Below are 115,343 nucleotides of genomic sequence, written 5' to 3'. Positions count from 1 at the left end.
AGCGACGCGGTGAGCATCGACCAATTCATCGCCAGCCATTCGCCGCTCAAGCCGGAACTGCACCTGGCCGATGCGTTTTTCTGGAGCAAGGCCCAGGCTGATTTTTTGCGCAACGAAGTGCTGAAAGATGCCGATTGGGCCGAGGTGATCGACCAATTGAATGTGCTGCTGAGGAAAGGTCGAAGCGGCTGAAATCACAAATTTGTTTCAAGGCTTGACGAAATCCTGATCGATGCGCGATATTGATAGTTAGCAAACTAACATTATGCGAATCCTCCTGTGTCCAAGCATCTCGAACAGCTCCAGCAGAGCATCTGCACCGGTATGGTGCTCGCCTCGCGCCATTGGCGGCGGGTCTGCCAGACCACGCTGGCCAACTACGGTATCTCCGAGGCCTGCGCCATGCCGCTGCTGATCATCGGCCGCATGGGCCCGGGCGTGCGGCAGGTGACCGTGGCGCAGATCGCCGGGATGGAGAGCCCGTCGCTGGTGCGCCTGCTCGATCAACTGTGCGGCGCCGGCTATGTACAGCGCACCGAGGACCCCAGCGACCGCCGGGCCAAGACCCTCGGCCTGACCGACATCGGCCAGGGCCTGTTCCATGACATCGAAAAGCAACTGGTTCGCCTGCGTCATGAGGTGCTGGGCGGTCTTCCCCTGGCCGACCTGGAAGCCTCGTTGCGGGTGATCCGCGCCTTCGAGGCTGCCGGGCATGCGTCCGGAGTGGCTGACTCTTGAACGGTTTCTGGACAGGCATGCCGCCGGCCCGCGACTGGTTCTACGGCGTGCGGACCTTCGCGGCGTCGATGATTGCGCTGTATATCGCGCTGATCATGGAAATGCCGCGGCCCTATTGGGCGATGGCGACGGTGTACATCGTTTCCAGCCCCTTCGTCGGCCCCACCAGCTCCAAGGCGCTGTACCGCGCGGTCGGGACCTTCCTCGGCGCGGCGGCGGCGGTACTGTTCGTGCCGCTGTTCGTGCAGACACCGTTCCTGCTGGCCGTGGTGGTCGCGCTCTGGACCGGCACCCTGCTGTTCCTTTCGCTGCACCTGCGCACCGCCAACAGCTATGCACTGATGCTGGCCGGCTACACCATGCCGATGATCGCCCTGCCGGTGGTGGACAACCCGTTGATGGTGTTCGACATCGCCGTGTCGCGGACCGAAGAGATCTTTCTCGGCATCGTCGTCGCTGCGGTGGTCGGCAGCATGTTCTGGCCACGCCGATTGGCGCCGGTGCTGCTCGATGCCACCGGCAAGTGGTTTGTCTCGGCCTCCAGCTACAGCCAGAAATTTCTTTCACGCAACGTGCAGACCGATGAAATCAGCGCCCTGCGCTCGGCCATGGTCGCGACCTTCAATAGCCTGGAACTGATGATCGGCCAGTTGAGCCACGAAGGGGCCCGGCCGCAGACCGTGCGCAACGCCAAGGAACTGCGCGGGCGGATGATCCACCTGCTGCCGGTTGTCGACGCCCTGGACGACGCGCTGTACGCCCTGGAGCGCCGCACGCCGGAATTGGTCGCGCGTTTCCAGCCATTGCTGGCGGCGACCCAGGCCTGGCTGGACAGCACCGCCCAGGGTGCACCGCACGAACACTGGCAAGCCCTGCGTGACCAGGTCGACAGCCTGCAGCCGAGCGCCGTCGAACTTGATGATCGCCGGCAACTGCTGCTCTCCAACGCGCTCTATCGCCTCGGCGAGTGGATCGACCTGTGGCAGGACCTGCGCAGCCTGCAGGACGCCATCCAGTGCGACAGCCAGGACAGCTGGCGCGCGGTCTACCGGCACTGGCGGCTGGCTCGGCTGTCGCCGTTCATCGACCGTGGCCTGATGCTCTATTCGGCCGGTTCCACCGTGCTGGCGATTGCCGTCGCCTCGGTGCTGTGGATTCTGACCGGCTGGAGCGACGGAGCCAGTGCAGTGATCCTCGCTGCGGTGGCCTGCAGTTTCTTCGCCGCTATGGATGACCCCGCGCCGCAGATCTACCGGTTCTTCTTCTGGACCGCGATGTCGGTGATCTTCGCCAGCCTCTACCTGTTCGTGGTGCTGCCCAACCTGCACGATTTCCCGATGCTGGTGCTGGCGTTCGCCGTACCATTCATTTGCGTCGGCACCCTGACGCTACAGCCGGCGTTCTACCTCGGCACCTTGCTGACGATCGTCAACACCTCGTCCTTCATCAGCATTTCCGGGGCCTACGATGCGGATTTCCTGAACTTCGCCAACGCCAACCTGGCGGGACCGGTGGGCCTGCTCTTCGCCTTCGTCTGGACCCTGGTGGTCCGGCCCTTTGGCGCCGAGCTGGCGAGCAAGCGCCTGACTCGCTTCAGTTGGCGAGACATCGTCCGCCTCACCGAGCCGGCCACCCTGGCCGAACACCGGCAGATGGGCGTGCGCATGCTCGACCGGTTGATGCAGCACCTGCCGCGCCTGGCCATGACCGGCCAGGACACCGGCGCTGCCCTGCGCGAGTTGCGCGTGGCACTGAACCTGCTCGACCTGTTGGCCTACACCCCGCGGGTACAGGGCGTGGGCAACGTGTTGCTCAAGCAGGTGGTGGAAGAAGTCGGCGAGTACTTTCGGGCCTGCCTCAAGGCCCGCGAGCGCCTGCCTGCCCCGGCGCCCTTGCTGATGACGCTGGACCGCACGCGTCGGGCCCTGGGTTCCCAGGAGCTGGACGACGGTGAAACCCGCCTGCACCTGCTGCACGCCCTGAGCGGTTTGCGCCTGGCGCTGTTGCCCGGCGTGGAGTTCGTCAATAGCGGCGACCAGTCGGACAACGTCCCGTATGGGATCAATGGAGTGCCGTTATGATCGGTGACGTGGATATCAGCGGGGTGTTCCTGCCCACGCTGCTGGTGCTGATGGGCATCACCTATGGCTTGTACCTCGTGGTGCACGGGTTGTTGACGCGCGTCCACTTCTACCGCCTGGTCTGGCACCGGGCATTGTTCAACGTCGGTCTCTACGCTTTGTTGCTGGGCGTTGTGGATTCGTTCAGTCGATACCTGATGACATGAAAAAACCTATTTTGACCATTGGCCGCGTGGTCCTGACCTTGCTCGTGGTGGCCTTCGCCTGTCTCGTGATCTGGCGCATGGTGATGTACTACATGTTCGCCCCCTGGACCCGTGACGGGCATATCCGTGCCGACATCGTGCAGATCGCCCCGGACGTCTCCGGGCTGATCCAGCAGGTCGAGGTGCGCGACAACCAGCCGGTCAAGCGCGGCCAGGTGCTGTTCAGCATCGACCAGGACCGCTTCAAGCTGGCGCTGCGCCAGGCCCAGGCGGCGGTCGCCGATCGCCAGGAAACCCTGGCCCAGGCCCAGCGCGAGTACAAGCGTAACCGTGGCCTGGGCAACCTTGTACCGGGCGAGCAACTGGAAGAAAGCCAGTCGAAGGTGGCGCGCGCCGAGTCGGCCCTGGCCGAGGCCCGGGTGACAGTCGATACCGCGCAACTGAACCTCGACCGCTCGGTGATCCGCAGCCCGGTGGACGGCTACGTCAACGACCGTGCCCCGCGTGATCGGGAATTCGTCACCGCCGGCCGGCCGGTGCTGTCGGTGGTGGACAGCGCATCGTTCCATATCGACGGCTACTTCGAGGAAACCAAGCTCGACGGCATCCATGTCGGCCAAAGCGTGGACATCCGCGTAATCGGCGACAACGCCCGCTTGCGTGGCCATGTCGAAAGCATCGTTGCCGGTATCGAGGACCGTGACCGCACCAGCGGCTCGAACCTGCTGCCCAACGTCAACCCGGCCTTCAGCTGGGTGCGCCTGGCCCAGCGTATTCCGGTACGCATCGCTTTCGACGATGTGCCGGCCGATTTCCGCATGATTGCGGGGCGTACGGCGACCGTCTCGATCATCGACGACGCCGCGAAGGCCTCGGCCAAGCCGCAAGCCCAGCCCGAGGCGTCGAAATGAAACCGCTGGCGAAGGTCACCACCTTGGGCCTCGGCCTGATGCTGTCGGCGTGTTCGATGGTCGGTCCGGATTATCACCTGCCGGCTGATTCGGCCATGCAGCGCAAGGACCTGCAGGGCCAGCTCGCCGGCGAGAGCGACAATGTCGTGTCGGCGCCGGTGCCGGCGGATTGGTGGCGGCTGTACCAGGACCCGCGTTTGAACGAACTGGTGCGTCAGGCGCTGGCGTCCAACACTGACCTGCGGGTGGCTGCGGCCAGCCTGGCCCGTGCCCGCGCCCAGGTGGAAGAAGCCGAGGCCGCCGGTGGTTTCAGCGCCGGGATCAAGGCTGGCGCACAACGCCTGCAGGAGTCCGGCCAGGCCTTCCTGCTGGCGGAGAAAGTGCCGGTGGCGAATGTCGCCGATATCTCGCTGTCCGCCTCCTACCAGTTCGACCTGTGGGGCACCCTGCAACGCGGGATCGAGGCGGCCAAGGCCAATGCCGATGCGACACAGGCGGCTGGCGATGTGGCGCGGATTACCCTGGTGGCCGACGTGGTGCGGTCCTACACCCAGGTCTGTGCGGCCAACGAAGAGCGTGAGATCGCCGAACACTCCCTCGACCTGCAGGCCCAGAGCACCGAGCTGACCAAACGCCTGCGCGACGCCGGACGTGGCGATGAAACCCAGGTCACCCGCTCGCAAACCCAGTTCAAGTCCCTGCGCGCCGAGTTGCCACGCTACACCGCCGCGCGCCAGGCCGGCCTGTACCGGCTGTCGATGTTGCTGGCCAAGCCGGTCGATCAACTGCCTGGCGGCGTTGCCGATTGCGCCGAGCTGCCGCACATCGCCCAACTGCTGCCGGTGGGCGACGGTGCCGAACTGCTCAAGCGCCGCCCGGACATCCGCCAGGCCGAACGCCGGCTGGCGGCGGCGACCGCCGGTATCGGGGTCGCCACGGGCGAGCTGTACCCGAACATCAGTATCGGCGCCACCGTTGGCACCATCGGTTTCGCCAAGGACCTCGGCGAGCCGTCGACCAACCGCTGGGGCTTCGGCCCGGCGATCAGCTGGACGGTGCCGACCAATGGTGCCCGTGCCCGTATCCGCGAAGCCGAGGCGACCACCCAGGGCGTACTGGCGCATTTCGACGGCGTGGTGCTCAACGCCATCCGCGAAACCCAGACCAGCCTCGCCCAGTACACCGCGCAACTCGACCGTCGCGATGCCCTGGCCGATGCCGAACAGTCGGCCAAGCTGGCGGCGGAGCAGACGCACCGCTTCTTCACTGCCGGCCGCGCCTCGTTCCTCGCCGACCTGCAGGCCACCCGGACCTACACTGATGTGCGGGCGCAACTGGCCTCGGCCAACACCCAGGTGGCGATGAGCCAGATCGATTTGTTCCTGGCGTTGGGCGGTGGTTGGGAAAGCACGTCCGCAACAGCTGGCAAGTGAATCGGGAACCGGTCTGACGGCAACGTATAATCGTTGCCTTGTCAGCCACTGTCAGGAAATCAGCAGAACATGGATTCCGATACTCTTTCGGTAGTTTGTACAGTCATCAGCATCGTTGCCTCCGGTGTTATCGCCTGGTGCGTCTATGTCATCCAGAAGCGCGACGGGGAAATGAAGGAGGCGATCTCGGCGCTGGACAGCCAGCGGATCGAGCGGAGCCTGGAACTTCAGGAAATGAACGCTTTGCGCACGGCGTTGCTGAGAAATCAGCAGGACCTGCAAACCAGAATGCTCGAAATGCAAGAGTGGCTGGGGCATCACATTAAGGAGCAGGTGGAAGACCTGCTGATGACGGAGCGTCATCCAGGATTTTTTGCTTCTGAAAATATGCTGGATCTGACGCCACCACGCCCTTCCGGCCCCTCGGATACCCCGCGACTGGGCGAGCTACGTCTCGATTCGCGGTTGATCAAGGCCAGCCAGGTAGTCGAAGTGCTGTTCCGAGTCGATGATGATGGGATCAACTTCCGCGTCCCTCATGGCGCGCTTGTCCGGTCGGGTGGGCAGGTCATTCCGGTTGTCCGCACCTCTGCCAAATACATGCGCTGCCAGGTACTGATACCTGCCGATTCCGGCCATGGACATGAACTGGAGTTCGTCATGAAAGATGAGGCGAACAACGAAAATACGCAGAAAATTCTCATTCCCGTGTGCGCTTGAGCTGTTCCTGGCTGGAATAACTTCGGACGAACGAGCTTCGCTCTTACGCCGCCTCCCCAAGTCCCTTGCTATGCTCTGAATTATCGGCTGGCCGCCGTTGGTTCGGGGCTTCGGGTGAATCTCTTGATGCGGCCTGCGTGGCCTGATGGGGATTCTAATAATGAAAAACCCTTATGCTCCCGGTTTCTGGTGTGCGGTGGTCGCCCTGGTCATGCTTTCCGCGGCGTACTTCTATGGCGTGATGCTCGCCCACCAGATCGACAAGGCGCTGGTCTTTCTCGACAGCGCCATTGCCCTGATCGCCGTGCTGTCCATCGTGGTGGTGGCGTGGGCCAGCTATCAGACTCAACAAGTCAAGAAACGACAGTTGTCGCAGAGCAAGACCCTGGTCATGGTCTGGGATACCAAGGTCGCCCTGCGTCGGGTCGAAACCGTGTTCGACCGGTATTTCTGGGGCAGCTACTGGCAGCCTGGGCGGACGTTCCAGGAGGTCATGGGCGAACTGACCGGCACGCCGCTGGAAAAAAGCCTGGAAACCCTCAAGAGCCAATGCCTGAAGCTCGACCGGGAAGTGGCTTATGACGAACGCCACTGGCTGAACAATGCTCGTGAGTTGGCGGACGTTGCCAGTGCCATGGCCCGCGAGCGTTATCAACTGGACGTCTGCGACCCGCGCAACGACTCGGCCGACGGCGTGGTGATCAACCGCGACTTCGAGGTGCTGGTGTACACCTGGAGCGCGCGGTTGAAGACCTTCGACCATCAGTTGGACGAAATGGAAACGCACTACTCCTGAGTGCATGCCTGCCTGGAACCGGGGCTTCGTCCTGGGGTCCATCCTACCGCTGCCCGACGAACCAGCCGGGCGGCGAGTGTCTTTCCGTGCATTTTGCTTTCTGCGTCACAGGCCGATGCCGGGACGGCAGGTGCGCCCGTCTTGGTGCAAATGCTACTCTGCGCGCTTTCGGGGCGCCGTCGAGCCGAACCCGGTCGAGGGTTCAGGGAAGACCAGCACTTTTCAACACAACGGATATCTGATCGGGTCAATTCATGAATAAATCAGCGGGCTTGCTGTTAGGGTTTGTCGTCGTGGTTGGTGCCTTGAGCACCGCCGGCGCGTGGTACACCGGCAATCAACTGGAAGGGGTGCTGAACTCATCGATCCAGGATGCCAACGACCAGCTCAAGACAGCCATGAACAGCCACGGGGCGAGCGCGAGCATCGAACTGCTGTCGCTGGAACGCAACCTGTTCACCAGCACCGCGCATTACCGGCTCAAGCTGAAGAACCTGCAGCTCAGCGAAGACAACAAGGACGTCGAGCTGCTGTTCGTCGACCATATCGAGCATGGTCCGTTGCCGTGGTCGCGCCTCAAGTCGTTCAAGCTGGCGCCAGTGATGCTCAACAGCAACTACGCGCTGGAGAAGAACGACCTGACGGCCAAGTGGTTCGACGCCGCCAAGGGCGCTGCGCCGCTCAAGGGCGTGGTAGCACTGGGTTATGACCGTTAGGTCGACGGCAACATCGAACTGATCCCGCTGGATTTCGCCCCGGACGACAAGAGCACGGTGAAGTTTTCCGGGCTCAACCTGAACGTGGCCGGCACCGAGAAGAGTGCGAAGATCAAGGCCAACGGCTACATGAACAGCCTGAAGATCACCGGCCAGTCCGAGGAAGATGGCCCGGTGTCGGTCGAACTCGGCGGCTTCACCGTGGCCAGCGACCTGACCAGGAGCGACTTTGGCTTCTACCTGGGTGGCAACACCCTGGAACTGAGCAATGCCAAGATCACCTACGGCGAGAAGCCGGTTGAGGTGACGATCAAGGACTTCGAGCAGAAGGACCTCCTGGAAGCCAACGGCAACGTCCTGTCGGGCCGCCTGGACTACACCGTCGGCGACATCGGCTACAACGGCAAGTCGGTGGGCAGCGCGAAACTCAACCTGAGCGCGAAAAACCTGGATATTCCGGCGGTCCGTTCCCTGACCGAGGTGTACCAGGCCGAGCTCAAGCACATGCAACAGGCCACCGCCGAGGGCGAAGACGTGCCGGCAGTGCCTGAGTTGACTCCCGAGCAGCAGATCAAGGCCCAGGCCGACATCAAGAAGCTGCTGGCCGGCAAGCCGCAGATCGCGGTGGAGAACCTGTCGTTCAAGACGGCCAACGGCGAAAGTCGCTTCAACCTGCAGGTGAACCTGGACAACCCATCGTCCACCGAATTGCCGCCGCTGGAACTGGGCAAGCAACTGGTTTCGCAGCTGGACGCCAAGCTGTCGCTGTCCAAGCCGATGATCGCCGATCTCGCCGGCGTGCAGGCCCAGCTCGAAGGCCAGACCGATCCCAAGCTGATCGCCCAGCAGGCCTCGATGACCAGTGAAATGGCCGGTACCATGGCGCTGTCCACGGAACTGGCGACCGTCGAGGGCATGGACATCGTCTCCAAGCTGCACTACGCCGCAGGCCAGGTGGAGTTCAACGGGCAGAAAATGCCGGTGGAAGACTTCATCAACCTGATCATGTCCAAGGTCGGTGGCCTGGGCGGCGCCGAAGCGGCCGAGTAAGCGTCTCCCCGTGGCATCGGTCGCCCTGGCCGATGCCCGTCCACTCTGGATCTTGCATCCGTCCTTTTTCGTCTACCCTTGCTGAAAGACAGCGGAACTGTTCGCCCTCGCCGTTGTCTTGAGGCTCCATCCTGGCTGTCCGGCTCAGGCAGGAGCATTGATTCCGGCTGTCACTCGGGAAGTAGACGATATGCCGCGTAATGCCCTGTTCTGCCCAGGCGGCAGCTTGCGCCCATTGCTTGGGGTAGCGCTGTGCAGCCAACTGCTGTGGCCGCTCGCCGCCCTCGCCGATGCTTCCTACGACCAATTGATCCACCAGGCCCGTGACGGCAGCTACACGCCGGCGCTGACGTTCCTGCGGCAATTGCCGGCCCCGCAGCAATCCGCCGGCCAGGTCAGCGACCATCTGCAGATTGCCAGCTGGGCCGGGCTGGATGCCGAAGTGGTCAGCGTCTACGAAACCCAGGGCGTACACCGGGCCCTGCCAACCCAGGCCTTGGGCGCCGTGGCCCGTGCCTACCGCAACCTCAAGCGCTGGAGCGACGCCGAACGGCTGTACCGCCAGGCCCTGGAGCGCGAACCTGGCAATGTTGACCTGCAACTGGGCCTGGCGATCACCGAGGCCGATGGCGGCAATCCCCAGGATGCGGTGCGCCGCGCCCGCGAACAGGTCGCCCGGCAACCCGGCGACCCGGCGCGACGCCTGGCGCTGGGGTATGCGCTGACCCGTTCGGGGGCCAACAGCGATGCCCTGTTCGAGTACGACCAGGCGTTCGTCCGCGCCCCGGACCAGCCCCAAGTCGTACGCGAATACCTCTTCGCCCTGCAGCGTGCCCGCCTGCCGGAACCGGCCCTGCGCCTGGCCCAGCGGCATCCCGGCCTGCTCGACGCAACCGCGACCCGGCGTCTCGAAGGTGAGCTGGCCGCCGAGCGGGTGCGCCTGGCCGAGCTGCCGACCCGTACCGAGCAGGAGCGTTTTGTCATCGCCGACCGGGCCCTGGCCGACTACGACCGTTTGCTCGCCGCCTGGTCGGCGGATCTGCAGGCCCATGACGATGTGGTGCACTGGCGAATCGATCGGCTGGGCGCGCTAAAGGCCCGCTCGCGCAACGCCGAAGTACTGAGTGAACAGCAGAAGCTGCTCGACGAGGGCGTGAGCATCCCGCATTACGCCCAGCGCTGGGTGGCGGCAGCTTATCTGGCGGTTCGCCAGCCTGAGCAGGCAGTAGAGCTGTACCGCGAGGTTCTTGCGTCACCGCGTGCCGATCCCGCCGACCGGGTGAGCGATACCTCGGCGCTGGCCTATGCACTGATCGAGAGTGACCGCCCGGAGGAGGCCCGCGAGGTGGCCGACAACCTGGCCAGGACCACTCACCCGCGTACTGAACTCAAGGGCTTGGTTGGTGGCGTACCCAATGACGACTGGCTCGACGCCCAGCAACTGGCCGCCCAGATGGGGCAGCACAACGGCGACCTGCTGGCTACCGAACAGGGCCTGGACGCGCTGGTGGCCCAGGCGCCGGGCAATGTCGGCCTGCGGGTCGCCCAGGCCGATATGTACCTGGCCCGTGATTGGCCGCGGCAGGCCGAAGCGCTCAACAAGGAAACCGAAAGCGCGGCGCCGCGCGACATGAACCTGGAGGTGGCCCAGGCCAACACCGCCCTGGCCTTGCAGGAGTGGCGCCAGCTCGATGTGTTGACCGACGATGTTCTCGCGCGTTTCCCCGAGAGCCCGCAGGTCCAGCGGCTGGCGCGGGTGCGGGAGGTTCATGACATGGCCGAGCTGCGGGTCGAGGCCTATACCGGCAAGAGCTTCGGCGGCGGCAACAACGGCGCCGGGGCGGTCACCGGCAGCCGCGACTACGGTATCGAAAGCGTGCTCTACAGCCCGCCGATCAATGAGAACTGGCGGCTGTTCGCCGGTGCCGGCTACGCCTTCGGCCGTTTCACCGAAGGTGATGCCCAGCGCCGCTGGCAGCGGCTGGGGATCGAGAACCGCTCCCGCGACATGACCTTGCAAGCCGAAATTTCCAACCAGTCCTACGGTTATGGCAACAAGCTTGGCGCACGCCTGTCGGCGGCCTTCGATATCGACGATCACTGGCAGTACGGCGGCAGTCTCGAACGCCTGGCGGCGGCGACTCCGCTGCGCGCCCTGAAGAATGACATCAGTGCCGATTCGGCCAGTGCCTTCCTGCGCTGGCGGGCCAACGAAAGCCGCGAATGGAAACTGGCAATCACCCCGTCGCACTTCAGCGACGGCAACCATCGCACCGAATACCTGCTCACCGGCCGCGAGGGCATCTATGGCACGGCCCATGTGCAGGTGGACCTGGGCCTGGAGGTCAGCGCCAGCCACAACAGCAAGAACGAGGACGTGCCGTACTTCAATCCCAGGTCCGACTTCAGCGTGCTGCCGACGGTGAACGTCAACCATGTGCTGTATCACCGTTACGAAACCCGGTGGAGCCAGCAGTTCCAGATCGGCGCCGGCACCTACAGCCAGCGCGATCATGGCACCGGCGCGGTGGCCTTGCTGGGCTACGGCCAGCGGGTGATGTGGAACGACGTCCTGGAGGCCGGGGCCAACCTGAGCTGGATCAGCCGACCTTATGACGGGGACCGCGAGCGCGACGTGCGCTTGATCTTCGACCTGACCTACCGCTTCTAGCCGAGGTGGATGATGCTTGTGATCACGCGTTGCATCCTGTTGCTGGGAGCCTTGCTGGTCGGCGCCTGCGCGCAGGCTCCGGTCGATTTCGTCGCGCCGGCGCAGCGGCCGGTGCCGGTCAACGAAGCGCCCTGGCCGAAAAACCACTTCCTGAGCCTGACCTACCACGATATCGAGGACCGCGATCCCGACCAGGCGGTGGTCGCCGTACGTACCGAGCGACTGCTCGAGCAACTGGCCTGGCTGCGCGAGAACGGCTATCGACCGGTGACCGTGGACCAGATCCTCGCGGCGCGCGACGGCGGCCCGGAACTGCCAGCGCGGGCGGTGCTGCTGACCTTCGACGACGGTTACGCGAGCTTCTACACGCGGGTGATGCCGGTGCTGCGCAGCTATCAATGGCATGCCTTGCTGGCGCCGGTCGGCGTGTGGATCGACACCCCGGCGGACCAGCCTGTGGACTTCGCCGGTCAGTTGCGCCCACGCTCCGACTTCCTGACCTGGGCCCAGGTCCGCGAAGTGGCGGCCTCCGGCCTGGTGGAAATCGCCGCCCACACCAATGCCAGTCACCAGGGCGTGCTGGCCAATCCCCAGGGCAACCAGCAGCCGGCAGCGGCCACCCGCCGCTACGACGCGAAGACTGGCCGTTATGAAAGCGAGACCGACTTCCAGGCGCGCCTGCGGGCCGATGTGGTCGCCATCTCGACGAAGATCCGCGCCGCCACCGGCTACTCGCCGCGGGTCTGGGTCTGGCCCTACGGTACCGCCGACGGCACCGCGCTGAAGGTCATCGAAGGCCAGGGCTACCAGATCGCCCTGACCCTGGACGACGGCATCGACGGTCTCGACCAATTGCTCAACAGCCCGCGCCTGCTGGTGGCTTCCGACCCCGATGGCAATCACTATGCAAGCAGCATCGTCGCGGTGCAGAACCGCCTGCCGATGCGCGTGGTGCAGGTTGACCTGGACAACGTCTACGATCCGAATCCGCAGCAGCAGGAGGCCAACCTCGGCCGGCTGGTCCAGCGTATCGCCGACCTGGGTGTCAACACCGTATTCCTGCAGGCCTTCGCCGACCCGACGGGCGATGGCCTGGCACGTTCCCTGTATTTCCCCAACCGGCACCTGCCGATGCGCGCCGACCTGTTCGACCGGGTCGCCTGGCAATTGCGCACCCGTGCCCACGTCAAGGTGTTCGCCTGGATGCCGGTGCTCAGCTTTGCCCTCGATGAACGGCTGCCGCGGGTCACCCGTTGGGACCCGGCCAGCGGCCAGGTCGCGGTGGACCCGAAACAGTACCGACGCCTGTCGCCGTTCGATCCCGAGGTGCGGCGCACCGTCGGCGAGATATACGAGGACCTGGCCCGGCTGACGTCGGTCGACGGCATCCTCTACCACGACGATGCCGTGCTTTCCGACTTCGAGGATGCCAGCCCACCGGCATTGCATGCCTACGCGGCCGCCGGCCTGCCGGGCAGCATCGGCGCCCTGCGCGACGACCCTGCCACGCTGCAACGCTGGACGCGTTTCAAGAGCCGCGCGCTGATCGACCTGACCGCCGAACTGACGGCCAGGGTCCGTGCCATTCGCGGGCCGCAGGTCCAGACCGCCCGTAATCTGTTCGCCGAGCCGGTCCTCAATCCCCACAGCGAAACCTGGTTTGCGCAGAATCTCGACGACTTTCTTGCCAGCTACGACTGGACCGCGCCCATGGCCATGCCGCTGATGGAAGGGCAGGGCGAGCACAAGGCGGACGACTGGCTGCAGGCCCTGGCCCAGCAACTGCAGCAACGCCCCGGCGCCCTCGACCGCACGGTATTCGAACTGCAGGCGCGGGACTGGCGCAGCCAGCCGGCGCAGGATCTGGACGGTGCGCAGTTGGCGCGATGGATGGGACAACTCAAGCACAAGGGCGCAACCAGTTTCGGCTACTACCCGGACAACTTCCTCGACGGCAACCCGTCGGTGCAGGCGCTGCGTCCGGCCCTCTCCAACAAGTGGAACCCATAGATCATGACGGATCGAATCCTGGCTCTGATCGTCCTGGCGCTCGTCCTCGGGTTTCCCCTGGGCGTGATTTTCCTGGTTACCGGGCAATTCCTGATGGACTTCGTGTTCTTCTACCCGCTGTTCATGTCGGGGTTATGGATGGCCGGCGGGTTGTATTTCTGGTGGCACTGGGAGCGGCGCTGGCCGTGGCAGGCCGATACCCTGCCGCCGCCGTTGCCGGGTGAACCGCTGATCTCGATCCTGATCCCTTGCTTCAACGAAGGCGACAATGTCGCCGAGACCATCGAGGCGGCGCTGGCTCAGCATTATCCGCATATCGAAGCCATCGCCATCAACGACGGTTCCAGTGATAACACCGGCCCGTTGCTCGACGAACTGGCGCTACTGGACCCGCGCCTGCGGGTCATCCACCTGGCGCAGAATCAGGGCAAGGCGGTGGCGCTGAGCATGGGCGCGGTGGCGGCCCGCAGCGAGTACCTGGTTTGCATCGATGGCGATGCACTGCTGGCGCCGCATACCGCCGCCTACCTGGTCGCCCCGCTGTTGCAGAACCCGCGTCTCGGCGCGGTCACCGGCAACCCGCGGATTCGCACGCGCTCGACCCTGGTCGGGCGGGTCCAGGTCGGCGAATTCTCCTCGATCATCGGCCTGATCAAGCGCACGCAGCGGGTGTTCGGGCGGATCTTCACCGTCTCCGGGGTGGTCTGTGCCTTCCGTCGCACGGCGCTGGACCGAGTGGGCTACTGGAGCCCGGACATGATCACCGAGGACATCGACATCAGCTGGAAGCTGCAACTGGACCACTGGAGCATCTTCTACGAGCCACGGGCGCTGTGCTGGATTCTAATGCCCGAAACCCTGCGCGGGCTGTGGAAGCAGCGACTGCGCTGGGCCCAGGGTGGAGCGCAGGTGCTGTTCAAGAACATTCGCGGTATCTGGCACTGGCACCACCGCTACCTGTGGCCGCTGCTGTTCGAATATTGCCTGTCCACCGGCTGGGCGTTCACCTTCCTGCTGTCGATCATCTTCTACTGCCTTGGCCTGTTCATCGAGATGCCGGCGGCGATCACCGTGCATCGCATCGTGCCGCCGGCGTTTACCGGCCTGCTGCTGGCCTCGGTCTGCCTGGGGCAGTTCGCGGTCAGTGTGCTGATCGACCGGCGCTACGAGCGGGACCTGTGGAAAATCATGTTCTGGGTGGTCTGGTATCCGCTGGTGTTCTGGTTCATCAGCTTTTTCACCACCCTGGTCAGTTTCCCGCGGGTGCTGTTCGGCCAGGACGGCCAGCGGGCCCGCTGGACCAGTCCGGACCGGGGCATCAAGCCGTTCGATGCCGATAAAGAAAAGGTGCGTCCATGAAAATCATCAAGACCCGCCAGCATCCGTTCATGGTGATTGTCGACACGCTGCTGACCCTGCTGGCCTGGCTTGGCCTGTTGTACCTGCTGATCGAGGGCCTGTGGCCGTTGCTCGACGGACGTGGAGGTCCGCGGATCGATATCTCGTTCTTCGAGGCGCTCAACACCTTGCAGGTCTATCTCTGGGTCGCCTTGCTCAACGCCGCAGTGCTGATCGCCTGGGCCCGCTACCAGCAGCGCAAGGGGCGCAACTACGCCCAACGGCGCCTGGCTCCGCCGGTGGTGGGCGATGAAGGGTTGAGCCGCAGCTTCCGGCTCAACGAGGAAAAATTCGCCCGCATGCGTGCGTCCGGCTCGATGATCGTGCACAACGACGAGCACGGTGGCGTCCGGGAGGTGATCGCTCATCTGTATCGGGTCGCGCCGGGCGAGCAGCCACAACCGTTGGCGCCGCCACTGCATCCGCATGTGATCCGCCTGCCGTCGGAGGATGATAAGCACCTGTGAAATACTGTGACTTGTCAAGTTTCCACCCAGGGTGTTTGGCGGCATTGATAAGGCGCGGCAACTCATGCGTTATGATCTCACCTTGAGAGAGCTGCTTCTGGCGACTTGTAGCGATTTTTTTCTGCTGGCATACAGTCAGGTCAAGTTCTGAGGTGCGTTCAAGTACTGTGATAGGGGAAATGGAATGCAACAGGTATTATCGTCCGCTGCTGTTTTAGCAGAAGGAATCTGGTTTATGCTGGTCCGCGCCCGTGTCAGTGTTGTTGGTGAAGTATAGTGGCAAAACGATACGATTATAATTACACTGGTTTGATAGGTAAGGGTTATAGTGTTTTCGGAGGGGGATTCCGAAGTTTTATGTCTGATATGAAATAAAAGTGCGATCTTATCTATAAGATTGCGGTCCCAACTAATTGGTTTTCAAGGGGTTTTTTTGAATAGGTCAGTTTTGTTTTTGTTTGTTCTTTTTGTTTTTGTGGTGCTTTCTCTATATGGATATTTTTTATATCCTGGCAGCATGGAAATTTTCAGTTTTTTCTCAGTGATATATTTTTTTCTCTTGCTTTCAGCTGTTTTTTTCAAGGTGTCGTATGGGTATATGTTCTTTTCAGGGATGCTTTGGTTGGGTTTTTGGTTAAAAATTATAGTTCACTTGCTGTTTGATTATCCATTTGTAGAGCCGGTAGGCTATTTTGATGGTTCAGGTCGCTCTTGGGATGGTGTCTTGTTATTGGCCACTGTCGGTGCTCTGGGAGTGATAGGCGGACGCTTGATCTACCATGGGCTTCTCGGGTTTCGTTCTACCTTGGAAGTGAACGCGAAATTTTCTCCACCAGATTGGTATGTGAAAAGCAAAATTTCGATTTGGCTGTGTTTTGTTGTGCTGCTGGCTGGTTTTTCCATATTGAATTTGTGTTTTTCATTTCAGCAAGTCGGTATCGTTCCAAAAGTCGTTATTTGGCCGCTTAATGCAGTTTTCTACTGGCTGTTGTCAAGCGGGTTTGTCATGGTGTTAGTCACCATGCTGTGGTGGGAATATCTATCTGGTGGAAGCAGGAATTCTGTATATTTTATTTTCATTGAATCTGCGGTGTCGACGATTTCGTTATTGAGTCGAGGGGTATATATATTCCATTCTGTTCCTGTGCTGTTTTCGATTTTTCTTGGACGAAAGAGGCTGCAGTGGTTTAGTTATAGGTGGTTTTTGGGGTTGATCTGTGCTTTTGTTGTTCTGTTCTTTTTGTGTTATCCTTTGGTGAATTCTGCGCGTAATCATTACTATTCGCCCGGTGCTTCTGCGCCGCTTGCGAAGCCGGCTGAATATTATGGAGAGCTTCTACATAGTAAGGCTCTCATGAAAATTGCAATGTTTTCTGTAGATCGATGGGTCGGAGTTGAGGGTCTCATGGCTACCTATGCATATCCTGATAAAAGTGCTTCCCTGTTTTTATCTGTACTGACTGAAAAAGGTGAGGCTGGAAAAATATCAACTTTTCAGGAGATCGCGCAGTCGCACTATAGAGATATCGACACCAGCCAGTTTTCTTTTGCCAGCCTTCCAGGGCCTATCTCTTTTTTTTATTTTTCGAACTCTCCTTGGGTTGTTATGTTTGGAATGATGATTGTGACCCTTCTAGTGATGGGGAGTGAACTCTTGGTTCATAAGTTGTTGTATAATCCATTGCTTTCGGCGTACTGGGGAGGTTTTGTGGCGTCTGCGTTTTCCCAGGTGGGTGTCAATGTTCCGGGATTTATTTTTTATTTTTTCTTGTGTGCGCTTGGGGTAGTGTTTCTGTGTTTGGTAAAAGAATATTTCCGTGTGATTGCTTCGGCTTTTGGTTTTAATAGGGGGCGCTCTCGAAATTTGTAATCTGATATGGTTTTGATTTTTGGTGTTGAAGCTTGAAATTTTGTTCAATGCTTGTTTTTGAAATATTTAGGTTTATACATGGCATATGGAAGGTGGTCTTGTGAGGGCTGAATCAGTTCGAAAAATCCGAGTCTTGACCTTCGTGGGGTATTATCTCCCAGGCTACAAGGCTGGAGGCCCGCTGCGGACGCTTTTAAATATGGCAGACAGCCTTCATGACTCGATTGAGTTCTGGATTGTAACTCGTGATCGTGATCAGGATGAGTCAGAAGCCTATCCGTCAATCACTGCCAATGCATGGCAGAGAGTTGGTAATGCCCAGGTTTATTATGCTGCACCGGATAAATGTACTATCAAAGGCATGGCCAGAGTTGCCTCCTCTACGCCGCATGATCTTGTATATTTGAATAGTTTCTTTGATCCGGTTTTTACCTTGAAGCCACTACTTGGTCGTTTGCTGCATCGCTCAACGGATAGGCCTGTGGTGTTGGCACCAAGGGGGGAGTTTTCCAAAGGCGCCTTGGATATAAAGAAGTTTAAAAAGAAGATTTATAAATTTGTTTTTTCTCGGCTGTATCGAAGGATTAAGTTTCAAGCTTCAAGTGAATATGAGAAAGAGGATTTTTTAAGTAAGCTGCCTTGGCTTGATCGCGACGAAGTTTTGGTGGCAATCGACTTGCCAAGTCCGATAGGCGAAAAAATCGGGCGTGGCCCGCTAGTTGCTGACGGAAAAGGTCAAAGGGAAGAAACCCTGAGAGTTATTTTTCTTTCCCGTATTGCTCGTATAAAAAATTTGAGCTATGCGTTATCTGCGTTGATGAATGTGAAAGGGGATATTGTATTTGACATGTATGGCCCCAGGGAGGATCCCGAGTATTGGTTAGAGTGTGAGAACATCATTGCTCGACTGCCTTCGAATATAAGGGTTGGTTATCGTGGTAATGTCCTCCCTGACGACGTAAAAAGCACATTTGCCAAGTACGACCTTTTTATTCTTCCGACTCAAGGTGAGAATTATGGTCACGTTATTGCAGAATCCATCAGTGTTGGTACTCCTGTGCTGATCAGCGATCAGACTCCATGGAGGAATTTGGAGGAGGAAGGGCTGGGGTGGGACCTTTCGTTGGGGAATCCTCAGGTATTTTCCGATAAAATTGATCAGCTTGCACTGATGACCCAAGAAGAGAGAAGCCAGTTGTGTGAGCGAGTGTATAAAAAAGCCGTAGAGAAGCTCACTGATCAAGTGGCTATCGAAGCAAATAAGGAGCTGTTTTTCTCTGCATTAAAAAATAAAGAGTTTTAATGATGCGGATACTAATGCTCAGTCAGTATTTCTATCCTGAAAGTTTTATTATAAATGATATAGTTTCAAAATTGGTGGAGCAAGGGCACGAGGTTACTGTCGCCACCGGGAAACCCAACTATCCTGATGGAAAAATTCTGGATGGTTATACCGCCAAGGGTGTGCAGCGCGAGAAGTACCGCGATGTCGTTGATGTTGTGCGTGTGCCGTTATGGCCGCGAGGGCATGGGGGCGCCAGGAACCTTATTCTCAATTATCTTTCGTTTCTGCTCGCCGGACTGGTGTATTTTCCCTGGCTGTTGCGTAAGAAGAAGTTTGACGCAATCCTGGTGTTTGCACCTTCGCCCATCACTCAGGTTATTCCGGCCATTGTGCTCAAGTGGCTCAAGGGCGCCAGGCTGGCCTTGTGGGTGCAGGATCTGTGGCCCGAAAGCCTCGCCGCGACGGGTTTCGTCAAGAACCGATATGCACTCGGTTTCGTAGGCTGGATGGTCAAGGCTATTTACCGCTGTTGTGATGTGCTGCTGGTCCAGTCCCGCGCATTTTTTGAGCCGGTGGCGCGTTACGCCGATAGGCGCAAGATTGTCTATCACCCCAATTCCTACAATGCAGATATCAAAAGCAACACTCCGGTTGAGCAAGGGTTGCTCGATGTGCTGGATAATCACTTCTGCGTTGTATTCGCGGGCAATCTTGGAACCGCCCAGAGCCTGGATACCCTGGTTCAGGCCGCTATTGAGCTGCGTGATGACCCGTCTATTCGCCTGGTGCTCATCGGTAGTGGGAGCAGGCTTCAATGGCTTGAGTCGCAGCGGTCATCCCATGAGTTGAACAATCTGGTATTGCCGGGACGTTATCCGATGAGCTCGATGCCGCAGATTTTCGAGCGGGCGTCGGCTTTATTGGTTTCACTTACCGACGAGGCTATTTTTGCCCAAACCGTTCCGAGTAAAATCCAGGCTTACCTGGCCGCTGGGCGCCCGGTCATCGCCAGTGTCAGTGGTGAAGGCGCGCGCGTGATTCTGGAGGCCGGGGCAGGATTTGCATCCGATGCGGAGCAGGTGGCCCCTCTGGTCGCCAATATTCGACGCATGAAAACTCTACAAGCATCCGAGCGCGAAGCCATGGGGCGTTCGGGTCGTACTTATTTTGACGAGCACTTCGATATGAATCGCCAGGTTGAAATCCTGGCGCAGTTGCTCGGCCATGAATCAAAGGACAGGGCAATCTGAGATGAAAGTGCTGGTACTTGGCGTTACAGGCATGCTGGGGCATGCCGTGTTTCGTGTGTTCGGTGGTGACGCCCAGCATGAGGTCTGGGGAACGCTGCGCAATGCGTCCGCGCTTCGGCATTTTCCCGAAACCGACCATGCCCGGTTACTGACGGGGGTCGATGTACTGGATCAGGATGCGCTGGTCGCTGCGTTTTCGACGGTTCGTCCTGATATCGTCATCAACTGTGTCGGTTTGATCAAGCAGTTGGCTGATGCGCAGGATCCTTTGACCGCGCTGCCAATCAACGCGATGCTGCCGCACCGCCTTGCGCGCTTTTGCGAGCTGATGGGCGCCCGACTGATTCATGTCAGCACCGACTGTGTGTTCTCCGGGCAAAAAGGCGCTTACCTCGAAGCAGATGTGTCTGATGCCGAGGACTTGTATGGCAAGTCAAAATACATTGGCGAACTCCATGATCTGTCCCATGCAATTACCCTGCGCACCTCGATCATCGGCCATGAGTTGGGCTCCAACTATGCATTGATCGACTGGTTCCTTTCCCAGGAAGGAAGCGTCAAGGGTTTCTCCCGAGCGATATTCTCCGGGTTGCCCACAGTGGAGCTGGCAGGCGTAATGAAGGACTACGTCCTGCCTCACCCTGAACTGTACGGGCTGTATCATGTGGCGGCCGAGCCGGTTAACAAGCTTGAATTGTTGCGTATGGTCGCCAGCGAGTACGACAGGAACATCGCGATCCAGCCGGATGATGTGCTGGTGATAGACCGTTCCCTCGATGGCCGGCGTTTCCGTGAGGCGACGGGTTATAGTGCAGATTCCTGGCCTGCGTTAATCAAACGCATGCATGCCAGCCGCCCGGGCGGTTGAGCGCCAAGGGATTTGGTCGATATTTTCCTGACCCTTCGGGGTTGTAGACGATTTGGAAGGTTCTATGTTCAACGACAAGGTATTGATGATCACCGGTGGCACCGGCTCATTTGGTCATACGGTGTTGCGGCGGTTTCTCAATACCGATGTGCGTGAAATCCGCATTTTCTCTCGTGACGAGAAAAAGCAGGAGGATATGCGCATCGCCTTGGCCAACGATAAGGTCAAGTTCTACATCGGTGACGTACGTGACTACGATAGCCTGAAGCAGGCCATGGTAGGTGTGGACTATGTTTTCCATGCCGCCGCGCTCAAGCAGGTGCCTTCCTGTGAGTTCTACCCCATGGAGGCAGTACGGACCAACGTTCAGGGCACCGAAAACGTCATGAATGCCGCCGTCGACCGCGGAGTCAAGCGCGTGGTGGTGCTCAGTACCGACAAGGCGGTCTACCCGATCAACGCCATGGGCATCTCCAAGGCAATGGCGGAAAAATTGATGGTAGCCAAGTCCCGCATGATTCCCGATGGTGGCACCGTCATCTGCGCTACCCGCTATGGCAACGTAATGGCATCTCGCGGTTCTGTGATTCCGCTGTTTGTCGATCAACTCCGGACCAATGAGCCGCTGACGGTCACCGATCCGAACATGACCCGTTTCCTGATGTCGCTGGAAGACTCGGTGGACCTTGTGCTGCATGCCTTTGAACATGGCCAGCAGGGTGACCTTTTTGTCCAGAAGGCCCCGGCTTCGACCGTGGGTGAGCTGGCCCAGGCGCTCAAGGAGCTGTTTGGCCGGGACAACCCTGTCCGGGTGATCGGCACCCGTCATGGTGAAAAGCTCTACGAGTCGCTGGTTTCGCGTGAAGAGATGGCCAAGGCTGAGGACATGGGGCGCTACTATCGCATTCCTGCCGATAACCGCGACCTGAATTACAAGAAGTACTTCGTTGAAGGTGAAGAGAAAATCTCCAGCTTTGACGACTACACCTCGCACAATACCGAGCGTCTGGATGTGCCGGGTATCAAGCAGCTATTGCTCAAGCTCGATTACATCAAGGAGCAGCTCGATGCTTAAGGTCATGACCCTGGTAGGGACTCGCCCCGAACTGATCAAGATGAGCAGGGTGATTGCCGAGCTGGACAAGCAGGTCAATCACGTCCTGGTGCATTCGGGGCAGAACTATGACTATGAGCTGAACCAGGTGTTTTTCGATGACCTGGAAATCCGCAAACCCGACCATTTCCTTGGCGCTGCTGGCGAGACGCCTGCGCAGACCATTGCCGAAGTAATCGCCAAGGCTGACGAGGTGTTCGCGCAGGAGCAGCCGGATGCCCTGCTGCTGTATGGCGACACCAATACCTGTCTGGCGGTGATTGCAGCCAAGCGACGCAAAATTCCGGTGTTTCACATGGAGGCAGGCAATCGCTGCTTCGATCAGCGTGTGCCCGAAGAACTTAACCGTAAAGTGCTGGACCACCTGTCGGACATCAACATGGTGCTGACCGAGCATGCCCGGCGTTACCTGATCGCCGAGGGCATACGCCCGGAAACCATCATCAAGACCGGTTCGCACATGCAAGAGGTGCTGGACTACTACATGCCCAAGATTCGTCAGTCCGACGTGCTTGAGCGTAGTGGCCTGGAGTCCGGCAAGTTCTTTATCGTCAGCGCCCACCGTGAGGAGAACGTCGACTCTCCTGACAACCTGCGTGATCTGCTGGCCAGTCTGCGGGCACTGGCGGACGAGTATGGTTATCCGCTGATTGTCTCGACCCATCCGCGAACGCGCAAGCGCCTGGAGGCTCTGGGAGAGTCTTTGGACCATCCGCTGATTCGCTTCGTCAAGCCATTTGGCCTACTGGACTACATCAAGCTGCAGATGGAAGCGTTCTGCGTGCTGTCCGACAGTGGGACCATCACTGAAGAGGCTTCGTTGCTCAACCTGCCGGCGGTGACATTGCGTAATGCTCATGAGCGTCCGGAGGGCATGGATGAAGGCACTCTGATCATGAGTGGGCTGGACAAGGAGTCGATACTGGCGGCGGTGAAGGTCATAACCAGTCAGCATGATCGCCAGCAGCGGATGATCCCGGTGGTGCCGGACTACCAGGGTGGCCCGGTGTCGATGCAGGTGGTGCGTGTGGTGCTCAGTTATACCGGCTATATCAATCGCACTGTTTGGCGTAAGGCCTGACATGAACCTGTTGTTGACTGGTGCGAGCGGTTTTGTCGGGCAGGCCTTGCTGGCTCGTTTATTGGCTGATGGCAAGCATCGCCCAAGGGGAGCCTACCGACGCTTGCCTGAAGCGATCGCGCCCGATGCAGAAGCTTGTGTTGTGGGTGATCTAGGGCCCGAGGTCGATTGGCGTGAAGCCCTGCTCGACATCGATACGGTCGTGCATTGCGCAGCCCGTGTGCATGTCATGCAGGACCAGGCTGCCGATCCGTTGGCGGAATTTCGGCGTGCCAATGTTGATGGAACCCTGCATCTCGCCCGCCAGGCGGCGGAGGCCGGAGCAAGGCGCTTTGTCTTCCTCAGCTCCATCAAGGTCAACGGCGAGGGGACGGAGCCTGGGAAGCCCTACATGGCTGATGACCTGCCGGCTCCATCTGATCCTTACGGAGTTTCCAAGCTGGAGGCTGAGCAGGGGTTGTGGTCGATAGCCGCCGAAACCGGGCTGGAGGTCGTGGTCATCCGCCCTGTGCTGGTTTATGGACCGGGCGTGAAGGCCAATTTTCGCAACATGATGAAATGGTTGAGCAAGGGTATTCCGCTGCCGCTCGGTGCCATCCACAACCAGCGCAGCCTGGTGGCGTTGGGTACATTGGTCGATCTGATCGTGACTTGCCTGGAGCATCCCGATGCTGCTGGACAGGTGTTTCTGGTCAGTGATGGAGAGGATCTGTCGACCACCCAACTACTCCGACGAATGGCTCGTGCCTTGGGTAAGTCACCGCTTCTTCTGCCTGTTCCTCAACGCTGCTTGAGCGGTATCGCACACATGCTGGGGCGTGATGCCCTGGCGCAGCGTTTGTGTGGTTCACTACAGGTGGATATTCAAAAGACCCGGCAGATACTTGGGTGGGAGTCGCCGCTGACGGTTGATGAGGCGCTAGGCTTGGCTGCCGACCACTTTTTGGCAAGCACGGCGTGATTTGCCGCCTTCAACGGACCGGATAAAAGGACATTCTGTTAAAATGATTCCTTTGTCTTGCGACAACTGACCAGGGGTGCGCCCCTTGGCGAATTATCAAGGTTTTCAAGCAGACCACCCATGACTTTCAACTCAATTACGCCCGTTGTTTTATGCGGTGGCTCAGGATCTCGGCTGTGGCCCCTGTCACGCAAGAGCTTTCCCAAGCAGTTTGTTCCACTGATTGATGGCAAAAGCCTCCTGCAGTTGACGCTCGATCGAGTGGCGGGACTTGCGGATCATGTGATGATGGTGACTGCCGAGGAGCATCGTTTTCTTGTATCCGAGTCGCTGCAATCCGGCAGTGCCAGTGGATCCATCCTGCTGGAGCCCTGCGCTCGCAATACTGCTCCCGCCATGGCCCTGGCGGCGCTCCAGTGCGAGCGTGAGGGGCGTAACCTGCTGCTGTTCTGCCCCGCAGATCACCACATTCCAGACGCCCGTTATTTTGCGGAGACGGTATCCAGCGGTATCAACGAGGCCGAGGCTGGCGCTATCGTCACATTTGGAATAGTGCCGAGCTTTCCTTCGACCGCCTATGGCTATATCGAGCAGGGTACCGACAGGTCGGCCCCTGCCAGGAGTGTTGCGAAGTTCATCGAAAAGCCGAATTTGAGCACCGCACAGCATCTACTGCTTACCGGTAATGTGCTGTGGAATGCTGGTATCTTTCTCTGCAAGGCAAGCACACTGATTCGTGCGCTTGAGGATTACGCGCCAGACATCCTGGCGCAGTGCCGGGCGAGCTTGGAGGCTGCTGCAACTGAAACCATCTCTGGCTCCACGAAGTTCATTCGTCCGCAATTCGATGAGTTCTCCGCGTGCCGGTCGCAGAGTATCGACTATGCGGTGATGGAGCATCATGACGATGTTGCTGTCATTCCATTCAATAGCCAATGGAGCGACGTTGGCAGTTGGAACTCCCTGGCTGAACTGACAGAGGCCGATGAGGCTGGCAACCGAGTATATGGAAGGGGAACCGTTCATAATTCGAGTAACACCTTTGTGCACGCCCCCTATCGTCCGGTTGTGGCGTTGGGTACCGACAATCTCTTGATTATTGACACGCCAGATGCGGTGCTGATCACGCACAAGAACAACGTGGAGCAGGTCAAGGACATTGTTGCCCAGTTGGAGAAGGATAAATGCAGTGAGGCAGTTTCTCATCGCAAGGTTCTGCGACCCTGGGGATGGTATGACGGCATCGACCGAGGCGAGCGTTTCCAAGTCAAGCGCATTGGTGTGAAGCCCGGTGCGTCGCTATCTCTGCAAAAGCATCATCATCGCGCAGAACATTGGATCGTGGTCAAGGGCACAGCAGAAGTCAGCCGAGGGAATGAGACATTCCTCCTGAGCGAAAACCAATCTACTTACATCCCGATCGGGGAAATGCATCGCCTGAAGAATCCCGGCATGGTTGAGCTTGAGATTATCGAAGTTCAGTCAGGCAGTTATTTGGGTGAAGATGATATCGTCCGATTTGAAGACAACTATGGAAGAGCAAATGACTAAGAAAGCACTCATAACCGGCGTCACCGGTCAGGACGGAGCCTATCTGGCCGAGCTACTGTTGAGCAAAGGTTACGAAGTTCACGGTATCAAGCGCCGTAGTTCGCTCTTCAATACCGCTCGAATCGATCACCTTTTCCACGACGTGCATGAAAAGGGCCTGCCGTTTTTCCTGCACCATGGAGACATGACCGACTCCTCAAGCCTGACCCGGATCATCCAGAAGGTGCAGCCTGACGAGATCTACAACCTGGCGGCACAAAGCCACGTTGCCGTTTCGTTTGAAGAGCCGGAATACACGGCCAACTCCGATGCCCTGGGCGCATTGCGTATCCTGGAGGCCATCAGGATTCTGGGGCTGGAGAAGAAGACGCGTTTCTATCAGGCTTCCACCTCTGAGCTGTACGGCCTGGTCCAGGAAATCCCGCAAAAGGAAACGACGCCTTTCTATCCGCGTAGTCCTTATGCGGTCGCCAAGCTGTATGCCTACTGGATCACGGTCAACTACCGGGAAGCCTATGGTATCTACGCGTGCAACGGGATTCTGTTCAACCACGAGAGTCCAATTCGTGGCGAAACTTTCGTTACCCGGAAAATCACCCGTGCCCTGGCTCGCATAAAACTGGGACTGCAAGACTGCCTCTACCTTGGCAACATGGATTCGCTGCGTGACTGGGGTCATGCGAAGGACTATGTCGAGATGCAATGGCTGATGCTCCAGCAGGAGAATCCTGAAGACTTCGTGATCGCGACTGGCGTGCAGTACAGCGTTCGTGATTTTGTGAATGCAGCTGCCCAGGAACTCGGTATCAACATCACCTGGAAAGGCAAAGGCGAAGAAGAGAAAGGCTATAACGACGAGGGCAAGTGCATTGTTGCCGTCGATCCTCGCTACTTCCGTCCTACAGAAGTGGAAACGCTGCTGGGTGACGCTTCGAAAGCGAAGAACAAGCTGGGCTGGACTCCGAAAATCAGCTTCACCGAGCTTGTCAGCGAGATGGTGCGCGAAGATCTGAAGAGTGCTGAGCGTGATGAGCTGATCAAGAAGCACGGCTACACCACGTTCAGTTATAACGAATAAGATATGGCCTGCTACCCATGAGCAAAATGCGAATATTGTTGACTGGCGGCGGCGGGATGGTGGGGCGCAATGTGCTCGACCACCCCCTTGTTTCTGCCTTTGAGGTGCTGGCACCGCGTAGTGCCGAACTGGATCTTCGAAATTTCCAGGCCGTACAGGCGTACCTCGAGAAGCACAAGCCAGACATGGTTATCCACGCTGCTGGCAAGGTAGGTGGGATCCAGGCGAACATCAGGGAGCCGGTTTCCTTCCTTCTGGATAACCTGGATATGGGACGGAACATCGTTGGGGCAGCCCGTAAGGCTGGTATCAAGCGATTGATCAATCTCGGCAGCTCCTGCATGTATCCGCGCAACCATTCGGAGCCACTGGCCGAGGAAATGGTGCTCAAGGGTGAGCTGGAGCCCACCAATGAAGGGTATGCGCTCGCCAAGGTGGCCACCGCACGTTTGTGCGAGTACATCATGAAGGAGGACGCCACCTTTCAATACAAGACCCTGATTCCTTGTAACATCTACGGTCGCTTCGACAAGTTCGATCCGCAGCATTCGCACCTTCTGCCTGCGATTATCCACAAGATCCACACTGCAAAATCAGCTGGGGACAAGTCGGTAGAAATATGGGGGGATGGCAACGCGCGGCGTGAGTTCATGTATGGCGGTGACCTGGCCGATGCCATTGTTCATGCCATCCAGCACTTCGAGTCGCTGCCGGCCTACATGAACGTCGGTTTGGGACATGATTACTCGATCAATGAGTATTATCAGGCTGTCGCGGCAGTCATGGACTATCACGGTCAGTTTGAGCATGACCTCAGCAAGCCTGTCGGGATGGCCCGCAAGCTGGTGAGTATCGAACGTCAGGAGCAGTGGGGATGGAGACCATCCCATAGCTTGCAGGAAGGCGTTGAAAAGACGTATCGCTATTATCTGGAGCACGTTCAATGAGCATCAAGTTTCCGCTGGCCACTTCTTCCTGGGAAAAGGAAGAGCTTGAAGCAATGCAACGTGTCATTGCCTCAGGCATGTTCACTATGGGCGAGCATGTTAAAGCCTTTGAGCGTGATTTTGCCCAGTATGTGGGGAGTAGGCACTGTGTCATGGTGAACTCCGGGTCTTCAGCCAATCTGCTGATGGTTGCTGCGCTGTTCTATACCAAGAACGCTTCTCTCAAACTCAAGCGCGGTGATGAGATTATCGTGCCGGCTGTATCCTGGAGTACTACCTACTATCCGCTGTATCAATACGGCTTGAAGATCAAGTTCGTTGATATCGACCTGGAAACACTGAACTACGACCTGGATGCGTTGGAGTCGGCGGTCACTGACAAGACCCGGGCCATCATGGCGGTGAATCTGTTGGGTAACCCGAATGATTTTGGGCGTATCCAGCAGATTATTGGCGAGCGCAGCATTGTCCTGATTGAGGATAACTGCGAATCCATGGGTGCCACCTACGAGGGCAAACAGGCTGGCACATTCGGTGTGATGGGCACCTTCAGCTCTTTCTTCAGTCATCATATATCTACCATGGAAGGAGGGCTTATCGTCACTGACGATGAAGAGCTCTACCAGATTATCCTCTCGTTGCGGGCACACGGCTGGACACGTAACCTGCCAAAGGAAAATCTGGTCTGCAGTGAGAAAAGCGACGATCCGTTTGAGGAGTCATTCCGCTTTGTCCTGCCGGGATATAACGTTCGCCCGCTGGAACTGGAAGGTGCGTTGGGCATTGAGCAGGTCAAGCGCTTGCCGAGTCTGATCGAAGAGCGCCGCAAGAATGGAGCTCTTATCCAGGAGGCGTTGAAGGATCATCCGGAAATTCTCATTCAGCGCGAGATTGGCTCATCCAGCTGGTTTGGCTTCAGTCTGGTCATCCGCCCTGGTAGTCAATTGACCCGCAAGGAACTCGTTGCCAAGCTGACAAAATTGGGCTTTGAATGTCGTCCGATCGTAGCCGGTAATTTTTCGAAAAACGAAGTTGTTAAATATTTTGATTCCGAGGTGCACGGCTCTTTGAAAAATGCCGAACACATTGATCAATATGGACTCTTCGTTGGTAATCACCACTATCCAATTGCTGAAGCTGCGGATGCGCTAAAAAAATTATGAACTGTTTTGTCGATCCAACAATCGTATTGGTAATGCCTTGCTTTAATGGCGAAAAATATTTGGAGAAAACACTTTTCGCTTTTTTTGCTCAGGACTATGAAAATAAAAAAATAGTTGTGGTCGACGGAAAAAGCACGGATGCCTCTCATGAAATTATCTCAAGGTTTGTCGAGCAGGGTTACCCTATAGTCTGGGATAAAACCAGGGACTCGGGTATATCGAGTGCCATAAATATAGGTATTCAACACCTTAATGATGGTGAAATATTCGGTTATCTGGGAGCAGATGACATTCTGCTCCCCGGCACCTTGAGTGAAGTGGCATCCTTGATGCGGGTGGCTTCGAAATGTGATGGCGTCTATTTTGACTCATACGGCTATGATGTACTTTCTGGGGGGCTGAAATATCGGCGATGCCCAACACCAGAGTTTTCGATAAAAAATCTTTTGAAATATGGGACTATTGTCGGTCTCCAAAATATTTATATTCGGTCGGAAAGTATCATGGTCGAGAAGTTTTCCGAGCAATATAAATGCTCAATGGACTACGAGCTTTATATTCGGCTGGCGAAAAAAGGTAACGCAAATTTTACGTGGGTGCCTAAGGCGTCAACTATCAATATAATGGATGGGAATATTTCTACCAATTTTATGATTGCCGGTGCCATTGAAGCTGCAAATGGAGCAGCTTTTCATCTAGGATACACACCCAGAATAGTTTCCAGGATTTTATTTCTTAAATTGGTGGATTTAAAAAATAAAATTATTAAATGAGAACTGTCACGGTAGAGTTGGTTAATGGTTCTCCAGATTTCCGGTGTCACTTGAGTGATTTGATGAGGGAAACGGTAGTAGAGAATGCAAGGGAGATCGCAGCGCGATAGAATATGATGTCAACACTAAAAAATGATGTGTTGTTGATAGGCGTGGGGCGGGTTGCTACAGTATTACTCACTCTAGTTTCCATCCGCATGGTGACATCTTTCCTTTCTCCGGGCCAGTATGGCGAGCTTGCCATATTGGTCACCATACAGATGTTATGTGGTCTTTTGATGATGAATCCACTGACCCAGCATCTAAGTCTACACACTCATCAGTGGTGGGATGACGGAACGCTGACTCGCCGGTTGAAATCTTACAACCGTTACGTGCTTGTAGCATCGCTATTGGGTGGTCTGCTTTCTTTAATATTGAGAAGCCCTGGCTCAATTAGTGAGGGTATGCTTTTAATGGGTGTTGTTTTCATGGTTGTAGCTACAACAACATGGAATACGATGCTCATACCATTGCTTAACATGTTGGGTTTTAGATCTGCTTCCGTTGCCTGGTCGATTATTACGGCTCTGGTCAGTCTGGTTATGGCGGTTTGTTTCGTAAGCTACTCCCCATCAGCGATTTCATGGTATGCGGGACAAGCAGTTGGGATGCTTGTAGGCGGGATAGGGGCACAGTTCTATTTTAGGAAGCAGCTTGGTAAAACCCTGCTTGAGAATTCTTATTTACCGATAATTGATAGCACAACCATAAAAAACTACTGTCTGCCCTTGGCCATCGCTACGGGGTTCATGTGGATACAGCTTAGTGGATACCGATTTGCTATAGAATACTACTGGGGACTTGCGCAGCTCGGGCTTTTTGCAGTGGGTATGCAGTTAAGTGGGCAGGTTTGGGCGCTGATAGAGTCTCTGTCCACTCAACTTCTCTATCCGTTTTTTTTTCGTCGAATCAGCGATTGCTCCAGTGCTCCGGAGCTGAGACTGGCCACATCCGATCTTTTGAATACACTGGGGCCGATATATATAATTTTGGCTGGCGTGACAATCCTGGCAGCACCATATCTGGTAAAGCTCTTGGTCAGCTCCTCGTATGAAGATGCAGGAAGATTTGTTGTTATTGGTGCTATAGTTGAACTTTGTCGGGTGCTTGGTAATGTGCTTAGCAACATTGCTCATGCGAAACGAGAGACCAAAACTCTGACGCTCCCGTATGCTTTAGGTGCATTAAGTATGTTTTTATGCATAATCACTTTTGGGGCCTGCGGATTTGAGTTTGAATGGGTGGGTATTGCACTAATAATCGGCTCTGTAACAATGCTTTGTACAATGATTGTGGTAATGTACAAGAAGGTTAATTTTAAATTGCATGTGGGTAGATGCCTTTTTGCGATTTTTGCATTTTTCTGCATGGTTGGTTTTTCCGGGTTTATGCCGTCTTCGAGTTCGCTGACATTCGCGTTTACAATTTTTGTTTTATTGGCTCTTTCTGTTCTGGCCATTTCTCAGATATTTTTGGTCTCATGGAATAATCCTGCAGCACTGAGATTGCTCAGTGTCAAGCTAAGGAATAAATAATATGGTTATTTCAAAAATCGTTGGTGGTCTGGGCAATCAGATGTTTCAGTATGCAATGTCCCGTTCGCTGTCGCTTGAGTTTGAGTCAAGTTTACTTCTCGACATTTCAGCGTTTGATAGCTATGTGCTACATCAGGGCTTTGAATTGAAAAGAGTATTCGACGTTAAGAGCGGTTTCAGCCAGAAAGCTGATGTTGAAAGTGTTCTTGGTTGGCAACAAGTTTCTTTCATCAACCGTTTGTTGAGGCGAGAGCAGTTTTCTTGGGCACGGAAAAAAAGCTTTGTGATTGAGCCGTGCTTTGAGTATTGGGATGGGGTAGAGTCGCTTCCTCGCGATTGCTACCTGTCTGGATACTGGCAGACTGAGCGTTATTTCAGAAAATTTTCCAAAATCATTCGTGAAGATTTCTCGTTTGCTGTTGAAATGTCTGAAGAGAATATTTTCTTTGCGGATAAGATCTCGCAGACTAACTCGGTGAGTATTCATGTTCGGCGAGGAGACTATGTCGGTAATGGTATCTATGCCGCCTGTACTGTTGAGTATTATAATAAGGCTGTTTCGGCTATTTTAGAAAGATCTGTGTCACCAGTATTTTTTATTTTTTCTGATGATATTGAATGGGTGAAAGTAAATCTGAAAATTGATGCTGAGCATTATTATGTGTCGCACAATAAGGGGGCGGAAAGTTATAATGACATGCGCTTGATGAGCTACTGTAGCCATAACATCATTGCCAACAGCTCATTTAGCTGGTGGGGCGCCTGGCTGAACCCCACCCCTGAAAAAATAGTGATCGCCCCTAAACAGTGGTTCACTAATGGCACTGACACCAAGGATCTGATTCCTGCCGAGTGGACGGTTCTATGAATACTCGGAATGCTTCCGGAAAACACACGCTAGTGATAGGCGGCGGGGGCTATATCGGAGCTTATCTCGTTCCTCAGCTTCTCGCCACGGGCCGGCGAGTCACCGTACTCGGGAGAAGTGACCAGCCACGATTCGCGCTTCCAGAGCATGCTACCTATGTGTCCGGTGACTTTGGCCAGCAGGCGGTGATCTGCGATCTGCTCGATGCTCATCAGGAGGTCATACACCTGGCGTATGCGACGGTTCCGAATACATCCTTCGAAAATCCCCTGGCGGACCTCCTGCAGAATCTGCCACCGACCGTGCAGCTCTTTACCGAGGCTGCAAGGCGTTCCATCAAGCTGGTGCTGATTTCATCAGGGGGAACCGTATACGGAGAGGCACGGTCAGTTCCGATCATGGAAGGACATCCCGCCAATCCGATCTCACCCTATGGCGTGACAAAACTGACCTTGGAAAACTACGCCTACCTGTATGCCAAGACACATGGCTTGCAGTTCGTTTGCGTTCGCCCTGCCAATGCCTACGGTGTGGGACAAAGGCCGTTCATTGGCCAAGGCTTCATTTCCACTGCAATTGCATCAGCAATCAAAGGGTTGCCAATAAAGGTGTTTGGTGAGACCGGCGCTGTCCGGGACTATTTGTATATCTCCGATGTTGCCTCGGGCATAGTCAGTGCGCTTGAGTTCGGCAAGGTCTCGGAGTGCTATAACCTGGGTTCCTCCATGGGCTCGACCAACATGGATATTGTCAATCATATCCGACCCTTGATGCGGCAGCTTGAGTGCGAGATCAATGTTGAGCATCAGGCTGAACGTGTTTTTGACGTGAAGAGCAATGTGCTTGATAGCGCAAAACTGACACGAGACACCGGCTGGCAGGCAAAGACCAGTCTTCTTGACGGTCTTGTTGCCACGCGTGACTGGTTGTGGAGCCGTAGAAATGAATTCTAGCGTTCAGGCAGACGCCTCGGGTGGCAAGGAAAAGCCGTTGATCTCTGTGATTCTTCCTGTTTACAACGGGGGGGCTTTTCTTGCTGAAGCTATCGACTCCATACTGGCTCAATCAGTTACGGATTTTGAACTCATCGTTATAGACGATGGCTCCAGTGATGGTTCACTGGACATGCTCAGGAAGTATGAGCGGAAGGACTCGAGGGTCAGGGCCTTCACTCAGGAAAACCAGGGGTTGACCAGCACCCTCAATAAGGCTCTTGACCTCGCAGAAGGTAAATGGGTTGCGAGGATGGACCAGGATGATATTGCGTTGCCCTTCCGCTTTGAAAGGCAACTCGACTACCTGGCCCATTTCCAGGCCGATCTTGTCGGCAGTTGGGTGAAACGCTTCGGCTCCTCTGACCAGCGTACTGTAAGGCTTCCGGAGTCGGAGGCCGCGATAAGAATGGAAATGCTCTTTGGTTCTCCATTCGCGCATCCAGCCGTCATGATGTCTGCGGAGCTGGCGAGACAGCTCCGCTATGACCCCGCCTGCGACAAGGCCGAAGACTATGATCTTTGGGTCAGGGCGGCGATGGCGGGATGGAGGATGGCTAACGTTCCTGAGGTGCTATTACTGTACAGGGTTCATGCCGCACAAATTTCCACCGCTGCCTCGAACCGCCAGATGCTCTTGTCCCAGGGAATAAAGCAGCGGTATTGGGAGCATATTTTTGAGTCCTGGGGCAAGGACAAATCCTGTATCCATTCGGTAGTCGCTGTGCGCAGCCCTGGCGCGAAGGTCGACGTCGATGCGATAGATACTGCCTTGCTGAATGTCTTGCAGAACTGCGAGGGTGAAGCGAAATCCATCGTGCTCAGTCATGCATTGCGTATCTACCTGCGGGTCGCAGCTGATTGCCCCGATATCGTTTCCCGATGGAAAAGGTTGAGTGAGGGCCATTCAGGAAAGGCGTCATTCAGGACATTGTTGGTCTTGCGCTTGCTTCGCCTGTTCAGGGTGCGGCCTGATGGAAGGCTTTTCAACAGTTTGAGGCATGGGCTGATTGCGTTGTTTTACCGCTAAACGACGATATTCAGTGAGAGCCACCTCGAATCTGAGCGCGCATCTTTCTTTGACCTGGCTGCGCTAACTATTTAGCACGTCGACCCGGTAGGCGGCGCTTTACGCTTTCCCTTTTTCATGGAAAGAGGGAAAGCTCATGGAGAGCCTCCAGCAGAACCCCGCCAGCACGGATAGGAAGACCGTATTACCCGCGCCTGATAGCGTACTGCTCAAGCGTTTCGAAGAGCGCCTGCTCAGGCACCTGGCCGCCTCGCGGCATCCCAGCCTGTCGCTCAATCGGCTCCAGGCCGCCCTGGTGCGTAGCCTGGATAACCAGCGTCAACTGAGGAAACTTGTAGAGCGCGCGCCGCAAATCGGCGCGCTGCTCGGCCAGATACTTGATGAAGCGTTCGGGCCTGACTCACAGCGGATGCTGTTTACCGGACCGTTGGGCAGCGGCCAGGCACAACGTACCCTGGCGCAGTTGGCCATGACTCTGTTGCGTAATCCTTTCCTGCCGCTGGAGGCGGGCGTGGCATTCAGTGGCGCCCATGACTCGAGTCCCGGCCAGGTCCTGCAACGGCTGAAGGCACTGGGCCTGGCGTCAAGGATCGCTACGAGCATGGACGACTACTGGCAACAGCCGGCCGATGGCAGCTACCTCTCACGCCGTAATCGGCTGGTCGAACTGCACAAGCTGCTGTTTCACGACAAGGTGCTGTTGGCTCACGGTGTCGGTGTGTTGTCGTCCGCTGCAACCGGAATGCTGATGAGCCTGCTCGATGCGCCGACCGCCCAGGCACGGGCGCGGGCTGGCGGGCGCTGGGCCCAACTGGCGGTGTCCGGGCTGGTCTGGCCGGGAGTCGGTCGCGGTGCGCCGGCGCTGGGCGGCGCCTTGCACTTGTGGAGTGCCAGCAACGACATACACGGTCGGCAGGTGGTTTTCCTGCCAGGAGTGGCCGAGGAGTTCTTCGAATTCGCCAGCCTTGCCGAACTGCAACGCGAACTACCGCTGCAGCTCAATGCCCTGGGAAACTACCGGCCTTGGCAACTGCTGCCGTTGCAGGAGCGGCATCAGCTGTTCGGTCCTACGGACCAGGTGGCCATCGCCTATGGCTTTCAGGCCTGCCCAACCCTGGTCGAGGACGCCCTGGCCCACAGTGCGCTGGGTTGGCTGGATACCCAAATGGCCAATGAGTGGGCTGCGGCGTTGCGGCTCAATGTGACGTACATGCTGCCGGAACGGTTGGTCGATGCCGAGCGCCTGACGCCATTGCAGGCGGTCGAGGCCATGCAGGAGGGGCGACGCGCATTGACCCATCTGCTGGCGATCAAGCCGCTGCTGGCGCGATTGCTGCGTTGTGATGAGCAGCACCGAATGCTGGAAATCACCTTTGGCAGCCTGGCCGTCGACATTCCCCAGCGCCTGCGGCAGAGCAAGGTTCGGCGCCAGGAGCAGGGCCTGCTCAAGCGGCTGGAGCAACCGCAGGCGCTGGTCGCAGCAGCGACGCCTGAAGTCTTGTTGGCCGATCATGGGCCCTGGTTGAAGCAGGCGGCTCATGTCCGGGCATTGCTTCAGGACCGCGACGACTATTCCCGGCCTGGCTTCTGGCGTGACAAGGACGGGCAGGGTGTCGAACGGATCGACCGGCTGCTCAAGGGGCGTTGCCAGGCCTTGCTGCATGAGGCGCAGATGCAGCATCAGCTCGGGCTGCTCGGCCAGGCGGAACTGCAGCGTCTGCTTGACGTGCTGCCGGCCTCGTCGCCGCCAGGGCCGCGCCCGGCCCGTGACACCCAGGTAGCCAGTATCGCCATCGGCCCCGAGGACTCGCCGTGGACCTTGACGGGAGCCTGTGTCATCAGCACCCGCCAGGCGTTCGCCGAGCCCAGCCTGGACGTCGCTGCCTTGCTGTTCGTGCCGGGGCGACTGGGCGGCCTGGAAATGTTCAGCAGCCTTGAAAGCCTGTCGCAGCGATTGGGTTTCACCTTGCTGGCTGCCGAATGCGCAACCCTCTGGCCGCTGGTTGCCCGCGATCGGCACCGGGCGTTGCGCAACTGGTTATGCCAACTGCCAGCCACCGGGCGGGTTGCCGTGCACTACCGCCCTATCGCCACCGATGCCTGGCGGCATGGGCTGCAACAACAGATCGAGGAGCATCTGCGGATCTGCCGGGCGATCAACGGTGGCCTGCGACCGTTCTCGGAGATCGGTGACGAACGCAGTTCCCTGCAAATGCTGGCCCATGAACTGGAACAGGGGCTGCTGGTTGGTGGGCACGATGCGCGTGAACAGGCACTGGCTAACATTGCCGCCCTGCAACTCGCGGCGGTGCAGGTCGATGAGTTACCTGGCTGGTTGGCGGGTGCGGCGCTGGCGGCGCGTCGGCAATATGCGCGGCTGCTGGGGCGCCATCAGCAAAGCGTGCAGGCTTGGGAGCTTCGGCTGGCCCGGTACCTGCCGGACCTGGACAATTTCGCGCGTGGAAAAATCATCGAGCAGTTGCGACAGGACGGCCTCTATCCGGGGCTGGACATCGATAGGCCATTGTTCGATCTGCCCGACAGCGTTGAGCGGGTCTGGGCCGCGCATCCCGAAGAGCCGACAGGAGGGGCGGGGGCGAAGACCGTGGTCAGCGAACAGCGCCGCACCTACAGCTTCCTGCAACTGGCCCTGGAAAACCTCGACCCGCAGCTCCCGGGAACCCGACGCCGGCTGCAGTATGGGCGGATACTGGACGGCGCCTGGCAGCAACGCCTGACCCCCGACTACCTGATCTCGACGATCTCCGGCCTGGACCTGGGCGGGCAATACGACACACTGATCCAGCAAGCCTTCTACGGCGTCGACGACGCTCGCCGTGAAGCGCTGCCGGTGTTCGAACGGGCGCTGCTGTACCGGCTGGTTCGGGATCGGGCCCGGCTGGAGTTGTTCAGTGCCCGGCAACAGGGGCTTGGCGAGCAGGCAACGCAATTGTTCGAGCGGGTCATGAACGACCAGAGCCCTGCGGACTGGCGCAATGAACCTTCATTTGAATTGTACTTCGTCACCTTCGCCGGCAGGGTTTTCGCCAGGGCCCGGCATGTGGGCAATGCCATGGCGATCCAGGACAGGGTTGGCGGCCTGACCCTGCTCTACCTGCCCGGCGCTCCCCAGGCCCTGACCGAGTACCCGGACCTGGCGGCGGCGCAGCAGGCGCTGGTCGAGCGCGAGCGGGCACCGCAGCGGGTGAAGGACATCGTGCAACGGTTGGCGGCGGGTTGGGCTGCGGAGGTTATCAAGGAATATCCCCTTGAGCCGTTCCCGCAGAGGAATTGCCCACCGGCGGCTTATTCGGCGTCGAGTGTGCCTGCGCTGGTCGAACCGCTGCTGGCGGTCAGAACGGGCTGGCTGTTCAAGGTCGTCCGAAGCTGGTGGACCAGCGAGCCGGAGCAATCCGTGCCGGGCCCTGAAGCGTTGGAAAAGGAAGTCCTGCGGGAGATCGCAGAGAATCCCGGGCAATGGTTGCGCCTGGAAAAGAGCGCGCGCTCGGACCTCTCGCTGATCCTGGCCCACGCCTTTGTGCTGCGTGCGCAGCAACGGGCCAGGAGCGTATCGAACTCCACCCGGCAACTGTCGCAGCAGCGCCAGGCGCATGAACAGGACCAGCGCACCGCCTTCTGGCTGAAGATGTTGTCGGTGGTGCCGGTGGTCAGTATCGGCGTCAATGTCCGTGAGACGGCCGGGGCATTGCGCCAGTTTCATCGCAGCGGTGATCCACGGGATGCCTTCGAACTGTTCAAGGCGGCGCACATGACCCTGGCCGATATCGCCTTGACTCTCTACCCGGCAGGCTGGACTGCCCGCCCGGGGCGGGTGGTCGGCGGCACTGGGGCGCGGGCGGTGCTGAGGAGCATCAGTCGCCGGCGCACACTTTCCCAGAGGGGCGCGCTGGCACTGAAAAAACGCGAGGCAACCATGCGGCCAGAACCGATGCTCCAGGGCTATGCCAAGCCGATCGCCGGGGATGACGCGGTGACCCTGCACGGCCCGGTGAATGCCGGCAGCCAGGTGAGGAATGGCGTGCAATTCATCAGTGATGGCAACAATCGCTACGAGGTCTATCGGCCCAAGGGTGAGAGCGCCTTGCGCCTGAAGAAGGCGGCCGGCCAGGAGAATGAACTGATCCTCCATATCCGCGAGCCGGGCGAGTACCTGCTGGGTGCCGATGCGCCCGAGCCGCAACCGGGACCCAGCCGTGCGGCCTATCACCGGCCCTGGGAGCAGGCCGTCGCGCCGCCGCTCGCGCCGGCTCCGGTGTCGCGGTTGGAGTGGCTGGGCCGCCGGCCGGCGACCTCCCGCACCCACTGGCAGGCATGGGGCCTGGTGTTGGAGGACAGCGACGTCATCGAATTGTCGGCGGAAAAGGGCTTGTACCGGCAACGGGGCAGCGACGTGCGTCTGCTGAAACTCGAGGGTCGTTATTTCGAACTGCTGGCCCAGGGGGCCGACATCGATCCCGAAATCGTCTTCCTCCGCCGCCCAGGCCCGCTGGCCGAATTGACCCTCAGCGACTTCAACCACTGGTGGTCGCATCTGGACCAGCAACCGCTTCCGGCGACCTTCGATCCACAAACCCGGCTGTGGACGCTGCGCGAGCCGTTGTTCGAGGCCACGGCGGAGAGCCTGCTTGCCTCAAGTACCCAGGGCATGACGGTGGACAGTCGGATACTCACGCTCAATCGGCTGATCGAGCGGGCCGACACCGGGACGGCCACCACCGCCAGCCGCATGGTCGCGCTCAGGCGCACGCTGGAAACCTGGGAAACCCGTGGCCTGGACCTGGATGTGTTGTTTCGCGAACTCGATGGCCGGCCCATTCGGCATCCGTTTCGTATCGGAACACCGGGCAGCGTGGGCTTTTCCCGGTTGGACTTCGAGCCCGGCCATGTGATCAGTCCGCGCTTCTTCGATGTCGAGGGACGGCACCGTATCCAGGACCTGTCGCTGCATACCGAGCGGGCGGTCAAGGGCATCCTGCAGCGCCACGGTTTCGTCGTGACCGAGATTCCCAAGGCCCGCTCCTACCTATCGGTCAACCTGGATTGCGTGCATCCGAACTCCGAGCATCGCTACTTCATCCACCTCAAATGGACCAAGGCCCACTCGGTGGTGCTGTTCAGCGCGCCAAGGGCGCCGTTGCAACTGACGGATGACTGGCTGCGCCTGCTGGTCGACTCGCGTTCGACCAGCCACAGCGCGCTGCTGCAACCGGCCCGGGTGGCGCTCGCGGAGGGGCGACTGGTGAAGCTGGTGGCGGGCTTGCAGCGGGTGCCGGGTTCGCAGCGGATCGTGGTGTTTTTTATTCGGGTGACCTAGCGCAGTGACGCTGAGCGTATCGCCAAAACGGAGGTGCCCAAGACCGACGGTCCAGGGCACCTCCTGACGATAACGTGGGCGCGACGGCCCGCGGCCACCCCGGAACGAAGGCGCTTTTTCCACGTCACCCTGTGTGCCGCATCACATTTTCAAGCATCCATTTTGCACTTTCTCGTCCTGATGCTGCCAGAGCGCCGGATTGCAGGAGGTTTTATTCAAAAGGATGAGAAATGTTTTTCAGTGCTCCAATGGCGATGGGGCCATCTACCTTCAGGTGGCTATTCACGTCTTCGCTTGCCGTCCGTGTGCTTTGTGTCGTCACCAGCGTATTGGCCAGCCAGGTAGCCTTGGCAGCAGAGCCCCCGGTACCCGGCCAGGAATTGCTGCGCCAACAGCAGCGTGAGCGCGCCCAGCGCGAGCAGTTGGAGCCTTCGCCCGACGTTCGCCTCAAGCCCCTGCCAGATACTGCGGATCATCTGCACCTGCCGCGCAATGAAACGCCTTGCTTCACGATCCGCAACGTCGTCTTGAGTGGCGACCAGGCCGAGCACTTTCAGTGGGCCCTGCGTTCGGCCAATCCTAAGGAAGACCCGCTGCTGGGGCGCTGCGTAGGCGCCGGTGGGATCAACCTGACGATGAAGCGCATCCAGAATGCGATCATCGCTCGCGGTTTCATCACCACCCGCGTCCTGGCCGCAGCCCAGGATCTGAAGCAGGGTACGCTGTCGCTGGTGTTGGTGCCTGGACGGATCCGCCACATCCGCTTTGCCGAGGGCACGTCCTCGCGAGCGAACAGCTGGAACGCCATGCCCGCGTCCCCCGGAGACATCCTCAACCTGCGGGATATCGAGCAGGCACTGGAAAACTTCAAGCGGGTACCGACCGCCGAAGCGGACGTCCAGATCACCCCGGCACAAGGTACGGATGCCCAACCGGGAGAAAGCGATGTGGTGATTGCCTGGAAGCAGGCGCTGCCGGTGCGGGTAAGCCTGTCGGTCGACGACTCCGGGAGCAAGCAGACCGGCAAGTACCAGGGCAGTGTGGCGTTGTCGCTGGACAACCTGGCGACCCTCAATGACCTCTTCTATGTGAGCTTCAACCATGATCTGGGCGGCGGCCAGAGCGGAGATCGCGGTTCCAAGGGGCATACCCTGCACTATTCGGTGCCCTATGACTATTGGCAACTGAGCCTGACCTCCAGCGAATACGACTACCACCAGACGGTGGCCGGGGTGAACCAGACCTATCTGTACCAGGGCCGTAGCCGCAATGACGAAGTCCAGCTGTCGCGAGTGGTGTATCGCGATGCGGTGCGCAAGACCAGTGTGTCCCTGGGCGGCTGGAGCCGCACCTCCAGCAACTACATCGATGACACCGAGATCGAGGTCCAGCGCCGCCGCATGGCCGGTTGGCAGTTGGCAGTCAACCATCGCGAGTTCATCGCGGCCAACACCCTGGACCTGGGGCTTGCCTATCGCCGTGGCACCGGGGCGAGAAATGCCCTGCGCGCGCCTGAGGAAGACAGCAACGAAGGCACCTCGCGCCTGCAGGTCATTTCGGCCAACGCACAGTTGCAGGTGCCGTTCACGCTGGCCTCGCAACGCCTGCGCTACATCGCCGGCTGGCGAGGGCAGTGGAACCGCACGCCACTGGTGCCGCAGGACCGTTTCCTGATCGGGGGGCGCTACACCGTACGCGGTTTCGACGGCGAGCAGGTGCTGTCCGCCGAGCGCGGCTGGACCTTGAGCAACGAAGTGGGCCTGAACCTGGGCGGCAGCGGCCAGGAACTGTACCTGGGCGTGGACTATGGCGAGGTCGGCGGGCATTCGGCCCAGTACCTGCCGGGTCGGCGGCTGGCCGGTGCCGTGCTCGGGGTGCGGGGCGGCTACAAGCAGTTTTCCTACGACATGTACGTCGGCACTCCGTTGGAAAAACCCCGAGGTTTCCAGACCGCCGATATCACCAGTGGCTTCAGTGCCAACTGGTCCTTTTGAAGGAGGCCCCATGCATTACGGCTCATTGAACGTATTGGCCCCCGAACATCCCGACAGTCCCATCGACGAAGCACAGGTGCTGGGCTCGGCGGTCTGGTTGTGGATGCATTCGCAGAACCACCGTGACGCGCCCTTGCACAGCCTGTCGGCGTTGCTGCTGCCAGCCATCAAGTTGCGGCAATTCATCTTGATCAGCGAGGCAGGCAAGCCCGTGTTCTTTCTGTCCTGGCTGAACCTCAGTGCCGAAGCCGAGGCGCGTTATCTGAGCGAGCCCGCGGTATGCCTGCCGGAAGCGGACTGGAACAGCGGTGATCGATTGTGGATCAACGACTGGGTTGCGCCGTTCGGTCATACCCGGCAAGTCACGGGACTGTTGCGCCGCCACCTCTGGGCCACGCGGATTGCCCGCTCGCTGTATCACCGGGGCGATGAGCGCGGGCTGCGCATCATGAATTTCCACGGAATCGCCATCCTCGACCTGGAGGCGCAAGCCTGGTTTGCCACCCACCCGCTTTCCCGCCACACGCCTTGAGCCGTCATCACGCAAGGGATCTGCATGAACAAGCATCTGTACCGAATCATTTTCAACAAGGCCCGCGGACTGCTGATGGTGGTGGCGGAAAATGTGAAGAGCGCCTGCAAGGCACCCGGCACGGCGAAGGCCGTCACCCCTGGCCATGTCGGCGTGGTAACGCTGACGCCGCTGAGGTTTGCGTTGATGGTCAGCCTGGGATGGGTGACCGTGGTGCTGCCGGCCCAGGCCCAGGTAGTAGCCGATGGCTCCGCGCCAGCAGGCCAGCGTCCGACGATCGGGGCTGCTGGCAATGGCACGCCGCTGGTGAACATCACCACCCCAAGCGCCGCAGGTGTATCACGTAACACCTACCAGCAATTTGATGTCGACCACCGCGGGGTGATTCTCAACAACGGCACCACCAACAGCCAGACCCAGCTGGGTGGATGGGTCGAAGGCAACCGGGCGCTGGCCAATGGCACTGCCCGGGTGATTCTCAACGAAGTCAATTCGAGCAATCCCAGCCAGTTGCGTGGGTTTGTCGAGGTCGCAGGCTCCAGGGCCCAGGTAGTGATTGCCAACCCGTCGGGAATCGCCTGCGACGGATGCGGCTTCATCAACGCCGACCGCGCGACACTCGCAGCAGGTCGGGCGAAACTGCAGGATGGCCAGATCAGGGGCTACCAGCTCGGCGGGGGCAAGGTCAGCATCAATGGTGCGGGAATGGACGCGCGCCAGGCCGACTACACCGAGATCATCGCCCGCACGATCGAGGTCAATGCCGGTATCTGGTCGAAGGATTTGAGCATCAAGGCCGGCACCTCCTCGACCGATCCAGCCGCCAGCGATCCGAACGCCCCCGAGGTGGCGATCGACGTGGCGCAACTGGGCGGAATGTATGCCGGCAAGATCACTCTGGTCGGCAATGGTGCCGGGGTCGGGGTACGCAACGCCGGGCAGATCGGTTCCAGTGCCGGCGACGTGGTCATCAGTGCCGATGGCCGCATCGAGAACCGTGGGCAGATCAGCAGTGAGGCGCGCATTGCGGTGCAGGGTGACAAGGGCATCGACAACAGCGGTACGCTCTTTGCCAAGGGCGACCTGGAGTTGGGCACCGATGGCGACATCGACAACCGTGGCATCGTGTCGGCCCAGGGCAATGCCCGCCTGGCCGCCAAGGGCGCGGGCTCGGCCATTCGCAGTCATGCGGGCTCGGCCCTGGCCGCGGGTGTCGACAGCACAGGCAAGCTGGGCAGCAGCGGTTCGCTGACGCTCACCGCGGGTGGCACCCTGAGTGCCCAGGGACAGAACCTCGCGGCCCAGGCCTTGAGTGCCACGGCCGGCGCGGTCGATCTGAGCGACAGCCAGACCTCTGCACAAGACATCAACCTGACCAGCACTTCCGGCAATCTGGATCTGCGTCGCAGCCGGGTCAGCGCCAGCCAGGCCGTGACCGCGACGGCCAGCCAGGGCCTGCTCAGCGATGCCGCGCGGGTAGGGGCGGCCCGGATCGGTATCACGGCGCTGGATCTGTCCAACGTCGGTGGCGAATGGGTGCAGACCGGCAGCTCGGGCATGAGCGTCGTGGTCGGGGGGCGTCTGGATAACCGCGGCGGCACCCTGAGTTCGGTTGCAGGCGATCTGCTGCTCACCAGTGACGGTGGCGTGCTGGATAACCATGGCGGGCGTCTCGAAGCGGCGAAGGCCTTGAACATCTCGGCATTGGGCCTGGACAACGGTGCTGGCGTGGTCACTGCCAGCCAATTGCTTGTCGATACCCGCAACCAACTGCTGGACAACCGCCAGGGCATGCTCAACGCCCGCGACACGCTGATGCTCGACAGCGGTGCACTGAACAACGATGGCGGAACCGTGCAGGCTATCTCGACGATGTCGCTCGATACCCACGGGCAACTGCTGAGCAATCGCAATGCAGGCAGCAACGGCGGGATTATCGGTCTGCAGACGGTCACCCTGCGTGCTGGACAACTGCTCAACGACCAGGGCTTTATCGGTAGCGGCAGCACCCTGAGTGTCGATGCCCGGCAGTTGAGCAACCAGGCCGGCCTGCTACGGGCCGACGGTCGTTTGTCGATCACTGCGACCAGCGTCGACAACACCTCGACCCAGGGCACCAACCAGGGCCTCAAGGGCCGTTCGCTCAGTGTGGCGGCCGACGGCGTCGACAATCGCAATGGCTCGATCGTGGCCGACGAGACGCTGAGCCTGAGTGGCAGCGGAACACTCGATAACCAACAGGGGATCGTTTCCGCCGGCAGTGTGCTGACCGTCGCCGATCGCGACCTGTCCAATAAGACCCAGGCTGTGCGCAACACCGGGGGGACGCTGATTGCCGGCCAGTCATTGGTTCTCGACAGCGCCCACTACAGCGGTACGGGCAAGGTCCTCAGCCTGGGCGACCTGGCGTTCCGATTGACGGGTGATTTCGTCAACAGCGGACTGTTCCAGAGTAACGGCGACCTGTCGGTGCAGGCCAGTGGCCGGTTGAGTAATGAGGGGACCCTGCAGGCGGGTAACCTGCTGCGCGTGGACGCGGGCGATATCGATAACCGCACCAGTGGCAGCCTCAGCGGCCTCCAGGTGCAGGCGAATGCGAGCAATCAATTCGACAACCGTGGCCTGGTCGACGCCCAGACCACCCGCTTGAGCGCCGCGACCCTGAACAACCTGGGCACTGGCCGTCTCTACGGTGACCACCTGGCGATCACGGCCGGGACGCTCAACAACACCGGCGAAGGTGGCGTTGCCGCGACGATTGCCGCACGGGACCGGCTCGATATTGCCAGCCAGTACCTGAACAATCGTGAACATGGGCTGATCTTCAGCAGTGGCGACCTGGCCATTGGTGCCGCCCTGGATACCTCCAACCAGGCCAGCGGCCAGGCCCTGGAAGTGAACAACGCCAGTGCGACCATCGAGGCCCTGGGTGATCTGGTGCTCGATGCCCGCATCATCCGCAACACCAATGAACACTTTGTCACCGAGCAGGCCGTGGTTTCCAGCGAGGAACTTCGGGAGTACCAGCTCTCCGGCTCGCCCAATCGCTACGACACCAGCCAGATTTCGATCTACAACGACGAGGTGCAGCACCTGGTCACGCCGGACGGGGTCAAGGACAACTGGAACCGTTATGACTTCACTCGCCAGGTCACTGAAACCCGGGTTGCCAGTTCTGACCCCGGGCAGTTGTTGGCCGGCGGCAATATCCGCATCAATGCCGAACAGTTGCTCAATGACAAGAGCCGGGTCATCGCGGGGCAGGCCCTGACGGCCAATGTGACCAGCCTGGTCAATACCGAAGTGACGGGGCAGCAGGTCACCACCGACAGCGGGACCTTGAGCAACTTCTATCGCATCCAGCGCAAGGGCCGTGACCGGCAAGGCACCTCCACCACCCGCTATACGCCAGCGCCGCTGATCCAGCAGATCTCCCTGACACCGACGGTCTTTACCGAGCACTCGGCCGTCAACGGCAGTGGCACCCGGATCGGCTCGCTGGTCCTGGCTGATGTCACCGACAGGACCTCCGGCACGGGCGCCGCTGTAGGCGGAGAGCAAGGCATGACGCCGATCAGCCAGGTGCAGGCGCTGACCGCGAAGGATGCCGTCGGGGCGGTGGAGCAGATTCGCACCGGCGGATTCAATCCGACCCTGCCCGATAACAGCCTGTTCCATACCCAGCCCAACAGCACTGCCAGCTATCTGGTGGAAACCGACCCCCGGTTTGCCAGTTATCGCCAGTGGCTGTCGTCGGACTACATGCTGCAGCGCCTGAGCCTTGATCCAGCCGCCATCCAGCAACGCCTGGGGGATGGGTTCTATGAACAGAAGCTGATTCGCGAGCAGGTGGCGCAGCTCACTGGGAAGCGCTTTGTCGACGGCTATGCCAGCGACGAGGAACAGTATCGCGGCATGATCGACAGCGCAGTGACCCTGGCCGAGCAATGGAAGTTGATCCCCGGGGTGGCCCTGACGGCCGAGCAAATGGCCCAACTGACCAGCGACATCGTCTGGCTGGTGTCCAGGGACGTGACCCTCGCCAGTGGTGAAGTCCGCCAGGTACTGGTGCCGCAGGTCTATGTGCGGGTCCGTGAGGGCGACCTCGATGGTGCCGGTGCGCTATTGGCAGGTCGGCAGTTGAACCTGGATGTGCGTGGTGACCTGGTCAACGCCGGGAGCCTTTCCGGACGGGACGGCGTGACGGTCAGTGCGCAGACCCTCGACAACCTCGGCGGGCGGATTCATGGCAACGACGTGGCGCTCAATGCCAGCCAGGACATCAACAACCTCGGTGGGCAGATCAGCGCCGACAGCCGGCTGGCGCTCGGCGCGGGCCGCGATCTGAATGTGCTGTCCAGCAACGGCGACAGCCAGGGCGACCAAGGTGCCCGCACCGCATTGTCGCGAGTGGCCGGGCTATACGTGTCGGCACCTGCAGCGAACCTGATCGCGACGGCCGGGCGCGATATCAATCTGAAAGGGGCACAGGTCATCAACGATGGCGCCGCTGGGCAGACCGTCCTGGTGGCGGGCAACGACCTCACGCTGGGCACCGTCAGTGAGTCCTACACCCAGGCCAACCAGTGGAACGCCGATAACTGGCGAGCCGAAGCCGGGCGCAATGAAGTAGGGAGCACGCTCCAGGCCGCGGGCGATATCCGCCTGGGCGCGGGCCGCGACCTGAATGCCCGGGCGGCCCAGGTCAGTAGCACGGCAGGCGTGGTGACGGCCAGCGCCGTACGCGACATCAACCTTGAGGCGGGTGAAAGCTTCAATAGCGCCGATGAAGCGCACAAGGTCAAGGGTAGCAACGGCATGTTCTCCAGCAAGACCACCACCACCCGCGATACGCTCAGCCAGACCCAGGCCCTGGGCTCCACCCTCAGTGGCGAACAGACGGTGGTCCAGGCCGGGCGCGACATCAGCGTCACCGGCAGCAACGTGGTTTCCACCTCAGGTACGCTGCTGGCTGCCGGAAACGACATCAAGATCCAGGCCGCTACCGAGGAACTGAACGAGCGACATTTCAAGGATGTGAAGACCAGTGGCCTGTTCAGCGGCGGTGCGATTGCCGTCACCATCGGTTCCCAGCAACAGACAGGGGACAACCGCAACCGGGAGAGCACCGCGGCGGCCAGCAACATCGGGGCCACGGATGGCAATGTATCGATCGATGCCGCCGGGCAGTACCGCCAGGTGGGTAGCCATGTCAGTGCGCCGAAGGGCGACGTGTCGATCCAGGCCGCCGAGGTCAATATTCTCGAAGCGCGCAACCTCTCTTCGCAGCAACAGGAGAACCGCTTCAAGCAATCCGGCGTGACCGTCACGGTCACCAACCCGGTGGTCAGTGCCGTGCAAACCGCGCAGCGGATGAAGAAGGCCTCCGACCGTACCGATGACAACCGCATGAAGACCCTGGCGGCGCTGAGTACCGCATTTGCTCTCAACGACGCCCATACCCAGGTCATGGCGGACCCGGCGTCCATGGGCGGGATCAACATCAGCATTTCGCTGGGGGCCAGCAGCAACCAGAGCAACAGCGAGCAGAACGGCAGCACTGCGGCAGGCTCCTCGGTGACGGCGGGGCATGATGTGTCGATCATTGCCAGTGGTGCCAACTACAGCAACGACCTGACGGTCCAGGGCAGCCAGGTCAGCGCCGGGCATGACGCCCTGTTGAAGGCCGATGGCAATATCCTGCTGGTCGGCGCGCAGAACACCATGGAGCAGCACAGCACCAACAAGGGCAGCAATGCCAGCATCGGCATCGGCATCGCCTTTGGCGGGGCGCAAAACGGCATCAGCTTCAACGCCGCCGCGTCCCGTAGCCGTGGCAATGCCGATGGCAACGATCTGGTCTGGAGCAACACCCACGTCGAGGCGGGCAACCAGCTCAACCTGGTTTCCGGCAAGGACACCAACGTGCGTGGCGCGCTGGTGTCCGCCAACACGGTCAAGGCCGACGTTGGCGGCGACCTGAACATCGAGAGTCTGCAGGACACCAGCACCTTCGCCTCCGAGCAGAAAAGCATGGGCGCCGGTATCAGCCTGTGCATTCCGCCGATTTGTGCCGGCATGTCCAGCGCCAGCTTCAGCTCCAGCAACACCAAGCAGAAGTCCAACTTCGCCAGCGTGATCGAACAGTCGGGAATCCGTGCCGGCGACGGCGGCTTCGACATCACGGTCAAGGGCAACACCGACCTCAAGGGCGGGTTGATCGCCAGTTCGGACAAGGCCATCGCCGACGGCAACAATCGCCTGACCACGGGCACCCTGACTGTTGCCGACATTCACAACGTCTCAGAGGCCAGCGCCAAGGCCTCGGGGGTCGACCTGGATACCCGGATGCTCGAAGGCAAGTTGGGGGCGACCAAGGCGTTGGTTGCCAACAGCCTCAACAACGCCTCGGATTCCGACTCCAAGTCCAGCGATACCCTCAGTGCCATCAGTGCCGGCACCCTGGTGATCACCGATGCCGAGCGCCAGCGCGTGCTGACCGGCCTGACCGTCGACGAAGCGATTGCCAACCTGAACCGCAATACCGAGGCGGCGCATGCTGCCGTCGATCGGTTGGACGTGGGGGAAATGGGCCGCAAGGTCGAAGCCGAACAGGAGATCAAGCGTGAGCTGTATCGCCAGGTCGCGCTGTTGGCCGACGAGGCCTACCGCAAGATTTTCGTGGAAAAGATCAAGGTCTATGAGATTGAGAAGGATGCTGATGGAAATACAAAACGCGACAGCTACGGCAAGGTCCAGTATCGCGAGTTGAATGATGAGGAAAAACAGCACCTTCAGCCCGGACCCGATGGCAAGGTACACATTGCCAACAATGGTATTTTCAACGACGCCGATGGAGCCGCGAAATATGCCGAACAGCACAGCAGTGCCAAGACCGGGCCGCAGTATCTGATCCACTTCCAGGATGCCAACAATTTCACTTCCGAACTGATGATCGCGGCCTATCAGAAATCGTTTGAAAATGACTTCTGGGGATTATCCACCGCGACCCAGCAAACCAAGGACTATATGGCCCAGTTCGGGCAGAGCGGCTTGGTTATCGATGGGCATAGCCGCGGTACGATGACAACCGGCAACGCCATGGAGTCGCTTATGCGTGATCCGTCGAACATCGGCATTCTGAGTGATACGAGAATGTATTTCTACGGTGCCGCCTATGGGGTCCAGAAAGCCGACCAACTGCTGGGAACCCTGCAGAATCGGGCCAATTACAGCTCCGAGGTCCAGAACGACAAGATGGTGCTGCAATACCAGATTCACAACTACGATCCGGTGGGCCGGATTCCCGTGGGGCTCAACCCCGGCACTGGCGGCACGATACCACCTGGCAGCAATGTCGTATGGGAAGTCCTGAAGGTGTTCGGCGGCCAGAATACCGTCCACAACTGCTACGGCAATGGGGGAGATGCGTGTGCTGTCTACTGGAGCAACTCCGGTGGCAAGCCCAGCTATGTCAAAGTCAAACCTTGAGGGGGGACTCATGTTCACGGGTAAGCTGCTGTTTGGCCTGGGCGCATTGGCGCTGGTTGGCTGTCGGCCTTTTCAACCACCACCGCCGGAATTCACACACTGGAGCAAGAAAGGCGTGTCTGTCGAAGGTGTCATAGACGCCATGCATGGCTGCGGCTATAGCAATGTCGACGGGGCGGGAGACAGGGCTCCGATCGATGTGGTGCTCACGCGCTTCTATTGCATGAAGGACGCCGGTTTCTCGCGGCGGGACAACCTGGACCTTTGCAAGACGGGCCGTATCGGCGAATCACCGGTGTGCGAAGGTCGTCGATAAAAACTCTATGGATGGAGACTGTGCAATGAACAGCAGGAACAACGTCAACCAGGCCCGACATGACCATCGGGTCGTGATCGCACTTTTCGCCGCCCTGGGGCTTGGCGGTTGTGCCTCGTCGATGTCCACCACCGGCGAGCCGGGAGTGAAGATGGGCGATAGCTACTCGCAGGTGCTCGCCACGGTGAGCCGCAACAATACCGTGACCAGGGAGGTCAAGGGCGAGGGGTTCAGGGCCGAGGGCTACTCGCCGATGTTCAGGGATTGTCGCATCAAGTATTTCCTCTTCCAGGGCGCCGATGGCTTGCAGCGCGTGAACTTCGAACCGGCACCGCATCTGTCGGTCAACCAGAATTGCCGTCAGCCCTGACAGGCCTGTCTTTCTCAAGCCTGTTCACTTGCTCAGAGCGCGCCCGGCCATCGCCTACGCCGTACGAGCCGAGAGCAATTGGCCGTGAACAGGCACTCAGCGAGTCGCTTGCCCATGAAAGCTCTACATGTTGCTCCTGCCATGCTCCTGCTACTGCTGGGCGGTTGTGGCCAGTTGTCCAATGTCCGTTCGTTCTCGACCGCCTATACCTCGCCGCGGGCGGGTGAAACGGCCCGGCTAAGGGTGGTCAGTGACGGCATGGTGCGTGCGGTGCCTGGGCGCAACTGCCTGGACTGGACGAGCCCTGGCGCCGGGGTGATGGTTTCGGCGCAGTCAGGCTTCACCGACCGTAATGGCGAGCGCTTGGGCATGCCAGGTGCGGCACCAGGCTGGGCGGATGCCGTCTCGTCGGAGCTGCTGATCCCGGCTGGCAAACCCATCGCGTTTCATTACCTGGCGCAACAGCACTACTCCCGGCAGTGCTTCAACACCCTCAGTTTCGTACCCCGTGCCGGCGTGGATTATCTGCTGCGGACAAGCACGGCCGGAGAGTGCCGGATTGAGTTGAATGAATTGCACGGCAGTGAGGGACGCTTGCAGGCCGTCGAGGCGACGCAGATGGCGAAGGCTTCGATGTGCAACGCAATGGACAATTTCTAGAGGCAGGGTTGAGTGAGCCCTGAAAACAAGAATGCCCCGGATCGATGATCCAGGGCATTTTTGTTGAAGATGGCGCACTCGGCGGGATTCGAACCCACGACCCCTGCCTTCGGAGGGCAGTACTCTATCCAGCTGAGCTACGAGTGCTTGTGCGGGCGACATAATACCTATCTCGGCCCTAGGCGTCCACGGTGCTTTTCAGTCGGTGACTTTACGCCGTCCCTGTGGCGCATTTTCCTGCCGCTTGCTACACCTTGCGCCCGACCGAAGCGCCTTCTGGCACTCTGGCGCAACTGATCTATCGTTTTCCTGCGCGGACTCGCCGAACGTTTTTCCCTGTTGTCGCCACCGCAGGGGGCGTCACAAGGCCCGAGGTGACGCTGATCAGAAAACTTCCCAGCAATGGTCTATTCTCGTTCTTTTTTTCGAACAGACTATTGTCCTTTGACCCCATTGATCCTAGGATTCGTTTGAGATTTCAAACGCTCCTGTCTGGGTGCTGAACCGCACGGCTATCTCCTGTGCGCTATTTATGTGCTTCGGCCCGGTGAATGAACTTCCTGACGGCAGCCCCCAAGGCGCCTTTCTACAATCAATAATTCGCTCCGCGCGTGCGCGGTGCTGTTAAGGAAAGCCTACATGCAGCTCAAAGATACCCAGTTGTTCCGCCAGCAAGCCTTCATCAATGGGGCATGGGCCGACGCGGACAATGGTCAGACGATCAAGGTCAACAACCCGGCCACGGGCGAAATCCTGGGTACCGTGCCGAAGATGGGCGCCGCCGAAACCCGCCGTGCCATCGAAGCCGCCGACAAGGCCCTGCCGGCCTGGCGTGCACTGACCGCCAAGGAGCGTTCGAACAAACTGCGTCGCTGGTTCGAGCTGATGATCGAGAACCAGGATGACCTAGCGCGCCTGATGACCCTGGAGCAGGGCAAGCCGCTGGCCGAAGCCAAGGGCGAAATCGCCTACGCCGCTTCCTTCATCGAGTGGTTCGCCGAAGAAGCCAAGCGCGTCTACGGTGACGTGATTCCTGGCCACCAGCCCGACAAGCGCCTGATCGTGATCAAGCAGCCGATCGGCGTGACCGCCGCGATCACCCCGTGGAACTTCCCGGCCGCGATGATCACCCGTAAGGCCGGCCCAGCCCTGGCCGCCGGTTGCACCATGGTGCTCAAGCCCGCTTCGCAGACCCCGTTCTCGGCCCTGGCCCTGGCCGAGCTGGCCCAGCGTGCCGGCATCCCGCAAGGCGTATTCAGCGTGGTCACCGGCAGCGCCGGCGAAGTCGGCGGCGAGCTGACCGGCAACCCGATCGTGCGCAAGCTGTCCTTCACCGGCTCGACCGAAATCGGTCGCCAGCTGATGGCCGAATGTGCCCAGGACATCAAGAAGGTTTCCCTGGAGCTGGGCGGCAACGCCCCGTTCATCGTGTTCGACGACGCCGACCTGGACAAGGCCGTCGAGGGCGCGATCATCTCCAAGTACCGCAACAACGGCCAGACCTGCGTCTGCGCCAACCGCCTGTACGTGCAGGAAGGTGTCTACGACGCCTTCGCCGAGAAGCTGAAGGCGGCGGTCGCCAAGCTGAAGATCGGCAACGGCCTGGAAGAGGGCACCACCACAGGTCCGTTGATCGACGAGAAGGCCGTGGCCAAGGTCAAGGAACACATCGCCGACGCCCTGAGCAAAGGCGCCACCGTGCTGACCGGCGGCAACGCGATGGAAGGCAACTTCTTCGAACCGACCGTACTGGTCAATGTGCCGAACAACGCTGCCGTGGCCAAGGAAGAAACCTTCGGCCCACTGGCTCCGCTGTTCCGTTTCAAGGACGAAGCCGACGTCATCGCGATGTCCAACGACACCGAGTTCGGCCTGGCTTCCTACTTCTACGCCCGTGACCTGGGCCGTGTGTTCCGCGTGGCCGAGGCCCTGGAATACGGCATGGTCGGCGTCAACACCGGGCTGATCTCCAACGAAGTCGCGCCGTTTGGCGGTATCAAGGCTTCGGGCCTGGGCCGGGAAGGTTCCAAGTACGGCATCGAAGACTACCTGGAAATCAAATACCTCTGCCTGGGCATCTGACCCGGTCGGACGCTTCGGCGACAGGGGCACGAGAGCGCTGTTCCTGTCGCGTTTCAAACGTCACTTCAATGTGGCCGGAACCCTGTGCCAGTCGATCATCGTATGCTGGCGCAGTGCTCTCCCTGCCGCGTCATCCTTGAACCACGCCGCCCGATGAGCGGTGAATGAGGACAATATGAGCAAGACCAACGAATCCCTGATGCAACGCCGCCAGGCTGCCGTTCCACGCGGCGTCGGCCAGATCCACCCGATTTTCGCCGAGTCGGCGAAGAACGCCACCGTGACTGACGTCGAAGGCCGCGAGTTCATCGACTTCGCTGGCGGTATCGCCGTACTGAACACCGGTCACGTGCATCCGAAAATCATCGCCGCGGTGACCGAGCAGTTGAACAAACTGACCCACACCTGCTTCCAGGTCCTGGCCTACGAGCCGTACGTGGAACTGTGCGAGAAAGTGAACGCCCGCGTTCCAGGCGACTTCGCCAAGAAAACCCTGCTGGTCACCACCGGTTCCGAAGCCGTCGAGAACGCCGTGAAGATCGCCCGTGCCGCCACTGGCCGCGCCGGCGTGATCGCCTTCACCGGCGCCTACCACGGCCGTACCATGATGACCCTGGGCCTGACCGGCAAGGTCGTGCCTTACTCGGCCGGCATGGGCCTGATGCCAGGTGGCGTCTTCCGTGCGCTGTACCCGAACGAACTGCATGGCGTGAGCATCGACGAGTCGATCGCCAGCATCGAGCGCATCTTCAAGAACGATGCCGAGCCACGTGACATCGCCGCAATCATCATCGAGCCGGTGCAGGGCGAAGGCGGTTTCTACGTCGCGCCGAAAGAGTTCATGAAGCGCCTGCGTGCGCTGTGCGACCAGCACGGCATCCTGCTGATCGCCGACGAAGTGCAGACTGGCGCCGGTCGTACCGGTACCTTCTTCGCCATGGAACAGATGGGCGTCGCGCCTGACCTGACCACCTTCGCCAAGTCCATCGCTGGCGGCTTCCCGCTGGCTGGTGTGTGCGGCAAGGCCGAATACATGGACGCCATCGCTCCTGGCGGCCTGGGCGGCACCTACGCCGGTAGCCCGATCGCTTGCGCCGCAGCCCTGGCCGTGATGGAAGTGTTCGAGGAAGAGCACCTGCTGGACCGCTGCAAGGCAGTCGGCGAGCGCCTGGTCAGTGGCCTGAAGAAGATCCAGGCCAAGCACCCGGTGATCGGTGAAGTGCGTGCCCTGGGCGCGATGATCGCGGTCGAGCTGTTCGACGACGGCGACAGCCACAAGCCGAACGCGGCCGCCGTGGCACAGATCGTCGCCAAGGCCCGTGACAAAGGCCTGATCCTGCTGTCCTGTGGCACCTACGGCAACGTCCTGCGCGTGCTGGTTCCGCTGACCTCGCCAGACGAGCAGCTGGACAAGGGCCTGGCGATCATCGAAGAGTGCTTCGCCGAACTCGCCTGAGTCTCGTGACACGCTAGACAAAAAGACCCGCCTCGGCGGGTTTTTTTGTTTCACGGCCCATCAGGAGTGGCTGGCGGTTGTATCTGGGGGTGGGTTTTGACTAATGTGTCAGGACTGCCCTCGGAGAGTGCAAGATGACTGCTTTGGATTTGCCCGCTGTACCCCGTGTGTTGATTGCCGAGGCGGACCCTTGGGCGCGGGATTTGTTGAAGCAGGTACTGCTGACCGTACGCTGCGACGCGCAGCTGACCCTTTGCGCCGACGGCCAGGACGCCTTGCAGCACCTCACCGAGCAGCCCATCGACCTGGTGATCGCCGACCGTGAGCTGCCGGGCATCGACGGCCTGAGCCTGCTGTACAACATGCGCCAGAAAAAGCGTTCGCCGCTGCTGCCGTTCATCCTGCTCAGTTCCCGCAGTGACATCGCCAGCGTCCGCGAAGCCCTGCCGCTGCAACCCACTGCCTATCTGACCAAGCCCCTGAACGTGGAAGGCCTGACCCAGCGCCTGCAGGATCTGCTGCTCGATGCCGGGCAGAGCGTGTTCTGCGAGGTGCCGGCCCTGGCGCCGGGCATGGACCTCAAGACCTTTCTCGAACGACGTCGCGAACAATCGGACGGCGCACCGCTGATGGCCGATGTGCAGGTCGCGGTGAAGCGCAGCCTCAACCCCAATGGCCTGGACCTGAAGCAACTGGCCCAGGAAATCAGCACCGACCCGCAGATCACTGCGGTGCTGATCGCCGCCGCCAACAGCGCGGCGCAGCATCATGGCAGTGCGGTACAGACCCTGGCCCAGGCCCTGCAGCGCCTGGGCTCGGCGCAAAGCATGAATCTGATCCTTGGCCTGAGCCTCAAGCGCAGCGCCAAGCTCAGCGATGCCGTGCTGGCCGACTACGCCGAGCGCTACTGGGAGCTGTCACTGCATACCGCCGAATACGGCAGGACCCTGGCGCGATTGTTCGAACTGGACCAGGAGCGTTGCTATTGCGCCGGCCTGCTGCACCGCCTGGGCGACCTGGCCCTGTTGCGCTGCATGCAGGAGTGGCAGCAGGCGGGGGGCGAGCTGGATGATGAGCAGATTGGCGAGTCGCTGTTTGCGCTGGGGGCCGGTTATGGCTCCGCGTTGCGTACCCGCTGGCGTTTGCCACTGGAACTGCGGGAACTGATTGCGGCGATCTACCAGCTCGGCGGCGGGGTGTATTCCCGTGAGGCGCTATCGATGAACCTGGCCGCGCAACTGGCACGCCTGGCGCCCAATGAGGGCGTGGAGGAGGTGGCCAAGAGCCGGGCCGCCAGGCTGCTCAAGATCGGCTTGCCGGACCTGGCCCGACTGCGCAAGAACTGACACGACCCTCTGGTACAGAACAGCACAAGCCCGTGGGGCTCCCACAGGTTCAGGGCACGGTCACGCCAGCACGATCTGGTTCTTGCCCTGGCGCTTGGCCTTGTACATCGCGCTGTCCGCCCGGGCGAACAGGCTGTCGAGCAGTTCGTCCTCCAGCGTCAGGTTGGTGAGGCCCTGGCTGACGGTGGTGCCGAAATTTTCGCCTTCCTGATTGAAGGCCAGGCGCTGGATCTCGCGTTGCAGGCGTTCGGCGATGGTCAGTGCCATTTCCGGGGCGCAGCCGGGCAGCAGCGCGGCAAATTCCTCGCCGCCGATGCGCCCGAACAGGTCGCCGCTGCGCAGTGCCGAACGACCGCTTTCGGCGATCCGCTGCAACACCTGGTCACCCGCCGGATGCCCGTAGGTGTCGTTGATCAGCTTGAAGTCATCGATATCCAGCAGCAGGAAGGCCAGCGGCGAGCCCTGCAGCCGCGCCTGCTCGAACTCGCGGTGGGCGCACTCGAAGAAATGCCGGCGGTTGCTGCTGCCGGTCAGTACATCGGTGGTCGCCAGGCGCTGCAGCTCGTCTTCCAGTCGCTTCTTTTCGGTGATGTCCTCGGCGATTCCGACCACGATCACCCGTTGGCCCGGTTCGGCCTGGCGGCTGATGAAGCATTTGTCGCTGAGCCAGCGGATTTCGCCATCGGCACTGATGATGCGGTACTCGCGGTCTTCCACCGCGCCCTTTTCCAGTACCTCGGCCAGGCTGCGTTCGGCATAGTCGAGGTCGTCGGGATAAATGCTGTTGCGCCACTCGCCGTAGTCGGCCAGCAACAACCCCGCAGAACGACCGAAAATGCGCTCGTAGGCCGGGCTGACATAGAGCATTTGCCGAGCCTCCCAGTCGAAGGCCCAGAGCACGGCGTTGACGCTGACCAGCAGGGAACTGAACAGTTGTTCGCGCTCGCTCAGGCGCGCGACTTCACCTTGCGCGTGAACCAGCGCGAGCAGGGTTTCAGCGGCCTCCGGCCACTGTTTGAGCAAAGACGGTTTGGGTTTTGTTATCACCATCGGCACACATCTCACTGGGTGGCCGCGCCGTTATCGGGCACGACGACACTGACAACCCGCCGGATTGGCGAAGTGCATTTGAGATAGGGGAATGGTCGCGAAGTTCCAATCGGCACGCCCCGGAACGAGGCGCGCCGATCAGCGGCGTCAGGCGGCGTTGGGCCGCAGGGAGTAGGTTTTCAACTGATTGGCGAAGTCGCGCAGCGATTGGATGCCGCTGGCCTCGGCCTCGTGGACCCAGTCCTTGATGGCGGCCAGCATGTCGTGGCCATTCGAACTGGTCTTGACCCAGATCTGTTGCAGGGCCAGGCGTTTCTCGTAGATTACCTTCAGCGCCTGGCTGTGCTCGAGCATACCTTCGATGCGCAGGTGGTGCTTGTCGCTGAGCAGGCTGGTTTCCCGCGACAGCAGGCGCTTGGCGCGGTGGAATTTCTGGCGCACCGAGTGATCGACCTTGGCCAGTTCCTGTTTCACCAGCGGGCCGATCACCAGCTTGCGGTACTGGGCCATGATCTGGAAGCGGTTGTTGAGGATCGCCATGGCGGTGTCCATGTCCAGGTGACCCTTGCCCTCGACCCGGTGGGCGATCGGCGCCACACGTTGCACCTTGGCCAGGCGCAGGAAGCTGAACACCTTGATCCAGGCCCAGCCCAGGTCGAACTCCCACTTCTTCACCGAGAGCTTGGCCGAGTTGGGATAGGTGTGGTGGTTGTTGTGCAACTCTTCACCGCCGACCAGGATGCCCCAGGGCACTAGGTTGGTGGCGGCGTCGCGGCACTCGAAGTTGCGATAGCCGATGGCATGGCCCAGGCCGTTGATCACGCCGGCGGCCCAGAACGGAATCCACATCATCTGGATCGCCCAGATGGTGATGCCGATGGCGCCGAACAGCAGCAGGTCGATCAGGCCCATCAGGGCCACGCCCAGCAGCTTGTAGCGGCTGTAGAGGTTGCGTTCGAGCCAGTCGTCCGGGCAGTTCTTGCCATAGATGCGCAGGGTCTCGGCATTACGCGCCTCGGCCCGATACAGTTCGGCCCCGGTGCGCAGTACGGTCGAAAGGCCGAGGACCACCGGACTGTGGGGATCGTCGACGGTTTCACATTTTGCGTGATGTTTCCGGTGGATTGCGGTCCACTCACGGGTATTCTGTGCCGTGGTCAGCCACAGCCAGAAACGGAAGAAGTGCTTGAGGCCAGCATTGAGCTCCAGGGAGCGGTGGGCCGAGTAGCGGTGCAGATAAACCGTGACGCCGACGATGGTCACGTGGGTCATCAACAGGGTGACCGCCACCAGTTGCCAGGCTGAGAGGTCAAGAAAACCGTTGTACCACATAGGCTGTATGGCCCTCGATAAAGTAAAGAACAGCCCTTGCATTATCACCGAGCCACCACAGAAAACCAGTCGCCGTTTCAGATAAGAGTGCCGGGATGTTTCTTACTCTATAATTCCGACCGCTTTGTAGGGCAATTTGGCATTTCTAGAGGGAATTAGCACCGCTTATGGCAAGTTCATACCGCAATGCCCTGAAAGCGGGGGTGTTGTACCTGTTGTTATCGATCCTCTGGATCCAGCTCAGCCAGCAGCTGTTGAGCAGCTTTTTCGATGAGCCCGAGCAATTGGCGCACTGGCAGATCATTCGCGGCTACCTGTGGATAAGTGTCAGTGCGGTGCTGATTTTCCTGATTCATGCACGCTACCAGCGGTTTGCCCTGGCTGCGCGGGAGCAGCAGGCCGCGGGTGCGGGTGAAGACCGCGCGCGCCTGCGCCAGGCGGCGGCGGTGTTCGACTGCACTCGTGAAGGGGTGCTGGTCACCAATCGCGAGGGGCTGATCGTCCACGTCAACCGCGCGTTCGTCGCCATTACCGGCTATCAGGAGGCCGAGGTGCTGGGCGAGCGGCCAAACCTGTTCAAGTCCGGGCGCCATCCGGCGGAGTTCTACCAGAAGGTCTACCAGGCCCTGGAGGCGAACGGCGAATGGAGCGGCGAGATCTGGAACCGGCGCAAGAGCGGCGAAATCTACCCGCAATGGCAGACGATCCGCGCCATCAACGATGACCAGGGCCAGCTCAGTCACTACGTGGCGGTGTTTTCCGATATCACCGCGATCAAGAATTCGCAGCACGAGCTGAGCCAGCTGGCGCACTACGACCCGCTGACCGGCCTGCCCAACCGCCTGCTGTTCTCCGACCGGGCCGCCCAGGCCCTGGCCTCGGCCCAGGTGCACAAGCGTGGTTGCGCCCTGCTGCTGATCGACCTCGACCACTTCAAGATCATCAACGACAGCCTCGGCCACAATATCGGCGACCAGTTGCTCAAGGCGGTGGGCGAGCGCCTGCAAGGCCTGTTCGGCACCGGGATCAGCCTGGCGCGGCTAGGCGGCGACGAGTTCGCCGTGCTGGCCGAGAACTGCCCGCAGGTGGTTCAGGCGGCCGCTCTCGCCCAGCGGGTGATCGAAGGTCTCAAGGAGCCGTTCCTGCTCGATGGCCACCAGTTGTTCATCAATGGCAGCATCGGCATCAGCCTGTTCCCCAGTGATGCGCTGAACGCCGAGCAACTGCTGCGCAACGCCGATTCGGCGTTGTTCAAGGCCAAGAGCGCCGGCCGCGAAGGCTATGCGCTGTACACCGAGGAACTGACCGCCCATGCCCAGCATCGGGTGGAAATGGCCGGTGAATTGCGTCGTGCGCTGGAACAGGGTGAGTTGCGGGTCTACTACCAGCCGGTGCATGCCCTGCAGGGCAGTCGCCTGGTCGGGGTCGAGGCCCTGGTGCGCTGGGAGCATCCGGAGCGTGGGCTGGTTTCGCCCGGCGAATTCATCCCGATTGCCGAACGCACCGGGCTGATCGCCGAGATCGATGCCTGGGTCATGGAGCAGGCTTGCCGGCAGATGTGCCAGTGGCAGCAGGAAGGCCTGGCGCTGTCGTTCATCGCGGTGAACGTTTCCAGCCGGCTGTTCGCCCGCCGCGAGCTGTACCAGCAGGTCGCCAAGGTGCTCGACGACACCGGGCTGGACCCGGCGCTGCTCGAACTGGAAGTGACCGAGAGCGCGGTGATGGATGACCCCGAAGTGGCGCTGGAGCAACTGCATCGCCTGCGCGAGCTGGGGGTGAGCCTGGCGATCGATGATTTCGGTACCGGGTATTCCTCGTTGCTGCGGCTCAAGCGCCTGCCGGTGCAGAAACTCAAGATCGACCAGGGCTTCGTTGCCGGCCTGCCGTGGGACGAAGACGACGCGGCGATCGTTCGCGTGGTGATCGCCCTGGCCCAGAGCATGGGCATGCAAGTGCATGCCGAAGGCATCGAGCAGCAGGAGCAGGCGCGCTTCCTGCTCGAACAGGGCTGTGATCTGGGGCAGGGCTACTGGTTCGGCCGGCCGGTGCCGGCGCCAAGGCTGGATTGGCTACGTGCGCCAGCTATCGCCTGACCGGTGTGGCGAGGGGGCTTGCCTGTTGCATGGGCTGTTTCAGCCCCTTCGTTTTGCCGGACTTTTGTTAGATGAATTCAGTTATATCAAAATTCTTAAATAGTATTTTTAAGAATAACCCCGCCTGTCTAAGATTGCCCCAACGCCCAAAAGCAGTGCCGCCACTGCCGCGGCAATTCTCATTTCAGGAGCACGACCATGAGCGCATCTCTGCGTAGCGTTGACGGCCAGGACGAAGCAACCATTCTGCGTGAGATCCAGAGCGCCTTGCGCGACCTGCGTTTCGGTGCGGTCGAGATCACCGTGCACAACGCCCAGGTGGTCCAGATCGAACGCAAGGAAAAATTCCGCCTGCAAAACCCCGGTAACAAGCCAAGCTGAATCTCGCAAGACCCTCTGAGCCTTCAGAGGCCCGACTGGTCAACCAGAGGGCGCATTCATCCATGCCCCCCTCTACGAAAGACAGCAGCGTTCAGGCTCGAATGCGGACCTGATGCGCCATAAGAAAAAAGCCAATACCTCACATTTTTTCGGGAGCTTCACCATGTCGTCGATTCGCCGTTACGCCCTGGCCGCGCTCACCAGCGCCGTGTTTGCCGGTTCCGCCGTGGCCAAGGATTATGAACTGCTCAACGTGTCCTACGACCCGACCCGCGAGCTGTACCAGGACTACAACGCCGAATTCACCAGCTTCTGGAAACAGGCGCATCCCGGCGACAACGTGAAGATCCAGCAATCCCACGGCGGCTCGGGCAAACAGGGCCGCGCCGTGATCGACGGCCTGCGCGCCGACGTAGTGACCCTGGCCCTGGCCGGCGACATCGACGAAATCGCCAAGCTCGGCAAGACCCTGCCCGAGGACTGGCAGAAGCGCCTGCCGGACGCCAGCACCCCCTACACCTCGACCATCGTGTTCCTGGTGCGCAAGGGCAACCCCAAGGGCATCAAGGATTGGGGCGACCTGGTCAAGAAAGACGTGTCGGTCATCACCCCGAACCCGAAAACCTCCGGCGGCGCCCGCTGGAACTTCCTCGCCGCCTGGGCCTACGGCCTGAAAGCCGGCGGTAGCGAAGCCAAGGCCGAAGAGTACGTGAAGGAGCTGTTCAAGCACGTGCCGGTCCTGGACACCGGTGCCCGCGGCTCGACCATCACCTTCGTCAACAACGGCCAGGGCGACGTCCTCCTGGCCTGGGAAAACGAAGCCTTCCTGGCGCTGAAGGAAGACGGCGGCACCGACAAGTTCGACATCGTCGTGCCGTCGCTGTCGATCCTCGCCGAGCCACCGGTTGCGGTGGTCGACAAGAACGCCGAGAAGAAGGGCAACACCGAGATCGCCACCGAGTACCTCAAGCACCTGTACAGCCCGGCCGGCCAGGAAATTGCCGCGAAGAACTTCTACCGTCCGCGTGACGAGAAGGTCGCCGCCAAGTACGAGAAGCAGTTCCCGAAACTGCAACTGGTGACTATCGACAAGGACTTCGGCGGCTGGAAGACTGCCCAACCGAAATTCTTCAATGACGGTGGTGTGTTCGACAAGATCTACCAGGCCCAGTGATCGGGGTCGGTAACCTGAAATAAGCCAAGCCCAGGGCCCCGGATTTCGTTCGGGGCTTTTGTGCGTCAAAACCAAGGACTTTTATGTCGCGTCGTATCTCCCCCGTCATACCCGGCTTCGGGCTGACGCTGGGCTACACCTTGGTGTATCTCAGCCTGATTGTGCTCATACCGCTGGCGGCGATGTTCGTGCATGCCGCCCAACTCACCTGGGACCAGTTCTGGAACATCATCTCGGCACCGCGGGTTATCGCGGCGCTGAAACTGAGTTTCGGCACCGCCCTGTACGCGGCCATCATCAACGGCATCATCGGCACGCTGCTGGCCTGGGTACTGGTGCGCTACACCTTCCCCGGCCGCAAGATCATCGATGCGATGGTCGACCTGCCGTTCGCCTTGCCCACCGCCGTGGCCGGTATCGCGCTGACCGCGCTGTACACCCCGACCGGGCTGGTCGGGCAGTTTGCCGCCGACCTCGGCTTCAAGATCGCCTACAGCCCGTTGGGCATCACCCTGGCGCTGACCTTCGTCACCCTGCCGTTCGTGGTCCGCACGGTACAGCCGGTGCTGGCCGATATTCCCCGTGAAGTGGAAGAGGCGGCCGCCTGCCTGGGCGCCAAGCCGCTGCAGGTGTTTCGCCACATCCTGGTGCCGGCGCTGCTGCCGGCCTGGCTGACCGGTTTTGCCCTGGCCTTTGCCCGTGGCGTCGGCGAGTACGGCTCGGTGATCTTCATCGCCGGCAACATGCCGATGAAGACCGAGATCCTGCCGCTGCTGATCATGGTCAAGCTCGATCAGTACGACTACACCGGCGCGACCTCCATCGGCGTGCTGATGCTGGTGGTTTCCTTTGTCCTGTTGCTGCTGATCAACCTGCTGCAGCGGCGTATCGAAACCCCATAAGGAAGCGCGAACATGTCCCAATCGTCCATTGCCGCCGCGTCCTCGGCGAATGCCGCCCGGCGTGGCAGCGCCACTTCGCGGCGGGTACTGATCGGTCTCGGCTGGCTGGTCTTTGCGTTGTTCCTGCTGTTGCCGCTGTTCATCGTAGTGTCCCAGGGCCTCAAGCTCGGCCTGGGGGCGTTCTTCACCGCGATCTTCGAGCCCGATGCCCTGTCGGCGCTGAAACTGACGGTGATCGCCGTGTTGATCTCGGTGCCGCTGAACCTGCTGTTCGGCGTCAGCGCGGCCTGGTGCGTGAGCAAGTACAGTTTCCGTGGCAAGAGCATCCTGGTGACCCTGATCGACCTGCCGTTCTCGGTGTCGCCGGTGATCGCCGGCCTGGTCTACGTGCTGATGTTCGGTGCCCAGGGCCTGCTCGGCCCGTGGCTGGCCGACCACGACATCCAGATCGTCTTCGCCCTGCCGGGCATCGTCCTGGCGACCATCTTCGTCACCGTGCCCTTCGTCGCCCGTGAACTGATCCCGCTGATGCAGGAACAGGGCACCCAGGAAGAAGAGGCGGCCCGCTTGCTCGGCGCCAACGGCTGGCAGATGTTCTGGCATGTCACCGTACCGAACATCAAGTGGGGCCTGATCTACGGCGTGGTGCTCTGCACGGCGCGGGCGATGGGCGAGTTTGGCGCGGTGTCGGTGGTTTCCGGGCACATTCGCGGGGTGACCAACACCCTGCCGCTGCACGTCGAGATCCTCTACAACGAATACAACCACGTGGCCGCGTTCGCCGTGGCGAGCCTGTTGCTGATCCTGGCGCTCTTCATCCTGCTGCTCAAGCAGTGGAGCGAAAACCGTATCAACCGCCTGCGCGCCAGCGCCGCGGAGGAATAAGTCATGTCGATCGAAGTCCGTAACGTCAGCAAGAACTTCAACGCCTTCAAGGCCCTGAACAGCATCAACCTGGACATCAGCAGCGGCGAGCTGGTGGCCCTGCTCGGCCCGTCCGGCTGCGGCAAGACCACCCTGCTGCGGATCATCGCCGGGCTGGAGACCCCGGATGCCGGCAACATCGTGTTCCACGGCGAAGACGTCTCCGGCCACGACGTGCGTGATCGCAACGTCGGTTTCGTATTCCAGCACTACGCGCTGTTCCGCCACATGACCGTGTTCGACAACGTCGCCTTCGGCCTGCGCATGAAACCGAAGAACCAGCGGCCGACCGAAAGCCAGATCGCCAGCAAGGTTCACGAGCTGTTGAACATGGTGCAACTGGACTGGCTGGCCGATCGTTATCCGGAGCAGTTGTCCGGTGGCCAGCGCCAGCGGATCGCCCTGGCCCGCGCTCTGGCGGTGGAGCCCAAGGTTCTGCTGCTGGACGAGCCGTTCGGCGCGCTCGATGCCAAGGTCCGCAAGGAACTGCGTCGCTGGCTGGCACGGCTGCACGAAGACATCAACCTGACTTCGGTGTTCGTGACCCATGACCAGGAAGAGGCGATGGAAGTCGCCGATCGCATCGTGGTGATGAACAAGGGCGTGATCGAGCAGATCGGCTCACCGGGCGAGGTCTACGAGAACCCGGCCAGCGATTTCGTCTATCACTTCCTCGGTGACTCGAACCGCCTGCACCTGGGCGAGGACAACCACGTGCTGTTCCGGCCACACGAGGTATCGCTGTCGCGTCATGAACTGGAGGACCACCACGTCGCCGAAGTGCGTGACATTCGTCCGTTGGGTGCGACGACCCGGGTGACGCTGAAGGTGGAAGGCCAGAGCGAATTGATCGAGGCCGAAGTGGTCAAGGACCACGACAGCCTGATCGGTTTGGCGCGGGGCGAGACGCTGTTCTTCAAACCCAAGGTCTGGCAGAAGCTGGCGAGCGTCTGACGGGGCGCTGGGCGGTATTTGGGGCAGGTCGCGTTCTTGTGGCGAGTGGGCTTTCTGTGGCGAGTGGGCTTGCCCACGCTGGGCTGCGAAGCGGCCCTAAAATCCGTGAACGCGTTATGTCAGGCAGAATGAGGCGCCTGGCTTTAGGGGCGCTTCGCGCCCCAGCGTGGGCAAGCCCACTCGCCACAGAAAGTCCACTCGCCACACAAGCCCGCTGGCCACAGGCAGTCCTCTGCTACAGCAAGCCTTTGCCACACAAACCCGGTTACCGCTCCCATCAGACCGCCGCGCGCTTCTCGCGCAACCGCACCACCCCTGCCCGTGCCTCGATCTCCTGCTTGAGCGCCTTGCGCAACCCCAGCAGGAACGCCAATTCGGCCACCACGAACAACGGTCCGACGATCAACCCGCTCAGGTCATCGACGAACGCCGGCTTGCGCCCCTCGTAGTAATGCCCGACGAACTGGATGATCCAACCGACCACGAACAGGCCGATCCCGGCGCTCAACCAGACCATCGTGCTCTGCGCAGCGATGATTTGGCCTAGCCAAACGGATAGGCCCAGCAGCACGGTCATCAGTACCCCAAGAGCCACTTCCAGGCGCAGGTAGAACCATGCCGAGGCCACTGTCAGAAGTACCGCCGGAGTCAGCCAGAGCCCGGCTACCGGCCATCCCGGCCGTGACAGCAAGGTCGCGACAGCGATCACGATCAGCGGAATTCCGATGAAATGGCTGGCGATATTTCGCGGATCACGGTGGTACTCCGCGTATTGACTGAGGTGCTCGACGAGGTTTTTCATTGTTATTCCTCCTGTAGGGTGATGGGATCATGCCCTGCTCGAAAACTTTGCGCTGTCGGCTAGCCGACAATCGTCTCGGAGTTCCCATGGAAGTATCTGCCTGGCGTTCACGCCTGCTGACCGGTCACTGGTTCAGCAACCTGCCGGCTCATTTGCAGGATAGCCTGATTGCGGCGGCCAGGGGCCGGCGCCTGACGCCGGGTCAGCGGCTGTTCAAGCGCGGCGATCCGCCCTGCGGCCTGTACGCGGTGCTCGAAGGCTCGGTGCGCGTCGGCTCGGTCAGTGAAAAGGGCAAGGAAGCCCTGCTGAGCGTGATCGAGCTGCCGTACTGGTTCGGCGAGATTTCGCTGTTCGACGGCCTGCCGCGGACCCACGATGCCTATGCGGTGGGCCACACCATCCTGCTGCAGGTGCCACAGGCTGCCTTGTTGCAACTGCTGGAAGAGCATCCCGAATATTGGCGCCATTTCGCCCTGCTGATGAGCCAGAAGCTGCGCCTGACCTTTATCGGCCTGGAACAATTGAGCCTGCTGCCGGCCCGCGAACGGTTGGTGCACCGATTGCTGCAGATTGCCGAAGGCTATGGCGAACTCAATCATTCGCGGCAACTGATTCCGCTGGCCCAGGAGCAGTTGGCGTCGATGCTGTCGCTGTCACGCCAGACCACCAACCAGATTCTCCAGGGATTGCAGGAGGAGGGCATCCTGCACCTGAACTACGGCGAAATCGAAATCACCGACCTGGCGCGCCTGCGGGCTGCGGCCGAAAGCTGACTGACAGATCTCTCAGTAGAGCAGAGCTGTGTGGCGTCCCGACAAGCCCGCTCGCCACAATGTTCACCTGCCGCCACTGCTGTGAAGGGAAGACTCAGCGCAATCCATCGCGAAACTGCCCCGGCGTGATCCCGGTCCAGCGCTTGAACGCCCGGCTGAAGCTGCTGGTGTCAGCAAAGCCGAGCAGGTAGCTGATCTCACTCAGCGAACACTGCGGATCGCGCAGGTGCAGCAGTGCCAGGTTCTCCCGGCATTCGTTGAGCAGCGTGTCATAGCGACAGCCCTCGTCGGCCAGGTGTCGCTGCAGGCTGCGCAGGCTCAGGTGCAGGGCCTGGGCAATGCGCTCGGCCGAAGGTTCGCCTTCCGGCAACTGGGCCTCGATGGCCTGGCGTACCTTGCGCTCCCAGGTCAGCGGCTTGAGCTGCGCCAGGGTGCGGTCGAGTACCGCCTCGTTGTGCTCGGCCAATTCCGGGTTGGCGTCGTCCAGGTGGCTGTCGAAATCGCTGCAGGCGAACTCCAGGCTGTCCTCCACGGCGCCGAAGAACACCGGTGCGCGAAATACCGTGTGCCAGGGCTTGGGGTCGGCCGGCTCGGCGCGCCGCAGGTGCACCGCCAACGGCGCGTACTCGCGGCCCAGGCGGTTGCGGCAGGTGCGCACGTAGATGGCGGCGAACGCGTCGATGGCTTCCCGGGCCGGCTCCGCGCTGTCCTTGGGAACCCGCAGGCTGAAGCGGTAGCGCTCGCCTTCGCGGCTCAGTTCCAGTTCCAGGGCATCGCTGACCACCGAGTGATAACGCACGATGCGCTCGAACACCTCGCGCAGGCTGCCGCTGGCGACCAGCGCATAACCCAGGGCATGGAAAGTGGTCGGGCTGACGAACCGCGACACCCGCAGGCCGATCGCCGGATCGCCACTGGCCGCCACCGCCAGTTGCCACAGGCGGGTGGTGGCCGACAGCGGATAGCGGGCATTGGGATCGTCCATCAGTTGCGGGTCGATCCCGGCTTCGCGGCACAGCGCCGCGCTGTCGAGGCCGAGGGCGTCGAGCTGCTTGCGCAGGGCGCGGGTCCAGCTGGAAAGCGAGGTCGGTTCAGGCATGTTGGCGCGTCCGGTCAACGGGTTGGCGTTCGCGGCTACGGCCTCCAGGGATGCTCCGGCGCAAGATGCGAACATCAATGACCAGAGGATGGAATCATGGAAGGTGTTTGCGCAAGCCCCCAGGCCCCGAATGTTCAGGCAATGGACGATCAGCAGCGCTCTGCGCGCATTCGTGAAGTGGTATTGGCCCGGGGCGTCGAGCTGCGCCGACGCTACCCGCTGCTCAATCACCAGGACGCCATCGGCGCCGGCATCCTGGCCTTTGCCCTGGCCGGCATGATCGGCTCGGCGGCGCTCTATATCGGCGGTCATCTGGCTTGGTGGGCGTGCCTGCTGGTCAACGCGTTCCTGGCGTCGCTGACCCACGAGCTGGAGCACGACCTGATCCACAGCATGTATTTTCGCAAACGGCGCGTGCCGCACAACCTGATGCTGGCGCTGGTCTGGCTGGCGCGGCCGAGCACCATCAACCCGTGGGTACGCCGCCACCTGCACCTCAACCATCACAAGGTGTCCGGCACCGAGGCCGACATGGAGGAGCGGGCGATCACCAACGGCGAGCCCTGGGGACTGGCGCGGCTGCTGATGGTCGGTGACAACGTGATGTCGGCGCTGATCCGCGCGGGCCGGGCGAAGAGCTGGGCGCATCGGCGCAGCATTCTCAAGCGCGTGGTGTTGGTCTATGCACCACTGGCCCTGCTGCACTGGGGCGCCTGGTATGTGTTCCTCGGGTTCCATGGCGCCAACGGCGTCGCCGCGCTGCTGGGCACCTCGATCGACTGGTCGGCCGGGACCCTGGCGGTGATGCGGGTCATCGACATCGCGGCGGTGGTGATCATCGGGCCGAACGTGCTACGGACCTTCTGCCTGCATTTCGTCAGCTCGAACATGCACTATTACGGCGATGTAGAACCGGGCAACGTGATCCAGCAGACCCAGGTGCTAAACCCCTGGTGGCTATGGCCATTGCAGGCGTTCTGCTTCAACTTCGGCAGCACCCACGGCATCCATCACTTCGTGGTCAAGGAACCGTTCTACATCCGGCAACTGACCGCGCCGGTGGCCCACAAGGTGATGGCCGAAATGGGCGTGCGCTTCAACGATTTCGGCACGTTTGCCCGGGCGAACCGGTTTGTGCGGCGTGAACGGGACACTGCTCAAGAGGTGAGCAGCGCTCAAGCTTGAGAGGAGAGCCGAGTGTGTGGCGAGCGGGCTCGCCCGCGCCGGGCTGCAAGGCAGCCATGAAACCAGCCGACCCGGAACATCAGATGTACCGCGCTTGCCGGCCATGCGACTGCTTCGCAGTCGAGCGCGGCGGTGCGGCGTCCCGACAAGCCCGCTCGCCACAGGCGTGGCTTAGGCGTCAGTCCGGCTGGAACGGCGAGGCACTGAGGATCACCCCGGTTTCCTCGACATACTGCTGCCAGTGCCCGAGCAGGATCGCCAGCCGCTCCGGTTGGGCTTCGGCCAGGTCGTGGATCTCGCCGGGGTCCTGGCTCAGGTCATACAGCTGCCAGGTCGCCGGGCCCACCGGGCCGGGGATGTACACCGCCTTCCAGTGCCCCTGGCGAATCGCCCGGCGACCGAACAGTTCCCAGCCGGTGACGGTGTGTTCGTCGTGCACCTGCGCAGTCTCGCCAGACAGGAATCCCAGCCAAGACTTGCCCCGCAACGGCGCCACCTCCCTGCCGTGCCAGCGCTTGCCCGGATGGCGCACGCCGGCCAGGTCGAGAATGGTCGGGGTGATGTCCATCACCGTGGCAAAGCCGTGGCTGATCTGCCCCGGCCGGGTCAGCGGCGGATAGTGCAGCAGCCCCGGCACGCGGATGCCGCCCTCGGTGGTGAAGGCCTTGAACAGCCGTGACGGCGCCGTGGCCGCCTGGGCCCAAGCCGGGCCGTACCAGACGTAGGAGTTGGCGCGGCCGATGTTTTCCAGGCTGTTGTCGTAATGCCGGTCCAGGTAGCCGAGCAGTTCCGGGCCGAATTTGGGAAAGGCTTCCAGCAGGGCACCTTCGGCGCCGTTGTCGGACATGAACAGGACGAAGGTATTGTCCAGCAGGCCCTGCTTGCGCAGGTAATCCACGACCCGGCCGATGTTCCAGTCCATCCGCTCGACCATCGCTGCATACACTTCCATGGCCCGTGCCGAACGCTGGCGCTGTTCGGCGTCCAGCGAATCCCATTCGGCGGTCAGACCGACCAGCGGGTGCGGCTCGACCGCGCTGTCGACCAGGCCCAGTTGCCGGAGCTTTTCCAGCCGCTCCAGGCGTAGCACTTCAGGGCCGGCGTCATAGCGGCCCTTGTAGCGAGCGACCACCTCGGCCGGCGCCTGCAGTGGCCAGTGCGGCGCGGAAAACGGCAGGTAGGCGAAGAACGGCTGGCTCTGGTCGCGTTCCTTGAGGTACTGCAGCAATTTGTCGGCGAAGGCATCGGAGGAATAGAAATCCTCCGGTAGTTGTTCGACGAACGCCTGGTCCTCGATGTACAGCGCCGGGGTCGACTTGAGCAGGCCCGGCGTGGTGTCGTCGTAGGTCGGTTCGAAACCGTAGTGGTTGGCCGCGCCGGGCAACAGCGAGAACGAGCGCTGGAAGCCACGGGCGTGGGGCGCCTGTTCGGCGGTCAGGCCCAGGTGCCACTTGCCGCTGATCCAGGTCTGGTAGCCGGACTCGCGCAGCAGCTCGGGCAGCGCCACTACCCGGTCATTGAGGTAGCCTTCGTAGCCCGGCTTGCCGATCAGTTCCGGGGTCAGCGCCTCGGCCATGGTGCCGATGCCGGCGATATGGTGGTCGGTGCCGGTCAGCAGCATCGAGCGGGTCGGCGAACAGGTCGGTGCGGTATGCAAGTCGGTCAGGCGCAGGCCGCCGTGGGCCAGGGCGTCGAGGTTCGGCGTGGCGATCTCGCCGCCGAACGCGCCAAGATCGGAAAAGCCGAGGTCGTCGGCCAGGATCACCAGGAAGTTCGGGCGTTGCGCCATGTCGGGTTCCTCTCAGCAGGCGATGAAGGTCAGGGGCAGGTCGCGGATCTGTTCGGGTTGCGGCGGCTGGTAGTGGTCGTCGCTGGTCAGTTCGTGCAGCAGTTCCTCGCGCAGGCGGTGGAATTCGAAGCTGTTGCGCTGTCGCGGATGGGGCAGGGCGATCTCGACCACCCGCTTGATCCGCCCAGGGCGCGGTTCCATCACCACCACTCGGTCGGCGAGGAAAATCGCCTCTTCCACATCATGGGTGACCAGCAGCGTGGTGATCTGCGCGCGCTCGCGGATCGCCAGCAGTTCGTCCTGCATCTGCTGGCGGGTCAGCGCGTCGAGGGCGCCGAACGGTTCGTCCAGCAGCAGGATGCGGGGGCTGGCCACCAGCCCGCGGGCAATCGCCACGCGCTGCGCCATGCCGCCGGAGAGCTGGTGCGGGTAGGCGCGGGAGAAATCGGCCAGGCCCACCAGTTGGATGAAGTCCTTGATGCGCTGCTGGCGCTCGTTGTCGCCCAGTGCCTCGTTGACCAGGCCCAGGCCGATGTTTTCCTCGACCGTCAGCCAGGGAAACAGCCGGTGTTCCTGGAAGACGATGCCGCGCTCGCTGCCGATGCCGTCGATCACCTGGCCATCGACACGGATCTCGCCGCGAAAGGCTGTGTCCAGGCCGACCAGCAGGCGCAGCAGGGTGGACTTGCCGCAGCCGCTGGAGCCGACGATGGCGACGAATTCGCCTTCGGCGATGTCCAGGCTGAAGTTGTCGATGGCCTGCAGTTCGGCGCCGTCGACGTCGAAGGATTTGCCGACCTGGTTGAAGCTGACCAGTGGTGCGTTCATGCGTGTCTCCAGCGGGTGGCGCGGATTTCAAGGCGTTGGCCGAGCAGGTTGATCAGGGCGCCGGTGATGCCGACCAGGAGCATGCCGGCCATGATCAGGTCCATTTGCAGCAGTTGCTGCGCACCGATCATCAGCGAGCCGATGCCGCCGTTGGACGGCATGAAGTATTCGGCGCCGAGGGTGCCCAGCCAGGCGTAGATCAGGCTCAGGCGCAGCCCGGCGAAAATCCCTGGCGCGGCGCCGGGCAGTACCAGCTTGCGCAGGCGCTGCCAGAGGCTCAGGCGCAGAACCCGCGCCGCTTCGGTCAATTGTGGCGAGAGGTTGGCGACGCTGCGCTGGGTGGCGATGAACAGCGGGAAGAACGCCGCGAGGCCGACGAACACCACCTTGGCCCATTCACCGAGGCCGAACCAGGCGGTGATCAGCGGCACCCAGGCGAAGATCGCGATCTGCCTGAGCGCCGACAGACTTGGGCCGAGGAGGCGTTCGCCGGTTTTCGACAGCCCCAGCAGCAGACCCAGGCCAAGGCCCAGCGAACCGCCGAGGAGCAGGCCGGCGAAGGTACGTTTCAGGCTCAGGCCGAGGCTGCCCGAGAGGCTACCGTCGAGCAGGCCGTTCCAGGTGCTGTGCAGCACCGCCACGGGGCTGGCGAGGATGGCGCCGTCGATCCACTGCAGCTCGCTTGCCAGTTGCCAGAGCAGCAGCAGGGTCAGTGGCAGCAGCCACGGTTGCAGACGCTGCCAGCCCTGGTAGCGCAGGCTGCGGGGAAGCTGCGCGGTGGCCGGGTGCGGCCAGTGCACCAGGCGCCGGTCGAGCAGGGCGATGCCGCGATCCATCAGCACGCCGATCACGCCGATGACCAGGATGCAGACGAAGACGATGTCGAGCATGAACAACTGCCGGGCATAGACCATCAGGTAGCCGATACCCTCGCTGGAGGCCAGCAGTTCCACCGCCAGCAGCGAGGTCCAGCCAGCGGCCAGGGCCAGGCGCAGGCCGGCCATGAAGGCGGGCAGCGCGGCCGGCAGGATCAGCCGGCGCACCAGCAGGTACGGCGACAGCCGCAGCACCGCCGCCGCTTCGCGCAGGCGCGGCTGGGCATCGCGTACGCCGACCAGGGTGTGCAGAGTGACGGGCACCACGATGGCCTTGATCAGCACCACCAGCTTGAGCAGTTCGCCGATGCCGAAAAACACCATGAACAGTGGAATCCAGGCCAGGGTCGGGATCTGCGCCAGGGCACTGAAGGTGGGAAACACCAGGCGCTCGGCGCGCCGGCTGAAACCGAGCGTGGCGCCGAGCAGGGCACCGATGCCGACGCCGGCGAGCAGGCCGTAGAGCAACCGTTGCAGGCTGATCCACAGGTTGCTCCACAGCTCGCCGCTACCCAACTCCAGCGCGCTCTGCGCCACCAGCGAGGGCGCCGGCAGGATCTGCTCGCTCATCCAGTGCTGGCGGCTGGCGGTCCACCACAGGGCGGCGAGGGCCAGCGGCAGCAACCAGGGCAACAGGCGCTGGCCAAGGCGGGGCCATTGCCGACGGTTCCCGGCGGGCGGCAATGTCAGCGGCAGGCTGAGGAGCGAAACACGGGCCATGGCAGACCTCCGTTGTCGGTTATCCGGGCGATGCACGGCGTCGAGATGAATATGCTTGTTCGATCTATAAATAATCTTATCGATGCTATTGGGAGATAAGAGAAGGCCATTTAAGGCCTGCGGGGGGCAGGCATCCAATGCATTCGGAGAATATTTTCCATGCGTTTCCTGCATATCCCCGCAGAGGCTGGGTTTCATTGCTCATATTTCTAAAAGTTACTAAAATGTGAATTATTAGTATTTTATCGCTGGTGAAAATTGTGCCTACCTTCAGCGCCTCGAAGCCTGTCGCCAAGGAGCACCACCGATGAAAACCCCGTTCAAAGGCCGCCTCACCCGGCTGTTCGCCACCACTGTGCTGGCCAGCGCGCTGGGCTGCCTGTCACTGACCAGCGCCGCCGCCGAGGTCAAGGAAATCCGCATCGCGGTGCCCGACCTGAGCGCCGGCACCCAGCACAGCGGCAGCGGCGTGGTGGATGTGCTGCGCAGCCAGCAGATCCTGGAAAAGGCCTTTGCCGACCAGGGCATCAAGATCCAGTGGAATTTCTTCAAGGGCGCGGGCCCCGTGGTCAACGAGGCGATCGCCAACGGCCAGGTGGATTTCGCCTATCTGGGTGACCTGGCGGCGATCATCGGCAAGTCCAATGGTCTCGATACCCGTCTGCTGAGCGCTACCGCGCGTGGGGTCAAGCAGTACCTGGGCGTGGTACCCGGCTCGGGGATCACCTCCCTGCAGGACCTCAAGGGCAAGCGCGTCGCGGTGTTCCGTGGCACCGCCTGCCAGTTGTCCCTCGATGCCGCGCTGGCCAGCCAAGGCCTGAGCGAGAAGGACCTGAAGATCATCAACCTGGACTTCAGTGCGGCGGTGGCGGCATTGGCGGCGAAGCAGGTCGACGCGTCGTGGGGTGGTTCGAACCTGACGGCGCTGCGGGCCAAGGGCTTGGCTGAACTACCGGTCACCACCAAGACCCTGGGCGGGGCAGGCAGCATCCAGAGCGTACTGCTCGGCTCGGGCGCCTTTGTCGATGCCCATCCGGACCTGGTCGCCAAGCTGCTCAAGGCGCAGCAGCAGGCGGTGGACTGGCTGACCCAGGAAGACAACAAGCAGGCCTACGTCGAGCTGGTGTCGGGGCTGGCGAATTATCCACAGCTGATTCTGCAGCAGGATCTGAAGGACGAGAAAATGAGCGAGATCTTCCCTTCGCAACTGGACCCGGTGTTCCTCGGCAAGCTGCAGGACTCGGTGGACCTGGCGGTGCAGCAGAAGCTGATTCGCCGGTCGTTCAAGGTGACGGATTGGGTGGCGCCGAACCTGGCGGCGGCGGGGCTGTGATCCGCACTACCTGAGGGTACACCCCCTCTCTGTAGGAGCCGGCTTGCTGGCGATAGCGCCCATATGAGCGTCATCGATTCGTTGGATGGCCGCCTTTGGCGGGGCGCCAGCAAGCGGAGCGCCGCCCGACCGGCTCTCACAAAAGCTAGACCGCCAGGCGATCTTCCTGGTTATCCACAGCCACCAATGTCTCGATCATCGCCCGCGCCGCCGGTGACAGCCGGAATCCGGTGCGGCTGACAATGCCGCAACGGGCACTCAGGTTCTCGATGTTCTGCGGCAGGTTGCGCCAGTGCAACGGCACCAGTGAACCCTTTTCCACATCTTCCTCGAACGCTTCCCGGCTCCCCAGGCCAATGGCATTGGAACGTCGAACGATCTTCACCAGCGCCGGGAAATGCTCGGTCTCGATGTTCGGCGAAAAGTCCGTGCGTCCGCTGAGGTTCGCCAGCAGCTTGCGAATCCCCGGTGGAATTAGCGTGGCCGCCAGCGGGTAATCGAACATGTCGTTGGTCGACAGGCTTTCCTTGGCCAGCAACGGATGCCCTGGCCGGCAGAAGAACACCCCACCCCGAGGCCTGAGTGGCTGGGTCTGGAAATTCGGGTCGGCTTCGAAATGGCGGATGTCGGCGATGAAGAATTCGATCTCTTCGCGGCTCAGGCTGCGACTCAGCCGTTCCCAGTTATCCACCCGGAAGCGGGTGTGGACCTTCGGGTGGGCGTTGAGGAACTGTGCCACCGCCTCTGGCACCAGCTTCACCGCAGGTGCGGGGCCGCAGCCGAAGCGCAGCTCGCCGGCGTCGAGCTTGGTCATCTGGGTCACTTCGGCGCTGAGCAGTGCCGCGCCCTGCACCAGGCTCAGGGCGTGCTGCAGCACCACCTGGCCTTCGGGCGTGGGGCGCAGGTCCTTGTTGCCACGGTCCACCAGCACGCAGCCGAACTCCTGCTCCAGCCCCTGGATACTGCGGCTGAAGGCTGGCTGGGTGATGCCCATGGCGTCCGCCGCACGGACAAAGCTGCGGTGTTCGTTGAGGGCGATGAAGTAACGCAACTGGCGAAGATCCATATGCTTTCCCGGCATCCGAAAAATAGCTCGAAGGTATTTGCGACGAGCTGGGCTTGAGGTTTTAAATGCAAGCTCTTATTCCGTCAACGAAGCATGTGAATATCTATTAGATGTAAATGGAATATAGATAGAGCATTGTTTCGCTGCGGCTCAAACCGTAAGCAGTCGACGAGGGTCCACCCATGAGCAATGCCGCACTTGCTGTAAAACCCGCAGTACACGCCCTGGACATCCATCCGGTGGCCGGTCGCATCGGCGCCGAGATCCGTGGGATCGCGCTGTCCGGCGAGCTGGACGCCAGCGTCGTCGAGGCGATCCAGCAGGCACTGTTGCAGTACAAGGTGATCTTCTTCCGAGGCCAGACCCACCTCGACGACCAGGGCCAGGAAGCCTTTGCCCAGTTGCTCGGCGAGCCGGTGGCGCACCCGACGGTGCCGGTGCGTGATGGCACCCGCTACCTGATGGAGCTGGATGGCGCGGAGGGACGGCGGGCCAACTCCTGGCACACCGACGTGACCTTCGTCGATGCCTATCCGAAAGCCTCGATCCTGCGCTCGGTACTGGCCCCGGCCTCCGGTGGCGACACGGTGTGGGCCAATGCGGCGGCGGCCTACGAGGAACTGCCGGCGGAGCTGCGCGAGCTGGCGGACAAGCTCTGGGCGGTGCACAGCAACGAATACGACTACGCGTCCCTGCGACCGAACGTGTCGGCGCAGGCGCAGGAGCGTTATCGCCAGGTGTTCACTTCCACCGTGTACGAGACCGAACACCCGGTGGTGCGGGTGCACCCGATCAGCGGCGAGCGCAGCCTGTTGCTGGGGCATTTCGTCAAGCGCCTCAAGGGCTATCTGCCGGCGGATTCGGCGCATCTGTTCAGCGTGCTGCAAAGCCACGTGACGCGCCTGGAAAACACCGTGCGCTGGCGCTGGCAGACCGGTGACGTGGCGATCTGGGACAACCGCGCGACCCAGCACTACGCGGTGGACGACTACGGCACCCAGGAGCGCATCGTGCGCCGGGTGACGCTCAAGGGCGAAGTGCCGGTGGGCGTGCATGGGCAGCGCAGCCAGACCCTGCGGGGGGCTTGAGCCCGAGGGGATGTTATCAGTCTGTGGCGAGCGGGCTTGCCCGCGCTGGGACGCAATGCGTCCCCAAAACCTGCTACCGCGTTTTATCGGATACATCATGATGTCTGGTTTCAGGGGTGCCTTGCACCCCAGCGCGGGCAAGCCCGCTCGCCACAGGCTCTTGTTGAACCAGGACTCGTTTGTTCAGTCACCACACCCCGATCTGCACCACCTTCTCCGCCTCCGGCTCGCCATAGCGGAACCGCTGCCCGCGCAGGTCGATCTCCTCATGGCTGATGGTGGTCCGGCGCTTCAGCCCACGCAGCCAGTCGAGCAGATAGCCCAGGTGTTCCTCGCGCACCGCCGCCAAGGCCGGGTCGGCACCCAGGTCGTGCAGTTCCTGCGGATCATTTTCCAGGTCGAACAGTTGCGGACGAAAGCCGTCGTAGGCCAGGTATTTCCAGCGCTCGCTCCGCACCATGGTCATCCGGCAACGATCGATCGGCTGTCCCAGCCGCTCCCGCGCCGGGGCCTGGAAGGCGTAGTCGTATTCGGCGATGGCGTAGCGGCGCCAGTCCGGTTTTTCGCCGTGCAACAGCGGCACCAGTGACCGCCCCTCCAGCCGGTGCGATGCCTCCGGCAGCCCCAGGGCGTCGAGAAAGGTCGGCAGGGCGTCGATGGTTTCCACCAGTCGTTCGTCCACCGTGCCACGGGTAATGTCCGCCGCTGTACGCGGGTCGCGCACGATCAGCGGCACGCCCACGGCCGGCTCCAGCAGGAACTCCTTCTCGCCAAGGAAATGATCGCCGAGGAAGTCGCCGTGGTCACTGGTGAAGACGATCAGCGTGTCGTCCCAGCGTCCGCTCGACTGCAACGCATCGAACAGCCGCCCGAGCTGGTCGTCGACCTGCCTGATCAGGCCCATGTAGGTCGGCACCACGTTCAGGCGCACTTCGTCACGGGAGAAGTTCTGGCTTTCCTCGTGCTGGCGGAAGGCGTTGTACACCGGATGGTCGCTGGCCGCGCCAGGCTGCGGGCGGATCGGCGCGAGCACCTGCTCGTGCCCGTACAGCGCGTGATACGGCGCCGGCGCGAGGTAGGGCCAGTGCGGCTTGATGTACGACAGGTGCAGGCACCAGGGCTGTTCGCCCTGTTCGCTGATGAAATCGATGGCGCGGTCGGTGGTGTAGACGGTTTCCGAGTGTTGTTCGGGAATGCGCGCGGGGCGGTGGGCGTTGCGCATTTTCCAGCCGCTGAGGATCTCGCCGTCCGCGCCTTCGGCGGCATTGGCCCAGTCGTGCCAGGGGTTCTCGCCGCTGTAGCCGAGTTCGCGCAGGTAATGGGTGTAGGGCGCCGACTCGCGCTTGTCGGCGAACAGCGGGCTGTCCGGGTAGATGCCGTCGTGGCGCATCCAGGGTTCGAAGCCGACCTCGTTCAGGGGTTCGGCCTGCGGGCTGTCGGGGTCGATGGCCAGCCGTTGCAGGGCGTCGAGATTGGGCGTGGCGTGGGTCTTGCCGACCAGTGCGGTGCGGATGCCGTGGGGCCGCAGGTAGTCACCGATGGTCAGTTCTTCCAGGGGCAGCGGCACGGCGTTCCAGGCCACCTGATGGCTGCTGACGTAGCGCCCGGTGTAGGCCGACATCCGCGACGGGCCGCAGATGGTGCCCTGGGTGTAGGCGCGATTGAAGCGTACGCCCGCGGCCGCCAGGCGGTCGATGTTCGGCGTGTGCAGGTGAGGGTGGCCGTAGCAGGACAGGTAATCGCGACGCAGCTGGTCGCACATGATGTAGAGGATGTTGCGTACGTGGGGCATGGGGTTCACCACAATGGAAGACAGGTAGGCGATTTCGCGGGCCGGCGCGGCTTTCGGCAAGTGCATTTGGTGACTGTTTTTCATGCATGGGCTGCATTGTGCGGTGGGTGGGAGGGCCTCTTTGCGCCGGCCCGCCGCGAAGGCGTCCGCTCAGACCGCGACCTGCTCCAGGCTGCACACTTCTTCCACTTCCAACGCATCCTCGCTCTTGATCTGCTCGATCATCGCCTCGGCCAGCGGCGACAGCCGATACCCGGCGCGGCTGACGATGCCGTAACGGGTGTACAGCTCTTCCAGGTCATCGGCCAACCCCTCGACCTTCAACCGCACCAGCCCGCCCCGGGCATATTCCCAAGCATCGCTGTTGTCCCCGCAGATGCCGATGGCATCCGAACGCAACACCACGCCGAGCAGGCTGAAGGTGCTTTCGCATTCCACCTGCGGAGTGAAATCCGGGCGGCCGCTGAGGTCGGCAATCACCTTGCGCAGGTTCGGCGGACGGATCGTCGAGGCCAGTGGATAACTCAGCAACTGTTCGGCCGTCACGCGCTCGTGGGCCGTCAGCGGGTGCCCGGCCCGGCAGCAGAAATGCCACTTGCGTGGGCGCAGACGCTGGGTCTGGTAGTCCGGGTTGGCCTCGAAGTAACGGGTGTCGGCGACAAAAAATTCGAACTCGTCGTTGAGCAGGCGCTTGCCCAGGCTCTGCCAGTCATCCACCTGAAACTGCACCCGGGCCTTGGGATAGCGACCGATGAAATGGCCGATCGCCCGCGGGATCAACCCCGAGGCCGGCGCCGGGCCGCAACCGAAGCGCAGCTCGCCGGCCTCCAGGCCGTTGAACTGGCTGATTTCATTGGCCAGTTGCTGGGCCCCCCTGACCAGCCGCCGGGCATGTTCAAGCAGGACCTGGCCCTGCTTGGTCGGCGCCAGGTCCTTGCGTCCACGGTCCACCAGCTGGCAGCCGGCGCTGTGTTCCAGGGCCTGGATACTGCGGCTGAAGGCCGATTGCGAAAGGTTCACCGCCAACGCGGCGGCGACGAAGCTGCGCTGCTCGGCGAGGGCAATGAAGTGGCGAAGTTGGCGCAAATCGATATGCATTTTTCACATAAAAAATATCGGGGAAATGCATTGGCTATGCATCCGCTCAACTCCTTATAAAGGCAATCTCTTATGCAGTAAATCTTTGAGAAAACATAAATAAATAACTTTAAAGAATATACGGGATGTATGTTTTTTGACCAGGAGCCGCCCATGACTTCGTCCAATCTTGCCGTGCACCAACCCTCGCGACGGCTCAAGCGCCTGCCCCTGGCCCTGTTGCTGGCAGGCAGCGCCAGCTGGTCGCTGGGCCATGCCGCCGAGAGCGAGACCGCGCAGGACACTGCCCCGGTCGCCAGCACCAGCAAGACCAAGGCCGACAGCGGCCGCCTGGAAACGGTGACCGTCACCGCCCGGCGGCGTGAGGAGAGTTCGCAAAGCGTGCCCACGCCGATCAGCGTGGTCAGCGGCCAGGCCCTGGAAAGCCAGCGGGTCTATCGCATCCAGGACCTGCAGCAACTGGTGCCCAGCGTCAACGTCGCCTACATGCATGCGCGCCAGTCCAGCGTGTCGATCCGCGGCCTGGGCAATAACCCGGCCAGCGACGGCCTGGAAGGCAGCGTCGGGCTGTACATCGACAACGTCTATCTGGGTCGGCCGGGCATGGCGGTGTTCGACCTGATGGACATCGAGCAGCTGGAAGTGCTGCGCGGTCCCCAGGGCACGCTGTTCGGCAAGAACACCACCGCCGGGGTGATCAATATCAACACCCGCGCGCCGAGCTTCACTCCGGAGCGCAGCATCGAGGCCTCGATGGGCGAGGACGGCTATTTCCAGACCAAGGGCAGTATCTCCGGGCCGATCAACGACCAGTTGGCCGGGCGCCTGTCGGCCTATCGCTCCCGCAGCGATGGCGACATCAAGAACGAATACAACGGTCACGACCTCAATGGCGGCTCGCGGGACGGCTTCCGTGCACAACTGCTGTTCAAGCCCAACGAGAACTTCAACCTGCGCTGGATCGGCGACTACAACGAGGAGGACTCCAGCGCCGGGACCCGCGTGCTGTACAGCACCGGGCCGACCATCAACGGCGTCAACCTCTACCAGTCGCGGGCCGATGCCGCTGGTGCGACCCTGGTCAATGGCGCGCACCGCAAGGTCAATCTCAATGGCCCGCAGCATGTCACGGTGTTCCAGGGCGGCAGCTCGCTGGAGGCCAACTGGACCCTGCCCAACGACTTCACCCTGACGTCGGTCAGCTCCTACCGCTGGTGGAACTTCACCCCGCGCAACGACGATGGCCTCAATACCACGGCCTACTACAACGCCGGGGTTTCGGTGGAGGACAAGCAGTGGTCCCAGGAGATCCGCCTGGCCTCGCCCACCGGCGGCGCCTTCGACTATGTGCTGGGGGCCTACTACTTCGGCTCCAAGCTCGATAACAAGAGCTTCAACTACTACGGGCCGCAGGCCGATGTCTGGAATGGCACCGCCACCGGCGCGCTGAACAACGTCACCAGTATCGGCAACGGGCATATCGATACCGACAGCTTCGCGCTGTTCGCCCAGGGTACCTGGCACCTCACCGAGCGCCTGGACTTTACCGCCGGCGTGCGCGGCAGCTACGAGGAGAAAAGTGCCTGGGTGAGCCGCAACGCGCCGGTGGGTGGCGACGCCGTCACCGGTGCCGCCGCCAACGCCCGGCGCGCCCGCGTCGGTGCCTACGACTCCGGCAACCTCAGCCAGTACAGCACCAGCCCGTCCGGCCTACTCAACCTGAGCTATCGCTTCACCGACGACCTGCTCGGCTACGCGACCCTGTCCCACGGCGAGAAGTCCGGTGGGGTGAGCCTGGCAGTGGGCACGGCCCCGACTGCCGGTGCCGACTCGCTGCTGATCGGTACCGAACGGGCGAACAACGCCGAGCTGGGCTTCAAGAGCACGCTGTGGGACAAGCGCCTGCAACTCAACGCCAACCTGTTCTGGACCCAGGTCAACGCCTATCAGACCAACGCCTATGACTACGCCAACCGCGTGCAGTACCTGACCAACGCCGGTTCGGTGCGCTCGCGCGGGGTCGAAGTCGAGAGCACGCTGATTCCTGTACGTGGGCTGACGCTCAACCTCAACGGCTCCTACAACGATGTCCGGTACCTGTCCTACAAGGATGCGCCGTGCCCACCGGAGGTCAGCCTGCGACCGGGCGCACCGGCATCCTGTGATCTCACCGGGCACCAGGTGGTCGGGGCCTCGAAATGGATCGCCAATGCCAATGGCGAGTACAAGTGGAACCTGGACAACGGCCTGGAACCCTACGTCACCGCCAGCTATGCGTTCCGCTCCAAGGCAGTCGGCACGGTCGAGGACTCCACCTACGGGCAGATCCCCAGCTATGCCGTGGTCAACCTCTCCACCGGCCTGCGTGGCGATTTCAACCAGGGCCAGTGGGACGTCTCGCTGTGGCTGAAGAACGCCTTCGACAAGACCTACTACACCACCCTCTGGACCGCCAGCAACGGTGGTTATGAAGGCTTGCTCGGTACGCCGCGGACCCTGGGTGTCACCGGTCGTTATGACTTCTAGGTGCCCAGCCTCATGCCTTGGATGAATATTTTCCATGCCTGAAAAGCATCGATTTTTTGCCGATTGGCTGCAGCCCTTCATGCGCGTGGCTTTGCGCAGATCGTCAGAAATTCATATTCAATTTTTGCATATCAATAACCTAAAAAATTACTTTCGGGCCTAAGCAGCCTCCGGGGATGATCGGTACCTCGACGCCGCCAACGTGCGCCGCGACGATTTTTAGCTGAAGACCGCAGGAGTGATTCAATGGGCAATGTCCAGACCGCTGCCAGTGCACACGAGGTGCTCTGGCGCCAGGCACCGGGTGGCGAGTTGGTCGATCTCGGCCGGCCCCACCGTGCGCCGCTGGGGCAACTGCGCTTGCAGAAAGCCCCCAAGGGCATTCTCAGCCGGCGCGAGGCGGTATTGCTCGGGGCGTTCGCCCTGGTGCTGCACGGTGCGGTGATCTACTGGCTGAGCCAGCAGCAGACTCCGCTATTGCCGGTGGTGCCGCCGGAAATCCCGCCGATGACCATCGAGTTCTCCCAACCGGCGCCGCCCGTGGTCGAACCGCCGCCGCCGGTGCAGCCTCCGCCACCACCGCCAGTCGTTGAGCCACCACCACCGGTGGTCGATGAGCTGGCGGTGAAACCGCCACCGCCCAAGCCGATACCCAAGCCCAAGCCGAAGCCGGTACCCAAGCCTGAGCCGAAGCCCGCGCCGAAGCCGGTCGAGCAACCGCCCGCGCCGCCGCAGCCCGCTGCACCGCCAGCCCCGGCCGCGCCGCCGGCGCCACCTGCCCCGGCTCCGGTGACACCGGCTTCGGCCAACGCCGCGTACCTGAAGAACCCGGCGCCGGAGTACCCGTCGCTGGCCCAGCGTCGCGGTTGGGAAGGCACCGTCGTGCTGCGGGTGCAGGTCCTGGCCAGCGGCAAGCCGGGCGAGATCCAGATTCAGAAAAGCAGTGGTCGCCAGCAACTCGACGACGCTGCCCTGGCAGCGGTGAAGCGTTGGAGCTTTGTCCCTGCCAAACAGGGCGATGTCGCCCAGGTCGGCTGGGTCAGCGTACCCATCGACTTCAAGATCCACTGACCGGCCGCCAACGCGCTAACGTTTCAAGAGGGAACACATCATGAGTTTACTGGCATCTCCACTCCAATCCATCGAAAGCGCGGTGATCTGGCTGCTGGTGGTCTTCTCCGTCGCCACCTGGGGCCTGGCCCTGCTCAAGGCCGTGCAGTTCGGCCGCCTGAAAGGCCAGGATCGACGCTTCCACAAACAGTTCTGGGCGGCCTCCAGCCTCGACTCGGCCGCCGAACTGAGCGAAACCCAGCCTGGCGCCGCCGCTCGCGTGGCCCAGGCCGGTTATGCGGCGATCCAGGTCGGTGACGGCAGCCATGCTGCCGACCTGAGCCAGGCGATCAATCACCAGGACCGTCTGGAACGAGCCCTGCGCCAGCAGATCGTGCGTGAGCGCCGTTCGCTGGAAACCGGCCTGGCAGTGGTTGCCAGTATCGGCAGTACCTCGCCGTTCATTGGTCTGTTCGGTACCGTGTGGGGCATCATGGAAGCCCTCAAGGGCATCAGCGCCGCCGGTTCCGCCAGCCTCGAAACCGTGGCCGGGCCGATCGGTGCCGCACTGGTGGCAACCGGTGTCGGGATCGCCGTCGCCGTACCGGCGGTGCTGGTCTACAACTACTTCCTGCGTCGCCTGAAGCTCACCGCCGCCGACCTCGACGACTTTGCCCACGACTTCTACAGCCTGGCGCAGAAGAGTTCGTTCCGCGTGCTGGTGCATCCGGCCGCGAACAAGGGCGCTGCCCAGGGTTCGGCACAGAAAGTGAAGGAGGCGTCCTGACATGGCCTTCTCCACTCAAGACAGCGATGAGGTACTGAGCGAAATCAACGTCACGCCACTGGTGGACGTGATGCTGGTACTGCTGGTGGTATTCATCGTCACCGCGCCGCTTTTGACCAACGCGATCCCGATCAACCTGCCCAAGACCGAGGCCGTGGCCCCGGTGGAGCAGAAGGACCCGCTGGTGGTGAGCATCGACGGCAACGGCAAGTTCTTCCTCAACAAGGACGAGATCCAGCCCGACCTGCTGGAAACCAACCTGCAGGCGGCCAAGGCCAAGGACCCGGAACTGCGCGTGCAACTGCAGGCCGACAACGGCGTGAACTACGGCGAGGTGGCGCGCGCCATGGCCTCGATCGAGCGCGCCGGCATCACCAAGCTGTCGGTGATCACCGCACGCTGATCGCACCCCATCCTCAAGTTTCTCGGGCCGTCTCCTTGGCAGGGTGCGGCCCTTTTTTATTTCTCGTCCTCGACGCCATCCATTGTAGGAGCGTGGCTTGTCGGGGCGACGAACTGCCGCAAATCGCCGTAGGCGGCCATCCGCAACCGTTTTTGAATGGCCGCCCGAAGGCGGTTCGCGGGCAAGCCACGCTCCTACAGCGGGCGGGGTTCGTCCAAGAGGGGCATGCGGTTTATATTTCTTTGTGGAATTAATAAATAGCTTCTTATTCCTTAACGGATATATTCCGCCTCCCTATACTCGATCAGGAACGCAAACGCTGGAGGAGTACCCCATGCGCAACGAGTCGATTCGTTATCTGATCGTGCCGGGCTGGCAAGGATCGCCAGAAGATCATTGGCAAACCCACTGGCAGAACAGCCTGCCCAACAGTGTGCGGGTGGAACAGGCCGACTGGCTGACGCCGCGTCGTGAAGACTGGGTCGCGGCCCTGGCTGAAGCCATCGCCGCCGACAGCACGCCGGTGATCCTGATCGCCCACAGCCTGGGTTGCGTCACCGTGGCCCACTGGGCGCTTACTGCGCCAGCGCATCTGCTGAACCAGGTCCAGGGTGCGCTGCTGGTGGCCCCGGCCGATGTCGAGCGGCCCGCCTGCGCGCCAGCGTTGCGTAATTTTGCACCTATCCCGAGCGAGCCATTGCCGTTCCCGAGCCAGATCGTCGCCTCCGACAACGATCCGGCGGTCAGCGCGCCACGCGCCCTGGAACTGGCCCGCCGGTGGGGCGCCGAGGCCGGCATCATCAGCGGTGCCGGGCACATCAACGTCAAGTCCGGTCACCAGCGCTGGGAGCAGGGATTCGCCTATCTGTATCGCCTGCAAACCCGCATGGAACAACATTCCCTGCGCCGCGCCTGAATTCCTTTTTTCGTTCAACGCCCCCGCCGCCCGGCGGACCAGGGCGGGAGTCTGTCATGAGTCTGCATGAAACCTTCGGTCAGCCGTTGCTGACCTTTCCCGACGCTGAGAAAAGTCCGCTGAGCATTCGCGCCAAGGCGCTGGTGTTCGTCGACCCGCGTTCGCGCCAGCTGCGCGAGGAACTCGAACAACTGGCGCCCAAGGCGCTGCCGGTGTTGATCCGTGGCGAAACCGGTAGCGGCAAGGAACTGCTGGCCCGGCATATCCACCGCGCCAGTGACCGGGGCGGGCTGTTCGTTTCGGTCAACTGCGGCGCCATCAGCCCGACCTATGCCGATGCGGAGCTGTTCGGCCATGCGGCCGGCGCCCACAGCGGCTCGGTAAGCAGCCGCGCTGGCTGGTTCGGCTCGGCCAATGGCGGCACCCTGTATCTGGATGAGATCGGCGACCTGCCGCTGCCGATCCAGGTCAAGCTGCTGGCGGCGCTGGAGAACCATGAGGTCACCCGCGTTGGTGCGCACCAGCCGAGCCCGGTGGATGTACGCCTGGTCGCGGCGACCAGCATCGACCTGGCCCAGGCGGTTGCCGTCGGCAAGTTCCATGAGCGGCTCTACAGCTACCTCAGCGAGGGCCGCCTGGAGTTGCCGGCGTTGCGCGAGCGGGTGGGTGACATCTTGTCGTTGGCCGAATACTTCCTCGGTATCTACAGCCAGCGCCTGAGCCTGCCGGTGCCGCTGATCAGCGAAAGCGCCCAGCATGCCCTGGAGCGTCACAGCTGGCCGGGCAATACCCGCGAGCTGGAGAACGTCATCCACTTCGCCCTGCTGGTCAGCAGTGGCGACGAGATCCTGCCGGAGCATCTGAACCTGCCGCAGCCGCTGGCGGTGATCGAGCACCTGCTGGCGAGCAGCACCGCGCAGGAGCGGGCGGCGCTCAAGCGCTTGCTGGATTGAGCGAGCGTCTACGCTGTGGAGTGCTCATTCCTTATGGCTTGCATATCCCTGTAGGAGCCGGGCTTGTCGGGGGCGCCGAACCGCCGCGACAAGCCCGGCTCCTACAAGGTTGTGTCGAGGCGGAGATGTCTTTATATGAGTAAAATGAATATGAAGATGAATAAAAGGTATTGTTCGGGAATAAAAAATCCCGGTATCTTCCACGCCATGCAAGCGATATCAAATTGCTTGCACCTCTCTTCTCCAGGCTGTCGTCGGTGACGACCGTGATTTTCGATAAGGACACTGCATGAAAAAGGTTCTGTTGTTTACCGCATTGGCGGCTGCTCTGACCGCTGGCCTGGCCCAGGCTGGGGAAAAACTGGTGGTCGCGGCCACGCCGATCCCGCACGCGGAGATCCTCGAGCTGATCAAGCCGACCCTCGCCAAAGAAGGCGTGGACCTGGAAGTGAAAGTCTTCACCGACTACGTACAGCCCAACACCCAGGTGGCCGAGAAGCACCTGGACGCCAACTACTTCCAGACCAAGCCGTACCTGGATGGCTTCAACAAGGGCAAGGGCACCAACCTGGTCACCGTGATCGGCGTGCACGTCGAACCTTTCGGCGGCTACTCGAAGAAGGTCAAGAGCCTGTCCGAACTGAAGGACGGCGCGACCATCGCCATTCCTAACGAAGGCAGCAACGCCGGCCGCGCACTGCTGCTGCTGCAGAGCAAGGGCCTGATCGAACTCAAAGACCCGAAAAACGCCCTGTCGACGCCGAAAGACATCGCCAAGAACCCGCACAAGTTCAAGTTCAAGGAACTGGAATCGGCCCTGCTGCCACGCGTTCTGGACCAGGTCGACCTGGATCTGATCAACACCAACTACGCGCTGGAAGCCGGCCTGAACCCGGCCAAGGACGCCCTGCTGATCGAAGGTGCCGATTCGCCGTACGTGAACTTCCTGGTGGCCCGCCCTGACAACCAGAACAGCGACGCCATCCAGAAACTGGCCAAGGCACTGACCAGCCCTGAAGTGAAGGCGTTCATCGATTCGAAGTACAAGGGCGCGGTTCTGCCGGCGTTCTGATTCACCGACAACCCCTTCAAGGTTTGAACGCCGACGAGCGACCAGCGTCGGCGTTTTTTATTGCCTGCTGGAAAGTGGGTGATGGATTTATCCGCGAATGACGCTGCGCGACGTCAAGTGAACGCCGGCCTGGTCGTTCACTGCCCGGCGCAACGCCACCAGCAGTTTCACGATGTCCTTTGGGTCGAGTTTTTGCGGCGCTTGTACCTGGGCCATATTGTCTTCCTTGTTATGGTTCGGCCACTTGGCTGGCCGTTTTCGTCCGTGCTTGGAACGTCCTTCGGGGTAAAAGATCCGTACCCGCTGCAACGAAAGTAGCCGCCCGGCAAGCATCCGGCAAATCCGGTACCGGCCAGTCAGTCCGGCCACTTCCAGGCCGGTTCGTCGAGCATGCCCTGGCCGACGATCCGCGTCTGGCCGAGGACCTTCTCCAGCACGATGCAATTGCATGCCGGGTCCTGCTGCAGGGCCGCGATCAGGCGGCTGGCATGGGACACCACCCATACCTGGCAGCGTTGCGAGGCGCGGATGATCAGCCGCGCCAGCGCCGGCAGCAGGTCGGGGTGCAGGCTGGTTTCCGGTTCGTTCAGCACCATCAGCGTCGGTGGCCGGGGCGTCAGCAGGGCCGCCACCAGCAGCAGGTAGCGCAGGGTGCCGTCCGACAGCTCGGCGGCGGACAGTGGTCGCAGCAGGCCGTCCTGATGGAACTCGATGGCGAAGCGCGCGCCCTGCAATGGCGCGATCTTCAGCCGCGAGCCGGGGAAGGCGTCGCTGATCGATTCCTGCAGGGCCTCGGGGTCGCCGATTTCCAGGATAGTCTGCAAGGCCGCCGCCAGGTCGCGACCGTCATGGTGCAGCACGGGTGTGCGGGTACCCAGTTGCGATTGCCGGGCAGGTGCCTCGGCGTCGCTGCGAAAGTGATCATAAAAGCGCCAGCCGCGAATGTTTTCCCGCAGCAGCAGGACTTCAGGCGAGCCACGCAGGCTGCCGACCTGGTCGAACAGACTGTCGAAGTCCGGTGTGTGCTGTGCCAGCACGTCCCATTCGCGGCCTTCGCGGGCGCGGATCATCGGTCCGGCGCGGGCGACCAGCAGGCTCGCCGGGCGATAGAGCGGGCCGGCCCAGACACACTCCTTCTTGATCTGCGGGTCGAGGTAGAACGCCGAGGTGTTCATCGGAGGTGGCGGGTCCGGCAGCCCCAGCGAAATGGCGTAGCTGAAATCCTCGCCGGCAAAGCCCAGGCGCAGGCGTTTTCGCCCCCGGCTGGTCTGGCCCTCCACTGCCACCTCGCCCGAGGCCATGCGCCGGCTGACCACCTCCGGCCCGGCCCAGAACGTCGAGTCCAGCCCGCCCTCGCGGGCCAGTGCGTTGACCACGCCACCCTGGGCGGTTTCCGCCAGCAGGCGCAGGGCGCGGTACAGATTGGACTTGCCGCTGCCGTTGGGGCCGGTGATCAGGTTCAGACGGTCCAGCGGCACCACCAGCTTGTTGATCGAGCGGTAGTTGGCGACGGCGAGGGTCTTGAGCATGGGGCAGGGTCCTGGCGGTTGAGCCGACAGTGTGCCCGATTGCCCGGATCGATACATCGCTGCTCTTGTGGTGAGCGGGCTTGCCCGCGCTGGGCTGCGAAGCGGCCCCAAGGCTCCCTGCGCGGTGTACAGGCGATTACGGAGTGTCCGGCTTCACGACCGCTGCGCGGCCGAACGCGGGCGAGCCCGCTCGCCACGACCTGGAGCAGTCGGGCAAGTCCGGGCGCTGCTCTTGTGGTGAGCGGGCTTGCCCGCGCTGGGCTGCGAAGCGGCCCCAAGGCTCCTTGCGCGGTGTACCGGCGATTACGGAGTGTCCGGCTTCACGACCGCTGCGCGGCCGAGCGTGGCGGTGCGGCGTTCCGACGAGCCCGCTCGCCACGACCTGGAGCAGTCGGGCAAGTCCGGGCGCTGCTCTTGTGGTGAGCGGGCTTGCCCGCGCTGGGCTGCGAAGCGGCCCCAAGGCTCCCTGGCGCGGTGTGCCAGCGATTACGGAGTATCCGGCTTCACGACCGCTGCGCGGCCGAATGCGGGCAAGCCCGCTCGCCAGCGCCGAGCAAGGACGGAACCCTGTTCTACGCTATCAGTCGTAATGACACTGCGAGTAGGCATTACGCGAAGGAGTGTGTATGAGAGGGCGTCGAATGAAGTGCAAAGTAGCCTTGGTGCTTCTGGCGCTCCTGAGCGGTTGCGGTCATGAAAAGCCCCCGGAACCCCTGCGTCCCCGCGTTTTCGTCGAACAGGTCCAGCGCAAGGATTTCGGCGCCTCCGTCACGCTCACCGGCGATGTCCAGGCGCGGGTGCAGACCGACCTGTCGTTCCGGGTCGGCGGCAAGATCATCCAGCGCAATGTCGATGTCGGCGCGCGTATCTCTGCTCGGCAGGTGCTTGCCAAGCTCGATCCGAAAGACCTGCAGACCAACGTCGACAGCGCCCAGGCCGAGGTCAGCGCCCAGCAGGCGCGGGTGCAGCAGGCCGGTGCGGCGTTCGTCCGCCAGCAGAAACTCCTGCCCAAGGGCTACACCAGCCGCAGCGAATACGACTCCGCCCAGGCCGGCCTGCTCAGCGCGAAAAGCGCGTTGAGCGCGGCCCAGGCGCAACTGGCCAATGCCCGCGAACAACTGGGCTACACCGCGCTGATCGCCGAGGCGCCAGGGGTGATCACCGCGCGCCAGGCCGAGGTCGGCCAGGTGGTACAGGCAACCATGCCGATCTTCAGCCTTGCCCGCGACGGCGAGCGCGATGCAGTGTTCAATGTCTACGAATCGTTGCTGGCGGAGCCGCCGGGGGACCAGCCGATCACCGTGACCCTGCTCGACAACCCGGCGATCAAGGCCGTGGGCAAGGTTCGCGAGGTGACGCCAGCGGTCTCGGCCCAGAGCGGCACGGTGCAGGTCAAGGTGGCCCTGGGTGACCTGCCGGCCGGCATGGACCTCGGCTCGGTAGTCAGCGCCACCGTGACGGCGCCGGCCAAGGCCAGTATCGAATTGCCCTGGTCGGCGCTGACCAAGGACGTCAGCGAGCCTGCCGTGTGGTTGGTGGACGATGCCGGCAAGGTCAGCCTGCACCAGGTCAAGGTCGCCCGTTATCTCACCGGTCACGTGATGATTGGCGAAGGCTTGCAAGGTGGCGAGAAGGTCGTGGTCGCCGGTGGGCAGTTGCTGCATCCGGGCATGCTGGTGGAGATCGCCAAGCCACCGGCCCCGGTTGCCGGAGGGAGTCCGCCATGAAGCGCCTGTCGTTATTGTTGCTGGGCAGCCTGCTGGTCGCCGCCTGCTCGAAGCAGGAGCCGCCGCCGGAGCCGGTGCGTCCCGTGCTGTTCATCGAGGTCAAGCCGGAGTCGGTGCAAAGCCTCGGGCGCTTTGCCGGGAGCATCCAGGCGCGCTACGAGAGTACCCTGGGCTTCCGGGTCTCGGGGCGCATTGCCCGGCGCCATGTCGATGTCGGCAGCGAAGTGGCCCAGGGCGCGCTGCTGGCCAGCCTCGACCCGACCGACCAGCAGAACCAGTTGCGTGCGGCCCAGGGCGACCTGTCGCGGATCGAGGCGCAGTGGATCAATGCCCAGGCCAACGCCCGCCGCCAGCAGGAGTTGTTCGACCGTGGCGTCGGCGCCCAGGCGCAGTTGGACGTGGCCCAGACCGACCTGAAAACCACCGGTGCCTCTCTCGAACAGGCCCGCGCCTCGGTCGGGCAGGCCAGGGATCAACTGGGCTACACCGAGCTGCGCAGCGATCATCCCGCGGTGGTCACCGACTGGAAGGTCGAGGCCGGCCAGGTGGTCAGCGCCGGCCAGGAGGTGGTCACCCTGGCCCGTCCGGATATCAAGGAAGCCGTGATCGACCTGCCGGCCGCCTTGGCCGACCAATTGCGCGAGGGCGTCGAGTTCCGTGTCGCCAGCCAGCTCGACCCGAGCGTCAACACCACTGCGCGCCTGCGGGAAATCGAGCCCCAGGCCGACAGCGCCACCCGCACTCGCCGGGCCCGGCTGACCCTGGCCGACACCCCGGCGGCGTTTCGCCTGGGCACTTCCATCAGCGTGACCCTGAGCTCGGTCATCGAGCCGCGCACCCAGTTGCCGCTCTCGGTGCTGTGGGAAAACCAGGGCAAGACGCAGATCTGGATCATCGACCCGCAGACCTCGACCGTCTCGCCCCGTGAGGTAACCGTGCTCAGCCGCGAGGGCGACAGCCTGCTGCTGGGGGCTGGCGTCAAGGCCGGCGAGAAGGTGGTGAGCGCAGGGGTGAACAGTCTCAAGCCCGGACAGAAAGTCAGAATCGATGAGGAAACCCCACGATGAAAGGGAGCTTCAACCTGTCCGAGTGGGCACTCAAGCACCAGTCGTTCGTCTGGTACCTGATGTTCGTCGCGTTGTTGATGGGAGTGTTCTCCTACATCAACCTGGGACGCGAGGAAGATCCGTCCTTCACCATCAAGACCATGATCATCCAGACCAAGTGGCCCGGCGCCACGGTGGACGAAACCCTGGAGCAGGTCACCGACCGCATCGAAAAGAAGCTCGAGGAACTCGACTCCCTCGACTACGTGAAGAGCTACACCCGCCCCGGCGAGTCGACGGTGTTCGTGTTCCTGCGCGACACCACTAGCGGCAAGGACATTCCGCAGATCTGGTACCAGGTGCGCAAGAAGATCGACGATATCCGGGGGGAGTTTCCCCAGGATATCCAGGGGCCGGGATTCAACGACGAGTTCGGCGATGTGTTCGGCTCGGTCTACGCCTTCACCGGTGATGGCCTGAGCATGCGCCAACTGCGTGACTACGTGGAGCAGGTCCGCGCGCAGATCCGCGATGTACCGGGGCTGGGCAAGATCGAGATGATCGGTGAGCAGAACGAGGTGCTCTACCTGAACTTCTCCACCCGCAAGCTGGCGGCCCTGGGCATCGACCAGCGCCAGGTGGTGCAGAGCCTGCAATCGCAGAACGCGGTGACCCCGGCCGGGGTGATCGAGGCCGGTCCCGAGCGCATCTCGGTGCGCGCCTCCGGGCAGTACGCCTCGGAGAAGGACCTGGAGGCGGTCAACCTCAAGCTCAACGACCGTTTCTACCGGCTGGCGGACATCGCCGAGATCAGCCGCGGCTACGCCGACCCGCCAACGCCGCTGTTCCGCTACAACGGCCAGACCGCCATCGGCCTGGCGATCGCCATGAAGAAGGGCGGCAATATCCAGGCGTTCGGCAAGGCCCTGCACGAACGCATGGACAGCCTCACCGCCGACCTGCCGGTGGGGGTTGGCGTGCACAAGGTTTCCGACCAGGCCGAGGTGGTGGAGAAGGCTGTCGGCGGCTTCACCAGTGCGCTGTTCGAGGCGGTGATCATCGTCCTGGTGGTGAGCTTCATCGCCCTCGGCCTGCGCGCCGGGCTGGTGGTGGCCTGCTCGATTCCGCTGGTGCTGGCGATGGTCTTCGTGTTCATGGAGTACAGCGGCATCACCATGCAGCGCATCTCCCTCGGCGCGCTGATCATCGCCCTTGGCCTGCTGGTGGACGATGCAATGATCACCGTGGAAATGATGGTCACCCGCCTGGAGAAGGGCGACAGCAAGGAGCAGGCGGCAACTTTCGCCTACACCTCCACGGCTTTTCCGATGCTCACCGGGACCCTGGTGACCGTCGCCGGCTTCGTGCCCATCGGCCTCAACGCCAGCTCGGCCGGCGAGTACACCTTCACCCTGTTCGCGGTGATCGCCGTGGCGATGCTGGTGTCGTGGATTGTCGCGGTGCTGTTCGCGCCGGTGATCGGCGTGCACATTCTCAGCGAGAAGGTGAAGGCCCACGACACCGGCAATGGACGGGTGGCCCGGGCCTTCAACGCCGGGCTGCTGTGGTCGTTGCGCAATCGCTGGTGGGCCATCGGCCTCACCGTGCTGATTTTCGCCCTGTCGGTGTTCTGCATGCGTTTCGTGCAGAACCAGTTCTTTCCGTCCTCGGACCGGCCGGAGATCCTGGTGGATCTCAACCTGCCGCAGAACGCTTCGATCAACGAGACCCGCAAGGCCGTGGACCGGCTGGAAGCCAGTCTCAAGGACGACCCGGACATTCTGCGCTGGAGCACCTACATCGGCGAGGGTGCGATCCGTTTCTACCTGCCGCTCGACCAGCAGTTGCAGAACCCCTACTACGCGCAGTTGATCATCGTCAGCAAGAGCCTGGAGCAGCGCGCGGCGCTCATGGACCGGCTGAACAAGCGCCTGCGCGACGATTTCGTCGGTATCGGCAGTTTCGTCCAGACCCTGGAGATGGGCCCGCCGGTGGGGCGGCCGTTGCAGTATCGGGTCAGCGGCAAGGACATCGACCAGGTGCGCAAGCACGCCATCGAACTGGCGACCCTGCTCGACAAGAACCCCAATGTCGGCGAGACCATCTACGACTGGAACGAGCCGGGCAAGGTCCTGCGCATCGACATCGCCCAGGACAAGGCGCGGCAGTTCGGCCTGTCGTCCGAGGACGTGGCCAAGCTGATGAACACCATTGTCAGTGGCGCGCCGGTGACCCAGGTCAAGGACGATATCTACCTGATCAATGTGGTCGGGCGGGCGGTGGACAGCGAGCGTGGTACGCCGGAGACCCTGCAGAACCTGCAGATCGTCACGCCCAATGGCACCTCGGTCCCGCTGCTGGCCTTCGCCACGGTGCGCTACGAGCTGGAGCAGCCGCTGGTCTGGCGGCGTGACCGGCTGCCGACTATCACCCTCAAGGCCGGCGTGCGCAGTGGCATCCAGCCGACCGACCTGGTGCGGCAGTTGAAGCCGGATATCGACCAGTTCTCTGCCGGCCTGCCGGTGGGCTACAAAGTGGTCACCGGCGGTACCGTGGAGGAAAGCGGCAAGGCCCAGGGGCCGATCGCCCAGGTGGTGCCGCTGATGCTGTTCCTCATGGCGACCTTCCTGATGATCCAGCTGCACAGCGTGCAGAAGATGTTCCTGGTGGCCAGTGTCGCGCCGCTGGGGCTGATCGGCGTGGTCCTGGCGCTGGTGCCGACGGGCACGCCGATGGGCTTCGTCGCGATCCTCGGAATCCTGGCGCTGATCGGCATCATCATTCGCAACTCGGTGATTCTGGTGACCCAGATCGACGAGTACGAGCGCAACGGCTATGAACCGTGGGACGCGGTGGTGGAGGCGACCGAGCATCGGCGCCGGCCGATCCTGCTGACGGCGGCGGCAGCGAGCCTGGGGATGATCCCGATTGCCCGTGAGGTGTTCTGGGGGCCGATGGCCTACGCGATGATCGGTGGCATCGTCGTGGCGACGGTACTGACGCTGATGTTCCTGCCGGCGTTGTACGTGGCGTGGTACCGGATTCGCGAGCCGAAACGCGACGTGGCCTGAACCATCCCTTTGGGTATCTGATTGGCCTGCGATGGTGTATGTGACGCCTCCATCGCAGGGAGGCTGTCAGTGACTCTTTTCGGTTTCCCTGAATCTCCGGGATGCACGTCCGGTGTCTTTTGTGCTGTATATGGAAACAGTATTTTGGTTTATTAACGGATAGGAAATACCGTAAAAATTCCACTCAATCCATTAGGGTGAGTGGTGGCAACATGGTTACAAAAGAAGAAATTCAACGCTTTATTCGCTCGGAGGTCGACCGAGGTTTTTTTGAAGAGCTTGAGATATCCATTCCTCAAACCTTCCAAAAGGCCTTGGAGGACAGCCAGCAGCTCTTGCATACGCCACAGGAACATCTTCGAGGACAGCTGCGACACTGCTTCGTGCAGGACGCCATGGGGGCGATGAAGCATCGGGTGCCGATCATTCGAGACACCAACCCCAAGGGTAGCTATTACGTTCTACTCGCTCTTGGAAAACTACGAATCACCGCAGTGGTGCTGCACTGGCAAAAAGACATCCGGCCAGCGAAGTACAGATCCGAGCTCAGGACACTCAACGAATCGCTTGCTGCTGCTCAAGTGGACTGGATCGACACGTTGCCCCAGCCGTCCTGCGAACAGCTCATGCACGCTTTAGTGATTGTGCAGGCCCCTCCTCCAGGGTATTTCAGTCAGGCAGAGCCGCTTGGAATCACGGTTGCGGTGCCCTATTTCAACGGCAAGGGCTTCCACATGAGTTGCACGCTCCGAGAGCTTATCAATGGCTATGTTGAGACAGGAGCGGTGGGCTCCCGGGATATTGCCTGGACGAAATTGCGAGATAAGATGCGGTACGCCGAAATTGCGAATGATCAAGCCGATGATTAGCGACCAGCTCGGAGGTCAACCATGAAAACCGTTCAGCCCGGTCGCATCACACAGCTGCGTTTGTCGCTTGGCATTGCTCAGGCAGCTTTTGCTGACTTGGCCGGGTGCAACTCGGGCACTGTTTCCAAATGGGAGAGTGGTTCTCAGTCTCCCGACTCTGATGCTGTTCAGCGACTATGTGATGTTTTTGGCATCGGTAAAAACTGGCTGTTTGAAGCGCCGCTGATGGCGAAGGAAACGACTCCTTTTTTCTTCCGCTCCCGGTCCAGTACGACTGGCAGTGCGAGAGATATTGCTGGTGTTCGGCTGGAATGGCTTCAGGACGTTGTGTACAAACTTCAGGAAGGCCTCGATTTTCCTGCGGTCAATGTCCCATCTCTGCGGGAAACTGATTGCGAGCTGATTTCTGATCAGGAAATCGAGCAGGTTGCCAGTGACTGTCGTCAAGCCTGGGGGATGGGGTTCGCTCCGATTCCGGATGTTGTTCAGGTCATGGAGAACGCCGGCATTGTGTGTGCCAGGACATCCGTTGGTTATCTGAAGCTGGAAGGAGTATCCAATTGGCATGAGCTGGACCAGAGACCTTACGTACTGCTGGTTGATGACAAGTCCGATGGAATTCGCAGTCGTTTCGATGCAGCTCATGAGCTGGGCCATATCGTATTGCACCGTTATGTTACCCAGGAGCAGTCCAAAACCAGGCATCGACTGCTTGAAGCTCAGGCCAACCGTTTTGCGAGTGCTTTCTTGCTGCCAGCAGAAGGCTTCAGTCGAGAGGTTCGGTGGCCGACACTGGATACGTTGTTGGCGTTGAAGTCGAGTTGGAAAGTTTCGGTTGCCGCCATGATCACGCGTTGCCAGGAATTGGCGATGATCAACGACAACACAGCCACACGATTGTGGTGCGCGCGCGCTGCCAGGGGGTGGGCTAAAGGCGAGCCGATGGATAAGGACTTCGAGTTTGAACGGCCAAAGGTTGTAGGTCGAGGGGTGAAGATGCTTGTGGAAAACAAGGTGCTTTCTCGACCTCAGGTGCAGCAACTCCTTGGGCTTCCTGTGAGGACGCTGGAGGGGCTTTGTAATCTGGAGGCGGGTTACTTTGCTTCTATGGATAGACCGCATGTGGTTGAGCTGCAGCTCAGGCAAAATCTCAGGCCCAAGCGAGTTGCTGGAGGGGTAACGGCCAGTATTCTGGGCTTTCCGGCTAGATTCTTATGAGTGATGAGCCTCGACTCCGCATGGAGTCGAGGCGCATTCCTCATGCTTCACTCAGCCGTTGACGGCTTTTCCCACAGATTGATCCCGCCTTCGCGGGCGAAACGATCGATCTCCGCCAGCTCTTCCTGGCTGAAGTCCAGGTTCTTCAACGCCCCGACGTTCTCGATGATCTGTTCCGGCCGGCTCGCGCCGATCAGCGCCGAGGTCACCCGTGGATCGCGCAGGGTCCAGGCCAGGGCCAGTTGCGCCACGCTCTGGCCGCGACGCTTGGCGATTTCGCTGAGAGCCCGGACATGGGCGATGTTCTGCTCGGACAGGTGCGACTCGCGCAGCGAGCCACCGCCCGGACGGTTGATTCGCGCGTCCTGCGGAATGCCGTTGAGGTATTTGTCGGTCAGCAGCCCCTGGGCCAGTGGCGTGAAGGCGATTACCCCCGTACCCAATTCCTCGGTGGTATCCAGCAGGTCCTTTTCCACCCAGCGGTTGAGCAGGTTATAGGCCGGCTGGTGGATCAGCAGCGGAATCTTCCATTCCTTGAGCAGCGCCGCCATCTCGCGGGTTTTCACCCCGGAATAGGACGAAATGCCGATGTACAGCGCCTTGCCCTGCTGTACGGCGGTCGCCAGCGCACTGGCGGTTTCTTCCAGTGGCGTGTCCGGGTCGAAGCGGTGCGAGTAGAAGATATCCACATAGTCCAGGCCCATGCGCTGCAGGCTCTGGTCGAGGCTGGCGAGCACGTATTTGCGCGAGCCGCCACCCTGGCCGTAGGGGCCGGGCCACATGTCCCAGCCGGCCTTGCTGGAAATGATCAACTCGTCGCGGTACTGCTTGAAGTCCTCGCGCAGCAGGCGGCCGAAGTTGGTCTCGGCACTGCCATAGGGTGGCCCGTAGTTGTTCGCCAGGTCGAAGTGGTTGATGCCCAGGTCGAAGGCCGTGCGTAGCAGGGCGCGCTGGGTGTCGATCGGCGTGCTGTCGCCAAAGTTGTGCCACAAGCCCAGGGACAGCGCCGGCAGCACCAGGCCGCTGCGGCCGACGCGGCGGTAGGGGATGGAGTCGTAGCGGTTTTCGGCAGCTTGATAAGTCATCGAATCCTCTCTCATTGCGCGGGAAATTTCACAGGGCCGGGGCCCACTTCATTGCAGTCCGGATCAGTCAGCATACGCCTGCGGCAGACCACTCCTATCTCGGATTCGATCCGTGACTGAAACGTTTCATGTTTTTCCGGGTTTTGTCCCGGGCTTGCCGTCGCTCGCGCAAATTTCCCGACAGGCATATTTCTCCCCGCCCCGAAAATTTGCACTTGACTTTCAATTTTCCATGGAACGCCATTTAAGGGGCAGTACAAGTTAGTACATACCTGCTTACTTTTGACCCTTTGCTTAAACTTCGGATTCGTCCAGTAATTTCTAGAAGAATCAAAACTTTTGACTCGGTACACATACTACGTATTACGGAAAAGTACGATTAGATGGCAGCTTTTGGTTAAAAAGTGAGCATTTTTCCGGCGGAAACTGTTTTCCTGGCTTGCACTCGGCTCTACAAGGGCTGTGCAAACCGGTTTACCGGCCGCTCAAGCCCGAGATGTTCGCGTAACGTGGTGCCTTGGTACTCGGTCCGGTACAGTCCACGGCGCTGCAATTCCGGCACTACGCCAGCGGCGAAGTCCGCCAGCCCGCCCGGCAGGTGCGGTACCAGCACGTTGAAACCGTCCGCTGCGCCCTGTTCGAACCAGGCCTGCAGCTCGTCGGCGATCTGTATTGGTGTACCGACCAGGCTGTAGTGCCCACGGCCACCGGCGATACGCCGGCCCAGTTGCGCCAGGGTCAGGTTTTCCGTGCCGGCCAGTTCGGTCAGCAGCTTCTGCCGGCTCTGTTGGCCGCTGTCGGTCAGTGGCAGTTCTGGCAGCGGGCCATCCAACGGATAGCCGGACAGGTCGAAGTTGCCCAGCATGCGTCCGAGCAGCGCGACGCCGACCTGCGGCTCGACCAGTTCCTGGAACGCTTCATGTTTCTCCCGTGCCTCGCTTTCGCTCTGGCCGACCACGACGAACACCCCCGGCATGATCTTCAGGGCGTCGGTCGAGCGTCCGAAGCGTGCCAGGCGGCCCTTGAGGTCGGCGTAGAACGCCTGTGCCCTGGCCAAGGAAGTTTGTGCGGTGAACACCACTTCGGCAGTCTGCGCGGCCAGTTCCAGGCCGGTCTGCGAGGAGCCGGCCTGGACGACCACCGGCTGGCCCTGGGGCGAGCGGGCGACGTTCAGCGGGCCGCGGACCTTGAAATGTTTGCCCTGATGATCCAGCACGTGCAGCTTGGTCGGGTCGTAGTACTGGCCGCTGGATTTGTCACGGGTGAAGGCGTCGTCTTCCCAGCTGTCCCACAGACCGGTGACCACCTGGTGGAACTCGCGGGCCCGCTCATAGCGTTCCGCATGACTGATGTGCTCGGTGCGGCCGAAATTCAGGGCTTCGGCGGCGGCGTCCGAGGTCACCAGGTTCCAGCCGGCGCGGCCGCCGGACAGGTGATCCAGCGAGGCGAACTTGCGGGCGACGTGGTACGGCTCGTTGTAGCTGGTGGTGGCGGTGGCGATCAGGCCGATGCGTTCGGTCACCGCGCTCAGCGCCGAGAGCAGAGTCAGCGGTTCGAAGTGATCCGAGCGGGCCATGCGGCTGGCGATTTCACCTTCGGCGGCGGCAACGCTGTCGGCCACGAACAGCGCGTCGAACTTCGCCGCCTCGGCGATGCGGGCCAGCTGCTTGTAGTGGGCGAAATCCAGTCCGGCATTGGCCGGGACGTCCGGGTGGCGCCAGGCGGCGACGTGGTGCCCGGTGGCCATCAGGAAGGCACCGAGTTTCAACTGGCGCGGAGTTTGGGTCATGACAGGTTCCTTGGCGATCAATTGAGGGTTGTGCACGCAACGGCTCAAAAATCCTTACGCACCTGGATGCCGAAATAGCGTTCGTCATCCCGTGGCACGGCCCGGTAGATGTAGTTGCCGCCACTGGCCAGCAACGGAGAGTAGGACTTGTCGCCGAGGTTTTTCCCCAGCAGTGCCACGCGCCAGCCCTGGTTGTAGTCGGCCAGGGCGATGCTGGCGTTCCAGATGCCGTAGGCGCCCTGCTTGGTGTCGACGTTCTGGGCGATGTCGTATTGCACCTCGCTCTGCCAGCTGAAGTCGGTGCCCAGTTCAAGGTCCAGGCCGTTGTTCAGCGGCACGGTGTAGTCGGCACGCACGTAGCTCTTCCAGTCCGGGCTGAACGGCAGTGGCTTGCCGTTGACGTTGCAGCTGGCGGCGGCGCCTGGCGGGCAGGAGAACTCGTCGATCCGCGCGCGGGTGTAGGCCAGGGCGCCGGAGAGCTTGAGGTTGGTCGTGGCCTGCAGCGCGTAGTCGGCTTCCACGCCTTCGGTGCTGACGCTGCCGGCGTTGATCAGGCGGGTCACCACCTGCCCGGCGACGGTGTCGTAGAAGTTCGCCTGGTAGTTGTCATAGTCGCTGTGGAACACCGCCAGGTTGGTGGTCAGGCGGTTGTTCCAGCTGGTGGCCTTGATCCCGGCCTCCCAGGTGTTGGAGGTTTCCGGCTTCAGCGCATCGGTGTCCCGTGGCTGCATGTTGAAGAACACGTTGTAGGCCGGGCCTTTGTAGCCGCGCGAGTAGGTCAGGTAGCTGGTGACGCTGTCGCTGAGGTCGTACTGCACGCCCAGGCGCCCGGACCAGCCGTCCTCGTCCACCGAGCCATGGCTGCTGGTGGCGGGCTGGATGCCGCTGACGGTAGTCGCGGAAGTCGAGACGCGGCGGTGATCGTAGGACAGGTCGTCGTGGGTGTAGCGCAGGCCGGCGATACCACGGAAGCTCGGCGTGAAGTTCAGCGTGCTTTCACCGAATACCGCGTAGCTGTCATTGGTGGTGCTGTAGTCGGCGACGCCACGGTTGACACTGGTGGTCGTGGTCAGGGTGCGCTGGTAGGTCTCTTCGTCCTTGCCGTGCATGTAGAACAGGCCACCGACGTACTCCAGGAACTGGCCCTTGGGCGAGGCCAGGCGGATCTCCTGGGAGTACTGGTTGAAGTCCAGGGCGCCGCGGTCGGCGGTGCCGGGGAAGGCTGCGGTGACGGTGCCGAGGCGGTCGCCGTCCTGGTACTGGTGGTTACTCCAGCCGCGCCAGGCGGTGATCGAGGTCAGGGTGTAGTCGCCCAGGTTCCAGTCGAGCTGGGCGGACAGGCCCTTGTTGATGTCGTCGACGTAGCTGCGGGTATCGGCGTTGATGTCGCGGTTATCGGAGGACGGCCGCACCGGGCTCAGCGCATTGGTGAAGGCCGGGCTCAGGGACTTGCTGACCACGCCGTTGGGGGCGTCGTCGTGGGACTGCATGTAGTCGGCGGCGAGGGTGAGTTTCACGTCCTCGTTGGGGGTGAACTCCAGCTTGCCGCGCACGCCCTTGTGGTTGTAGCCGTTGACTTCCTGGCCGTTGGCCTTGTTGTCGACGTTGCCGTCGTAGCTGCCGAACAGGGTGGTCAGCGAACCCTTGAGGGTGTCGGGAACCAGGCTGCCGCCGATGCCGAAACGGGTGCGGCTTTCGTTGCCGCTGAAGTATGACTGGTCGATGTAGCCGTGGGTCTCGGCGGTCGGCGCCTTGGTGACGATGTTCAGCACGCCGGCCGAGGCGTTCTTGCCGAACAGCGTGCCCTGCGGGCCGCGCAGCACCTCGATGCGGTCGAGGTCGAGCAGGTCGAGGGTGGCTTGGCCGGGACGGCTGTAGACCACGCCGTCGATCACCGTCGCCACGGTCGGCTCCACTCCTGGCGAGGTGGAGATGGTGCCGACGCCACGGACGAACAGCGAGGTGTCCTTGTTCGAGGCGCCGGTGCGGAAGTTCAGGGTCGGCACCTGCTGGACGATGCTGGCAACCCCGTTGCGACTGTCACGCTCCAGCTGTTCGCCGTCGACCACCGAGACCGCCACCGGAACCTTCTGCAGCGATTCCTCGCGGCGGGTGGCGGTGACGGTGACTGCCTTGAGGGTCGGTTCCTGGTCGCTGCCGTTGTCGGCGGCGAAGACTGCCGGCGATGGCAGCGCGGCCAGGCCGGCCAGCAGCCAGGCCAGGTGTGGGCGCCGTGGCGTGGCGGCACGGATCGCCCGTACCAGTGTGTGTTGCTCCCCGAATGTGTTGTGCATGTGGTGCCCGCTCGAAAAATGACCCTGAACCGCCGTCGCTCTGCGTCGACAGCGCCTGATTTGTCTTGGGGCATTCGCTCGAGCGAGTAGCAGGCAGACAAAGCGTTTTGTTAGCGCTAACATCGCCAGTATCGGGAAGGTCGACATAGACCGTCCAATACTGAAAAATTACTTTTATATTCCTTTTAGTTTTCAAGAAGGACTGCATCTTGACTGCTGACAAAGCGCCAGGCCGTAAGCGCCGGGGGGCCGGGCGGGTTACCCTGAGCACGGTTGCCAAGGAGGCTGGGGTCTCGGCGATCACCGTGTCGCGCTACTTCAACAACCCCGAACAGGTCTCGCCCGAGCGCCGCGAGCGGATCGCGGCGGTGGTCGAGGCGCTGGGCTATGTGCCCAACCTGGTCGCCGGCGGGTTGGCGTCCGCCCGTGGTCGGATTGTCGCGATGGTGATCCCGAACATCTCCGGACCGATTTTCGCCGACACCATCCAGGGCTTCAGCGACACCCTCAATCACCATGGCTACCAGTTGCTGCTGGCGTCGAGCTACTTTTCGGCGGAGCAGGAAGAGAGTGCGGTGCGGGCGTTTCTGGGCTGGTCGCCGGCGGCGCTGGTGCTGACCAGCCGTTTCCACAGCGCGGGCACCGAGAAGATGATCGCCGAGGCGGATATCCCGGTGGTCGAGACCTGGGATTACCAGCCTGGGCGTGCGCCATTGCAGATCGGTTTTTCCCACCATGAAGTCGGCGTCAGTGCCGCCCGTTACCTGCATGGCAAGGGCTATCGGCGGATCGCGTTCGTGCAGAACAGCGCCGCAGGCGACTTCAGTGCGTTGGAGCGTCGCGATGGTTATGCCGCGACAGTGCGTGAGTTGGGACTGGAGCCCTGGGTGTTCGCCCCGCAGGCGGGGCTCGCGCCCTTCGAGGCCGGCAAGCAGGCGATGCAGGCGCTGATGAGCGGCGCTACCCGACCCGACGCGATCATTTTCGCCAACGACAACCTGGCCGCCGGTGGCCTGCTGGCCGGGCAGCGCGCCGGCTTGAAGATTCCCGAGGCGTGCGCGGTGCTGGGCTTCGGCGATTATCCGTTCGCCGAGATGCTCCTGCCGAGCCTGAGCACCATCAAGCCGCCGGCGCTGGAGATCGGCGTGCTGGCGGCGACGCGGGTGCTGGAAAGCCTGGGGGCGTTGCCGGTGGATGAGGTGCAGCGCCTGAACCTGCTGACCTGCCAAGTGATCGAGCGCGAGAGCGCCTGACCCGGAGGCTCACACGACGTTGGCGAACACCTCGCTGATCCAGTCGACGAACACCCGTACCCGTGGCGACATGTGCCGGTTCTGCGGGTAGAGCACCGACACCGGCATCGGCGGTGGCGGATGGTCCGGCAGGACTTCGCGCAGCAGGCCCTGGTCGATCTGTTCCGCCACCCGATAGTGCGGCGCCTGGATCAGCCCGAGCCCGGCCACGGCTGACGCCGCATAGATCTCGGCACCGAACACCGAGACCCGGCCGGCCAGCGGCACTTCCCGTGGCTCGCCGTTTTCGATGAATTCGAACGGGAACAGCTTGCCGGTGGCCCGGGACACGTAGTTCACCCCCTGGTGCCGGCCGAGGTCATCGAGGCTGCGCGGTTCACCGTGCTTGCGCAGATAGGCCGGGCTGGCGCAGGTCACCTGGCGCAGGTTGGCCACGCGCTTGCCGATCAGCGACGAGTCGCCGAGGTTGCCCGAGCGCAACACGCAGTCGACGCCTTCGGCGATCAGGTCGATGAAGTGGCTGGCCTCGCTGATGGACACCTCGATGTCCGGGTAGCGTTCGAGGAAGGCCGGCAGCGCCGGAATCACGAAGTAGCGCGCCAGGGTGCCCTGCAGGTCCACCCGCAGGCGGCCCTTGGGTGCCACGGTGCGGAAGGCCAGTTCGGCTTCTTCCAGCTCTGCCAGCAACTGCACGCAACGCGGGTAGTAGGCCTCGCCGTCGAGGGTCGGGCGCACGCGGCGGGTGCTGCGCTCCAGCAGCCGGGTGCCGAGCCAGGCCTCGAACTGGTTGAGGGTGTGGGTCAGGGTGGCGCGGGGCAGGTTCAGGTCTTCGGCGGCCAGGGTGAAGCTGCCGCGTTCGTAGATTCGCACGAAAACCTTCATCGCCTTGACCTGGTCCATGGGGGCTCCGCTGCGGTCGATTGTTGGTGATTATTGAACAGTAAGGTCAACTATCGCGCATTTATCGCCCTGGATAAACATGTGAAATTGGCTTCACTTCAATGCACACCCCAGGAGATTCGACATGACCCAGCAATCCCGAAAAGTTGCCATCGTCACCGGCGCCTCGCGTGGCATCGGCGCCGTCATCGCCCGCCAACTGGCCGCGCAAGGCTTTGCCGTCGCCATCAACTACGCCAGCAGTGCCAACGAGGCTTCGGCGCTGGTGGTGGAACTGCGCCAGGCCGGCCATTCGGCCATAGCGGTCAAGGCGGACGTCGCCAGCGCCGCCGAGGTCGCCCGGCTGTTCGACGAGACCGAACTGCAATTGGGCAAGGTCGATGTGCTGGTCAACAACGCCGGGATCCTCAAGGTATTGCCGCTGGCCGAGCACAGTGACGAACTGTTCGAACAGACGTTCGCCATCAATACCCGTGGCACCTTCAACACCCTGCGCGAGGCGGCCAGGCGGATGAACGACGACGGGCGCATCGTCAACTTCTCCAGCAGCACCGTGGGGCTGAACCTGCCGGGCTATGCGGTGTACATCGCCAGCAAGGCGGCGGTGGAATCCCTGACCCAGGTGTTTGCCAAGGAGCTGCGTGGCCGGCGGATCACGGTCAACGCGGTGGCGCCGGGGCCGGTAGCGACCGAGTTGTTCCTGCACGGCAAGAGCGAGGAGCAGATCCAGACCTTCGCCCGCATGCCGCCACTGGAGCGGCTGGGCCAGCCGGAGGATATCGCCGAGATCGTGTCGTTCCTGGTGAGCCCGGCGAGCGGGTGGGTCAATGGCCAGGTGCTGCGGGCCAATGGTGGGTTGGTCTGACTACGGCGTTCCTGGGGCACCCCACCTGGATGTGGGGTGCCTGGTTCTTACGTGCTCAACGCACCAGGTGCAGGAACTGCATGTGCCGTTCGTACTGGTCGAGGATGTCGTTGATGATCTGCTCCTTGCTGTAGCCCATCAGGTCGTAGTCCTGGCTGCCCTCGCTCAGGTGCACTTCGGCGCGGTAGTAGCGGCGGTTGCGCAGGTCCCGCGAACCCAGCCCGCCCAGGGCGAAGGAGGGCGTGAAGTAGCCGCGCATCTGCACCTGGTAGACGAACGGATGCAGGTCGCCATGGCCGATTTCCAGGCTGACGTTGTCGTTGGCCGGGTCGGGCTGGGTGACCACGTTCAGGCCCTTCTCGACGAACACCGCGGTGACCTCTTCGATCGCCGGCCGCACGGTTTGGTCGAGGAACCGGTACACCTCGTCCCGCGACGGGAAGTGCACCGCCTGGCTCAGGCGCTGGCGCCAGCCGCCGCGACCGCGCCGCGCCTGGGATACCGGCGCCAGCGAATGCAACTGGGCGATGCGCTTCTGCGACTCCAGGTGAAACGCCTTGTGCAGCCCCCACATCATCGCCAGCAGGATCAGCGAGAACGGTAACGAGGTCAGCACCACTGCCGACTTCAGTGCATCGATGCTGCCGGAGAACAGCAGTGCGCTGGTGATCAGCGCGGTCATCGCGCCCCAGAACACCCGCAGCCATTTCGGCCCGTCCTCGTCGGCATTGCCGCCACGGGCGGACAGCGTCGACAGTACGACGGTGCCGGAGTCGGCCGAAGTGACGAAGAACACGAAGCTGATGAACACCGTGACCGCGATCACCGTGCGGCTCCACGGATAGGTTTCCAGCAGCAGGTAGAGGGTGCGCGACGGGTCGTCGATGGCCGACTGGCCAAGGGCGCTCATGCCGTGGTTGAGTACCTGCTCGATGGCGCTGTTGCCGAAGATCGACATCCACGCCAGGGTGAAGCCCAGCGGGATCAGCAGCACGCCGAAGACGAATTCGCGGATCGTCCGGCCGCGGGAAATACGCGCGATGAACAGGCCCACGAACGGCGCCCAGGCAATCCACCAGGCCCAGTAGAACACCGTCCAGCCGCCGAGCCAGTCACTGGGCTTGTTATAGGCGTAGAGGTCGAAACTCTTGGTCGGCAGTGCCCCGAGGTAATCACCGAGGTTCTGGATCAGGGTGTTGAGCAGGTGCTGCGTGGGCCCGGCGAACAACACGAACAGCAGCAGGGCGCAGGCCAGCAGCATGTTGATGTCGGACATCACCCGCACGCCCTTGTCGACGCCGGCCACCGCGACAGCGATGGCCGCGCCCATCATCAGCACAATCAGCCCGACCTGGATCCACTGGGTGTGCGGCATGCCGAACAGGTAGTCCAGGCCCGAGTTGAGGTGCAGCACGCCGAAGCCCATGTCGGCGCCGAGGCCGAACACCGTGGCGATGATGCCGAAGCCGTCCACCGCGTAGCCGATGGGGCCGTTGATGCGCTTGCCGATCAGCGGGTACAGCGCCGAGCGCAGGGCCAGTGGCAGGTTGTGCCGGTAGGCGAAGTAGGCCAGGGCCATGCCGACGAAGGCGAACACGCCCCAGCCGTGCAGGCCCCAGTGCAGGAACAGGATCTGCATTGCCTGGCGTGCGGCCGCTGGTGTCCCGGCTTCGCCCTGGGGTGGCTGGAGCATGTGGGTCAGCGGTTCGGAGACGCAGAAGAAGAACAGGGTGATGCTGATCCCGGCGGCGAACAGCATGCCGGCCCAGGATAGATAGCTGAACTCGGGTTCGTCGTGGTCGGCACCGAGCTTGATCCTGCCGTAGCCGGACAAGGCGGTGACCACCACGAAGACCAGGTACAGGGTCATCGCCAGCAGGTAATACCAGCCGACCGTGTTGGCCGCCCAGTTCTGGGCTGCCAGCAACCACTCGCCGGCGGCTTCGGGCTGACTGATGACCACCAGGCCGAACAGCAGGATGAAGGTCGCGGCGAAGTAGAACACGGGCGGGTTCATGCGAATCAGGCCGCTGGGTGCGGTCGTGGAGGTACTCATGTGGCGGGTACCTCGAAGGGGTGGAGCATGGCTGGATATTTCGGACTCAGCAAAGGCAAGCCTCCTGTTGTGAGCGGGCAGCGAACTGCCGGTTTAACTTGAACGAGCATTCAATTTAAACACGGATAGGGGGGATGGGCCTAATCGCAGGGCCGGGCGGTATGGTTCCGACAGCCTCTTTCAGCAGGAGTTGCAGGGTGAGGGTGTTGGTGTGGGGCGCTTTCTGATGTGGGCGCTGGCTTGCTGGTGATGGCGTTCCTGAGGCCGCTAAAAGCTTCGCGGGCAAGCCCTGCTCCTACAGGGGTTGTGTCGTACACAAGATGCGTGCCCACTGGGTAGCTGTAGGAGCAGGGCTTGCCCGCGAAGAGGCCCCCAAGCCTTCGCCAAAACCAGGGCGTTTTGCCCCAAGGATCGGTGCCAGTCTGCGCAAGGCAAAAGGCCCGCTCGAAGGCGGGCCTTGTGGTTCCAGGTGGATTAGCGGGCCGTCAGCGCCGCGTAGCTGTTCATCAGGTTGCGATAGTTCGGGATACGCTGCGACAGCAGGTTGCCCAGACCTTCGATGTCGTTGCGCCAGTCGCGGTGCAGCTCACAGGCCACCGAGAACCAGTTCATCATCTGCGCGCCAGCCTGGGTCATGCGGTTCCATGCGGCCTGTTGCACGGTGGTGTTGAAGGTACCGGAAGCGTCAGTCACAACGAACACATCAAACCCTTCAGCCAGCGCCGACAGCGTCGGGAAGGCCACGCAAACGTCCGTCACCACACCGGCGATGATCAGTTGCTTGCGGCCGGTGGCCTTGATCGCTTTCACGAAATCTTCGTTGTCCCAGGCATTGATCTGGCCTGGACGAGCGATGTACGGCGCATCCGGGAACATTTCCTTCAGCTCTGGAACCAGTGGGCCATTCGGACCCTGTTCGAAGCTGGTGGTCAGGACGGTCGGCAGGTCGAAGAACTTGGCCAGGTCAGCCAACGCCAACACGTTGTTCTTGAACTCGTTCGGCGAGAAGTCCTGCACCAGGGAAATCAGACCGGTCTGGTGGTCGACCAGCAGGACTACGGCGTCGTCTTTGTTCAGGCGGTTGTAGGTTGGCTTGCTCATGGGGGAATCCTTTTTCGTTTAAGTGGTTAGAAGCTGTGTCGTTCAACTTGTGACCAGATTAATGAGTCGCCGAAAAAGGAAAAAGCGGCTGGAATCGGTTTGACTGTCTCCTCAGGATGGACAGTTCAGCAGCGAACCTTGTAGGAGCGGGCTTGCCCGCGAAGCTCTTGACGGCCTCGAGGACGCCTTCGCTGGCAAGCCAGCTCCCGCAATGATCTGCGTCAGCCACTCGCTCAGCGCTGTATCTCGCTCTCATGCTGCTGCAGGTTGGCCTGGGTCAGGTTGCATCCCGCCGGTACGCTGCGGGTCAGCCAGACGTTGCCGCCGATGGTGGCGCCCTTGCCGATGGTGATGCGCCCCAGGATGGTCGCGCCGGCATAGATCACCACGTCGTCCTCGACGATCGGGTGCCGTGGATGGCCCTTCTGCAACTGGCCGTCCTCGTCCGCCGGGAAACGCTTGGCGCCGAGGGTCACGGCCTGGTAGATACGCACGCGCTCGCCGATGATCGCCGTTTCGCCGATCACCACGCCGGTGCCGTGGTCGATGAAGAAACTCGGGCCGATCTGCGCGCCGGGGTGGATGTCGATACCGGTGGCCGAGTGGGCGATTTCCGAACTGATCCGCGCCAGCAGCGGCAATCCGGCCCGGTACAGGTGGTGCGCCAGGCGATGGTGGATCACCGCGAGAATCCCCGGATAGCACAGCAGCACTTCGTCGACGCTGCGTGCCGCCGGGTCGCCGTGGTAGGCCGCGAGGACGTCGGTGTCGAGCAGCCGGCGCAACTCCGGCAGGGCCAGGGCAAAGTCCTGGATCAGTCGCACGGCCTGGGCCTGTACCTCGGTATCGGCCTGGCCGTCATGCCGGGCGGCGTAGCGCAGTTCCAGGCGAGCCTGGGCCAGCAGCGAATTGAGGGCGGCATCCAGGGTGTGGCCGACGTAGAAGTCCTCGCTTTCCTCGCGCAGGTCCACCGGCCCGAGGCGCATCGGGAACAGCGCCCCGCACAGGGCTTCGAGAATGTCCGCCATGGCCTGGCGCGACGGCAGTTCGCGCCCGCCCTGTTCATCACTGACCCGCCCGTTGCGGCTACGCCACTCATCCCGGGCGCTGCGCAACTGGCTGACGATGGTCTGTAGTTGCCAATGGCTGGAACGCTCGCTCACGATCAAATCTCCGACCTGGCGGCCAGACAATCGGGCCACCTGAATGGCTTTCACTTTACGGCACCGTCCCGAACGGCGATTAAGAACGAATAGTGCTTTGCTAAGAACCTTTCGAAATAAGCGACCGGCGGTTGCCTGGGGAAAAGTGCCTGCCTATAGTCGAAACATTTCCTACCGTCAGTTCGGACTCATGATCAAACAACAGCTCGCCCGCTTCGACCGCCTGCCCCTGCTTGAGCAGGCCACGCCTCTGGAAAAACTGGAACGCCTGTCGGCGTGGTTGGGCCGTGATGTCTACATCAAGCGCGATGACCTGACGCCGCTGGCGCTGGGTGGCAACAAGCTGCGCAAACTCGAATACCTGGCGGCCGATGCGCTGGCGACAGGGGCCGACACCCTGGTCACCGCTGGCGCGATCCAGTCCAACCACGTCCGTCAGACCGCCGCGCTGGCAGCGCGCCTGGGCCTGGGCTGCGTGGCCCTGCTGGAAAACCCGATCGGCACCGAGGACGGCAACTACCTGGGCAACGGCAACCGCCTGCTGCTGGACCTGTTCGATGCGCGGGTCGAGCTGGTGGACAACCTGGACAACGCCGACGAGCAGTTGCAGGCCCTGGCCGAGCGTCTGCGCAGCAACGGCAAGAAGCCCTATCTGGTGCCGATCGGTGGTTCCAACGCTCTCGGTGCGCTGGGCTACGTGCGGGCGGGCCTGGAACTGGCGGCGCAGATCGAGGCGACCGGCCTGGAATTCGCTGCCGTGGTGCTGGCCTCCGGCAGTGCTGGAACCCATAGCGGCCTGGCCCTGGGCCTGAGCGAAACCCTGCCGCAACTGCCGGTGATTGGCGTGACAGTCTCGCGTAGCGACGAGGCGCAGCGGCCGAAGGTACAGGGGTTGGCCGAACGCACCGCCGAGTTGCTGGAAGTACCGCTGCCGGCCAGTTTCAAGGTGCACCTGTGGGACGAATATTTCGCCCCACGCTACGGCGAGCCGAATGCCGGGACCCTGGCGGCGGTCAAGCTGCTGGCAAGCCAGGAAGGCATCCTGCTCGACCCGGTCTACACCGGCAAGGCAATGGCCGGACTGCTCGATGGCATCGGCCTGCAGCGTTTCGACGATGGCCCGATCATCTTCCTCCATACCGGCGGTGCGCCGGCGCTGTTTGCCTATAACGCATCGTTTGCCTGACAGGGCTGGGGAAATTTCCTGGTTGGCCTACCCCTAGGAAATTTCCCACCCGTACGCAGGCAGCACAAGCACACAAAATGGAATAATCGGATTCTTTTATATTATTTAAAATTATAAAAGGAGCCGTTTATAGTTTCGCCTCAGGCGAATTTGCCACGAGACGCCAATACTGCTTTGAGGCAGGATGGCCGCTGGTAATCAAAGTGTCAGGTTTGCCTTCCTTCTCCCATAAAAAACACACGGGGCTCTTCATGAATATTTCCGCATTTCGCAAGCGTCTGCTGATCGGCAGCCTGGGTCTGGTGCTTGGCGCCGGTCTGCTGGGTCAGGCCGTGGCCGGTGAACAACTGAACCAGATCAAGAAAGCCGGCGAGATCAAGATCGGCCTGGAAGGCACCTATCCGCCGTTCAGCTTTGTCGATGAAAGCGGCAAGCTCAGCGGCTTCGAAGTCGAGTTGTCCGAGGCGCTGGCCAAGGAGCTGGGCGTCCAGGTCAAGCTGCAGGCCACCCCGTGGGATGGCATCCTCGCGGCCCTGGAGTCCAAGCGTCTGGACGCGGTGGTCAATCAGGTCACCATCTCCGAAGAGCGCAAGAAGAAGTACGATTTCTCTACGCCTTACACCGTCTCCGGCATCCAGGCACTGGTCCTGAAAAAGAACGTCGACGCGATCAAGACCGCCGACGACCTGGCTGGCAAGAAAGTCGGTGTGGGCCTGGGCACCAACTACGAACAATGGCTCAAGGACAACCAGCCCAAAGCCATTATCAAGACCTACAACGATGACCCGACCAAGTTCCAGGACCTGCGCATCGGCCGTATCGACGCGATCCTGATCGACCGCCTGGCCGCCCTGGAATACGCCAAGAAAGCCCCGGACACCGCCGCTGCCGGCGATGCCTTCTCCCGTCAGGAAGCCGGTATTGCCCTGCGCAAGGGCGAGCCTGAACTGCTCGACGCCGTGAACAAGGCCCTCGACAAGCTGCGCGCTGACGGCACCCTGAAGAAGCTGTCCGAAAAATACTTCAACGCTGACGTCACTCAATAATGGAAGCAGGTTTGCAACTCGCGCTGGACTCCGCACCCTTTCTGCTCAAGGGTGCGTACTACACGGTGATTCTCAGCCTCGGCGGGATGTTTTTCGGCTTGCTGCTGGGCTTCGGCCTGGCCTTGATGCGTCTGTCGCGCTTCAAGCTGCTCAGCGGGATCGCCCGGGTCTACGTGTCGTTCTTTCGCGGCACGCCGCTACTGGTGCAACTGTTTTTGATCTACTACGGTTTGCCACAAGTGGGCATCGAGCTGGATCCGATCCCGGCGGCCATGATCGGCTTTTCGCTGAACATGGCCGCTTACGCCTGTGAAATCCTGCGTGCCGCCATCGGTTCCATCGAGCGCGGTCAGTGGGAAGCTGCAGCCAGTATCGGCATGACCCGTGCGCAAACCCTGCGTCGGGCCATCCTGCCGCAGGCGATGCGTACCGCCTTGCCACCCTTGGGCAACAGCTTCATTTCACTGGTCAAGGACACGGCGCTGGCGGCTACGATCCAGGTGCCCGAGCTGTTCCGTCAGGCGCAACTGGTGTCGGCACGGACATTTGAAATTTTCACCATGTATCTGTCCGCGGCCCTGATCTACTGGGTATTGGCAAGCATCCTGGCGTATTTTCAGAATCGCCTGGAAGTCCGGGTCAACCGGCATGACCTGGAGTCCTGAAGCATGATCGTGGTTGAAAAACTGACCAAGCAATTCAATGGGCAGAGCGTGCTCAAGGGCATCGACCTCAAGGTCGAGGCCGGCGAAGTGGTGGCGATCATCGGCCCCAGTGGTTCCGGCAAGACCACCTTCCTGCGGTGCCTGAACTTCCTCGAGGAACCCTCCAGCGGCCGGATTCAGGTCGGTGATATCGAGATCGACGGCAGTCGCCCGCTGAGCCAGCAACAGAACCTGGTCCGCAAGCTGCGCCAGCAGGTCGGTTTCGTGTTCCAGAACTTCAACCTGTTCCCCCATCGCACGGCACTGGAGAACGTCATCGAAGGCCCGATCGTGGTCAAGAAGACCCCGCGCGAGCAGGCCGTGGCCCTGGGCCGCAAGCTGCTGGCCAAGGTCGGCCTGGCGGGCAAGGAGGAGTCCTATCCACGGCGCCTGTCCGGCGGCCAGCAACAGCGCGTGGCGATTGCCCGGGCGCTGGCGATGGAGCCGCAGGTGATCCTGTTCGATGAGCCGACTTCGGCCCTCGACCCGGAACTGGTGGGCGAAGTCCTGGCAACGATTCGCGGGCTGGCGGAAGAGAAACGCACCATGGTCATCGTCACCCACGAGATGAGTTTCGCTCGCGATGTGGCCAACCGGGTGATCTTTTTCGACAAGGGTGTGATTGTCGAGCAAGGTGAAGCCAAGGCGCTGTTTGCCAACCCAAAAGAAGAACGCACTCGGCAATTTCTCAGTAAGTTTCTGGGTGATGCGTAGGAATCTTCTTGTTATTTAAATAACGTACTCAGGGAGCGAGTACGTTATTTCCGTCGTGACAGTTTTATCGCCTGCAGTCATGTGCTTTTCAACTTGGCGATGAATACAGATGCTCCCTCCCGAAACATTTTCAAACGGTGTTGGCTTTTCGGTCGTACCGACGCCGACTCTCGATTCCACCTGCTTCTCGCCCGTGATCCTGGCCCGGTGAAGTAGGAATAATCCGAATAGTCCAAAGACAGGCATCAGTGCCAGGCAATGCCTTGACAGGCGTGGCTCAAGGCTTTTATTTGGCGGCTTACTTGTTTGGCGTTATCTGGATAGCACTTCCCTGGGTAAGGGAGCCGGCTATTCTCGCGCCATCAACTTTCGGCTGTAAGGATGCGGCGAAAGAGCCAATGAGCCGTCTTTCCATATGGAACCGGCCAACTCTTTCAAGTTGAACTCTTCGGCAACTGATAAAAGGACGATTTCATGAGCGATTCCCTTGAACATTCCCGACTCGCGCTGCCCGTGGTGCCACAAGCCCATCGGCGTGGCATTGGCCGCCTGGCCGCAGAGCAGTTGTCGATCTGTATCCCGGCCTATCCCGGCATGGATGAAGGCGACTTGCTCGAACTGTTCTGGGACGGTTGCTACGTGGCGTCCCGGCAGGTCCAGGCGGGCGAGCAGGGCCAGTCGCTCAGCCTGCGGGTGCCACAGAGTTTCGTCCTCGACGGCGTGGCGCGGATTCACTACCGGCTGATGCGTATCGGCAGTGCGGCGCTGACCTCGCCGCAACTGCGCCTGCCGGTCAAGCTGGACTGCCCCGGTGGCCTGCCGATCGGCGAGGAGAACCAGGGCCTGGCACCGCTGGTGATCCCATTGCCGATCCACCGCTATGGGGTCAATCCGAACCAGATGAAGCGTGGTGTGCCGCTGACCCTGGAGCCTTACCCGAACATGGCGGCCGAGGATGAAATCACCCTGCTGTGGGGCGATGTGCGCTTCGACCTGCCGAAGCTGGCGCCAGCGGATGTCGGCAAGCCGATCACGGTGTTCGTGCCGGCCTCGGTGATCCTCGAAGCCGGCGAGGATCGCGGCCTGGACATCACCTACTGCGTGATCGACCGGGTTGGCAACAACTCCCGCTGGGCGCCACCACGACGCTTGCGGGTAGGGACCGCACGGCACTTCATCAGGCCTGTCGTCCCTGGGTTTTCCCGCGCCGCCCAACGCCGCCGGGAGTGAGGAACAGACCTTCTATGCATATTCCTAAAGGTTAGTTTATTTAATTTTTATACGCGTTTAGGGTATATGTACCGGACCACCGGACCTGTTTGATTTCGTCGGTATCGCCTTCGCGATGCCTCCTGAGAGAGATGAGGTAGGTATGGTCAGGAACACAATCACCCTTGTGCAGATCGCCGGGGCATTGCGCACGCCACGGAGTGGCGCTGATGTCTAACTTGAACGATGCACAGGTCCACAGCGACCAGGATATCGCGCCGCTGCTGCTGCCGGCGCGGGTATTGCGCAACGATGCCGAAGCCCTGCAGGCCGCCCGTGAGCTGGCCGAAGTCGCCCGGCTGCACGCCGCCCGGCGCGACCAGCAACGCAAGCTGCCCTGGGCGGAAATCGAGCAGTTCACCCGCAGCGGCCTGGGCAGTATCACCATTCCCCGTGAATTCGGCGGTCCGCAGGTGTCCTTCGTGACCGTGGCCGAAGTGTTCGCGATCGTTTCCGCTGCCGATCCGGCCCTCGGACAGATTCCGCAGAACCAGTTCGGCATTCTCCAAGCCCTGCTCGGCACCGCCACCGACCGGCAGAAGAAGCAGCTGTTCCAGAGCGTGCTCGACGGCTGGCGGATCGGCAACGCCGGCCCCGAGCGTGGCACCCGCAATACCCTGGAGATCAAGACCCGGATTACTGCCGACGGTGACGCTTTTGTCATCACTGGGCAGAAGTTCTATTCCACCGGCGCCCTGTTCGCCCATTGGGTGGCGGTCAAGGCTCTCGATGACGAAGGCCGCCAGGTCATGGCTTTCGTCCGGCGTGGCACGCCAGGCCTGCGGGTGGTCGACGACTGGTCCGGCTTTGGCCAGCGCACCACCGCCAGCGGCACCGTGCTGCTGAACAACGTGCGGGTCGAGGCAGAGAACGTCGTCGAGAACTGGCGCCAGGCCGGCACTCCGAACATCCAGGGCGCCGTCTCGCAACTGATCCAGGCTGCCATCGACGCCGGGATCGCCCGCGCCGCCATCGACGACAGCATTGCCTTTGTCCGCGAACGTTCGCGGCCGTGGGTCGATGCCAAGGTCGAGCGGGCCAGTGATGACCTGTATGTGATCGCCGATATCGGCAAGCTGAAAATCGAACTGCACGCCGCCGAGGCCTTGCTGCGCAAGGCCGGGAAGGTGCTGGATCAGATCAATGCCGGGCCGGTGGATGCCGCCGCTGCGGCACGGGCCTCGATTGCCGTGGCCGAGGCCAAGGTGCTCACCACCGAAATCTCCCTGCTCGCCAGCGAGAAGCTGTTCGAACTGGCCGGCAGCCGCGCCACCCTGGCCGAGTTCAACCTCGACCGGCACTGGCGCAACGCCCGGGTGCACACCCTGCACGACCCGGTGCGCTGGAAGTATCACGCGGTAGGTGCCTATCGCCTCAACGGCACCTTGCCCGCCCGCCATTCCTGGATCTGACCAGACCTCTGGAGACACCCATGTCACAGTTTTCCCCACGCGTCGCGATCATATCCAGCGACGAGCAAGCCCTGATCGTGGCCAGCGACCTGGCCGAGGATTTCAAGCGCGACAGCCAGCTGCGCGACCGTGAACGGCGCCTGCCGCTGCCCGAGCTGGAGGTGTTTTCGCGCTCCGGCCTGTGGGGCATCAGCGTGCCGAAAGAGTACGGTGGCGCCGGTGTGTCGAACGTCACCCTGGCCAAGGTCACGCAACTGATCGCCGAGGCCGACGCCTCCCTCGGGCAGATTCCACAGAACCATTTCTATGCCCTCGAAGTCCTGCGGGTTAACGGCAGCGAGGCGCAGAAACGGCGGCTGTACGCCGAGGTCCTGGCCGGTCGCCGCTTCGGCAATGCCCTGGCCGAACTGGGCACCAAGACCGCCCATGATCGCGTCACCCACCTGCGCCGTGATGGCGAGGGTTATCGCATCAACGGGCGCAAGTTCTATTCGACCGGTTCGCTTTATGCCCAGCGCATTCCCACTTCGGTGGTGGACGAACAGGGCGTGCAGCAACTGGCCTTCGTCCCGCGGGACAGCGCTGGGCTGACGGTGATCGACGATTGGACCGGTTTCGGCCAGCGCACCACCGGCAGCGGTTCGGTGGTGTTCGAGGATGTGTTCGTCGCCGCCGAGGACGTGATCCCGTTCCAGAGCGCTTTCGAGCGGCCAACGCCGGTCGGGCCACTGGCGCAGATTCTCCACGCGGCCATCGATACCGGCATTGCCCGTGCCGCCTACGAGGATGCCCTGCATTTCGTCCGTACCCGCACCCGGCCGTGGATCGATTCGGGTACTGAAAAGGCCGTCGACGATCCACTGACGTTGAAGAGCATCGGCCACCTGAGCATTC

The 115,343-nt window shown here is 61.6% G+C and carries 88 protein-coding genes, 1 tRNA gene and 1 pseudogene (2 of these 90 only partly in view); 70 read left to right on the top strand and 20 right to left on the bottom strand.

Features of this window, described 5'->3' with window-relative positions:
- The 36 genes and pseudogenes from AC6I6U_RS02770 to AC6I6U_RS02595 form a co-directional block, all read left to right on the top strand.
- A protein-coding gene (locus AC6I6U_RS02770; RefSeq protein WP_497880546.1) for a DUF2789 domain-containing protein crosses the window boundary here: on the top strand, window positions 1-192 show its 3' portion. 54 nt of this gene lie to the left of the window's left edge; the window shows 192 of its 246 coding nt (coding positions 55-246); the start codon falls outside the window, past its left edge; it ends in the stop codon at window positions 190-192.
- Window positions 193-324: 132 nt separating this feature from the next.
- The gene (locus AC6I6U_RS02765) at window positions 325-738 is read left to right on the top strand and encodes a MarR family winged helix-turn-helix transcriptional regulator (RefSeq protein WP_497882971.1); all 414 of its coding nucleotides are present in this window, start codon (window positions 325-327) and stop codon (window positions 736-738) included.
- Complete coding sequence (locus AC6I6U_RS02760) at window positions 735-2,819, top strand: FUSC family protein (RefSeq protein WP_497880545.1); 2,085 nt, start codon at window positions 735-737, stop codon at window positions 2,817-2,819. Before AC6I6U_RS02765 ends, AC6I6U_RS02760 begins: the two co-directional genes overlap by 4 nt.
- On the top strand, window positions 2,816-3,025 hold the full coding sequence (locus tag AC6I6U_RS02755; RefSeq protein WP_397457700.1) for a DUF1656 domain-containing protein: 210 nt from the start codon (window positions 2,816-2,818) through the stop codon (window positions 3,023-3,025). The genes AC6I6U_RS02760 and AC6I6U_RS02755 overlap by 4 nt, the downstream gene beginning before the upstream one ends.
- On the top strand, window positions 3,022-3,936 hold the full coding sequence (locus AC6I6U_RS02750; protein ID WP_497880544.1) for an efflux RND transporter periplasmic adaptor subunit: 915 nt from the start codon (window positions 3,022-3,024) through the stop codon (window positions 3,934-3,936). Before AC6I6U_RS02755 ends, AC6I6U_RS02750 begins: the two co-directional genes overlap by 4 nt.
- Window positions 3,933-5,369, top strand: coding sequence for an efflux transporter outer membrane subunit (locus AC6I6U_RS02745; RefSeq protein ID WP_497880543.1), 1,437 nt, complete (start codon window positions 3,933-3,935; stop codon window positions 5,367-5,369). Before AC6I6U_RS02750 ends, AC6I6U_RS02745 begins: the two co-directional genes overlap by 4 nt.
- A 69-nt stretch (window positions 5,370-5,438) precedes the next feature.
- Entirely contained in the window at window positions 5,439-6,089 is a 651-nt protein-coding gene (locus tag AC6I6U_RS02740; RefSeq protein ID WP_497880542.1) for a hypothetical protein, read from the top strand.
- Window positions 6,090-6,249: 160 nt separating this feature from the next.
- The gene (locus tag AC6I6U_RS02735) at window positions 6,250-6,885 is read left to right on the top strand and encodes an NADH:ubiquinone oxidoreductase subunit N (protein ID WP_497880541.1); all 636 of its coding nucleotides are present in this window, start codon (window positions 6,250-6,252) and stop codon (window positions 6,883-6,885) included.
- 254 nt (window positions 6,886-7,139) lie between these two features.
- A pseudogene (locus tag AC6I6U_RS02730) lies at window positions 7,140-8,651 on the top strand (YdgA family protein).
- Window positions 8,652-8,841: 190 nt separating this feature from the next.
- Window positions 8,842-11,322, top strand: coding sequence for a poly-beta-1,6 N-acetyl-D-glucosamine export porin PgaA (gene pgaA, locus AC6I6U_RS02725; protein ID WP_497880540.1), 2,481 nt, complete (start codon window positions 8,842-8,844; stop codon window positions 11,320-11,322).
- A 12-nt stretch (window positions 11,323-11,334) separates the two neighbouring features.
- The gene (gene pgaB, locus AC6I6U_RS02720; RefSeq protein WP_497880539.1) at window positions 11,335-13,332 is read left to right on the top strand and encodes a poly-beta-1,6-N-acetyl-D-glucosamine N-deacetylase PgaB; all 1,998 of its coding nucleotides are present in this window, start codon (window positions 11,335-11,337) and stop codon (window positions 13,330-13,332) included.
- 3 nt (window positions 13,333-13,335) lie between these two features.
- Complete coding sequence (gene pgaC, locus AC6I6U_RS02715; RefSeq protein WP_497880538.1) at window positions 13,336-14,691, top strand: poly-beta-1,6-N-acetyl-D-glucosamine synthase; 1,356 nt, start codon at window positions 13,336-13,338, stop codon at window positions 14,689-14,691.
- Complete coding sequence (pgaD, locus tag AC6I6U_RS02710) at window positions 14,688-15,197, top strand: poly-beta-1,6-N-acetyl-D-glucosamine biosynthesis protein PgaD (protein ID WP_497880537.1); 510 nt, start codon at window positions 14,688-14,690, stop codon at window positions 15,195-15,197. The genes pgaC and pgaD overlap by 4 nt, the downstream gene beginning before the upstream one ends.
- 454 nt (window positions 15,198-15,651) lie before the next feature.
- Entirely contained in the window at window positions 15,652-17,067 is a 1,416-nt protein-coding gene (locus tag AC6I6U_RS02705; RefSeq protein WP_497880536.1) for a hypothetical protein, read from the top strand.
- A 199-nt stretch (window positions 17,068-17,266) separates the two neighbouring features.
- On the top strand, window positions 17,267-18,370 hold the full coding sequence (locus AC6I6U_RS02700) for a glycosyltransferase family 4 protein (RefSeq protein WP_497880535.1): 1,104 nt from the start codon (window positions 17,267-17,269) through the stop codon (window positions 18,368-18,370).
- A 2-nt stretch (window positions 18,371-18,372) separates the two neighbouring features.
- Window positions 18,373-19,602: a glycosyltransferase family 4 protein gene (locus AC6I6U_RS02695; RefSeq protein ID WP_497882970.1), complete on the top strand. Its 1,230-nt coding sequence runs from the start codon at window positions 18,373-18,375 to the stop codon at window positions 19,600-19,602.
- 1 nt (window position 19,603) lies between these two features.
- Window positions 19,604-20,470 carry a dTDP-4-dehydrorhamnose reductase family protein gene (locus AC6I6U_RS02690; RefSeq protein WP_497880534.1) on the top strand — a complete coding sequence of 289 codons (867 nt, stop codon included), beginning with the start codon at window positions 19,604-19,606 and terminating at the stop codon, window positions 20,468-20,470.
- A gap of 64 nt (window positions 20,471-20,534) precedes the next feature.
- The gene (locus AC6I6U_RS02685) at window positions 20,535-21,545 is read left to right on the top strand and encodes a polysaccharide biosynthesis protein (RefSeq protein ID WP_497880533.1); all 1,011 of its coding nucleotides are present in this window, start codon (window positions 20,535-20,537) and stop codon (window positions 21,543-21,545) included.
- Window positions 21,538-22,665: a non-hydrolyzing UDP-N-acetylglucosamine 2-epimerase gene (gene wecB / locus AC6I6U_RS02680; RefSeq protein WP_497880532.1), complete on the top strand. Its 1,128-nt coding sequence runs from the start codon at window positions 21,538-21,540 to the stop codon at window positions 22,663-22,665. Before AC6I6U_RS02685 ends, wecB begins: the two co-directional genes overlap by 8 nt.
- A 1-nt stretch (window position 22,666) precedes the next feature.
- Window positions 22,667-23,626 (top strand): UDP-glucose 4-epimerase family protein, encoded by a 960-nt coding sequence (locus AC6I6U_RS02675; RefSeq protein WP_497880531.1) that lies wholly within the window; start codon window positions 22,667-22,669, stop codon window positions 23,624-23,626.
- 120 nt (window positions 23,627-23,746) lie between these two features.
- Window positions 23,747-25,177, top strand: coding sequence for a mannose-1-phosphate guanylyltransferase/mannose-6-phosphate isomerase (locus AC6I6U_RS02670; RefSeq protein ID WP_497880530.1), 1,431 nt, complete (start codon window positions 23,747-23,749; stop codon window positions 25,175-25,177).
- Complete coding sequence (gene gmd / locus AC6I6U_RS02665; RefSeq protein ID WP_497880529.1) at window positions 25,170-26,255, top strand: GDP-mannose 4,6-dehydratase; 1,086 nt, start codon at window positions 25,170-25,172, stop codon at window positions 26,253-26,255. Before AC6I6U_RS02670 ends, gmd begins: the two co-directional genes overlap by 8 nt.
- 17 nt (window positions 26,256-26,272) lie before the next feature.
- Entirely contained in the window at window positions 26,273-27,202 is a 930-nt protein-coding gene (locus AC6I6U_RS02660) for a GDP-L-fucose synthase family protein (RefSeq protein WP_497880528.1), read from the top strand.
- On the top strand, window positions 27,199-28,365 hold the full coding sequence (locus AC6I6U_RS02655; RefSeq protein WP_497880527.1) for a DegT/DnrJ/EryC1/StrS family aminotransferase: 1,167 nt from the start codon (window positions 27,199-27,201) through the stop codon (window positions 28,363-28,365). Before AC6I6U_RS02660 ends, AC6I6U_RS02655 begins: the two co-directional genes overlap by 4 nt.
- Window positions 28,362-29,138 carry a glycosyltransferase gene (locus AC6I6U_RS02650; RefSeq protein WP_497880526.1) on the top strand — a complete coding sequence of 259 codons (777 nt, stop codon included), beginning with the start codon at window positions 28,362-28,364 and terminating at the stop codon, window positions 29,136-29,138. The genes AC6I6U_RS02655 and AC6I6U_RS02650 overlap by 4 nt, the downstream gene beginning before the upstream one ends.
- Window positions 29,139-29,254: 116 nt before the next feature.
- On the top strand, window positions 29,255-30,715 hold the full coding sequence (locus tag AC6I6U_RS02645) for a lipopolysaccharide biosynthesis protein (RefSeq protein ID WP_497880525.1): 1,461 nt from the start codon (window positions 29,255-29,257) through the stop codon (window positions 30,713-30,715).
- A 1-nt stretch (window position 30,716) separates the two neighbouring features.
- Window positions 30,717-31,583 (top strand): alpha-1,2-fucosyltransferase, encoded by an 867-nt coding sequence (locus AC6I6U_RS02640; RefSeq protein ID WP_497880524.1) that lies wholly within the window; start codon window positions 30,717-30,719, stop codon window positions 31,581-31,583.
- Window positions 31,580-32,536 (top strand): NAD-dependent epimerase/dehydratase family protein, encoded by a 957-nt coding sequence (locus tag AC6I6U_RS02635; RefSeq protein WP_497880523.1) that lies wholly within the window; start codon window positions 31,580-31,582, stop codon window positions 32,534-32,536. The genes AC6I6U_RS02640 and AC6I6U_RS02635 overlap by 4 nt, the downstream gene beginning before the upstream one ends.
- Window positions 32,526-33,605: a glycosyltransferase family 2 protein gene (locus AC6I6U_RS02630; RefSeq protein WP_497880522.1), complete on the top strand. Its 1,080-nt coding sequence runs from the start codon at window positions 32,526-32,528 to the stop codon at window positions 33,603-33,605. Before AC6I6U_RS02635 ends, AC6I6U_RS02630 begins: the two co-directional genes overlap by 11 nt.
- 136 nt (window positions 33,606-33,741) lie before the next feature.
- Window positions 33,742-38,940, top strand: a complete 5,199-nt coding sequence (locus AC6I6U_RS02625; protein WP_497880521.1) for a dermonecrotic toxin domain-containing protein — start codon at window positions 33,742-33,744, stop codon at window positions 38,938-38,940.
- A 347-nt stretch (window positions 38,941-39,287) separates the two neighbouring features.
- On the top strand, window positions 39,288-40,934 hold the full coding sequence (locus AC6I6U_RS02620; protein ID WP_497880520.1) for a ShlB/FhaC/HecB family hemolysin secretion/activation protein: 1,647 nt from the start codon (window positions 39,288-39,290) through the stop codon (window positions 40,932-40,934).
- Window positions 40,935-40,944: 10 nt separating this feature from the next.
- Window positions 40,945-41,466, top strand: a complete 522-nt coding sequence (locus tag AC6I6U_RS02615; protein ID WP_497880519.1) for a toxin-activating lysine-acyltransferase — start codon at window positions 40,945-40,947, stop codon at window positions 41,464-41,466.
- A gap of 24 nt (window positions 41,467-41,490) precedes the next feature.
- Window positions 41,491-48,957 (top strand): two-partner secretion domain-containing protein, encoded by a 7,467-nt coding sequence (locus tag AC6I6U_RS02610; protein WP_497880518.1) that lies wholly within the window; start codon window positions 41,491-41,493, stop codon window positions 48,955-48,957.
- 10 nt (window positions 48,958-48,967) lie between these two features.
- Entirely contained in the window at window positions 48,968-49,273 is a 306-nt protein-coding gene (locus tag AC6I6U_RS02605) for a hypothetical protein (protein WP_497880517.1), read from the top strand.
- Window positions 49,274-49,298: 25 nt separating this feature from the next.
- Entirely contained in the window at window positions 49,299-49,643 is a 345-nt protein-coding gene (locus AC6I6U_RS02600; RefSeq protein ID WP_497880516.1) for a hypothetical protein, read from the top strand.
- Between the two features lie 141 nt (window positions 49,644-49,784).
- Window positions 49,785-50,303, top strand: coding sequence for a hypothetical protein (locus AC6I6U_RS02595; RefSeq protein ID WP_497882969.1), 519 nt, complete (start codon window positions 49,785-49,787; stop codon window positions 50,301-50,303).
- Between the two features lie 70 nt (window positions 50,304-50,373).
- Here AC6I6U_RS02595 and AC6I6U_RS02590 read toward each other — a convergent pair.
- Window positions 50,374-50,450: transfer RNA gene (locus AC6I6U_RS02590), tRNA-Arg, on the bottom strand.
- Between the two features lie 492 nt (window positions 50,451-50,942).
- Between AC6I6U_RS02590 and gabD the strand changes: the two genes are divergently transcribed.
- The 3 genes from gabD (at window position 50,943) to AC6I6U_RS02575 (ending at window position 55,187) form a co-directional block, all read left to right on the top strand.
- A complete protein-coding gene (gabD, locus tag AC6I6U_RS02585; RefSeq protein ID WP_497880515.1) occupies window positions 50,943-52,385 on the top strand; it encodes an NADP-dependent succinate-semialdehyde dehydrogenase in 1,443 nt (480 codons plus the stop codon).
- 175 nt (window positions 52,386-52,560) lie between these two features.
- The gene (gene gabT / locus AC6I6U_RS02580; RefSeq protein WP_497880514.1) at window positions 52,561-53,841 is read left to right on the top strand and encodes a 4-aminobutyrate--2-oxoglutarate transaminase; all 1,281 of its coding nucleotides are present in this window, start codon (window positions 52,561-52,563) and stop codon (window positions 53,839-53,841) included.
- A 134-nt stretch (window positions 53,842-53,975) separates the two neighbouring features.
- Window positions 53,976-55,187 carry an HDOD domain-containing protein gene (locus AC6I6U_RS02575; protein ID WP_497880513.1) on the top strand — a complete coding sequence of 404 codons (1,212 nt, stop codon included), beginning with the start codon at window positions 53,976-53,978 and terminating at the stop codon, window positions 55,185-55,187.
- Window positions 55,188-55,247: 60 nt separating this feature from the next.
- Here AC6I6U_RS02575 and AC6I6U_RS02570 read toward each other — a convergent pair whose 3' ends face one another.
- Window positions 55,248-56,237: a GGDEF domain-containing protein gene (locus AC6I6U_RS02570; RefSeq protein WP_497880512.1), complete on the bottom strand. Its 990-nt coding sequence runs from the start codon at window positions 56,235-56,237 to the stop codon at window positions 55,248-55,250.
- Window positions 56,238-56,384: 147 nt separating this feature from the next.
- Window positions 56,385-57,569 carry a delta-9 fatty acid desaturase DesA gene (desA, locus tag AC6I6U_RS02565; protein ID WP_497880511.1) on the bottom strand — a complete coding sequence of 395 codons (1,185 nt, stop codon included), beginning with the start codon at window positions 57,567-57,569 and terminating at the stop codon, window positions 56,385-56,387.
- 167 nt (window positions 57,570-57,736) lie between these two features.
- Between desA and dibA the strand changes: the two genes are divergently transcribed.
- The 6 genes from dibA to AC6I6U_RS02535 all read left to right on the top strand — a co-directional run bounded on the left by dibA (window position 57,737) and on the right by AC6I6U_RS02535 (window position 63,997).
- A complete protein-coding gene (dibA, locus tag AC6I6U_RS02560; protein WP_497880510.1) occupies window positions 57,737-59,662 on the top strand; it encodes a phosphodiesterase DibA in 1,926 nt (641 codons plus the stop codon).
- A gap of 198 nt (window positions 59,663-59,860) precedes the next feature.
- A complete protein-coding gene (oscA, locus tag AC6I6U_RS02555) occupies window positions 59,861-60,043 on the top strand; it encodes a sulfur starvation response protein OscA (RefSeq protein ID WP_007941032.1) in 183 nt (60 codons plus the stop codon).
- 163 nt (window positions 60,044-60,206) lie between these two features.
- Window positions 60,207-61,217, top strand: a complete 1,011-nt coding sequence (locus AC6I6U_RS02550) for a sulfate ABC transporter substrate-binding protein (protein WP_497880509.1) — start codon at window positions 60,207-60,209, stop codon at window positions 61,215-61,217.
- An 83-nt stretch (window positions 61,218-61,300) separates the two neighbouring features.
- Window positions 61,301-62,119: a sulfate ABC transporter permease subunit CysT gene (gene cysT, locus AC6I6U_RS02545; protein ID WP_497880508.1), complete on the top strand. Its 819-nt coding sequence runs from the start codon at window positions 61,301-61,303 to the stop codon at window positions 62,117-62,119.
- 12 nt (window positions 62,120-62,131) lie between these two features.
- A complete protein-coding gene (gene cysW, locus AC6I6U_RS02540) occupies window positions 62,132-63,004 on the top strand; it encodes a sulfate ABC transporter permease subunit CysW (protein ID WP_497880507.1) in 873 nt (290 codons plus the stop codon).
- A gap of 3 nt (window positions 63,005-63,007) precedes the next feature.
- Window positions 63,008-63,997, top strand: coding sequence for a sulfate/molybdate ABC transporter ATP-binding protein (locus AC6I6U_RS02535; RefSeq protein WP_497880506.1), 990 nt, complete (start codon window positions 63,008-63,010; stop codon window positions 63,995-63,997).
- Between the two features lie 277 nt (window positions 63,998-64,274).
- Here AC6I6U_RS02535 and AC6I6U_RS02530 read toward each other — a convergent pair whose 3' ends face one another.
- Window positions 64,275-64,799 carry an Mpo1 family 2-hydroxy fatty acid dioxygenase gene (locus tag AC6I6U_RS02530; protein ID WP_497880505.1) on the bottom strand — a complete coding sequence of 175 codons (525 nt, stop codon included), beginning with the start codon at window positions 64,797-64,799 and terminating at the stop codon, window positions 64,275-64,277.
- 86 nt (window positions 64,800-64,885) lie between these two features.
- On the opposite strand from AC6I6U_RS02530, the gene AC6I6U_RS02525 reads away from it, so the two are divergent.
- A complete protein-coding gene (locus tag AC6I6U_RS02525) occupies window positions 64,886-65,572 on the top strand; it encodes a Crp/Fnr family transcriptional regulator (protein ID WP_497880504.1) in 687 nt (228 codons plus the stop codon).
- Window positions 65,573-65,666: 94 nt separating this feature from the next.
- Here AC6I6U_RS02525 and AC6I6U_RS02520 read toward each other — a convergent pair whose 3' ends face one another.
- Entirely contained in the window at window positions 65,667-66,671 is a 1,005-nt protein-coding gene (locus tag AC6I6U_RS02520) for an AraC family transcriptional regulator (RefSeq protein ID WP_497880503.1), read from the bottom strand.
- Window positions 66,672-66,767: 96 nt separating this feature from the next.
- Between AC6I6U_RS02520 and AC6I6U_RS02515 the strand changes: the two genes are divergently transcribed.
- The gene (locus AC6I6U_RS02515) at window positions 66,768-67,856 is read left to right on the top strand and encodes a fatty acid desaturase (RefSeq protein ID WP_497880502.1); all 1,089 of its coding nucleotides are present in this window, start codon (window positions 66,768-66,770) and stop codon (window positions 67,854-67,856) included.
- A gap of 178 nt (window positions 67,857-68,034) precedes the next feature.
- Here AC6I6U_RS02515 and AC6I6U_RS02510 read toward each other — a convergent pair whose 3' ends face one another.
- The 3 genes from AC6I6U_RS02510 to AC6I6U_RS02500 are packed head-to-tail and all read right to left on the bottom strand — an operon-like array spanning window position 68,035 to window position 72,068.
- Window positions 68,035-69,645, bottom strand: coding sequence for an arylsulfatase (locus AC6I6U_RS02510; RefSeq protein WP_497880501.1), 1,611 nt, complete (start codon window positions 69,643-69,645; stop codon window positions 68,035-68,037).
- 12 nt (window positions 69,646-69,657) lie between these two features.
- Window positions 69,658-70,473 carry an ABC transporter ATP-binding protein gene (locus tag AC6I6U_RS02505; protein ID WP_497880500.1) on the bottom strand — a complete coding sequence of 272 codons (816 nt, stop codon included), beginning with the start codon at window positions 70,471-70,473 and terminating at the stop codon, window positions 69,658-69,660.
- Window positions 70,470-72,068, bottom strand: a complete 1,599-nt coding sequence (locus AC6I6U_RS02500; protein WP_497880499.1) for an ABC transporter permease — start codon at window positions 72,066-72,068, stop codon at window positions 70,470-70,472. The genes AC6I6U_RS02505 and AC6I6U_RS02500 overlap by 4 nt, the downstream gene beginning before the upstream one ends.
- Before the next feature lie 307 nt (window positions 72,069-72,375).
- Between AC6I6U_RS02500 and AC6I6U_RS02495 the strand changes: the two genes are divergently transcribed.
- Window positions 72,376-73,401 (top strand): ABC transporter substrate-binding protein, encoded by a 1,026-nt coding sequence (locus AC6I6U_RS02495; protein WP_497880498.1) that lies wholly within the window; start codon window positions 72,376-72,378, stop codon window positions 73,399-73,401.
- A gap of 145 nt (window positions 73,402-73,546) precedes the next feature.
- Here AC6I6U_RS02495 and AC6I6U_RS02490 read toward each other — a convergent pair whose 3' ends face one another.
- Window positions 73,547-74,467 carry a LysR family transcriptional regulator gene (locus tag AC6I6U_RS02490; protein ID WP_497880497.1) on the bottom strand — a complete coding sequence of 307 codons (921 nt, stop codon included), beginning with the start codon at window positions 74,465-74,467 and terminating at the stop codon, window positions 73,547-73,549.
- 182 nt (window positions 74,468-74,649) lie between these two features.
- On the opposite strand from AC6I6U_RS02490, the gene AC6I6U_RS02485 reads away from it, so the two are divergent.
- Window positions 74,650-75,555 (top strand): TauD/TfdA dioxygenase family protein, encoded by a 906-nt coding sequence (locus AC6I6U_RS02485; protein ID WP_497880496.1) that lies wholly within the window; start codon window positions 74,650-74,652, stop codon window positions 75,553-75,555.
- Between the two features lie 187 nt (window positions 75,556-75,742).
- Here AC6I6U_RS02485 and AC6I6U_RS02480 read toward each other — a convergent pair whose 3' ends face one another.
- Window positions 75,743-77,359, bottom strand: a complete 1,617-nt coding sequence (locus AC6I6U_RS02480; protein ID WP_497882968.1) for an alkaline phosphatase family protein — start codon at window positions 77,357-77,359, stop codon at window positions 75,743-75,745.
- Between the two features lie 138 nt (window positions 77,360-77,497).
- Window positions 77,498-78,445, bottom strand: a complete 948-nt coding sequence (locus AC6I6U_RS02475) for a LysR family transcriptional regulator (protein WP_497880495.1) — start codon at window positions 78,443-78,445, stop codon at window positions 77,498-77,500.
- Window positions 78,446-78,598: 153 nt separating this feature from the next.
- Here AC6I6U_RS02475 and AC6I6U_RS02470 point away from each other — a divergent pair, with 153 nt between their 5' ends.
- The 7 genes from AC6I6U_RS02470 to AC6I6U_RS02440 all read left to right on the top strand — a co-directional run bounded on the left by AC6I6U_RS02470 (window position 78,599) and on the right by AC6I6U_RS02440 (window position 86,152).
- On the top strand, window positions 78,599-80,971 hold the full coding sequence (locus tag AC6I6U_RS02470) for a TonB-dependent receptor (protein WP_497880494.1): 2,373 nt from the start codon (window positions 78,599-78,601) through the stop codon (window positions 80,969-80,971).
- A gap of 246 nt (window positions 80,972-81,217) precedes the next feature.
- Window positions 81,218-82,042, top strand: coding sequence for an energy transducer TonB (locus AC6I6U_RS02465; RefSeq protein WP_497880493.1), 825 nt, complete (start codon window positions 81,218-81,220; stop codon window positions 82,040-82,042).
- Window positions 82,043-82,082: 40 nt separating this feature from the next.
- Complete coding sequence (locus AC6I6U_RS02460; protein ID WP_497880492.1) at window positions 82,083-82,808, top strand: MotA/TolQ/ExbB proton channel family protein; 726 nt, start codon at window positions 82,083-82,085, stop codon at window positions 82,806-82,808.
- Window position 82,809: 1 nt separating this feature from the next.
- Entirely contained in the window at window positions 82,810-83,211 is a 402-nt protein-coding gene (locus AC6I6U_RS02455) for an ExbD/TolR family protein (RefSeq protein ID WP_017901974.1), read from the top strand.
- Window positions 83,212-83,545: 334 nt separating this feature from the next.
- The gene (locus AC6I6U_RS02450) at window positions 83,546-84,127 is read left to right on the top strand and encodes an alpha/beta hydrolase (protein WP_497880491.1); all 582 of its coding nucleotides are present in this window, start codon (window positions 83,546-83,548) and stop codon (window positions 84,125-84,127) included.
- A 56-nt stretch (window positions 84,128-84,183) separates the two neighbouring features.
- Complete coding sequence (locus AC6I6U_RS02445) at window positions 84,184-85,080, top strand: sigma 54-interacting transcriptional regulator (RefSeq protein ID WP_497880490.1); 897 nt, start codon at window positions 84,184-84,186, stop codon at window positions 85,078-85,080.
- 289 nt (window positions 85,081-85,369) lie between these two features.
- Complete coding sequence (locus AC6I6U_RS02440) at window positions 85,370-86,152, top strand: MetQ/NlpA family ABC transporter substrate-binding protein (protein ID WP_186684156.1); 783 nt, start codon at window positions 85,370-85,372, stop codon at window positions 86,150-86,152.
- Window positions 86,153-86,239: 87 nt separating this feature from the next.
- On the opposite strand, the gene AC6I6U_RS02435 is transcribed toward AC6I6U_RS02440, so the two are convergent.
- Complete coding sequence (locus AC6I6U_RS02435) at window positions 86,240-86,368, bottom strand: hypothetical protein (RefSeq protein WP_497880489.1); 129 nt, start codon at window positions 86,366-86,368, stop codon at window positions 86,240-86,242.
- A gap of 140 nt (window positions 86,369-86,508) precedes the next feature.
- Window positions 86,509-87,681 carry an AAA family ATPase gene (locus AC6I6U_RS02430; protein ID WP_497880488.1) on the bottom strand — a complete coding sequence of 391 codons (1,173 nt, stop codon included), beginning with the start codon at window positions 87,679-87,681 and terminating at the stop codon, window positions 86,509-86,511.
- A gap of 641 nt (window positions 87,682-88,322) precedes the next feature.
- Here AC6I6U_RS02430 and AC6I6U_RS02425 point away from each other — a divergent pair.
- The 5 genes from AC6I6U_RS02425 (at window position 88,323) to AC6I6U_RS02405 (ending at window position 95,612) form a co-directional block, all read left to right on the top strand.
- Window positions 88,323-89,408, top strand: a complete 1,086-nt coding sequence (locus AC6I6U_RS02425) for an efflux RND transporter periplasmic adaptor subunit (protein WP_497880487.1) — start codon at window positions 88,323-88,325, stop codon at window positions 89,406-89,408.
- Window positions 89,405-90,475: an efflux RND transporter periplasmic adaptor subunit gene (locus tag AC6I6U_RS02420; RefSeq protein WP_497880486.1), complete on the top strand. Its 1,071-nt coding sequence runs from the start codon at window positions 89,405-89,407 to the stop codon at window positions 90,473-90,475. Before AC6I6U_RS02425 ends, AC6I6U_RS02420 begins: the two co-directional genes overlap by 4 nt.
- Entirely contained in the window at window positions 90,472-93,525 is a 3,054-nt protein-coding gene (locus AC6I6U_RS02415) for an efflux RND transporter permease subunit (protein WP_497880485.1), read from the top strand. Before AC6I6U_RS02420 ends, AC6I6U_RS02415 begins: the two co-directional genes overlap by 4 nt.
- 212 nt (window positions 93,526-93,737) lie before the next feature.
- Window positions 93,738-94,394, top strand: a complete 657-nt coding sequence (locus AC6I6U_RS02410) for a hypothetical protein (protein ID WP_497880484.1) — start codon at window positions 93,738-93,740, stop codon at window positions 94,392-94,394.
- A gap of 21 nt (window positions 94,395-94,415) precedes the next feature.
- A complete protein-coding gene (locus tag AC6I6U_RS02405; RefSeq protein ID WP_497880483.1) occupies window positions 94,416-95,612 on the top strand; it encodes a helix-turn-helix domain-containing protein in 1,197 nt (398 codons plus the stop codon).
- Window positions 95,613-95,659: 47 nt separating this feature from the next.
- Here the strand turns inward: AC6I6U_RS02405 and mgrA are convergent, their stop codons facing one another.
- From mgrA to AC6I6U_RS02390, 3 genes are all read right to left on the bottom strand, one after another.
- Window positions 95,660-96,697 (bottom strand): L-glyceraldehyde 3-phosphate reductase, encoded by a 1,038-nt coding sequence (mgrA, locus tag AC6I6U_RS02400; RefSeq protein ID WP_497880482.1) that lies wholly within the window; start codon window positions 96,695-96,697, stop codon window positions 95,660-95,662.
- A gap of 451 nt (window positions 96,698-97,148) precedes the next feature.
- Window positions 97,149-98,486, bottom strand: coding sequence for an LLM class flavin-dependent oxidoreductase (locus AC6I6U_RS02395; protein WP_497880481.1), 1,338 nt, complete (start codon window positions 98,484-98,486; stop codon window positions 97,149-97,151).
- Window positions 98,487-98,530: 44 nt separating this feature from the next.
- Window positions 98,531-100,780, bottom strand: a complete 2,250-nt coding sequence (locus tag AC6I6U_RS02390; protein WP_497880480.1) for a TonB-dependent receptor — start codon at window positions 100,778-100,780, stop codon at window positions 98,531-98,533.
- A 209-nt stretch (window positions 100,781-100,989) separates the two neighbouring features.
- Here AC6I6U_RS02390 and AC6I6U_RS02385 point away from each other — a divergent pair, with 209 nt between their 5' ends.
- Window positions 100,990-102,033 (top strand): LacI family DNA-binding transcriptional regulator, encoded by a 1,044-nt coding sequence (locus AC6I6U_RS02385; protein ID WP_497880479.1) that lies wholly within the window; start codon window positions 100,990-100,992, stop codon window positions 102,031-102,033.
- A 9-nt stretch (window positions 102,034-102,042) separates the two neighbouring features.
- On the opposite strand, the gene AC6I6U_RS02380 is transcribed toward AC6I6U_RS02385, so the two are convergent.
- Complete coding sequence (locus AC6I6U_RS02380) at window positions 102,043-102,933, bottom strand: LysR family transcriptional regulator (RefSeq protein WP_497880478.1); 891 nt, start codon at window positions 102,931-102,933, stop codon at window positions 102,043-102,045.
- A gap of 124 nt (window positions 102,934-103,057) precedes the next feature.
- Between AC6I6U_RS02380 and AC6I6U_RS02375 the strand changes: the two genes are divergently transcribed.
- Entirely contained in the window at window positions 103,058-103,798 is a 741-nt protein-coding gene (locus tag AC6I6U_RS02375) for an SDR family oxidoreductase (RefSeq protein ID WP_497880477.1), read from the top strand.
- Window positions 103,799-103,853: 55 nt separating this feature from the next.
- Here AC6I6U_RS02375 and betT read toward each other — a convergent pair whose 3' ends face one another.
- The 3 genes from betT to epsC all read right to left on the bottom strand — a co-directional run bounded on the left by betT (window position 103,854) and on the right by epsC (window position 108,118).
- A complete protein-coding gene (gene betT / locus AC6I6U_RS02370; protein WP_497882967.1) occupies window positions 103,854-105,815 on the bottom strand; it encodes a choline transporter BetT in 1,962 nt (653 codons plus the stop codon).
- A 513-nt stretch (window positions 105,816-106,328) separates the two neighbouring features.
- Entirely contained in the window at window positions 106,329-106,955 is a 627-nt protein-coding gene (gene ycaC / locus AC6I6U_RS02365; protein ID WP_186689363.1) for an isochorismate family cysteine hydrolase YcaC, read from the bottom strand.
- A gap of 233 nt (window positions 106,956-107,188) precedes the next feature.
- Window positions 107,189-108,118 carry a serine O-acetyltransferase EpsC gene (epsC, locus tag AC6I6U_RS02360; RefSeq protein ID WP_497880476.1) on the bottom strand — a complete coding sequence of 310 codons (930 nt, stop codon included), beginning with the start codon at window positions 108,116-108,118 and terminating at the stop codon, window positions 107,189-107,191.
- Window positions 108,119-108,308: 190 nt separating this feature from the next.
- On the opposite strand from epsC, the gene AC6I6U_RS02355 reads away from it, so the two are divergent.
- From AC6I6U_RS02355 to AC6I6U_RS02325, 7 genes are all read left to right on the top strand, one after another.
- Window positions 108,309-109,304 (top strand): D-cysteine desulfhydrase, encoded by a 996-nt coding sequence (locus tag AC6I6U_RS02355; RefSeq protein WP_497880475.1) that lies wholly within the window; start codon window positions 108,309-108,311, stop codon window positions 109,302-109,304.
- Window positions 109,305-109,555: 251 nt separating this feature from the next.
- On the top strand, window positions 109,556-110,350 hold the full coding sequence (gene tcyJ / locus AC6I6U_RS02350; protein ID WP_497880474.1) for a cystine ABC transporter substrate-binding protein: 795 nt from the start codon (window positions 109,556-109,558) through the stop codon (window positions 110,348-110,350).
- Window positions 110,350-111,015 carry a cystine ABC transporter permease gene (gene tcyL, locus AC6I6U_RS02345; protein WP_497880473.1) on the top strand — a complete coding sequence of 222 codons (666 nt, stop codon included), beginning with the start codon at window positions 110,350-110,352 and terminating at the stop codon, window positions 111,013-111,015. The genes tcyJ and tcyL overlap by 1 nt, the downstream gene beginning before the upstream one ends.
- A 3-nt stretch (window positions 111,016-111,018) precedes the next feature.
- The gene (gene tcyN / locus AC6I6U_RS02340; protein WP_497880472.1) at window positions 111,019-111,768 is read left to right on the top strand and encodes an L-cystine ABC transporter ATP-binding protein TcyN; all 750 of its coding nucleotides are present in this window, start codon (window positions 111,019-111,021) and stop codon (window positions 111,766-111,768) included.
- 474 nt (window positions 111,769-112,242) lie between these two features.
- Window positions 112,243-112,998, top strand: coding sequence for a hypothetical protein (locus tag AC6I6U_RS02335; protein ID WP_497880471.1), 756 nt, complete (start codon window positions 112,243-112,245; stop codon window positions 112,996-112,998).
- A gap of 209 nt (window positions 112,999-113,207) precedes the next feature.
- Window positions 113,208-114,449, top strand: coding sequence for an SfnB family sulfur acquisition oxidoreductase (locus tag AC6I6U_RS02330; protein ID WP_497880470.1), 1,242 nt, complete (start codon window positions 113,208-113,210; stop codon window positions 114,447-114,449).
- 20 nt (window positions 114,450-114,469) lie between these two features.
- Window positions 114,470-115,343, top strand: the 5' portion of a protein-coding gene (locus AC6I6U_RS02325; protein WP_497880469.1) for an SfnB family sulfur acquisition oxidoreductase. It continues 323 nt past the right edge of the window; 874 of the gene's 1,197 nt are visible here — the first part of the coding sequence; its start codon is at window positions 114,470-114,472; its stop codon lies beyond the right edge, outside the window.

The sequence above is a fragment of the Pseudomonas sp. UTLPPB19802 genome (genome assembly GCF_059730225.1).
Note: the sequence above shows the minus strand (reverse complement) of the source record. Positions and strands in the feature narration are given on the sequence as shown.

What these genes read in the sequence shown, in the direction of transcription:
- AC6I6U_RS02765 (WP_497882971.1), top strand. Translation starts at nt 325, where the DNA reads ATGGTGCTCGCCTCGCGCCATTGGCGGCGGGTCTGCCAGACCACGCTG.
- AC6I6U_RS02755 (WP_397457700.1), top strand. Translation starts at nt 2,816, where the DNA reads ATGATCGGTGACGTGGATATCAGCGGGGTGTTCCTGCCCACGCTGCTG.
- AC6I6U_RS02750 (WP_497880544.1), top strand. Translation starts at nt 3,022, where the DNA reads ATGAAAAAACCTATTTTGACCATTGGCCGCGTGGTCCTGACCTTGCTC.
- AC6I6U_RS02745 (WP_497880543.1), top strand. Translation starts at nt 3,933, where the DNA reads ATGAAACCGCTGGCGAAGGTCACCACCTTGGGCCTCGGCCTGATGCTG.
- AC6I6U_RS02740 (WP_497880542.1), top strand. Translation starts at nt 5,439, where the DNA reads ATGGATTCCGATACTCTTTCGGTAGTTTGTACAGTCATCAGCATCGTT.
- AC6I6U_RS02735 (WP_497880541.1), top strand. Translation starts at nt 6,250, where the DNA reads ATGAAAAACCCTTATGCTCCCGGTTTCTGGTGTGCGGTGGTCGCCCTG.
- pgaA (WP_497880540.1), top strand. Translation starts at nt 8,842, where the DNA reads ATGCCGCGTAATGCCCTGTTCTGCCCAGGCGGCAGCTTGCGCCCATTG.
- pgaB (WP_497880539.1), top strand. Translation starts at nt 11,335, where the DNA reads ATGCTTGTGATCACGCGTTGCATCCTGTTGCTGGGAGCCTTGCTGGTC.
- pgaC (WP_497880538.1), top strand. Translation starts at nt 13,336, where the DNA reads ATGACGGATCGAATCCTGGCTCTGATCGTCCTGGCGCTCGTCCTCGGG.
- pgaD (WP_497880537.1), top strand. Translation starts at nt 14,688, where the DNA reads ATGAAAATCATCAAGACCCGCCAGCATCCGTTCATGGTGATTGTCGAC.
- AC6I6U_RS02700 (WP_497880535.1), top strand. Translation starts at nt 17,267, where the DNA reads ATGGCAGACAGCCTTCATGACTCGATTGAGTTCTGGATTGTAACTCGT.
- AC6I6U_RS02695 (WP_497882970.1), top strand. Translation starts at nt 18,373, where the DNA reads ATGCGGATACTAATGCTCAGTCAGTATTTCTATCCTGAAAGTTTTATT.
- AC6I6U_RS02690 (WP_497880534.1), top strand. Translation starts at nt 19,604, where the DNA reads ATGAAAGTGCTGGTACTTGGCGTTACAGGCATGCTGGGGCATGCCGTG.
- AC6I6U_RS02685 (WP_497880533.1), top strand. Translation starts at nt 20,535, where the DNA reads ATGTTCAACGACAAGGTATTGATGATCACCGGTGGCACCGGCTCATTT.
- wecB (WP_497880532.1), top strand. Translation starts at nt 21,538, where the DNA reads ATGCTTAAGGTCATGACCCTGGTAGGGACTCGCCCCGAACTGATCAAG.
- AC6I6U_RS02675 (WP_497880531.1), top strand. Translation starts at nt 22,667, where the DNA reads ATGAACCTGTTGTTGACTGGTGCGAGCGGTTTTGTCGGGCAGGCCTTG.
- AC6I6U_RS02670 (WP_497880530.1), top strand. Translation starts at nt 23,747, where the DNA reads ATGACTTTCAACTCAATTACGCCCGTTGTTTTATGCGGTGGCTCAGGA.
- gmd (WP_497880529.1), top strand. Translation starts at nt 25,170, where the DNA reads ATGACTAAGAAAGCACTCATAACCGGCGTCACCGGTCAGGACGGAGCC.
- AC6I6U_RS02660 (WP_497880528.1), top strand. Translation starts at nt 26,273, where the DNA reads ATGAGCAAAATGCGAATATTGTTGACTGGCGGCGGCGGGATGGTGGGG.
- AC6I6U_RS02655 (WP_497880527.1), top strand. Translation starts at nt 27,199, where the DNA reads ATGAGCATCAAGTTTCCGCTGGCCACTTCTTCCTGGGAAAAGGAAGAG.
- AC6I6U_RS02650 (WP_497880526.1), top strand. Translation starts at nt 28,362, where the DNA reads ATGAACTGTTTTGTCGATCCAACAATCGTATTGGTAATGCCTTGCTTT.
- AC6I6U_RS02645 (WP_497880525.1), top strand. Translation starts at nt 29,255, where the DNA reads ATGTCAACACTAAAAAATGATGTGTTGTTGATAGGCGTGGGGCGGGTT.
- AC6I6U_RS02640 (WP_497880524.1), top strand. Translation starts at nt 30,717, where the DNA reads ATGGTTATTTCAAAAATCGTTGGTGGTCTGGGCAATCAGATGTTTCAG.
- AC6I6U_RS02635 (WP_497880523.1), top strand. Translation starts at nt 31,580, where the DNA reads ATGAATACTCGGAATGCTTCCGGAAAACACACGCTAGTGATAGGCGGC.
- AC6I6U_RS02630 (WP_497880522.1), top strand. Translation starts at nt 32,526, where the DNA reads ATGAATTCTAGCGTTCAGGCAGACGCCTCGGGTGGCAAGGAAAAGCCG.
- AC6I6U_RS02625 (WP_497880521.1), top strand. Translation starts at nt 33,742, where the DNA reads ATGGAGAGCCTCCAGCAGAACCCCGCCAGCACGGATAGGAAGACCGTA.
- AC6I6U_RS02615 (WP_497880519.1), top strand. Translation starts at nt 40,945, where the DNA reads ATGCATTACGGCTCATTGAACGTATTGGCCCCCGAACATCCCGACAGT.
- AC6I6U_RS02610 (WP_497880518.1), top strand. Translation starts at nt 41,491, where the DNA reads ATGAACAAGCATCTGTACCGAATCATTTTCAACAAGGCCCGCGGACTG.
- AC6I6U_RS02605 (WP_497880517.1), top strand. Translation starts at nt 48,968, where the DNA reads ATGTTCACGGGTAAGCTGCTGTTTGGCCTGGGCGCATTGGCGCTGGTT.
- AC6I6U_RS02600 (WP_497880516.1), top strand. Translation starts at nt 49,299, where the DNA reads ATGAACAGCAGGAACAACGTCAACCAGGCCCGACATGACCATCGGGTC.
- AC6I6U_RS02595 (WP_497882969.1), top strand. Translation starts at nt 49,785, where the DNA reads ATGCTCCTGCTACTGCTGGGCGGTTGTGGCCAGTTGTCCAATGTCCGT.
- gabD (WP_497880515.1), top strand. Translation starts at nt 50,943, where the DNA reads ATGCAGCTCAAAGATACCCAGTTGTTCCGCCAGCAAGCCTTCATCAAT.
- gabT (WP_497880514.1), top strand. Translation starts at nt 52,561, where the DNA reads ATGAGCAAGACCAACGAATCCCTGATGCAACGCCGCCAGGCTGCCGTT.
- AC6I6U_RS02575 (WP_497880513.1), top strand. Translation starts at nt 53,976, where the DNA reads ATGACTGCTTTGGATTTGCCCGCTGTACCCCGTGTGTTGATTGCCGAG.
- AC6I6U_RS02570 (WP_497880512.1), bottom strand. Translation starts at nt 56,237, where the DNA reads ATGGTGATAACAAAACCCAAACCGTCTTTGCTCAAACAGTGGCCGGAG.
- desA (WP_497880511.1), bottom strand. Translation starts at nt 57,569, where the DNA reads ATGTGGTACAACGGTTTTCTTGACCTCTCAGCCTGGCAACTGGTGGCG.
- dibA (WP_497880510.1), top strand. Translation starts at nt 57,737, where the DNA reads ATGGCAAGTTCATACCGCAATGCCCTGAAAGCGGGGGTGTTGTACCTG.
- oscA (WP_007941032.1), top strand. Translation starts at nt 59,861, where the DNA reads ATGAGCGCATCTCTGCGTAGCGTTGACGGCCAGGACGAAGCAACCATT.
- AC6I6U_RS02550 (WP_497880509.1), top strand. Translation starts at nt 60,207, where the DNA reads ATGTCGTCGATTCGCCGTTACGCCCTGGCCGCGCTCACCAGCGCCGTG.
- cysT (WP_497880508.1), top strand. Translation starts at nt 61,301, where the DNA reads ATGTCGCGTCGTATCTCCCCCGTCATACCCGGCTTCGGGCTGACGCTG.
- cysW (WP_497880507.1), top strand. Translation starts at nt 62,132, where the DNA reads ATGTCCCAATCGTCCATTGCCGCCGCGTCCTCGGCGAATGCCGCCCGG.
- AC6I6U_RS02535 (WP_497880506.1), top strand. Translation starts at nt 63,008, where the DNA reads ATGTCGATCGAAGTCCGTAACGTCAGCAAGAACTTCAACGCCTTCAAG.
- AC6I6U_RS02530 (WP_497880505.1), bottom strand. Translation starts at nt 64,799, where the DNA reads ATGAAAAACCTCGTCGAGCACCTCAGTCAATACGCGGAGTACCACCGT.
- AC6I6U_RS02525 (WP_497880504.1), top strand. Translation starts at nt 64,886, where the DNA reads ATGGAAGTATCTGCCTGGCGTTCACGCCTGCTGACCGGTCACTGGTTC.
- AC6I6U_RS02520 (WP_497880503.1), bottom strand. Translation starts at nt 66,671, where the DNA reads ATGCCTGAACCGACCTCGCTTTCCAGCTGGACCCGCGCCCTGCGCAAG.
- AC6I6U_RS02515 (WP_497880502.1), top strand. Translation starts at nt 66,768, where the DNA reads ATGGAAGGTGTTTGCGCAAGCCCCCAGGCCCCGAATGTTCAGGCAATG.
- AC6I6U_RS02510 (WP_497880501.1), bottom strand. Translation starts at nt 69,645, where the DNA reads ATGGCGCAACGCCCGAACTTCCTGGTGATCCTGGCCGACGACCTCGGC.
- AC6I6U_RS02505 (WP_497880500.1), bottom strand. Translation starts at nt 70,473, where the DNA reads ATGAACGCACCACTGGTCAGCTTCAACCAGGTCGGCAAATCCTTCGAC.
- AC6I6U_RS02500 (WP_497880499.1), bottom strand. Translation starts at nt 72,068, where the DNA reads ATGGCCCGTGTTTCGCTCCTCAGCCTGCCGCTGACATTGCCGCCCGCC.
- AC6I6U_RS02495 (WP_497880498.1), top strand. Translation starts at nt 72,376, where the DNA reads ATGAAAACCCCGTTCAAAGGCCGCCTCACCCGGCTGTTCGCCACCACT.
- AC6I6U_RS02490 (WP_497880497.1), bottom strand. Translation starts at nt 74,467, where the DNA reads ATGGATCTTCGCCAGTTGCGTTACTTCATCGCCCTCAACGAACACCGC.
- AC6I6U_RS02485 (WP_497880496.1), top strand. Translation starts at nt 74,650, where the DNA reads ATGAGCAATGCCGCACTTGCTGTAAAACCCGCAGTACACGCCCTGGAC.
- AC6I6U_RS02475 (WP_497880495.1), bottom strand. Translation starts at nt 78,445, where the DNA reads ATGCATATCGATTTGCGCCAACTTCGCCACTTCATTGCCCTCGCCGAG.
- AC6I6U_RS02470 (WP_497880494.1), top strand. Translation starts at nt 78,599, where the DNA reads ATGACTTCGTCCAATCTTGCCGTGCACCAACCCTCGCGACGGCTCAAG.
- AC6I6U_RS02465 (WP_497880493.1), top strand. Translation starts at nt 81,218, where the DNA reads ATGGGCAATGTCCAGACCGCTGCCAGTGCACACGAGGTGCTCTGGCGC.
- AC6I6U_RS02460 (WP_497880492.1), top strand. Translation starts at nt 82,083, where the DNA reads ATGAGTTTACTGGCATCTCCACTCCAATCCATCGAAAGCGCGGTGATC.
- AC6I6U_RS02455 (WP_017901974.1), top strand. Translation starts at nt 82,810, where the DNA reads ATGGCCTTCTCCACTCAAGACAGCGATGAGGTACTGAGCGAAATCAAC.
- AC6I6U_RS02450 (WP_497880491.1), top strand. Translation starts at nt 83,546, where the DNA reads ATGCGCAACGAGTCGATTCGTTATCTGATCGTGCCGGGCTGGCAAGGA.
- AC6I6U_RS02445 (WP_497880490.1), top strand. Translation starts at nt 84,184, where the DNA reads ATGAGTCTGCATGAAACCTTCGGTCAGCCGTTGCTGACCTTTCCCGAC.
- AC6I6U_RS02440 (WP_186684156.1), top strand. Translation starts at nt 85,370, where the DNA reads ATGAAAAAGGTTCTGTTGTTTACCGCATTGGCGGCTGCTCTGACCGCT.
- AC6I6U_RS02435 (WP_497880489.1), bottom strand. Translation starts at nt 86,368, where the DNA reads ATGGCCCAGGTACAAGCGCCGCAAAAACTCGACCCAAAGGACATCGTG.
- AC6I6U_RS02430 (WP_497880488.1), bottom strand. Translation starts at nt 87,681, where the DNA reads ATGCTCAAGACCCTCGCCGTCGCCAACTACCGCTCGATCAACAAGCTG.
- AC6I6U_RS02425 (WP_497880487.1), top strand. Translation starts at nt 88,323, where the DNA reads ATGAAGTGCAAAGTAGCCTTGGTGCTTCTGGCGCTCCTGAGCGGTTGC.
- AC6I6U_RS02420 (WP_497880486.1), top strand. Translation starts at nt 89,405, where the DNA reads ATGAAGCGCCTGTCGTTATTGTTGCTGGGCAGCCTGCTGGTCGCCGCC.
- AC6I6U_RS02415 (WP_497880485.1), top strand. Translation starts at nt 90,472, where the DNA reads ATGAAAGGGAGCTTCAACCTGTCCGAGTGGGCACTCAAGCACCAGTCG.
- AC6I6U_RS02410 (WP_497880484.1), top strand. Translation starts at nt 93,738, where the DNA reads ATGGTTACAAAAGAAGAAATTCAACGCTTTATTCGCTCGGAGGTCGAC.
- AC6I6U_RS02405 (WP_497880483.1), top strand. Translation starts at nt 94,416, where the DNA reads ATGAAAACCGTTCAGCCCGGTCGCATCACACAGCTGCGTTTGTCGCTT.
- mgrA (WP_497880482.1), bottom strand. Translation starts at nt 96,697, where the DNA reads ATGACTTATCAAGCTGCCGAAAACCGCTACGACTCCATCCCCTACCGC.
- AC6I6U_RS02395 (WP_497880481.1), bottom strand. Translation starts at nt 98,486, where the DNA reads ATGACCCAAACTCCGCGCCAGTTGAAACTCGGTGCCTTCCTGATGGCC.
- AC6I6U_RS02390 (WP_497880480.1), bottom strand. Translation starts at nt 100,780, where the DNA reads ATGCACAACACATTCGGGGAGCAACACACACTGGTACGGGCGATCCGT.
- AC6I6U_RS02380 (WP_497880478.1), bottom strand. Translation starts at nt 102,933, where the DNA reads ATGGACCAGGTCAAGGCGATGAAGGTTTTCGTGCGAATCTACGAACGC.
- AC6I6U_RS02375 (WP_497880477.1), top strand. Translation starts at nt 103,058, where the DNA reads ATGACCCAGCAATCCCGAAAAGTTGCCATCGTCACCGGCGCCTCGCGT.
- betT (WP_497882967.1), bottom strand. Translation starts at nt 105,815, where the DNA reads ATGAACCCGCCCGTGTTCTACTTCGCCGCGACCTTCATCCTGCTGTTC.
- ycaC (WP_186689363.1), bottom strand. Translation starts at nt 106,955, where the DNA reads ATGAGCAAGCCAACCTACAACCGCCTGAACAAAGACGACGCCGTAGTC.
- AC6I6U_RS02355 (WP_497880475.1), top strand. Translation starts at nt 108,309, where the DNA reads ATGATCAAACAACAGCTCGCCCGCTTCGACCGCCTGCCCCTGCTTGAG.
- tcyJ (WP_497880474.1), top strand. Translation starts at nt 109,556, where the DNA reads ATGAATATTTCCGCATTTCGCAAGCGTCTGCTGATCGGCAGCCTGGGT.
- tcyL (WP_497880473.1), top strand. Translation starts at nt 110,350, where the DNA reads ATGGAAGCAGGTTTGCAACTCGCGCTGGACTCCGCACCCTTTCTGCTC.
- tcyN (WP_497880472.1), top strand. Translation starts at nt 111,019, where the DNA reads ATGATCGTGGTTGAAAAACTGACCAAGCAATTCAATGGGCAGAGCGTG.
- AC6I6U_RS02335 (WP_497880471.1), top strand. Translation starts at nt 112,243, where the DNA reads ATGAGCGATTCCCTTGAACATTCCCGACTCGCGCTGCCCGTGGTGCCA.
- AC6I6U_RS02330 (WP_497880470.1), top strand. Translation starts at nt 113,208, where the DNA reads ATGTCTAACTTGAACGATGCACAGGTCCACAGCGACCAGGATATCGCG.